Below are 112,684 nucleotides of genomic sequence, written 5' to 3'. Positions count from 1 at the left end.
GACTTCTCCGGCGCGACGCGCAAAAAGCCCGTCGGAAGGCCTACTTAGGAACAAAACCGCCCGGCCGCCATATCAACGGCGGCAGGGCGTGAAAAAAAGACGATGATGTTGCTTCAAGCCTTTGCGGCGCGCAGCTCGTCGATCTTGGCACAGAGGTTCTTCAGCACGAAGTATTCCTCGGTGGAAACCTTGCCTTCGTTGACTTCCTGCGTCCACTTCTCGAGCGGAATCTTGATGCCGAATTCCTTATCGATGGCGAAAACGATATCGAGGAAGTCGAGGCTGTCGATACCGAGGTCGTCGATCGTGTGGCTTTCCGGCGTGATCGTTGCGCGGTCGATCTCGCTGGTTTCAGCAATGATGTCGGCAACTTTATCGAATGTAGCGGTCACTCGCTCTACCTCTTGGAAATGAAGATTCCCCTCCTCATAGGCAAATCCATTTCAAAAGCCAATGCTTTCGTCCCGGTTGCAAGCCAATTTGGCGAGCAGGTGTTGCCTAAACAGCAATGGAATGGCGCGCTTTGGCCTGTCCGAGATAGGCATCGATGCGTAAAGCGGCCACCCGGCTAATGATTTTTCTGGCCTCAGTGTCGGCAAAACCGTCTGCCTCGACGGCGCAGAGACCGTCCTGATCCACGGTTGCAACGGGCAATGTACACACAGAACGAAACCTCCGTGCACCTAAACTTGCGTTGAATTGCGGCGCTGCCGGATGGCTCGTATTGGGTGAAACAGAGCCGGATATTTCTGCAGCAGGTTGGTGTTCAAGGTGGGAAATAACCCACTGAAGAAGGAAACTTTGATCTGGATCAAATTGGAATCCGGTCGGAATTGATAAAGATCAAGACGCAGACGCAAGAAATCGGAATAGATGACCTTGGGGCCGAAGCGTAACACAAACGCAGGCACATGGTCGGATCGGGGCACCGGAACATGGACATCGCGCGTAGTGAAGATCCTGACATAAGTATTCCGGCAACCTGCCGCGTCTGCGAGGCACGCCACGGCGTCGTCTGCGGGGCGCTGGCGGCTGCGCAACTGCGCGAGCTCTGCAAGCACTCGACTCGCCGCAAGCTCGATGCCGGCTGCGAGATCGTCGCCCAGGGCGAAGAAGTCTCGTCCTATTCCAACATCATGAATGGCGTGGTGAAGCTCTGCAAGGTCATGCCTGACGGGCGCCAGCAGATCGTCGGCCTGCAGTTCGCCCCCGATTTCATCGGCCGCCCCTTCGTACCGGAAAGTACATTGTCGGCCGAAGCGGCCACGCCGACGGAAATCTGCGTCTTCCCCCGCGGGCTGCTCGACCGGATGATATCGGATACGCCGGAACTGCAGCATAACCTGCACGCCCAGGCGCTGAAGGAGCTGGATGCGGCGCGGGAATGGATGCTGACGCTCGGCCGCCGCACGGCCCAGGAAAAGGTCGCAAGCCTTCTCTATCTCGTCGCCACGCATGCAGAGCCGGAAACGACCAGCAGCGCTGCCTTCGACTTGCCGCTCTCACGCAGCGAGATCGCCGATTTCCTGGGGCTGACGATCGAAACCGTCAGCCGCCAGATGACGAAGCTGCGCAAGCAGGGCGTCATCCGCATCGAAAACAATCGTCACATCGTCGTTCCCGATATGGATCAGCTGGAGCGCATGATTACCGCGTGATCACCACGCGCGTATTGGCAAGACCGTTTTCCTGCGCCATCGAGAAGAACGCCGCCGCATTGGCGGGATCGAGGCGCACGCAGCCATGCGAGGCCGGCGTGCCCAAACGCTTGCGTTCAAACGTGGCGTGAACGGCATAACCGCCGTTGAAGAACACCGCGAATGGCATTGGCGCATTGTCGTATTTCTTCGAGCGGTGATCGCGCGACAGCCACTTGGCGCTCCACGAACCGGTGGGCGTGGAATAACCTTTGCGCGCCGTCGAAACCTTCCAGCGATACTTGACCCAACCGTTCTGGCTCACAGTCATCGTCTGCTTGCTGATGCTGATATTGGCAACCAGCGTGGCAGCTTCAGCTGCAACCGGAGAAAATTGCAGCAATAATACTGCGGTCGCGGCCGCAAAAAACGTCTTCATAGTGATCCCTCAATCGAACTCTAAAGGCTTGCCCCACCCAACGAGAGGAGAAACTACAACAATACTGCGTATATTGCCTTAAGCCGAATGGTAATCACATTTTTAACAGAACAGGGGCAGTTACCGCACTGCATCTCACTCCGGAAAGCCAGCCTTGCGGTAGCCATCGACGAAATGCGCGAGCGTCGCTGCGTCGCGGAATGGCTCCATCGCGACCCAATGGCTGATGGTGAAATGCGGGTTTGCGACGAGAAACAGCTCGGCCTCCGCACGGGCCTCTTCGAGCCGGCCGAGCTGGGCCAGGCCCGCCGCCAGGAAACGGCGTGAGCTTGTGCGATAGGTTTCCTCCCGGTGCAGCGTCTCGACAACGGCTTCGTAGTTACCATCAGCATATTGCGCCTGGCCGAGCGTCAGATAGTACCAGCTGGCCGGAAAAGGATTCAGCCGGAAGGCCTTGCCGATATGTTCGAGACCCTCGTCGATCCGCCCGGCGAGAACAGAAATGTCTGACAGGGCCGCCCAGGTGTCTGCCTCGTTCGGGTCTAGCGCGATGGCTTTTGCAAATTCTGCATCGGCTTCTGAAAAGCTGCGCTCGTAGGCAAGCAGGTAGGCCAGCACCCAGCGGCTGCCGGCATCGTTGGGATCGAGCGCGACGGCCTTGCGCGCAAGTTCCAGGGCAACGCTGCGGTCAGCGTCCGTCGGTCCACCGCTATGCACCCATCCCATCCAGTGGTTCAGCGCAAGCCAGCGATGGGCCTCGGCATAGTCAGGGTCGAGCGCAATGGCCCGTGTCAGCATCAGCTGCGTTTCCCGCGCACTTTGCGGCGCATCATCCATCAGCGTACGCGCCCGCACGCAGAGATCGTAAGCATCGAGGTTCTTGGGCCGGTTGCGGGGCGGCATCGGCCGCAGCCGGCCGAGCAGCGCCTCGACGATCTTGCCGGTGACCTCGTCCTGAACGGCAAAGATATCGTCCAGGCTGCGGTCGAAGCGCTCCGCCCAGAGATGGTCGCCACTCCCGGCGTCTACCAGCTGCGCATTGATACGCACGCGCCCGGCGGCGCGTCTTGCGCTGCCTTCCAGCAGGTAACGCACGCCAAGCTCTTCGGCGATCGCGCGCACGTCCATCGCCTTTCCCTTGTAGGCAAAGGCCGAGCTGCGGGCGATGACGAACAGATCGGGGAACCTGGACAGGTCAGTGATCAGGTCTTCGGTCAGGCCATCCGCGAAGAAGTCCTGCTCCGGATCAGAACTGACATTGATGAAGGGCAGCACGACAATCGATGGCTTGTCCGGCAGCGCCGGAAGCTTTCGCTTCGCGCTGCCAAGCTGCTTGATGGCCCCGATAAAGCGGTAGCCGATGCGCGGAACCGTAGAAATCCATTCACCGCCATCAGCGGCCGGCCCCAGCAGCTTGCGCAGTTGCGCGATCTGGACGGTGAGATTGCCCTCCTCGACGGCAGTGCCCGGCCAGGCCGCATCCATCAGCTCGGTCTTGGCCAGAATTTCGCCGGGCCGCCCGACGAGCGCGGCAAGCAATTTTACCCCGCGGTGCCCGACGGCAACGGGATCGTCATTCCGAAGAAGCGTCCCCGCCTCCGGATCAAGCACGAACGGACCAAAGGCAAAGCGCAGTCCCTGCATGGCGCGCATCCTAGAGGCTTTCATTCCGGGTTGGAACCGTCCTGCCCGATGCCAGACCCAGGTATTCCGCGGCGGTTCATGCGCTTGGCATCAAGGATGCGATCTGTGTAAATCAAGCAACAGACGGTGGCGGCGACAACGAAATAATGACCACCTGAAGATCGAGCATCGAGGCGGTTCCCATGGTTTTCTGGATAGCAAGTCTGGTTGGATTGGCGGTCGCCTATCTCTTCGGCTCCCTACCCACGGGCTATCTGGCGGGAAAACTGCTGAAGGGCATCGATATCCGCGAGCATGGCTCCAGATCCACCGGAGCAACGAATGTATTGCGAACCCTCGGCAAATGGCCTGCGCTGGCGGTTCTCCTCATCGACGTGCTGAAGGGCGTCGCAGCAGTCGTCTTTGCCCGCTGGTTTTACCTCTGGTTCTCGACGGTCTTATCAGATACGCCGCCGACAGCGCTTGATCTGCAGAGCGCCGAGCCCTGGGCTGTGTGCCTGGCCGGTCTTGGTGTGCTGTTGGGGCACGGCCGTTCGATCTGGCTGAATTTTATAGGAGGCAAATCGGCGGCCACGGGGCTCGGCGTTCTGCTGGCAATGTCCTGGCCTGTCGGCGTCGGCGCTGTCGTGGTTTTCGGCGTTGCGCTCGGCATCTCCAGGATCGTTTCCCTGAGTTCGATGCTGGCGGCGTTGACGGCTATCGCTCTCGTCTGCGGCCTGCAGCAACCCTTGCCCTATCGGTTGCTGGTGATCGCAGGCGGCCTATACGTGATCCTTCGCCATCACGCAAATATCAGGCGGCTGCTGTCAGGGACGGAGCCGCGCCTCGGGCAAAACAGCCGTTGATCGACCCCCTACGCTGCGAGACAAAGCCCGGCTTCAGCCCTGCCTGACGATGGTGCCGAGCACGTTGACGAGCAGGCGCGATGCGGTCAGCGCCGACACGCCGTCGATATCGGCAGGAGGATAAAGCTCCACAAGATCGAAACCGGCGATGCGCGCCCGCTTGCCGAGACCGGCGATCAGGTCGATCACCTGCGTGTAGGCCAGCCCGCCGGGGCTACGTGCCGCCACCCCGGGCATGATGCCGGGATCGAGGCCGTCACAATCGAGAGTGACGACGACCCTTGCGCCCTCGGGAATATGCAGCAGGGCCGCTTCGATGCCATCGGCATGAACCTCCCGGGCGGTGACGATATGGCTGCCATAGCGCAGCGCCGCCTCGATCTCGGTCAGACGCGCGCTGCCGACGCCGCGTATGCCGACCTGCACGATGCCGGCGACGTGCGGCATCTCGCTTACCCTTCGCATCGGGTTTGAATAACCGTAGCGCTCGCCATGGAGCTCGTCGCGCCAGTCGATATGGGCATCGATCTGCAGGACCCAGACCGGCCCGTGATCCGCGAAAGCCGCCAGAAAAGGAATGGGAACGGAATCATCGCCGCCGAGCAGGATCGGCACGGCCGGCAATGCCAGCACCTCGCGCGTCTTCGCCTCGATCCGGGCGCGATTGCCGGCATTGTCATGCATGATGGTCTCGATCTCGCCGGCATCGATGCAGGAGACCGGCCCGCCGGCAAAGAGCGGGCCGCCGATATCGAAATCCCAGTGCTCGATGAGATCGGCATCCTCCTGGCTTGCAGCGCGGACAGCGCCGGCGGCCAGCGCATAACCGCTGCTATCCTTGCCGGGATAGGTGCTGCCGTGCGCGGCTGCGAAGATCACTGCACGGGGCACACGGCCATCGGGCAGGCGATCGGGAAGGCCGAGAAAGGAAGATGAGGCGGTCATGTCCGTGTTGTCCTGATGGGGCGAAATCCTGTTCTGCCCTGTTTAGTCCCTTTGGAAGTTTTTGCGAACTTTTTGGAAGCGCTTAATTACCGCGCCCGCCCTATCGCGCAGAATTCGTCCTCTGTTTCAGGTCGAGGGTCTCAGGACCTTCAAACCCTATGGAGGTAATCATGAGCGATAGCTGCACATTCGCGTCCGCTCCGCATCGCCGGCCACTGCATCGACATCACGGGCTGATGGCTATGAGGAGCATGATCACGAGCCTTTTCCGGCGCATACGCCTTCGCCAGGAACTGAGGCGAAGGATGAAGGTTAGCTTCCCGCTGATCGACGATATCTGCCCGGCAAGACAACTGGACGCGGAAAACGTCGGGGCCTTCTGGCATCTATGAGGCAAATGTCGAATGACACCGGATCACCAGCCTCCGCCGACCGCAGCGCTTCACCGGCACCCGTACGGAGAGGATCGCATCCCCTGGGCCGCAATGGCGGGTATCATCGCCACCGTCACGGTCTTCGCCGTGGCGCAGGGGCTGACCTATCCGCTGCTGAGCTTCATCCTCGAGCGACAGGGCACGACATCCACCCTGATCGGCCTGTCGGCGGCAATGACTCCGACAGGCTTCATCGTCTCCGCGCCCTTCATTCCCGCACTCTCACGACGTATTGGCGGAGCCCGGCTTGCGATCCTGTGTTCGGTCCTTGCTGCGCTCACACTCACCGCGATTGCCTGCATCGATGATGCCTGGGTCTGGATGCCGCTACGCTTCCTGCTCGGCTTCTTCGCCAACCCGCTTTATGTCATCAGCGAAACCTGGCTGCTCTCGCTCACGCCCGCATCACGCCGGGGCCGCATCATGGGCCTCTATTCCTCGATCGTTTCCGTTGGCTTTGCCATCGGCCCGCTATCGCTCGGCCTCGTCGGCACCGAGGGCTGGCCGCCCTTCATGATCGGTATCGCCGCCTTCCTTGCCTGCGGCCTGATCGTGCTTGCGGTCACCCCTCGCCTGCCGGACATGCGGCATGAAGGCGAGGCAATATCGGTCGGCGGTTTCTTCGCGCTGGCGCCGCTCCTGTTGTTTGCAGTCTTCGCTGCTGCCGCTTTCGAGCAGATCCTGCTCTCCCTGTTTGCGGTCTATGGCTCAGCCCTCGGCAGCGAGGAGGAGCGCATCGCATCGCTGATCACCTGTTTCATAACAGGCAATGCCGCGCTACAGATCGTGCTCGGGCGCGCCGCCGAACGGTTCGGCTCGCGGCGGACGCTGTTGTTCTGCGTTGTGGTTTACCTGATCGGCTGCCTGCTCTTGCCTGTTGTCTTCGATGCCTGGCTCATCTGGCCACTGGTCTTCCTCTGGGGCGGAGTTTCCTTCGGCATCTATACCCTGTCGCTGATCCAGCTCGGCGAGCGTTTCACCGGCCAGGCCCTGATCGCCGGCAACGCAGCCTTCGCTCTTGTCTGGGGCCTCGGCGGCATCGTCGGCTCGCCCGCAACAGGACTGGCGATGCAATTGATCGGGCATCAGGGCCTGCCAATCTCGCTTGGCCTGCTGAGCTGTGTATTGGCGGTGTTGCTGATGGCAAAGAAAGGACGAGACTGAAGGCTAACCTAGAGCAGGCAGACGAAAGCCACGAAGGCAAGCAGCGTCAGGGCCATGCAGCTCGCCTGAAAGACAGAGATCCCGGCCTCCACGTCCCCTGCCGTCGCCACATCCCGGCCCGTGCCGTTGATCATCGGCTCGCGCACCACCACACCCGAATAGACGCGCGGGCCGGCAAGCTGCAGATCGAGCGCGCCGGCCATTGCCGCTTCCGGGCGGCCGGAATTCGGCGAGCGGTGCAGTTTGCCGTCGCGGATGCCGACGCGGAAGGCTTCGCGGAAAGCCGCCGTGCCGCGGCGGATGCCGGCACCGACGGCAATCAGCAGGATGGAAAGGCGCGCCGCCGGCCAGTTGGCGATATCGTCGAGCCGGGCCGAGGCCCAGCCGAAATCGACGTATTTTTCCGAACGGTGGCCGATCATCGAGTCAGCCGTATTGAGCATCTTGTAGAAGAACAGGCCCGGCAGGCCGAAGATCGCATACCAGAGCGCTGGTGCCACGACGCCATCGGAGAAATTCTCGGCCAGGCTTTCGATCGCCGCGCGGCAGACGCCCGGCTCGTCCAGCGTTTCCGGATCGCGCCCGACGATACGCGACACCGCCTTGCGCCCGCCGACAAGGCCTTCGTTCTTCAATGCCGTGGCAACCGCCGCGACATGGTCCGACAGGCTCTTCTGCGCCAGGAAGATCGCCACGCAGAAGACTTCGAGCAGGATGCCAACGGGGCCGAAAAGCATGAGGAACCAGTGCAGCACCAGGCCGGTGACGATCGCAAGCCCCGAGAGCGCGAGGATAGCCACTACACCGTTCTGCCGGCGCTGCGCCTTGCTCAGACTGTCGCGGTTGAAATGCTGATCGAAATAGGCGATTGCCCTGCCGAAGATGGCGACCGGATGCGGAACGCGCAGCCACAGCCATTGCGGATCGCCGATGATGCGGTCAAGCAGCAACGCCAGAACCAGCACGAGAGAATGTTCATCCAAATTCATCGGTCAAAGCTCCGAAGGGCCGCGGCAAGTCGTGCATCATCAGCAGCGTCAGGCGCAAGGCCGAAGCGCAGCCAGTCCGGCGCGTAATCGAACCGGCGGACGAGAATATGATGGCGGCAGAGAGTCGTGTAAATGTCACCGGCCTTCGCGTCGGCAACGAGGGTGAAAAGCGGCGTGCCGCCGGCAACGGCAAGCCCGGCCTCGGCAAGCACGGCATGCAGGCCCGCCTGACGCTCGACAATCGAGCCGGCAATGGCGGAGACATCCGAATTCAATAGCGAGCTCGCCATTGACAGTGCCGGCCCCGAAACCGCCCAGGGACCGAGCCAGTCCTCGAAATGCTGGAGGATATCGCTCCGTGCAATGGCAAAGCCGAGCCTCAGTCCTGCTAGCCCGAAGAACTTTCCGAAGGAGCGGAAGATGATCAGGTTCGAAAGCCCTGATGCACGTGGCGCGAGGCTGGCTTCCGGGCTGGTATCGCCGAAGGCCTCGTCGACCACCAGAAAACCACCGCCCGACTTCAGCCGCTCATGCAGTGCTTCCAGCCTGTCGGCCGCATAAATCCGACCGTCGGGATTGTTCGGGTTGACGACCACCGCCAGCCCATGCTGCACACCGATGTCATCGATATCGCTGACCGCATCGACCACGAAACCGGCAGCGCTGAACGCCCGCGCATATTCCCCATAGGTCGGCGACAGGATCGCCACTCGCCTCCCCGGCGCGATCAGCCGCGGCAGAAGCTGGATTGCCGATTGCGTGCCGGGAACCGGCAGCGGCAGGATCGCGCCGCTGCGATAATGATCGCGCGCCGCATGCCGTGCCGTCTCGACCAGATGCCGGTCCGGCAGGCGATGCCACGCCCGCGCCGGTATCTCCGGCAGCGTCACCGGATTGGGATTGATGCCGGTCGAAAGATCGAGCCAGTCCTCCAGCCGTCCACCGAAGCTTGCCGCCGCTGCGGTAATGCCGCCGCCATGCACGATCGGCGCATTCATGCGGCTGCTCCCGCAAGATCGATCAGATGCATGTAGGAGCCGGCCACCTGTCCGCGCCGCAAGCCGGCGAGGCCGAGATCGTTGCCGAGCGCATCCTGCGTGGCAAACATCCGGTCGGCCTTCCCTTCGGAGACGATCGTCGAATAGTGGAATTCATGCGCCGTCATCGGCCTGTCGAAAAAGGCTCCATCGAGCGGTGTAACACGGCGATAGCCGAGATGCCGCTTGCGCGTCTCATAACTGGTGACGAGAGGCAGCAGGCCGAGCATTTCATGGCGCTCGCCCTTCTCGTCGATCAGCCCATCGCCCAGCACCATGTAGCCGCCGCATTCGCCATAGATGCGCACCCCGCGATCGGCCGCAGCCTTCATCGCCACGGCAAAATTCTGCGAAGCCGCGAGTCTGCCCGCATGCAGTTCGGGATAGCCGCCGGGAAGATAGATCGCATCGGCAGTGACGGACGGGCCTTCGTCGGCCAGCGGCGAGAAGAAGGAAATCTCAGCGCCGCGCCGCCGCCAGCCGAGCAGCATATGCTCGTAGCAGAAGGCAAAGGCGATATCGCGGGCAACGGCAATGTGCCTGCCAAATGGCATCAGCCGGGCAATATTGGCAGCCGACGGCCGGTTCATGCCCTGACGCGCGATGCGCATCAGGAATTCGAAATTGCACTCTTCGGAAACGGCATTCGCCGCATAGTCGATAAACGCGTCGAGCGCGCCATGTTCGCCCGCCTGTACCAGCCCCAGATGCCGCTCTGGCAGCCCCAGCATCGCATCCTTGCGGATGACGGCAACGATGGGCATGCGGATCGCTTCCAGCGCCTGGCGCAGCATCGCCTCATGCCGGTCGCTGCCGACCTTGTTGAGGATGACGCCRGCAATGCGCACATCGGCCCGGAAACCGGCAAAGCCGCTGACGAGCGGCGCCACCGACTGCGACAGCCGCGAGGCATCGACGACGAGCACGACGGAAAGCCCGAGCTGCGCCGCGAGATCGGCCGCCGTGCCGCGCCCGTCCGCAGCACCGTCGAAGAGGCCCATCATGCCCTCGATCAGCAGCACGCGGTCGCCGGAGCGATGCAGCGTTGCATTGGCGGAAATCAGTTCAGGCCGCATTCCCCAGGGGTCGAAATTCAGGCAGAGCGTGCCGCTTGCCGCAGCATGAAACGCCGGGTCGATATAATCGGGGCCAGCCTTGCCGGGTGCGACGGCCACGCCGCGATTGCGCAGCGCCCGCAGCAGCCCAAGTGTCACCGTCGTCTTGCCGGAACCGGAGGATGGTGCGGCGATCAGCAACCCGCTCATGCCGTCTCCTTTCCTCGGCCGTTGGCATGTCGAAAAGGATCTGGCTGCAGCCGCCGTCCGCCGAGAGCTCCCAGCCAGTCGAGCGAGGCGCGCAGCCGCACCACTTCGCCGACCACGACGATTGCCGGCGGCTCCAGCCCGGAGGCGGCAACGGCCTCCGGCGCTTGCCCAAGCGTCGTTTCCAGCACCTGCTGGTCGCCGGTCGCCGCGTTGCAGACGAAGGCTACCGGTTCGGATGCCGAACGGCCCGAAGCAATCAGATTGGCGCTGATCTGGGAAATATGTTTCATCGCCATATACATGACGATGACGGGCGAACCCTTGCCGATCGCTTCCCAATTGATCGCATCGGGCACGATGCCGGAGGAATCATGGCCGGTCAGGAAGGTCACGGCATGGTTGATGTCGCGATGCGTCACCGGAATGCCGGCATAGGCAAGCCCGCCGATCCCGGCGGTAATACCCGGCACGATGCGGAACGGAATATTGTGCTCGACCAGCGTCAGCGCCTCTTCCCCACCGCGCCCGAAGACGAAGGGATCGCCGCCCTTCAGCCGCAGCACGCGCTTTCCGGCCCGCGCCAATTCCACCAGTCGAAGCGAAATATCCCGCTGCTTGGCGGAGGGCTTGCCGCCGCGTTTTCCCGCATATTCGAGCTCCGCACCTGACCGCGCGAGCTTCAGACATTCCTCATTGACCAGCGCGTCATGGACGATCACATCGGCCTCGGCGAGCCCCTTGGCGGCAAGCAACGTCAGCAGGCCCGGATCGCCGGGACCGGCCCCGACGAGCCAGACGCTGCCCGGCTCGAGCGCCGGCAGATGTGAGAATGCGCTATCTATCATCCCGCTGATCTAGGCCTGCCGACAGACGAGGTCAACGCTCTCGCTTGCCGCGCACCGGAAGTTGACAAAATGGACCTGAATCAACTCCGCAAGAACCGGAATCAACCTCAAAAGAAATACCCCTAAGAGATTGATTGGATTCCGAAATGGAAAGCGGGCCGGCCGCGATGCGCAAAGGCCGGCCCGTCGAAAATCATCAGGCGCGCAGCAGCGTATCGCGGATCAGGCCTATTACCTTTTCCGACTCGATGCCGGTGGCAACGATCTGGCTCGGCAGGCCGTCCCAGTCGCCCGGCGGGAAGCGGCGGCCATCCGGCTTGACGACCGTCTGACCATCGGCAATGCCGCCGCAGACGACGCGCACCGCACCCGTAATCGTCTTGAACAATTCCGGTGCCACGACATAGACGCTGGCGCAGCTGTCATGCACCATCATGCCGTCTGCGACCGCGTGCTTGTAGAAGTCGATATAGGACTGCGAAAGCACGTCGAGCTGCTTCACCGCCTTGTCGCCCTTGGCGGCCATGTCGCCGAGATAGCTGCGGCTCATCGTGGTGATCGCCGTGACATCGAGACCGATGACGACGACCTTCCACGGCGCGGTCAGCACGATATCGGCAGCTTCCGGATCGCCATGAATATTGGCTTCGGCAACCGGCGAGACATTGCCCGGCACATAGAAGTTGCCGCCCATGATGACGACTTCCTTCACCAGGCTGGCAATCTCGGGGTCTTCCTTCAGCGCCAGCGCCAGGTTCGTCATGCGGCCGACGGCCACCAGCGTCACCTCGCCCGGATTGGCGCGCACCGTCTCGATGATGAAGCGATGCGCCGAACGCGGATCGACCGGCAGGTCGATCACATCAGGCACCGGCATGTCGCCAAGGCCGTTCTCACCATGAACCATGGTGGGCCACGGACGCTCCTGGCGCGAGGGATCGATGGTAACGCTTGCTCCCTTGGCGACGGGTGCGGCGATATTCCATTCCCGCTTCAGGAACAGCGCATTGCGCGTCGTCGTCTCGATCGAGGCATTGCCGAAGATCGTGGTGATGCCGATCAGATCGATCTCTGGATGGCGGTGCAGGAAAAGCAACGCCATTGCGTCATCGACGCCCGGATCCGTGTCATAAATGACCTTGTGCATATGTATCCTCCAGAGCAATTCCAGCAAAAATCTGCAGCGGTTTTGCGCCTTGAATTGCGTGAAAACAAAGGGATAGAGCACATTCGTGATTCAAAAAACGAAGATGCTCCGGATTCGAATCGCTGGCAGCCGGACGGCGCCGCGAAGTGCCGCCACCATAGCGTCCGTCAGGCTTTCTGCAACCCGATGCGGGCGACAGCTGCTGTCGCATGCTGAGATTTGATCTTGCCGAGCGCCAGCTCCGCACCCATGCCAAGAGCCGCAAGGGCCGCCGCTTCCGCCACCCCATGGCAGCCGACACGGGCAAAGACGATGGCAGAGGGATTCCTGAGCCGCGGCGTCTCTTCCTCCAGCCGCACCGCATCGAAGAACACGGCAGGCACAACAAAATGCGCCGCAACCGCAAGGATCGCCGCCTCCTGGCTGCGGCTATCGATCGAGGCAACAGCCGCGAGCTCAGCCCCGCTGATACCAGCCGCCCTCAACGCCTCGACGGCAAGCGCCATAACCTCGCTATCAGGCGTCCCGCGCTCGCAGCCGAGCCCGAGCACATGCCGCCTTGCCTCATCAATGGTGATTTCGCTCATTCCCATCAGCCGATTGCGTCCTGCTGTGTCCCCGGAGCCATTGCAGCTCAAGGCGGGAAATGCAACAAGGCCGCCCGAAAGCCCCGCCCCCGCATACCTCTCCCGGAACAGCATCTTGCCTGACATTGCCATCCATCTGCTTCTGCTGCTCTGCGCGGCGGCCTTCTTTGCCGGTTTCGTCGATTCCATTGCCGGTGGCGGCGGCCTCATCACCGTCCCCGCCATGTTGATCGCAGGCATCCCGCCGCTGCAGACGCTCGGCACCAACAAGGTGCAGTCCCTCTTCGGCGCGGCCTCGGCAACCATCGCCTATGCCCGCAAGGGCCATGTGAAACTGTCGGAACAATTGCCGATGGCGCTGATGGCCGTCATGGGCGGCGCGCTGGGTGCGGCACTCGCCACGCTCGTTCCCGGCCAGGTGCTGCAGGCCGTCATGCCGGTGCTGCTCGTGGCAATCGCCATCTTCTTCGCCGTCAAGCCGAACCTCAACGACGTCGATACCCACAGGCGCATGACGCCCTTCGTCTTCGGCCTGACGCTGGTGCCGCTCATCGGCTTCTATGACGGCGTCTTCGGCCCCGGCACCGGCTCTTTCTTCATGCTCGCCTTCGTCACGCTTGCCGGCTTCGGCATGCTGAAGGCGACCGCCCACACCAAGCTCCTCAATCTCGGCTCGAATTTTGGCGCGCTCGTCGTCTTCGCAAGCTTCGGCGCGACACTCTGGAAGATCGGCCTGTTGATGGGTGTCTGCCAGTTCCTCGGAGCACAGCTCGGCTCTCGGCTTGCCATGCGCATCGGCGCAAAGCTCATCAAGCCGCTGCTCGTGATCGTCTGCATCGCCTTTGCGATCAAACTTCTGTCCGACTCGGCAAACCCGCTGCGCGTCTGGCTCGGCCTGTAGGATAGCTCACCGACGATCTCGTTAAGCCGCCGCTACGAGTGGGTTTCCTGAAGGATCGCCAGAGCCTCGCCGGCCTTCGACTGCTGCGTTGCGAACCAGCGGTCTTCCCCGGCATCTGCCGCCTGTGCCAGCCGGGCCGATCCCTGTTCTTCAGGCGGCGTTTCAGCGGCACGGCGCTTCTCACGCTCGAGCGCGGTAATATAATCCTGGTTGCTGAGGGCCAGAACCTCGGCAAGCGTCATGCCCTGCGGAATGATCGTCCGCTCGCTCGCATTCCCGGCTTCATCGCCCGATGCCGCCTCTTCGTCCTCCGCCCTTCCAGACCGCGCACTCGTCAGAATTCCGCTCCGCGTATCCCCGACACCCTTGTCGCGCCCGCCTGAGGATGCTTCGAACGTAGCGCCCATGTTCGAGAAGAATTTCATCACCTGGGCCATGCGAAAATCGGTCAGTTCATCTTCGGTCATGGTCGACTCGAGGCCTTCGCTCAAGGGGCCGATCTTGAGGGCCGAAGGGTCGAAACCATTGGCGACGATGGTGCCGCCACCCTCGTAGACGCGCGCCACGACCTTATCGCCCATCTTGACCACGAGTTTCACGGGCAACGGGTTGCCGTTCTCATCGCCAAACCAGCCCTCGTCACCAAGATCCTGGATGCCGGCAGCGGACGCCGCGCTCATCCTCACGATACCCGAAGATCGTCCCGAGGCATCATAGGTGTGATCGTCATCGTCCTCTTCCGGGCCGGATGATAACAAGGCAACGAGAGGGTTGGAATCGCCGGTAGCATCCGCGCTTTTCGTCCCATCCTTAGGCTTGCCTGCTAGAATACTTGCGGCCGTAGAAGAGCCCGCGAGCCGGCCGAAAATCTCAGTGCTGATAGATGACACGTTATGCTCCTCGCGATGGAAGGGAGACGCCGCGCCGAAACCTTCGACCCGGGGCTGAACCACCATTCAGGTGGTATCCAGCGCACAAGCCAATATCTGTGATTGCTTGTTCCGGGCTGACCGGCCGCAAGCTTGGATTGCAGAACCAGAAATCGGAAAGTGGAAATGGAATAAAAGAGATGGAAAAGACGAGTGCACAGGTGCCCGCTCCGCCTCATTCCCGGAAAAGCTAGCCGCTGAACTTGATCTCGTCGATTGTCGTCAGCACCGTCTTGGCCGAAACACCCGGCGCATTGGCGAAATGCCAGGCGACATATTGCTCGGCATAAGGATCGGCGGATGACATGCCGTCGACGGGCAGGATGACGTTCATGCCCTTCAGCGCCGCATAGGCTGCCGTATTCAGCACCGCGCCTTCGGATGCCGTGCCGGTCACGATAATGGTCTTGATGTGCTTCTCGGTCAGGATCTTTTCGAGATCGGTGTTGATGAACTTGTTGGCCCCGGCTTGCACGATCGGATCATCAGCGTCGGGCGCCAATACGTCGGCGATATCTGCTTTCGCAGCGCCGCCCGTGATGCTGTAGATAACGGGCAGGCCGCTCTTGCGGGCCTCCTCCATCAACTTTTCCACCTTCGGCAGCGAAGCGATGCAGCGAGGCTTGTTCCTGGTGTTGCATGGCCCCTTGGACGGATCCTGCGCGCCATTGAAATCGAGCAGCAGCAGCGCCGTATCCGACTTATCCACGGTGACCGGCTTCAGCACAGGCGCAGGCGGCACCTTGATCGTATTCCAGTCGTCGATCACGGTCGCTTGCGTCGTGGAGACGTCGAGAAGTGCGATGGCGAATGCGGCTAAGGCTTTGTACGAACGGGTTTTCATGCCGGACTTCCTCCGGGGCAAAAGGGTCGCCGGAAATCTCCGAACTCATCCCTCGCCTGTCAAATCACCAAGCCGCGACCAGGACTTGATCCTGTAAGAAACTGGCTTCCATTACCTCCGGCGTAATTGATAGGGTGCGCTGCCTTCCCCCATGATCGCGCTGCCTGGAATTGATGGGCGATCAAAAGGAGATGACCCGATGAACGACGCAAACACCAACGCCGAGCGCTACCTTGCCATCTGGAACGAGACGGATGCCGCCCGCCGCCGCGCTCTCATAGCCGAGAGCTGGAGCGAAGCCGCCACCTATATCGATCCGCTGATGCGCGGCGAAGGCCATGAGCAGATCAACTCGCTGGTCGAGGCCGTACAGAGCCGCTTTCCCGGCTTCCGCTTCGAACTGATCGGCGTGGCCGATGGTTATGGCGACAACCTGCGCTTCTCCTGGGGCCTCGGCCCTGAAAATGGCGAAGCGCTGATCAAGGGCACGGATTTTGCCGAACTCGAAGGCGGCAGGCTGAAATCCGTCCGCGGCTTCATCGACCAATTGCCGGAAGCCGCCTGATGACCCCTACCGCCCGCTCTCTCGGAGATCACCTGCGCGAATGGCGCCAGCGTCGCCGCATGACCCAGCTCGACCTCGCGCTGGAGGCCGAAATCTCGCAACGGCATCTGAGCTTCATCGAGAGCGGGCGCTCGACCCCGAGCCGCGAAATGCTGCTGCATCTTGCCGAGCGGCTCGAAGTACCCCTGCGTGACCGGAACCCGCTGCTGCTGGCAGCGGGTTTCGCCCCCGTCTTTGCCGAACGTAGACTGGATGATCCGGCCCTTGAGCCGGCACGGCGCGCCATCAACATGGTGTTGAAAGGGCATGAGCCCTTCCCGGCACTTGCCATCGACCGCCACTGGACACTGGTGGCCGCAAACGCCGCCATTGCACCGTTGCTCGAAGCCGTTGCCGATCCATCTTTGCTGGAAACGCCGGTCAACGTGCTGCGCCTCAGTCTGCATCCGCAGGGGCTGGCACCGCACATCATCAATCTCTCGGATTGGCGCACCCATCTCCTCGACCGGCTGCGGCAGCAGATTTCGGTCTCGGGCGACCCGGTGCTGGAAAAGCTGTTTAAGGAGCTGCTGTCCTATCCGGCGCCCAAAGATGCGAGCGGGACTCACACCGATCTTGCCGGCATTGCCGTTCCCCTGCAGCTTTCAACTAAGGCCGGCCTGCTCTCGTTCATCTCGACGACAACCGTCTTCGGCACGCCTGTCGATATCACCCTGTCGGAACTCGCGATCGAAACGCTCTTTCCGGCCGACGAGGAAACGGCCGCGATCCTGCGCGGCCATCTCGCTAATTAGGAATCAGAATTCCACGCCCGGCTGCCCCTTGATGCCGGAGCGGAAGGGATGCTTGACGAGCTCCATCTCGGTGACGAGATCGGCGATCTCGATCAGCTCGTCCTTCGCGTTGCGGCCAGTCAGCACGACATGGGTCATGTGGGGCTTTTCGTTCCTAAGGAAATCGACCACCTCGTTGATATCGAGATAGTCATAGCGCAGCGCGATGTTGATTTCGTCGAGCAGCACCATGGAATTGTGCTCGTCGCGGATCAGTTCCTTGGCCTTTTCCCAGGCAGCACCCGCCGCCGCGACATCCCGCGCCCTATCTTGCGTTTCCCAGGTAAAACCCTCGCCCATCGTGTGAAACTGGCAGAGATCCGAGAAATGCTTCTCGATCAGGTCACGCTCGCCGGTCCACATCGCACCCTTGATGAACTGCACGACGGCAGACGGCTTGCCGTGAGCGATGTGACGGAAGATCATGCCGAAAGCAGCCGAAGACTTGCCCTTGCCCTTGCCGGTATGGACGATGATCAGGCCCTTCTCATCCGTTTTCTTTGCCATGATCTTGTCGCGGGCGGCCTTCTTCTTCGCCATCTTCTCGGCGTGGCGGGCATCGTCCTTTTCGGCTGTCTCTACTGGTTCATCACTCATGGCTGGCTGCCTGCTCTTTTCTTGGTTTCGTTGATTTCAGTGAGGTTGAATTGCGCCGAATTGCTGCGCGGCGTCCAGAGCTTGCGCTCGATCGCCTCCAGCAACCGCTCCCTCATTTCGGACAGGGCGGCCGGGTTCTTCTCGGCCATGAAATCGCGCACCTTGGGATCGGCGACATAGGCCTGGTAGACCGCCTCGAAATGATGGTTGCCGACAGCACCGGTCGTCGCCGCAAAGGCAAAGAGATAATCGACCGTGGCGGCAATCTCGAAAGCGCCCTTGTAGCCGTGGCGCATGACGCCATCGATCCATTTCGGATTGACGACGCGACCGCGCACCACGCGCCCGATCTCCTCTTCGAGGGAGCGGATAACAGGCTTTTCCGGCCGCGAATGATCGTTGTGATAGATCGCCGGCCGCGCACCGCCGAGCGCTTCCGCCGCCGCCGCCATGCCGCCTTCGAACTGGTAATAGTCGTCGCTGTCGAGCAGGTCATGCTCGCGATTGTCCTGGTTCTGGACGACCGCCTGAATGGACCGCAGCCGTTCCTCGAACACCCCGCGCTCGGCCTGCCCCTCCTCGCCCGCGCCATAGGCATAGCTGCCCCAGACGAGATAGGCCTCAGCCAGATCGGCCCGCCGCTCCCAGCCCTTCTCGTCGATCAGCGCCTGCAGGCCCGCACCATAGGCGCCGGGCTTCGAGCCGAAGATGCGATAGCCGGCCCGCTTTGCGGCGGCCTTCTCATCGAGCCCGGCAGCGGTCAGCCGCGCCGCCTCGCCGCGCATGCGCTCGGCAATCGGGTTATCCGCGGCATCCTCCTCGAGCGCGCCGACGGCTCGGATCGCCTTGTCGAAGAGCGCGATCTGCTCCGGGAATGCATCGCGGAAAAAGCCCGATATACGCAGCGTCACATCCACCCGCGGCCGCCGCAACATGGCGGGCGGAATGATCTCGTAGCCGGTGACCCGCCGCGAGGCCATGTCCCACACGGGCTTGACGCCGATCAGGGCCAGCGCCTGGGCAATATCGTCGCCACCGGTGCGCATGTTCGACGTGCCCCAGGCCGTCAGCCCGAAGGAGACGGGCCATTCGCCGTGATCCTGTACGTAACGGCGGATCAGCAATTCTGCGGATTTCTTGCCGAGCTCATAGGCTGCCGGCGTTGGCACCGCGCGGCTGTCGACGGAGTAGAAATTCCGCCCCGTCGGCAGGACGTCAGGCCGCCCGCGTGTCGGCGCTCCGGACGGGCCGGGTGGGATGAAACGGCCGTCGAGGCCGCGCAGGAGGGCGTCAATCTCGGCGGGGCCGCAGGCGAGGATAGATGGCTTCAGGCGGGCCTCGATTTCGTCGAGTACCCGTCTGGTTTGGAACCAGAGAATTGGGCATGCGAGTTCGCCGGAGACGAGCTTGGCGGCGAGCAGTTCGATGCGCTCGACCGTATCGCCGTTGGTGCGCCAGGGAGCGTCGGTAATATCGGCGAGGATTGGTGGACGTGGACCAGTCCAAAGCGCTGCCATATCGCAATCGAGAGGATCGAAGGAACGCTGAAGCGCGCGGCTCCCCTTCTCCCCAGCGGGGAGAAGGTGGCCCGAAGGGTCGGATGAGGGGGCCGCAGACTCGGCTTCGCCTATGCTCAGCCGCTCGCTCCTACCGTCGCTCACCCCCTCATCTGTCCTGACGGACATCTTCTCCCCGCTGGGGAGAAGCGGGAAACTGAACCCAGCATCCCCGGCAATCGCGCGCTGCAAACTCGCATCCTCACCCTCACCCAGCCCACGCGGCACCCGCGCCAGCGCCACGGTGAGATCCGTCAGCAGGCGCCCCTCGGGCGACAATCCAAACACATGCAGCCCGTCACGGATCTGCATTTCCTTGAGATCGCAGAGATAGGCATCGAGCTTCTTCAGCGCCTCGCCTTCGCTCTCACCCTTGGCAATCCCCGCATCACGATCGAGCCCGATATCCGCAACAAGATCGAGGATTTGCCGCGAGAGCAGCCGGATGCGCCTGGGATCACCACCCGACGCCTCGTAATATTCATCGACCAGCGCCTCCAGATCCTTCAGCGGCCCGTAGCTTTCGGCCCGCGTCAGCGGCGGCGTCAGATGGTCGATGATGACGGCAGCCGTGCGGCGCTTGGCCTGCGTGCCCTCGCCGGGATCGTTGACGATGAAGGGATAGAGATGCGGCAGCGGCCCGAGGATCGCTTCGGGATAGCAGGTCTCCGACAGCGCCAGAGACTTGCCCGGCAGCCATTCCAGATTGCCGTGCTTGCCCATGTGAATGACGGCCTGCGCGCCGAATTCTTCGCGCAGGAAAGCGTAGAAAGCGAGATAGCCGTGCGGCGGCACGAGATCGGGCGAGTGATAGCTTTCCTTCGGATCGATATTATAGCCGCGCGCCGGCTGGATACCGATCAGCAAGTCGCCGAACCGCGCAAAAGGCAGGGCGAAAGCGCCATCGCGGACATAGGGATCGCTCTCCGGCAAACCCCAGCGCGCGCTGACTTCATCCTGAATCTGAGCGGGAAGAGATTCCAGGAAATCATTGTATCGACTCAGGGAAATCGTTTCGCGCACGACCTTGCCATCGAAGCCGGAATTGGTCGGCCCCTGCATCAGATGCCGTATCAACGCATCGCCATCATCAGGAATATCGGCGACCGGATAACCGGCCTTCTTCATCGTCCGCATGACTTCGATCGTGCCGGCTGGCGTATCGAGGCCGACGCCATTGCCGAGCCGTCCGTCGCGGTTCGGATAATTCGCCATGACGAGCGCGACCCGCCGTCCCTCCACAGGCATCTGCCGCAGCCGCGCCCAGTTAGCCGCAAGCGCAGCGACATAGCGCATGCGCCCGGCATCCGGATCGCTGGAAACGATATTGGCCTCGACCGCAGCATCGTAGCGCGCCGCCGATTTGAAGGAGACGGCGCGCGACAGTACCCGGCCGTCCACCTCCGGCAACGCGACATTCATGCCGAGATCACGCGCCGACAAGCCTTGTGAGGAAGCGGCCCAGGCTTCCCGCGACGAAGCGGAAAAGATCGCCTGCAGCACGATGGCGTCATTGGCCTCCAGCACTGTCGGCTGGCGATCGGCGCCGGGTGCGGAGACGGCAAAGCCGGTCGTGTTGATGACGACATCGGGCTTGAGGTCGGCGAAGATAGATTCAAGTATGCCTTTGGAGACGGGATCCTTGAGGCTGTAAGCGAAGACCGGCAGCGGGCGCAGGCCCTGTGCCTGCAAGGCTTCGATGAGTGCTTCGACAGGGCGGGTTTCGCCGCTTTGAACGAGGGCGCGGTAGAATGCGATGGCGACAGTCGGCACCGACCGTCCCTTCTCCCCATCGGGGAGAAGGTGGCCCGAAGGGTCGGATGAGGGGGCCACGCCACAAACCTCGCCATCGTACTCCCGCTGCTCGCTTCCTCCGTCGCTCGCCTCCCTCATCTGCCCTGTCGGGCATCTTTTCCCCGCTGGGGAGAAGGCAGAACCTGCTACCGCCTTCCACTCCTCAATCCCGACAAGCCCCCGCCCCGGCCACCAGATCCCCGCCTTCATCAGCGGCGCGGCCGGCGCCGGCTTCTCCGCCCCGGACAGCATCGCCGCCGCATAGGCCAGAAAGCCCCGCGCATTGGCGTCACCGCCCTCGATCAGATACCCCCAGAGCGCATTCAGATCATCGAGCGCCAGATTCGAAAACGGCGTCAGCCCCGCATCCGGCCGCGCATCCCCCGGCAGCACCGCAATCAGCGCCCCGTTGCGGGCGGCAACCGCATGCAACGCCTCCAGCGCATAATGGAAATAGCTCGCCCCACCCAGCGCTCGCACGATGATCAGCTTCGCATGCCGCGCCGTGCGCTCGATATAGGTATCGACCGACATCGGATGCTTCAGGCTCATCAGGCTCGCAAGCCTCAGCGAATGCCCCGTCGCTCCGCCGCCATAAGCCGCGGCGATTGCCGCAAGCTCGGTGTCGGCGGCCGACAGGAACAGGATATCGCCCGGCGACTGGCCGAGGTCGATGGCCTCGTCCCCGTCGCTGATCGTTCCCTGTTGAGCCAGAAGCAGATGCATCGAAACTCCTTATTAGACCAGCGCCACAATCGCCTTGCGCACCGCGTCCTGATCCATCTCGTGCAGGCCGATGACGACGAGGCGCGTGCTGCGTGCTTCGCCCGGCGCCCAGGCGCGGTCGAAATACTGGTCGATGCGGGCACCCACGGCCTGCAGCTGCAAGCGCATCGGCTTGCCGGAGACATCGATGAAGCCCTTGAGGCGTAGCACGTCATGCTCGGCGATGATGCCCTTCAGCTTCTCGGTAAAGCCTGCCGCATCCGCAATCGCGCCGAGCTCGACGACGAAGCTGTCGAATTCGTCGTGATCGTGCGGCGTACCGTCCTCATGCTCCAGTTCGTGATGGGACTTGCGGTTGATCACATCGCCTTCGGTGCCGATGCCAAGGCCGAGCAGCACGCTTACGGGCACTTCGCCGTTCTTCGCTTCGATCATGACAGGCTTGCGGGCGATGCGCGAAGCAACTTCGCTCTTCACGCGGGAAAGACCTTCGGCGTCGATGAGATCGGTCTTGTTGAGCACGATGAGGTCGGCGCAGGTCAGCTGATCCTCGAAGAGCTCCTCGATCGGGCTTTCATGATCGAGCGATTCATCCTCGACGCGGCGTGCATTGACGGCATCATGGTCATCGGCAAACCGCCCGGCGGCGACGGCCGCGCTATCGACCACGGTGATGACGCCGTCAACGGTGACTTCGCTGCGAATATCCGGCCAGTTGAAAGCGGCTACCAGCGGCTGCGGCAAAGCAAGACCCGAGGTTTCGATGACGATATGATCAGGGCGCTGCTCGCGCTCCAGAAGCTTCGTCATGGTCGGAATGAAATCGTCGGCCACCGTGCAGCAGATGCAGCCATTGGTGAGTTCAATGATATCGTCCTCGGTGCAGTTCTCCGCCCCGCAGCCCTTCAGCACATCACCATCGACGCCGAGATCGCCGAACTCGTTGATGATGAGCGCAATCTTCTTGCCGCCGGCATTGGTGAGCAGGTTGCGGATCATGGTCGTCTTGCCGGCGCCGAGGAAGCCGGTGATTACGGTTGCGGGGATTTTCTGCTGCATGGAACTAACCCTTCATTTTCAGCGGCAGTCCTGCCGCGATAAAATAGACATCCGCGGCTTCTGCCGCGATCATTTGGTGCAGCCGGCCGGCATGGTCGCGGAACTCCCGCGCCATGCGATTCTCGGGCACGATACCGAGACCGACTTCATTGGAAACGATGACGAGCCGCGCCTTTGCCGTAGGAAGCCAGGTGGCAAGGGCGGCGGACTGGGCGGCGATATCGCGCTCGTCCATCATCAGGTTGGTGAGCCACAGTGTCAGGCAGTCGACGAGAACAGCCCTGCCCTCGCCGTCGATGGCGGCAAGGCGTTCGGTCAGATCCAGCGGCTCCTCATGCGTGGTCCAGGAAGGGCCGCGGTCGGCCTTGTGCTGGTCGATGCGCGCCCGCATTTCGTCGTCCCAGGCGCGGCCGGTGGCGATGTAGTGGCGGTCGAGGCCGCTGGCTGTCACGAGGTTTTCGGCAAAGCGGGATTTGCCGGAGCGGGCACCGCCGAGGATGAAGGTGGCGGTCATGCTCGGACGACCCTCGCAGAAAGCGCCGAACACAAGCAAAGCGTCAAATGACAGGAGTACCCTGCGGCCCCCTCATCCGACCCTTCGGGCCACCTTCTCCCCGCGGGGGAGAAGGGGAAACCCCACCGCACCACCAGAGGCAGCGCTGAATCATATCCTTCAGCCAAGACAACCTCCGTGCTGGCAGCGGGTGAATACCCAGAATGGGCATTATGCCCGGCATGGATGGCAGGTCTCCTGGCTCGCAGTTGTCGGCGGCGACCGGGGCGACCGTTTGCGGTCACCCCTGATCGTGCCAGCGGATCTGCCTCGCCTTCCCGGCTGCATCTCGTGAAAAGGCGGACGATTCGTAGAATTGGAGGCGTCCTGCCCCGGCTGATCACGATGCATTTCCAGTGGCTTTTCCGGCACCTGTCCCACCTTGCCCGCCTGCACCACGCAGGCTGCCGACGCAGCGGTCGAAATGCCGGATGGAAGACCCTGACTGCTCTACAGTCGCGGGGTCGGCTGTGATGAAAGCGCCCGGTTTGGGTCCGCCCCGTCACATTCCCTTTTCATCCGGAAGGCGTAACGCCGATCCGGAACCATCCATTATGTCTATTCATGGTTAGGCCCCCGCCCCCGCCATGTCAATTGGCGCACTGAGTGCATACAGCCCTCATCTCGACTTAGACTACAGATATTATCGTCTTTAATCAAAGGCTTACGTCACAAAAACTTTACGGCCCGGCCGGTATTTCGCCGCAATTGCCGCTCATACGGATGCCGGCCCCGCCCTTGACCTGCACTCCTGCTGCCTAGTTTCCCCATGATGCTCTCCCGAATGGATATCCGCCGCCTCGGCCCTCTTGGCACAGTCCTCGATCCGGGACGCATGCGCGCGCTCGTCCGACATAGCGAAATGGGCATGGTCTTTGCCGGCGCGCTCGTCGGTATCGCCTCGGGGCTTGCGGTCACCGCCATGAGCTACGTCTCGGAGGAGATGCACAGGCTGATCTTCGGCATCGACGGCACGACGAGGCTCAGCGCCTCGCAGATCGACAACAAGTTCCTGCTGATGGCCGCCCCGGTTGCTGGCGGCATGCTGCTCGGCCTGCTCATCTTCATTCTCGCCAGATGGCGCAAGAAGCCGATGGTCGACCCGATCGAGGCGAATGCGCTGCATGGCGGCCGCCTGTCGCTGACGGACAGCATCCTCGTCGCCATCCAGAATCTTGTCTCCAATGGTTTCGGCGCATCCGTGGGGCTGGAAGCGGGCTATACGCAGCTTGCCGCCGGCATCGCCTCGAAATTCGGGCTGAAGCTGCAGTTGCGCCGCTCCGACATGCGCGTCCTCGTCGGCTGCGGTGCGGCGGGCGCCATCGCTGCCGCCTTCAACGCGCCGCTGACGGGCGCCTTCTATGCCTTCGAGCTCATCATCGGCACCTACACGATCGTCTCTCTGACGCCTGTCGTCGTCGCCGCTCTTGTCGCTACGCTGGTCGCCCGTCTGCTCTCCGGCAGCGATTTCATCATCGATGTCGGCAGCTTCGGCGCGGTCGCCCCGGCCGATTACGTTCCGGCGCTGCTGCTTGGCGCTGTCTGCGCCGGCGTCGGCATCCTCATCATGCAGGGCGTCTCCTTCGTCGAGGAACTGGCGCGCAAAAGCTCCATCGCGCTGCCCTTCCGCCCGGCGCTCGGCGGCATCGTCGTCGGCCTCCTGGCGCTGGTCTCGCCGCAGGTGCTGGCCGCCGGCCACGGCGCGCTGCATCTGAACCTCGCCCATGAGATCACCATCCCGGCACTCATCGGCCTGTTTCTGCTGAAATCGGTGGCCTCTGCTGTCTCGATTGGCTCCGGTTTCAGGGGCGGCCTGTTCTTCGCCTCGCTCTTCATGGGTGCGCTGCTTGGCAAGCTCTTCGCCTACTCGGCCCCTTATTTCGCCGATGCCAGCCTGACGCCGGTTATCTATGCCGTCGTCGGCATGAGCTCGCTGGCCGTCGCCGTCATCGGCGGGCCGTTGACCATGACCTTCCTGGCGCTGGAGATCACCGGCGACTTTCCGATCACCGCTTTGGTGCTCGCCGCCGTCATCACCTCCTCGCTCGTGGTGCGCACGACCTTCGGCTATTCCTTCGCCACATGGCGCTTTCATCTGCGCGGCGAAAGCATCCGCAGCGCCCATGATGTCGGCTGGATCCGCAACCTGACCGTCGACAAGCTGATGCGATCAGATGTGAAGACGGCAAAACCCGGAATAACGCTGGACGAATTCAAGCAGGCCTTCCCGATCGGCTCGACGCAGCGCGTCATCCTCGTGGAAGAAGGCGACAAGTATGCCGGCCTCGTGCTGGTACCGGAAATCTACGCCAACCCCACCAGCGCGCAGGACGAAGCCCAGCAGCTGACCGATTTTATCCGGTATAAAAACGACTTCCTGCAGCCGCAGATGAACGCCAAACAGGCGGCTGCGATCTTCGACAAGACCGAAAGCGAAGCGCTTGCCGTCGTCAACAACCTCATCGAGCGCAAGGTGATAGGCCAGCTCAGCGAAAGCCACACGCTGCGCCGCTACAGCGAAGAACTCGACCGCCGCCGTCGTGAGGTTTCAGGCGAGATCTGAGGCATTTGCCGCTGAAGTCAGAAACACGCCGCCATTAGAGCTACGCATCAAACTTTCTGAAAATCGATTCCGATTTCAGGCCACTGCCGTAGTAGGTACCGCGAGCTTGAACACGTCCGCCCTCTTCGAAACGCCGCGCAATTCGAACGATCCCAGATGTTCGCAGGCGACACCGCAGGCGGCCGCGAAGCTTTCCGACATCAGAAGGGGCTGGCCGAGTTCGCCGCAGAGTTTCTCGAGCCGCGAGGCCTCGTTGACGGCCCTGCCGATCACGGTGAAATCAAGCCTGCCGCGAGCGCCGACATTTCCGTAAAACACCTCGCCGAGATGCAGGACGACGTCGACGCCGATATCAGGCCCGCCCTCGCGCATCCGCCGACGATTGAGCGCCTCGTTTGCCTCCAGAACATTTCGGGTCGAGGCGAGCGCAGCCATGCAGGCCTTCTCGGGATCCTCGCCGTCTTCACCGCCTGTCGGAAAGATCGCCAATACGCTGTCGCCCATGAACTTGAGGATCTCGCCGGAATTTTCCTCGACATGGCGGCCGATCAGCTCGAAATGCTCGTTCAGAAACCCGGCGATCTCACCGGGTTGATAGACTTCGGTCAACGCCGTGAAGTTTCTGAGGTCAGCAAGCAGGATCGCGGCATTGATGGCGCCTCCCGTTCCCCTCTGGACCTCGCCCGCAAGGATGCGCGCACTCGTCTTAGCGCCTGTATAGACAGCAAGGATGTCCGAGGCGGTTCTCGATGCCGCGATGCGGTAGCAGGCAAGCCCCAGTGCCGGGAAAAGCTTTGCGATAATCGTCAGCTGATCATTGGAAAATCCGCCCGGCCTGTCGCTTGTCAGGGACAGGCTGACCCCGCGCAACGCGGCCTCCTTCGGAAACTCCAGCAGGCTGACCAGATGATCCGTACCGCCGCCAAGCGCGAATTCTGCAAGCTGCGGATAGTCGTCGACACCCTCCCCCTTGGCAAGGATCCAGCGCCCCAACGTTTCGCCTCGGCCCAACAGATAATAGATCGGCGTCTTCTCGAAGCTCAGCTGCGCCGCGCTGCCATATTCGGCCCTCTCGATGGTGGTCGCGCCGCCCCGCACGAAATTGGCCGAGATGCCGGCATACATGGGATGAATGGATGGCATCGCGATACTGCCTCGCCAGATGGGAAAGCCATCCGCGATCAGCCGATCGCACAAACCGGCAATGAGCTCACCGATATGTTCGCTCCTGATTCCCTCGTCTATAAGCCACTGAATATGATCGTTAATTTCGGAACCTCCACATGGGCCGGTGCAATTCTATAATCGGAAATAGGGCGAATGGGCGGCAATGCCGAACCGGGCTGCGACCTCAGGCAATGGCTGCGAGGCCAATGTTTCTAACCATCCATCCCGGCAACGATAACCGCGGGGCAGGCGAAGAGAGAACGATACCTGGCGACACCTTCATTTGCCTGCCTCGCCTCCTCATACCATTCCCGGGCAATGGAGGCGGTGCGGAATTCGATGATCAGAAGCCTGTTCATCTGCCGGTTTCCCTGGACCGGTTGGACCCTGCCGCCCGGAGACCGGACACGGCCTCCATGGAACGTCATATCCGCCGATATGCATGCAAGATAATCATCGATCGCCTGATCTTTGATATCGGGATGGATTTCGAGAATGAAATAGGCGCTCATGGATCGCTGCCTGTAACAAGGGCCGAACAGCCATGCGAGAGTATCGACATGACGCTGACGATTCCTTAGAATATCGAAACAATTAGTTCGGAGATCTAAACGTTTTGCCGAAAAAGTCAACTGACCGCCTCGCGCGCTACATTCCGACGGTCCAGCTGTTTTCGGCCCGGCTCGGGCTGTTCCACCAGAAGGTGGCCGAGCAGGTGGGCTTGACCAGCACCGAATTCAAGTGCTTCCGGCTGTTGGAAAAACTCGGACCGCTGTCGATGACGGCCCTGTCGAGCGAGGTCGGATTGAAGATCGGGACGGTCAGCGGGCTGATCGACAAGCTGGAGGCGACCGGCTTTGTCGTCAGGCAACGGGACGAGACCGACAAACGCCGCCTTGTCCTGGTTGCCTGTCCCGAGGCCTCGGCACGCGCCACCCGGCTCTACGAGGAGCAGAGCGAGCCGGTCTCCGCGATCCTGGACTCCTACAGCGAGCCGGAATTCAACCTGCTGCTGACCTTCCTCACCGATCTCGGCAATATCTTCGCCCGGACCTCTCCGCCGTCGCTGAAAGAACCGCATCCCGAGCAGGCCTCCACCCACTCCGGTGAGAAGCCATGAAAAACGCCTCAGGAATGAAGGCAGGCATCTCCGCTCACATCCTGACCGTCATGCCGCCGTCGACGGTGAGCACGTGGCCGTTGACGAAGGAAGCGGCACCGCTTGCAAGAAACAGCGCCGCGCCGGCGATCTCGTCCGGGCAGCCCCAGCGCTGGACCGGGATGCGCTGGCGCACGAAGGGCATCAATTCCTCGTTTGCAGCCATCGCCGCATTCGTCTCTGTGGCGAACCAGCCGGGCGCAATCGCGTTGCTGGTGATGCCATGCGGGCCGAATTCGACCGCCATGGCGCGCATCAGGCCGGTCAGGCCCTGCTTGGCCGCCGGATAGACGCAGTCGCCGGGCATTGCGACATGGCCGCTGATCGAGGTCACCGCGATCAGGCGGCCGTAATTGCGCCGCTTCATCAGCACGGTTGCGTCCCGCGAAAGCGTTATCGCGGCGGCCAGATCGGTGCGCAGCAGCTCGATGATGGCATCGTCGGCGAATTCGGCCAGCGGCCGCCTGTCGCGGGCGCCGACATTGTTGATCAGGATATCGAGACGGCCATGGGTCTTTTCGATATCGGCCATCAGCCCGCGCTGGGCCTCTCGGTCGGCGATGTCGAACGCGGCGGCCTGCGCCGTGCCACCAGCGGCGCGGATGATCCTTATGGCATCTCCCAGCGTCGCCGCCGTGCGCCCGGTGACGATGACGTGCGCACCGGCCTCGGCAAGTGCGCGTGCCATCTCGAAGCCCAGGCCGCGGCCGCCACCGGTCACGAGCGCCACCTGGCCCGCCAGTGAGAATCCATCCAGTATGCTCATGATCTTTATCGCTCTCGACTGGGTGCGTTGCAGCGACAATAAATGGACTCAGTCAACTAATTTGGCAAGAGCTGAGCGTCTTCGCTGAACGCAGGCCATATCCGGCCTAGCCGAGCAGCCCTGCAAGCCAGTGCGGGTCGAGATGTTGCTCCAGGCCACCTGCGACCTCGTCGAGCGCACGGTCGACGCTCTCGCGATAATTACCGCCATCACCTGAGAGGCCAAAGCTTTGAAGCAGCCGGGCGCGGTAGGCGTCGCTGCCGAAGAGGCCATGCAGATAGGTGCCCATGATCCGGCCGTCGGCCGAAACCGCACCATCGGCCAATCCGTCCACGATCGCCGCCGGCCGTTCACAATCAGCCCCTTGCGTGATGCCGAGATGAATCTGATAGCCTGACAGCGGCACATCATATTCCGCCGAATGGGCGGTGCTGTTGCGCACCGTCTTCTCCGGCGCCATCTCCGTCTCGACATCGAGCAGACCGAGCCCTTCGATTTCTGTCGTCGCTCCCTCGATGCCGAGCGGATCACGTACAGTGCGGCCGAGCATCTGGTAGCCGCCGCAAATGCCGATCACCCGGCCGCCGCGCCTGACATGGGCGGCAAGGTCGCGGTCCCATCCCTGGGCCTTGAGATCGGCGAGATCCGATATCGTCGATTTCGAACCGGGAAGGATGACGAGCCCCGCATCATCGGGCAGCCGCTCGCCTGCCCGCACGAAGACAAGCTCGACATCGGGCTCGGCCCGAAGCGGATCGAGATCGTCGAAATTGGCAATGCGCGGCAGCACCGGCACGGCAATCTTCAGCGCGCCCGCCGCCCCTTTCGCCAGCCGCTCCAGCACGACGGAATCCTCGGCCGGCAGTCGCCCCGCCGCCTTCAGCCAGGGCACGACGCCGAAGCACGGCCAGCCGGTAAAACCTTCGATAGAGCGGATACCGTCGTCAAACAGCGAAACGTCGCCCCGAAACTTGTTGATGATGTAACCCGAGATCATCCTGCGATCTTCCTCGCTGAGGATCGCATGGGTGCCGACGAGCGAGGCGATCACCCCGCCGCGGTCGATATCGCCGACGAGGACAACAGGCACATTCGCCCGCGTCGCAAAGCCCATATTGGCAATATCGCCGGCCCTGAGATTGATTTCGGCCGGCGAACCCGCACCCTCGACGATGACGAGGTCCGCACCCTCGGACACCTTACCGAAACTCTCCAGCACAGAGGCCAGAAGCTGCGGCTTCAGCCGCTGATAATCGCGCCCCTTCGCCTGCCCGAACACCCTCCCCTGCACGATGATCTGGCTGCCATTCTCGGACTGCGGTTTCAAGAGCACCGGGTTCATATGTACGGAGGATGGCGTACGTGCTGCGAGCGATTGCAGCCATTGCGCCCGGCCGATCTCGCCGCCGTCGTCGGAAACTGCCGCATTGTTAGACATGTTCTGCGGCTTGAAGGGCCGCACCTTCAGCCCGCGATTGGCCGCCAGCCGGCAAAGCCCCGCCACCAGCACCGTCTTGCCGACATCCGAGCCGGTTCCCTGCAGCATGATGGCTCTGGTCATAACTCTATCCGTGAACGCTTCCAGGCAGGCCTACAATGCCGGCGGGCGGACGGTCAACCGAGGCCTGAAAATGCGAAAACCGCGATCGAGCCATGAAGCCCAATGCGGTTTGCCGTAAACGCTGGCGTCTTCACCCTTACACGATGAAGCTCGCTTTTTCCGGGACGCAGTACCTGATCCGGAAAAGCAGCGGTTGTCCCCGCCACGCATCAACAGATAACGGCACATTCTTACCGGATGGTTATTGAAGCCCCGCCCGGAGGCAAAATTCGACTTTTTTTGAACTTTTCCGAATTTTTCTCATCCGGAACCCCTTTCAGCTCTAGCCGTGAGCGTGCATTCCCGCTGATCGAATCCAAGCGGAACATTCATGAGCGCAGCCATAAGTCCTTCGGATTCAATAATTTAGTTACAAATGGAACCCGAAAGACGGATGATTTCTTGAAGCAGATCCGTAGCTTTGCTTACCATGAGCCATCGATAGAAATGGCCGGCGACGAGCCACCGGAAACCAGACGAACGGCGCCGCGAACAGGAGAGCCTGGAGAACATGATCTCCGCCGGGCGATTGGCACCTGAAACGGCGGAGAGATTTGTCGGCTAATTATGAAGCTCCTGGATTTCAGCGTGCCGCATGATCCAGCCGAATGGGATGCCTGCACTTCGGTTCGGGGCTGCGCCAATCCCAGGATGAACGCCTATCCGGTGTCGCAGGCCTTCACGCTGATGACCCGGTCCTTCGCCGACCGCGCCGGCCCCGTCATGACCTGTCTGAAGGCACGCAGCTGGGATAAAGAGACCATCAGCCAGGTGCTGGCATGGCAGGATGAAAACGGCGAGGATAACGAAAGTGCGGCCCTCTATTTCCTGCAGAATTATGAGGAACTCTGGAGCCGATGGGTTCCGGTCGATGTAGCCGAGAAGGTCAAGGCCAGTCTATAACCTTCCTGACAACAAAGACTGGACGATTCGTCATGACTGGCACGGTGCCCTTCCCCGATCGCGATACCGTCGCGGAAAAACTCGCGGCGCTCTCGGAAACCGATAAATCCTATCTGTCGCTGCTGATGGAAAACCCGGCGCAGGACGATAACCTGCTCGCTGGCCTATATCGGCATCTCGATGTCGCCTCCGCCTCGCGCCTTCTCAACTCGCTGAAGCTCGAAACTCTCGGCAAGTGGATCGGTGAAGCTGGCCCCGACCGTCTGCAGATCAGGCTCATGGAAGCGGCACGCTCCAGCCAGCACCCTGCCTATGCCGCATTCCGGACCGGGCTGACCCGATCCGGCGGGCTGGAAAAAGCTTATCCGACTTCGAAAATCTGAACCTGTTTATCTCTTCGCTGCGCGATCGACACTGCGGCCGGCATCCTGCGTTGCGTTGACGGCACTTGCCGTATCCCTGCCGACGCCGCGGATCGTATTGGCGCAGGAAGAAAGTGCAAGAAGGACCATAAAGGCGGCTGCGATTTTACCCGTGGTCGTCATGTGCGAAATCCTTTTGTGAAATCAACCCCGAACGGCCAATGCCGTCCGGGCGGGATAACGCATTCGTGAGCGAAAAGTTCACCGGCTAAAAGAAATCAGGCAGCCGCCGCTTTCGACCTTTCGGCGAAGGATGCGCGGATGCTGTCGGCGACCGTTTCGATCGGCCCCGTCATCTGCGATGCGGTGAGCAGCTGGATGTCGAAAGAGCCCAATTCCGGCAGCCCTTCCTGGATGCCGAGGATCGCCATATCCTCGCTGACATAGGAGAGTGGCAGCGGCGCGATGGCGAGATCGGAGACCACGGCGGCGCGCTGCGCCATCGTGTGGGCGCTGAGATAGGCGACGCGATAAGGCCGCTTGTTGCGCTCCAGCTGGGAGATCGCTTCCTGCCGCCAGATGCAGCCGTCTTCCCAGATCGAGATCGGCAGCGGATCGCGCCGATGCGCCGAACCGCACTTGGCGCCTGCCCAGACGAGCCGTTCGCGATAGACGACCTCACCATTGGTCGGGAAAGGCCGCGTGGCGCAGTTGATGAGAGCGAGATCGAGGCGTTGCTCCTCCATCCGCTTCTTCAGGCCGATGCTCATGTCGATCGTCACGTCGACCATGATACCCGGATAGATCTGCGCAAAACTCTTCAGTATCTGCGGCAGCAGCCGCTCGCCGATATCCTCGGGCGCGCCGAGCCGCACCACGCCGCTGAGCTCAGGCATGATGAAGCGCGATACTGCCTCGTTGGAGAGCGCCAGGATGTTGCGTGCATAAGAGAGCAGCATTTCGCCATGCTGCGTCAGCGTCACCGAGCGCGCATCGCGGCGAAACAGTGTGACACCAAGCTGTTCCTCTAGCTTCTTGATCTGCATGGAAACGGCCGACGGCGTGCGGAAGACGGTTTCGGCGGCAGTCGAAAAATTACCGGTCTCTGCAATGGCTACGAAAGTGCGCAGCACATCATTGTCGAGCAGCGGAATGGGACGGCGAAACGGGATTGTCATCGTCACATCTTTCAATTTTTCTGAATGATGAGGCATTATCATTGCATTTGATTGAAAGTCAATCCGACCCCAAGGGATCGGATCGATGACACTTCAGCCCTCAGTACCGAAACGGCTGGTCTTGAAACTCTTTCCGGCCGCACCTGAAGCAACCGTCCTGCCCCCGCCGACAGCCTTCGGATAGGTATTGCCGACCATAGCAGGCGCCGTAAGTCCGACCGACGCTTCTGGCGACCGCACTGCCCAGGCAATCAGCGCTCGTGCGGACATCTCGCCGACGCCGCCTGAGACATGCTCCGACGCGGAAACCGGCAACACCGCGATCTGCTCAGCCGTCGGCGCGGGATGAGTCAGCCGGTCGGCGATATCTGAGGTATTGGCGGGCTTGCGACCGACAACGAAGCGCGTGAAATCGGCCGGGGCCGGCTGGACGGATGCCAGCACAGCAGCAACCGCGGGCGCAGGTGCGGGCGTCTCGCTCTCCACGGCCTCGATTTCAACAGGCCGCAGCACTGGCAGCGGAACGGTAAGCGAGGCAAGATCGGCAAAGGCCCGGTCGGCAACTGCCTTGTCCTCAGGCTTGGCAAGCTGCGGCGCCAGTCCGATCTCGGCCCGCTTCTGCGGCGTCGGCAGCATGGCGGTGACAAGGCTTCCGGTCACGACGGGATCAGGTGCCTTCGCAGGTGCTGCTGCGCGTGCGGTCAGCAGGGTCGGTGCCGCTGCCTTTGGCGTCACAGGCGCATCGTCATCCTCATCCTCGCTTGCGGCAATCTCGATTGGCGCGGAGCGGACACCCTTCTTCCGGTCGGCAAGCGCCACCTGATAGCCCGGAAGCGGCCGACCGTCCGCCGGCAGGTGGATCGTGCGCCCGTCGGGGAAAAGCCGCGCCAGCTCCTGGCGCGACATGCGCGGCCAGGCGCGCACATTGCCGACATCGAGATGCACGAAGGGCGAACCCGATGTCGGGTAATAGCCCACACCGCCGACTTGCATCTGCATGGCAAGGCCGCGCAGCGTCGCGAGCTTGACGCCGGGAATATAGAAATCCATCGCCTTGCCGAGCATGTGCTGGCTGCGCTTGGCGACACCGGTATTGCGCGAGCGGTTGCGCAGCATGTTGTTGGTGGCAGGCGAGCGGTAGGCCGAGACGACGTGGATTGCCTCCTTCGCCCCGCTCTTTCGATAGACCTCCCAGACGAGATCGAGCAGCCGCGGGTCCATCCTGGCCGGTTCATTGCGCCGCCAGTCGCGCAGGAAGCGGTTGATCTGGTTGAGGCCGCGCTGGTCGAACTTGCCGTTGCGCTTGAAGACGATCGTCGCACGCTCGCCCGTATGCGTGAAGTAGAGCTTCAGCGCCCTGTCCTCTGCCGCTGCCTCGCTCGATCCGGCAATGACAGCAAAAACGAAGGCCGCAACGATCGCCACACGATAGGCGACGACAGACAGAAACCACGCAGACGCGGTCGCTGGAATGGCGGCGATGGCTTGATGAAGGGACACAGGCTTCGTCCTTGGTGCGAGACACGAAAACATCACAGGCACCGCATACGCGGCGGCGTTAAGCCTTCATTATGGTCAATAGATCCTTAAGAGGCGGTTTATAAGCAGCGGATTACATGAGGCTCCGTTTCCGGAAGATGCCGTCGTATGGTTCTCCGGTTGCGCTGGCTGTAGGAAGTCCCGCCACAATTATCTTGCCTGAAGAGCTCGATCTTCGACGGCAACTATCGCAAAGCGAAGCGAGATCGCATAGTTTCGACGGATCGTTGTCATCAAAACAGGCCAAAGTTTGTTTACCGAAATAGCCATCGTCGTCCTTCTCACCATTCTCAACGGCGTCCTTGCCATGTCGGAGCTCGCGATCGTCTCCGCCCGCCCGGCACGCCTCAGGGTTATGGCAGACCAGGGAAGCAGAGGAGCGCGACTGGCCCTGCACCTCGCTGAGGATCCCGGCCGTTTCCTGTCGACGGTTCAGATCGGCATCACCCTCGTCGGCGTCCTGTCAGGTGCCTTCTCGGGTGCCACGCTCGGCGCGCGATTCTCCACCTGGCTTCTGGCGCAGGGGCTTCCCGATGCCTGGGCGGATGGGCTCGGCGTCGGTACGGTCGTCGTGGCGATCACCTATCTCTCCCTCATCATCGGCGAGCTAGTGCCCAAGCAGGTGGCCCTTCGCGCGCCGGAAGCCGTCGCCGCCAGGGTCGCGCCGACGATGACCTACCTGTCGAAGGCTGCATTGCCGCTCGTCTGGCTGCTCGACGGCTCGGGCAAACTCGTTCTCGCCCTGCTCGGCCAATCGGGCAGGAACAGCGATGGCGTCACCGATGAGGAGATCAAGACGGTTCTCGCGGAAGCCCAGAGCGCCGGCGTGATCGAAATCGGCGAGTCCGCCATGATCACCGGCGTCATGCGTCTTGCCGACAGAACGGCGCGCGCGCTCATGACGCCGCGGCGCGATGTCGAGCTGGTCGATATCGAAGATACCGCCGAGGAGATTCGCAAGACCATTCAGTCGACATCGCGAACGCGACTGCCGGCCCGCAAGGGCAGCTCCGACGAGGTTCTCGGCGTTCTCGCCGTCAAGGACTATTACGATGCCCTTGAAGCCAACCGGACGGTCGACATCATGACGCTGGTACGGGATGTTCCGATCATCTCGGACCTCGCTCCCGCCTCCTCGGTGATCGAATCCATCAGGAAGTCGTCGCAGCATATGGTTCTGGTTTTTGACGAATATGGCCACTTCGAAGGTGTCATCACGTCAGGCGATATCCTCGAATCCATCATGGGCGTTTTCGGCGACGCGGCCTCCGGCGAGGAACCGGCGATCAAGCGACGCGACGACGGCTCCTACCTGGTTTCCGGATGGACGCCGATCGACGAGTTTTCGGAATTCATGAATTTCCCTGTTGACGCAGACGTCGAATATCAGACCGTCGCCGGTCTCGTCCTGGAAGAACTGAAGCACCTGCCCGAGCTTGGCGAGACCTTCGTCAAGAACGACTGGAAATTCGAGGTGATCGACCTCGACGGGCGGCGCGTCGACAAGCTTCTCGTCAGCGCGCTGGCGAAGAACGATGCGCGGGCGGAAACATGATCGCCACGATCAGGGCCGCGATGCGAGCGTTCTGACGGCCGCTCACCGCGACCCGACGTGCCATTCTCAGCCTTGCGCCCCATATCCTTCATTCCGAACGACGATCAAGGCCGGACAACAATCAGGGAATCTCCATGTCAGCCACCACCCACGACGCAGACCGGTCTCATGCAGGCCAACAAAAGTTTGCGGCCCTCCTGCTCGGGGCGGTTGGAGTGGTCTATGGAGATATAGGAACGAGCCCGCTCTATGCCTTCCGCGAAGCGCTGCGGCCCTTCGCCCATGACGGCGTCACCCCACAGGAAGTTATCGGCCTGATCTCGCTGATGATCTGGACGCTGACGATCATCGTCACGTTCAAATACGTGCTGTTTCTGCTGAGGGCAGACAATGAGGGCGAAGGCGGAACCCTTTCCCTGCTGGCCCTCCTCATGAAGAAAACCAGCCGGCACGCCACCGTCTTTTTCTTCGCAGGAATCATCGGTGCCGCGCTCTTCATCGGCGACGCGATGATCACGCCTGCGCTCTCCGTGCTGTCGGCGCTCGAAGGGTTGAAGCTCGTCACTCCGGTCTTCACGCCATACATCCTGCCGATCGCCGTCGCGATCATGCTACTCCTGTTCCTGGTGCAGTCGGTCGGCACGGCCTCCGTGTCAAAACTCTTCGGCCCGATAACGCTCCTGTGGTTCCTCGTGATGGGCCTTGCCGGGCTTGCCCACATCGCCGACGACCCCGCGATCTTCGCAGCACTCAATCCGCTCTACGCCTTCGACTTCATCACCCATGCGGGCCTCATCGGCCTCGTGGTCCTCGGCGCCGTCTTCCTGACCGTAACGGGCGCGGAGGCGCTCTATGCCGATCTCGGGCATTTCGGCAGGAAGCCGATCCAGGTCGCCTGGTTCGCTGTGGTCTTCCCCTCGCTGCTCCTCAACTATCTCGGCCAGGGCGCGCTTGTGCTCGCCAACCCGCAGGCCGCGTCTGATCCGTTCTTCCTGATGTTTCCGGAATGGGCGATCCTTCCCGTGGTCATCCTTGCCACGGCTGCCACGATCATCGCCAGCCAGGCCGTCATCACCGGGGCGTTCTCGCTAGCCCGTCAGGCAATCCATCTCGGTTTCCTGCCGCGGCTGGAGATCTGCTTCACCTCCGCCTCCAATACCGGCCAGATCTATGTCCCGGCGGTCAATATGGCGCTGCTGCTTGGCGTGCTTGCCCTGATCTTCGCCTTCGGTTCGTCAGAGGCCCTTGCCACGGCCTACGGAATTTCGGTCACGGGTGCGATGGTCGTCACCACGATCCTGTCCTTCCAGTTTCTCCGCGTCGTCTGGGGATGGAACGTGCTCACGGCGCTCGCCGCACTCCTGCCGCTCCTCCTGCTTGAAAGCATCTTTCTCGGCGCGAACCTCCTGAAGATCCACGACGGCGGCTACGTTCCCGTGCTGATCGCCGGCGCGCTCATGGTGATGATGTGGACCTGGCGGAAGGGAACCAAGCTGGTGCGCCAGAAGTCCGCAAGCAACGACATACCCCTGATGCAATTTCTTGCGTCGATCGAACGAAAATCGGATCACGCTCCCGCCCAGGTCCCCGGCACGGCGATCTTCCTGACCAGCCTTCCCGACATGACGCCCGGCGTGCTCCTGCACAATCTGAAGCACAATCGCGTCCTGCACGCTCGCAACGTCATCCTCAACGTGAAGACCGCGCCGCGGCCCTATGTGTCGGAAACGGATCGGGTGACGATCGAAAAGCTGTCGGAGCGCTTCATCAAGATCCAGCTCCTGTTCGGCTTCATGGAGGACCAGGACGTTTCCAAGGCCCTGCCGCTCTGCCGCAAGGCGGGCTTTGATTTCGAGATCATGTCGACCTCGTTCTATGTCGGCAGGCGCAAGCTCGTCGGGGATCCGAATACCGGTCTTCCGGCCTGGCAGGACCGGCTCTTCATCGCCATGGCGGGCTTCGCCATAGATCCCTCAGATTATTTCCAGCTTCCCAGCAACCGCGTGGTGGAGCTTGGTGAACAGATGGTCATCTGACGGCCTGCACATAGGTCGCCTGCACATCCGCTTACCCCCTTTGCATGTCGCCATCAGGCTTGAAGAGCTGCTGAATGCAGTCCTTCACAGCCATGGGCACGACCCTACCATCTTTCAATTTCTCTGAACCTAAGAGCCAGTTCATTTCATTTGTTTGAACCAGCCTAAGTACCTATATTTTAGTTGTGACGATGAGGCTGAAGAAAAAGGAGGCCGATCATGTCGCAAACAGCAGGCTTCAACATCCTCCAGGCTTTCTTCGCATTCCGTGCGCGCCTGTTTCGGGTGGCTGCGCGTGAAAAGATCAGGCAGGAAATGAAGCAATACCCGTCGCACATCGCGGCCGATATCTGCGCCCTGCCCGCTCTCGACGAGGAGCGGTGATAGTTCAAAATCGCTTATGGTACTCATAAAATCTATTCGTTTGAATGATGAGTCCAGCAAGCGCATATTTTACTTCAAGGACACGGGAATCCCGGATCCAGCAAGGAAAGGAAACGGCAATGACCTCGTTGACTTACAGGGATGGCGGCAAGGACCTTTCATCCTATAGCAGACATTCTTCGTTCGGTTTCTATGCCGACAGGCTCGTGCGCGCATGGCGCCGGTGGCAGACGGAACGCCAGATCGAATCCATGCCCCTCGACATCCGCAAGGATATCGGCTGGCCGAGCGCCGACGAGACCGGCAAAGACAGAGCTCACTAAAGACAGGGCTCATGCATGCACCATGTAATGAATACGACATACCTCCCAAGCTAAAGGCGGTGTCTGTGCCAACGCAGCACCGCCTTTTTCATCTCCGCCGCCTGCCTACTCCCCAGTGAATTTCACAAGACCACAGCGCAGCATCGAGGCCATTTTCTCTGCTCGCGCCGCAAATCACTGCTGATGTCGCAGATTTGCTCTTCCTAGCCGCATTTATCCATGCCAGTGTCGCTTTTGGAACATCGGAACGACGCATTCCACGCGACCAATATGCAGTCGCCCTCGAGCATGGATTTTCCAATGAACAAGATGCAGCTCAAGAAACGTTCCGTAGTCTTCTTCATGGTCCCGCAATTCACCATGCTGCCCTTTGCAGCGGCCGTGGATACCCTGCGCATCGCAAACCGCATGCTCGGCTATCAGGCCTATACGTGGCGCCTGAGCTCCGTCGACGGCGAAAAGGTCTATTCCTCCTGCGGCATCGGCGTGGAGGCCAATTCATCGCTCGCCGAAGAGCGCCGCCATCTCGGCGGCGAAAACCGGCCGGGCATGGTGCTCGTCTGTTCCGGCATCGATGTCGAGACTTTCAACCATAAATCCGTCAATGCCTGGCTGCGCGAATCCTACAATCGAGGCGTCGCCGTCGGTTCGCTCTGTACGGGCGCGCATGTGCTTGCCCAGGCAGGTCTCCTGAACGGCAAGCGCTGCGCGATCCACTGGGAAAACCTGCCGGGCTTCTCCGAAGCCTTCCCGCAGGTCGAGGTCTATGCCGACCTCTACGAGATCGACAACAATCTCTACACCTGCGCCGGCGGCACGGCATCGCTGGACATGATGCTGAACCTCGTCGGCGAGGATTTCGGCGAAAGCCTCGTCAACCGTATCTGTGAGCAGCACCTGACCGATCGCGTGCGCAACCCGCATGACCGCCAGCGCCTGCCACTGCGCGCCCGCCTCGGTGTCCAGAACGCCAAGGTGCTGTCGATCATCGAGCTGATGGAAGGCAATCTCGCCGAACCGCTGTCGCTCCTGGAGATCGCCGAAGGCGCAGGCCTGTCACGCCGCCAGATCGAACGCCTCTTCCGCCAGGAAATGGGCCGCTCCCCGGCCCGCTACTATCTGGAGATCCGCCTCGACCGCGCCCGCCACCTGCTGGTGCAGTCCTCCATGCCGGTCGTCGAAGTCGCCGTCGCCTGCGGTTTCGTCTCCGCCTCGCACTTCTCCAAGTGTTATCGCGAACTTTACCAGCGCTCACCGCAGCAGGAGCGCGCCGATCGCAAGATGACCATGGCGACAGCCCGCCAGCAGGCAGTTGCGGCTTGAGAGAAACGAGATAGGCGGCCGACTGGGCCGCCTCTATCGTTTTGACAAGCCGGCCCACTTCTCCCGTCATGCTCGGGACAAGCCCGGGGATGACGACGAAGAGAACTGCAAGCGCCCCTACTGCGCCGCCTCTTCCGTCATCTTGGCATCGGAATAGACCAAATTCCGGCCCTTGTGCTTGGCCATGTAAAGGAACTGGTCTGCCGCGTTCAGATAGTTCTCGAAGGTCTCGTAACCGGTGATTTCGGCGACGCCGATCGACACCGTCACCGCCAGCTCCTCATCGTCGGCCGTCACTCTGAGGCGGGAAATATCCGAGCGGATCTCATCGCAGAGCTTGGTGGCCGCCAGCGAATCCATCAGCGGGAAGAGAATGGCGAATTCCTCGCCGCCGAGGCGCGAGAGAAGATTGTCGCTGCCTTCGAAGATCGTCCGCAGTCTGTCTGCGACAGCCTTCAGCACCTTGTCGCCGATCTCATGGCCATAAGTGTCGTTCAGCCGCTTGAAGTGGTCGATGTCGAGAATGGCGACCGCGCTCGACATTTTCAGCCGCAGGCACTCGTTCACCAGCTTCGGGCCGTTGTCGTAGAAATAGCGCCGGTTATAAAGCCCGGTCAGGTAATCGCAGGCCGCCGCCGCGCGCAGCTGCTTCATCTGCGTCAGCGTCTCGACATTGTTGGCAATGCGGCACTGCAGCTCTTCGGCGACGAACGGCCGGTAGACGAAGTCGCTGGCCCCGGCCTTCAGGAAACTTGCCGACAGCATGCGGTCGTTCGAGGAGGAAACGCCGATGACGCGCAGCTTGTCAGAGCCGAACCGGTGGCGGATGCGCCGCGTCAGCTCATAGCCGCTCATATCGGGCATATGATGATCGGTGACGACAAGCTCGATATCGCTGTAGGCCTCAAGTGCCGCAATCGCCTCGAGCCCGGAACTGGCTTCGACGACCATATATTGCTGGGCTTTCAGGAGATCGACCAGTACCTGGCGCGCCGATGAAACGTCGTCGACGACAAGCACCCGCGTCTTGCGGTTCATGATCGCCCGGCGCACCGTCGCGACCAGATTGTCGAGCGCGAATTCGTTGTCCTTCAGCACATAGTCAATGACATTGCGCTCGAGGATGCGGGCGCGGGTATTGAGATCGAAGGTCGCGGTAAAGACGATGGCCGGAATATCGTGCTCGATCGTGCAGTCGAGCGCCTCGCCATAGGGTGCGTCTGGCAGGTTCAGGTCGACGACGGCTACGCTGTAGCCTTGGCCGTCCTGCGAGAGCTCTTCGCGCAGCGCCTTCAGCGAGGCACAGCAGACAACACTGAGGTTGAGCTCGGTCTGGAACCGATGGCAGAGCACGGCGGAAAACATCCGGGAATCCTCAACCAGAAGTATGCGAATTCCTCCAAACCGAGGACCTGCATTCTCCCGCTGAAAATCCCCCTGGAATGTCACAGCTACCTATCCCTCCGCACGCCCATGGGGGTCGACTCGCCCCCTCTTGCAGCGTGCGGGACGATAACCGAGGCCTCCCCTTCCGTGAAGGGGAAAATGACGGAAGCTACACCTGCGATTGCAGAAATATGAGCCTCCGTCATATCTTTCCGGTGTAGACCGATCACGTAGGGGCGTTTGCCCGTACTCGATCGTTGCGGCAGGGTCAGGCAACCGCCCGCTCCTTGTGCATCGACTGGATCTGCAGGAGCGTATCCAGGTTCTGGTTGACGCGGCAGTAGAACTCCTCGTCGATGAACGGACGCAGCATGAAGTCGTTGCCGCCGGCCTTCAGGAATCGTGCCGAAAGCAGCCGGTTGGAAGAGGAGGAAACGCCGATGATGCGCAGCTCATGCGAGCCGATCGAGGCGCGGATGCGGCGCGTCAGCTCGAAGCCATCGATATCGGGCATGTTGTAGTCGGTGACCATAAGGCCGATATCGCGGTTGGCCTTGAGGATCTCCAACGCCTTGGCGCCGCTCTCGGCGGTGCTGACGCGAAAATTATAGCGCTTCAGGCGGCTGGAAAGCAGCGCACGGGCCGTGGCGCTGTCGTCGACGATCAGCACGTGATGACGGTGGTTCGTCAGGAACCGGCAGATCGATTCCGCCAGCAGGTCGACGGCAAAGATATTGTCCTTGAGGATGTAGTCGACGATATCCTTGGCGAGCAGCTTGTCGCGCATGCCTTCCTGGAACGTGCCGGTAAAGACGATCGTCGGGATCGACAGATCGACCAGATATTCCAGTGCCTCGCCGTTTTCGGCGCCCGGCAGGTTGATGTTGGAGATCGCGAGCGTAATCGGATCAGAAGATTTGTCGTAGGAAAGCTGCAGCTCTTCGAAGCTGCGGCAGATCTCGACATCGATATCGAAGAGCTCCTTCAGGCGCTTTCCGATCATCGACGTGAAGACATTGGAATCTTCAGCGAGGATAATGCGCGCGCCGGCAAACATTTCTCCGGAATATTGCATCCCCGAAATACCTAGAAACGCCATGGCAAACCTTTAAAATGGAAATTGTGTCCCCGAACGAAACGGTTACATGAATTGATTTGAATAATTATTAATTGGGTTGCCATAGCCAGCCATGAAAAAGGCGGCCGATGATGCGGCCGCCCTTTTCTTGTCCATATGCTTAAGAAATTGAAGCATCTCGCGCTAAACATAGACTTAAAGCGCGTCGCGATATCCCTTAGCCACGAAGTGCTGCGTTCTCGGTGTCGAACGGGCTCTCACCGACGACGGTCGCGTTGTACGTGGTGCCGAGGATCTTGATCTTCAGCTTCGTGCCTTCCTTGGCGTAATCGGGCCGCAGCATGGCAAGCGCCAGCGAGCGATTGATACGGAAGCCGAAAGTGCCGTTGGTGGCGCGGCCGACAAGCTCGCCCGCCTCGTTGTAGATTGCCTCCGAGCCGCGCGCATCGACGTCATTGCCGGTCTCGACGACAAGCGTCGCGAAGTTCCACTTCAGGCCCTTTCCCTTGTAGGAAAGCAGGCCCTCACGGCCGAGGAATTCCTTTTCCGGCTTGATGAAGCGGTCGAGGCCGGATTCATAAGCATTATATTCGATCGACATTTCGCGCGGGATCAGGCGATAGGACTTCTCCACCGACATGGACAGCATGGCGCGGATGCCGAAAGGCTTGATGCCGAATTCGGCACCGGCTTCCATCAGCTTGTCGAAAATGTAGTTCTGCATCTCGATCGGATGATGCAGCTCCCAGCCGAGCTCGCCGACGAAGTTGACGCGCAGCGCATGGGCGGTTGCTGCACCGACCGAGATCTCCTTGCCTGATAGCCAGGGGAAATCCTTGTTGTCGAGGCTGGTGCGGGTCAGCTTCTTCAACACATCGCGCGACTTTGGACCGGCGAGAACAAGCACGCCCCAGCCTTGCGTGATCGGCGTGAACTTCACGCTGCCGTCTGTCGGCAGCAGCTTGCGCATATAGTCGTGGTCATGCGCCTCATAGGCGCCGGCAGAGACGAGGTAGAAAGTGCCGGGCGCGCTTTCATAGACGGTGAATTCCGCGCGCACGCCGCCTTCCCTGGTCAGCATGTGGCAGAGCGCGATACGTCCGCGCTTCTTCGGGATCGCGTTGGCAAAAATCGATTCCAGCCATGCGCGCGCACCGGGACCTGTGACCAATGCCTTGGCGAAGGCCGACATGTCCAGCACGCCGACATTCTTGTTGACGTTCAGGACTTCGTTGCCGACATGCTCGAAATAGTTCGAGCGGCGGAACGACCAACGCTCCAGGACGCGGCCGTCCTCGGTCGGGTCGGAATGATTGTGGTTGGTGAGAACATCGGCGCCGACGCCGATCTGGTCCTTCGGCAGATCATAGCCTTCGGGCGCAAACCAGTTGGCGCGTTCCCAGCCATAGACGGAGCCGAAGACCGCACCGAGCTTCTTCAGGCGGTCATAGACCGGCGTCGTCTTCAGCGGACGGGCGGCGGAGCGCTCTTCATCCGGATAGTGCATGGTGAAGACGTTGGCATAGGCCTCCTCGTTCTTGGCGATGAGGTAGCCTTCCTTCGCGTAAGGGCCGAAACGGCGCGGATCGACGCCCATCATGTCGACGGTCGGCTCGCCATCGACGATCCATTCGGCAAGCTGCCAGCCGGCGCCGCCGGCAGCGGTGATGCCGAAGGAATGGCCTTCATTCAGCCAGAAGTTCTTCAGCCCCGGTGCGGGACCGATGATCGGGTTGCCGTCGGGCGTGTAGGCGATCGCGCCATTATAAACCTTCTTGATGCCGACTTCGCCGAAGGCAGGTACGCGGGCGATCGCCGTTTCGATATGCGGCATCAGCCGGTCGAGCTCTTCCTGGAACAGCTCGTATTCGCTGTCATCGGACGGACCGTCGACATAACAGACAGGCGCGCCGTGCTCGTAGGGGCCAAGCAGCAGCCCGCCATTTTCCTCGCGCATGTACCAGGCGCTGTCAGCCTCGCGCAGCACGCCCATTTCCGGCAGGCCCTTGGCCTTGCGGGCGAGAATATCGGGATGCGGCTCGGTGACGATATACTGGTGCTCGACCGGGATGACCGGAATATTGATGCCGACCATGTCGCCGGTCTTGCGGGCGAAGTTGCCGGTGCAGGAAATGACGTGTTCGGCGATAATCTCGCCCTTGTCCGTCGTCACCTTCCAGAACCCGTCAGCCTGCTGCTCGATGGCGGTGACCGTCGTGTTGCGGTAGATCGTGGCGCCGTAGTCGCGGGCACCCTTGGCAAGCGCCTGCGTCAAGTCCGCCGGCTGGATATAGCCGTCATCGGGATGCTGAATGGCGCCGAGCAGTCCATCGGTCTCACAGAGCGGCCAGATCTCCTTCACCTGCTCGGGCGTCAGGATATTGACCTTCACGCCGATCGTTTCGGCAATGCCGGCATAATACATAAATTCGTCCCAGCGATCCCTGGTGCGGGCGAGACGAATGTTGGAAACCTTGCTAAAACCGACATTCATGCCGGTTTCCTGCTGCAGTTCCTGATAGAAGCGGACGGAATATTTGTGAATCTGGCCGACCGAATAGCTCATGTTGAAGAGCGGCAGGAGGCCCGCCGCATGCCAGGTCGAGCCAGACGTCAGCTCCTTGCGCTCGATGAGCACGCTGTCGCCCCATCCCTTCTTCGCAAGGTGATAGAGCGTCGAAACGCCGACCACGCCGCCGCCGATGACCACTGCCCGCGCATGTGACTTCATGGAATAATACCCTCTTCAACCGAATGTCCGGCCTGCGATACCCGGACGAACCATTGTCGCGAACTATGCCGCGAGGCATGAGCCGTGAGAGGCCTGTTTACGACATGCGAAAAGCTTGCCGCGACCACCTGTAAATAGACAAGCGTCAAAAGCCGTGAGGCTCAAAAAATCATGAAAATCGGCAATAACCAGGTTCAAGCCGCCGTCACTTGACGACGGCCGAACCCTTGACGATCTCGATCGTCTCGTCGCCGGAAAGCCCGATACGATCGCCATCGGGCGTCGTCATGAAGCAGCCGGAGGGACAGAACCTTTCGGAAGCGCCGGCATCGACGACGACTTCCACACGGTTGCCGCCTTCGGTGACGGTCAGCACCACGGGCGCTTCGTCCTTGTTGGTGACGGAGGCCGCCTGCGCCAAAGGTGCGGCGGAAAGGAGAAGAAGAAATGCGACTGCGGAACGTGTCACGACATGCGACATAGGCTATACGCCCTCCCCTCGAGCGCTCGTCGCTGCCCGGCAGCGATCGATTGCCTGAGGTTATAGCACCACAGCCGTGAATGAGCGCTGAATGCCCCGTTCAGCCTTTGAGCTTGCCATCGGCCGCCTTGCTGCGCAATTGGCGCACCGGCTGCTCGTCTTCCACCGTCTCGTTGTCCCTGGCCTCATCTTCAGCCGCGGCGTCCTCGGGCTCATCAGGCTTTTGGACAAGCGCCTTCTCCGCTTCGGCATTCGCCTGCCGGTGGATGGTCAGATCGCTCTGCGGCAGCGGGATCTCGATGCCTTCCGCCCTGAAGCGCCTGAGGATCTCGATCCTGAGATCGTTGCGCACCGCCATGCCGTCACCCATGTCGGCCAGGAAGAAGCGCAGCTCGAAATCCAGCGAATAGGGGCCGAAGCGCAGGAACTCGACATGCGGCTCCGGATTGCGCATCACCAGTGGCACCTTGGAAACGAGTTCCAGCAGGATATCCATCACCTTCCGCGGATCGGCCTCGTAGCTTACGGAAACCGGGATTTCCGAACGGCCGATCTTGTTGCGATGCGTCCAGTTGCCGACGAGCCCGTTGATGAGCTCGGAATTCGGCACGATGATCGACTGCTTGCGGAAGGTCTCGATTTCGGTGGCGCGCACCGAGATGCGCTTGACGATACCTTCGGCCGTGCCGGACACGACATGGTCGCCCACCTTGAAGGGACGTTCGACAAGCAGGATCAGGCCGGAAACGAAGTTCGACACGATGTTCTGCAGGCCGAAACCGATACCGACCGACAGCGCCGAGGCGACGAGGGCCAGATTGGACAGGTCGATGCCCGCCGCCGAAACGCCGAAGATGGCGGCCACACCGACGCCGAGATAGCCGATGCCCGTCTTCACCGAATTGCGCACGCCGAGATCGACATGGCTGCGCGCCATGACATTGCTGTCCAGCCACTTCTGCACCCAGCGCGTCGCGAGATAACCGCCGGCGAAGAGCAGGATGCCGGTAAAGATGCCGAGCAGCGAAATGCTGATACCGCCGAGACGGACTTCCGTAAACAGCCTGTAAGCAAGCAGCTGCAGATCCTGCACGTGGAAGCCCCAGAGCAGCAGGATGAGCGGAATGCCGGTCAAGAGCGCGACCGCATAGATCAGCAGGCCGACGACCAGCCCCACCTGGTCGATCGCCACCGGCCCGAGCTTGAAGCGGGTTTCCAGGAAACGCCCGAGGAACGTATCGCCGAAATTGTCCTGCCGTGAGATCGCCTTGCCGAGCAGCAGGCCGATATAGGTGGTCACCACGATTGCGCTGGTGATGATGAGCTGCGTGGCGACGAAACGTGCCAAGCCCACATAGCCCGAAAGTGCAGCAAGGATCAGCCCGGCGCCGAAGACGCGCAACAGGATCGCCATGCCGCGCGGCCAGTGGCGGCCAGGCGCATCGGGATCGCCGTTCCTCGCCAGCATCGGCTTTCCGAAGGATACGGCAATCAGGATGAGGCCGATGATCAGTGCCGCAAGCAGGCTGCGCACGACCGTCAAAACCAGCGGCGAGCCCATCGCTTCGCCGATGGCGCCGAAGAGATAGTCGAGCGCGTTGACCACCGCCATGGCGATCAGGCAGTAGCCGACAGAGCGCGCGCCGAGATTGGAAAGACGCACCAGGCGCCAGGACGGATCATTCGGCGCAAAGACCGCATTGACGAAGCGGCCGACGAAATAGACGAGACCGATCGAACCGAAGAGCGCGGCGATCACGGGCGTGATGTCGCTCCTCAGCACATTAAAGCCGTCGAGGAAGATCAGCGACGTCACCAGCAGCACATCGAGCGCCGCCGTGCGGATCAGCGTCGACCAGAAGGCAAAGGCAAGACGGCTGATATAGGAAGGTTCTTCGACATTGACGTCGCGCCGCAAATACTGGCCGAAAAGCCGGTAGCCGCCGGAGAGCAGGATCAGGGCCGTCGCGAGCGACAGGAAGATCGCCGCAAACAGCGACAGGGCCTTGAACTTCCAGACGAAGGTAATCCAGCTCGAAAGCGTCTGGGAAAACTCGCTCACTTCCTGCACGAAGGCACTGGTCGCATCGTCGAAGACGGAGACGGAGATCTCGGTGCGCCGGAACAGCGTATCGGCAAAAAGCTGGCGGCGCGTCGCCGTGATCACGTTGGAAAGCTTGGTGATAGCGATCGACAGATTCTCCGCGTCACCCGTGACGGCGTTGATCTGCGAGCGCTCGGCCGTCAGCGCGTTACGCTCTTCGGTGACGATCTGCGCTTCCGGCGGCTGCCCGTCCTTCGGCGGTTCGCCGAGCTCGGCAAGGCGGCTCTTGATCTGGTCGAACCGCGGCCGCAGGCTGACGGACGTCGCGATGACGGTGCGGCCGAGCTCGTCGGTCTTGCCGGCAAGCTCCACCAGACCGTCGTCATCGTCGACATTCTGCTTGACGCGGTCCTGCAGCGAAGCAAGCTCGTTCTTCGCCTTGTCGATATCCTTCAGCGCCTGATCGAGGCCGGTACTGGCGAGCGGCGCCTCGGCCGGCGCAGCCTCTGCCGGAGCCGCTTGAACCGGAGCCGCCGGAACCGGAGCCGATTGGGCTGGCGTCGTCTGGGTCTGAGCCTCAGCCGCCGGCTGCGGGGTCTGCGCAGAAGCGGCCCTTCCATCGAAATGCAGGCCGGCAACAGCCAGCGAAAGCAGAAGAACGGTGCGAAGCAGCCAGTGTATCAAGCGCAAGAAGCCCCCGCGTGGATTCGTCTCATCAGGTAATTGACCGCTTCTTATAGGAAAGAAAGGCGACAGAAAGGCGGAATTTCCAGGTGGCAGCTCAGAAACCGGAACCGGGAAGCGCGAGATAGGCCAATTCGGCATCACTCGACTCGCGCCCGACAAGGGCATTGCGGTGTGGAAAACGGCCATATGTCGCAATCACTTCGCGGTGGCGAAGCGCATAATCACGAAACTCCTCGTCGCCGAGCGCTGTGAAAAGTGCCACCGAGCGATCCTGCTCAACGAGATCTTCTGCATGCTCGAACGGCATGTAGAAAAAGGTTCGCAGGATACCCTCCACCGACTGATCCGCACCATTGGCAAGCGCAAGCTTCGCCTCGCGCAGCGCCAGCCCATCGGTCGCAAAGGCAAGTGGCGTCGCGCGGTAGATGTTGCGTGGAAACTGGTCGAGCACGATCACGGCCGCAAGCCGGCTCTCGGGGCTGGAGCGCCATTCCTCGGTGACTTCAAGGGCAAGCGACAGGTGGGTGGCACGAAACCGCGCCCGGATTTCCTCGTCCAGTTCTGCAGTCGAGCTGAACCATTCCTTGCGGCCGCAGCGAACGAACCAAAAATCGTAAACTTCGCCCGGCGTGCAGACGCTATCCGTATTCATGATGCTCCCCCAAGCGTCAGCTTACAAAAAAGAACAGGTCGGCTCACGAAAACCGAGCCAGACTACAAAAGCTACGTCAGCTTACGGAAAAGACCAGCATCGCTCTCGTGCCGCGATGCTCCGGATCATAGACGAGTTCGGATTTCAGGCTGGAGGCCATGGCGGTCAGGATCTTTGTGCCGAGACCGGTCCCCTTCGGCGGGCCGTCCTGCTCGAAGCCGCGGCCGGCATCCTCGACCGTCACACGCAGCACATCGCTCTCATGCTCGACGATCACGGTAATCTCGCCGGGAACACCATCCGGATAGGCATATTTGAAGGCGTTGGTGACGAGTTCACTGACGATGAGGCCGAGCGTGATGACCTTGTCGGTCGCCAGATTGACCGGCTGGGAAGTCAGCACCACGCGATGCGGCCGTTTCTCGTCTCGCATCGAGGCTTCGAGCTCGGTCAGGAGGCTGCTCAGATATTCATCCACCTGCACCGTGCCGACCTGCCGGTTGGTGTAGAGACGGCGGTGGACGCTGGCGATCGCATTGATACGCATCTGCGTTTCCTGCAGAGCGTCGATCGCTACCTGGTCGCTGGTCATGGAGGACTGCATGCGGATCAGCGCGCCGACGAGGCCAAGGCTGTTGGCGATGCGGTGATTGACTTCGGCAAGCAGCATTTCCGCATGGTCACGCTGCTGGCGGATCACCTCCTGCGCCTGCGCCGTGTCACGGCGGAAGCGCGCCCGCTCCAGCCCCTGTTCGAGGGCGGCAGCCAGAAGATCGAAATAATCGGGCGAAATGCCCTTGAGAACATAGTCGTCTGCGCCGGCCTTCAGTGCTGCGACCGCAATGCTCGTATCGCCGGAGCCGGTGGCATAGATCACAGGCGGATGGTTGGGCATCGCGATGATGCGCGGCAGGATATCGAGCCCGGTTTCGGCCTTCAGGAAATGATCGAGAACGACGGCCTCGATGCCGCCTTCGGCAAGCACTGCAAGGCCGGAAGCTCCGTCGCTTGCCCATTCGAGCGTAAAGCCGCGGCGGCCGAGATTCTTCTGCATCAGCAGCGCCAGCGCTTCATCGTCATCGATATAGAGGATACGGATGGTTCCACCCGTATCGCCGTTGGACTCGCTCATTCTGCCTCCGGGCATTTTCCCGCAGCAATACCGGCTGTGAGGCCGCCGAGTCTTTCTGCATGAGACTGTCGTATTGCATGGACAGGCGCGCGTAAACAGCACCTAGCCTTTGGTATCATGTGATGCCTGACGCCAGGCAGATCGAAGGAGAATGCCATCGAGAATGTCGACCCTTCCCGGCTGCGGCCGGAAGCCCTCTAAAAAATCGCGAACACGAATACTGAAAATCAGTGCCGTAAACGCAAGGGAAGGCAAATGGTTCCGCGGAAAGTCAGCTTTTTTGAAAGCGCCGGTGGTGAGAAACCTCGGCACCCGCATCGGCAGCAAGCTGCAGGAAGCGCAGGCAGGACAAGAAGCCGATCATGCCGACGACGAAGAACGCCCAGCGGAAATCGCCGAGAGCCGGGTCCGCTGCACCCCGAAGCCCCGAGGAAATGTTGAGCACGGCCGCCGCCACCGCAACGCCGAGCAGCATTGAAATCTGCTGCAACATGCTCGACAGCGTCGAGGCCGAGCTTCTCTGCGTCGGGCCGATATCGGCAAAGGAGAGCGTATTGAGCGCCGTGAATTCCATCGACCGCGAAAGCCCGGCAATGAAGAGCAGCGCCGAGATGATGATCGCAGGCGTTTCCGGCGTCAGCAAGCCGCAGGCGACGATCGAGGCGGCAGCGATGATGCCGTTGAAGAAGAGCACGTTGCGGAAGCCGAAGAACCTCAGGAGCGGCGTCGTCACTACCTTCATGCCGAGATTGCCGAGGAAATAGACCAGCAGATAGGTGCCGGCGGCAATCGAACTCAGGCCGAAACCGAGCTGGAAGAGCAGCGGCAGCAGGAAGGGCGTGGCATTGATCGCCACTCGGCAGGCCGTGCCCGCCGAAAGCGTCGTCATCGAGAAGGTCTGAACCTTGAAGGCCGAGAGATCGAGCAGCGGATTGTCGGCCCGCAGAAAGTGCCGCGTCGCCATGACGGAAAGGACGATGCCGGCGGCAAGCAGCACGAGGAGCGGCACGAACCCGCCCTGCCCTTTGACCGACAGTTCGAGCGCCGCAAGCAGCGAGGTCAGCCCCGCCGCGCTCAGGAAGAAACCCTTGATGTCGAGAGGCCCGACGCGCTCTTCCCGCTGCTCCGGCACGAAGCGCAGCACGAGCGCAATGCCGACGAGGCCGATCGGGATATTGATGAGGAAATTCCAGTGCCAGCTCGCATAGGTGGTGATGAAACTGCCGAGCACCGGGCCGACGACGGGTGCGGTCAGCGCCGGCCAGGTGATCAGCGCGATCGCCTGCACCAGCTCGGACTTGCGGGCATTTTTCAACACGATGATGCGCCCGACCGGCGTCATCAGCGCACTGCCGACACCCTGCACCGCGCGCGCAATGACGAACTCCGTCAGGCTTCCCGACAGGCCGCAGAACAGCGATGCCAAGGTGAAGACGGCAATCGACACGAGAAAGACGCGCCGCGCGCCAAACCGGTCGCCGAGCCAGCCGGAAAGCGGAATGAAGGCCGACGTGGTCAGCATGTAGACGGTGATGCCGATGCTCATGGCGACCGGCTGCACACCGAAACTTGTCGCCATCTGCGGCAGCGAGGTGGTGACGATCGTACCGTCGAGGATCTGCATGAAGAAGGAAACGGCAACGACCAGCGCTACGATCTTGGCCTGGCGGACGCTTGCCGCCTCATCTGTCTTCTCATCCGTCTGAACTGCAGTCATCGATCTGCCAATGCGAATTCCTGAATGCGCGGGAAAGGGCGGGAAAACCAGGAGACAAGCCGCGCGGAGGGAGTTCAGCCTGCATACGCCGCTTATGCCAGATCGGAAAGGTCAATTGCCGCCAAGGCTGAATTTTTTGTCAACATGTTCGGCAACAATCGATATCAGTGGCCAACAGCCGTCTCAATCGGCTTCGCGGTCACACTAGCCGCCGAAAGCTTGCCGAGCTCGGATCTGCGGCTGGCAGTATCGAGCTCGGAAAAATCATCCGGCAGCTCGGACGTGACCTCGCCCTGCACCACGCAGTCGATCATGAACATCGGTCGGCGCTTATGCTCCTGCACCAGCCGGCCGACATATTCGCCGAGCGTGCCGAGCGCGATCAGTTGGATGGCGCTTAGGGCCGATATGGCAGCCATGATGCTCGACCAGCCGGTGATGACATTGCCTTCGAACCATTGCACGAGCGTGTAGACCAAAAGCCCCACCGCGAAGACGGCCGAAATAAGCCCCATCCAGGCACTGATGCGCAGCGGAATGATCGAGAAACTGGTGATCGCATCGATCGCGAAGCGGATCATCTTGCGCAGCGGATATTTCGTCGAGCCGGCATAGCGGACATCGCGCGTATAACGCAGTGCCACCTGCCTGCCGCCGATCCAGCTCACCATGCCGCGGATAAAGCGATGCCGCTCCGGCATATTGAGGAGGATATGGACAATGCGCGCCTTCATCAGCCGGAAATCGCCTGTGTCCTGCGGGATCGAGATGGACGTCAGCCGCGTCAGCAGCCGGTAGAAGACCGAGGCGGTAACAAGCTTGAACTTCGTTTCGCCCTTGCGCTCGCTCCTCTGCCCGTAAACGACATCGGCCCCTTGATCCATGATCGCCATCATCTGCGCCAACAGCTCCGGCGGATCCTGAAGATCGGCATCGATCAGCAGCACGCGCTCGCCGCGCGCCACCGCAAGGCCCGAGGTCGCCGCAAGCTGGTGGCCGTGATTGCGCAGAAGCTTGACGCCGAGCACCTGCGGAATGTTTGCCGCAAGCCCCGATATGACGTCCCATGTCTCATCGCTGGAGCCGTCATCGACGAGGATGATCTCGAAGGATTGGCCGGCTACGGCTTCCGCTGCCGCCCGCGCCCGCCGGCAGAACTCGTTCAGCCCCTCGGCTTCATTGTAGCAGGGCGCGACGATGGAAAGCTTCGTCTTCACGTCAGCACCATCAACGGATTTGCCCATTTCCACCGAATCTCCCAATCCCCGCAGGGCAGCATGATCAATCGCCTGAAGGCACACAAGACAGAGCACCCTTGCCCTGATGATCGGAATCCGTGCCTCCGGCGGTGGTTTGATATCACGCGTCTGCTTTGCATATTCTAAAGGCGAAGCCGCAAAGTGGATTGCGGAGCATGAGTACAAGGAGGTGTCATGCAGAATGCGGCACCCGATCTCGGCCGCAGGGCCGCCGAAGCCAACGCCAAGTTCCTGGTGGCCCTCGCCGTCATGGTCTTCCTGGTGGCAGGCACGCTCGCCTATTGGCAGGGCTGGCTCTTCATCGCCAATTTCGCCGCCTGGTCGGCCGGCTCATCGGTGTATTTCTACTATCGCGACCCGACACTTCTGGAAAAGCGCATGCGCGCCGGCCCGGCCGCCGAAACGGAGCCGGTCCAGAAGCGCATCCAGCTCTTCACCAGCGTGGTGATGATCGCCCTCATCATCGTCTCGGTGCTCGATTACCGGTTCGGCTGGTCGGCGGTCCCGGTGTGGGCAATCATTGTCGGCAACCTGCTGATATCGGCAGGCTTCCTCTTCGTCGTCTTCGTTCTCAGGGAAAATACCTTTGCGTCGGCCACCATCCAGGTCTCCGAGGACCAGAAGGTCGTCTCCACAGGCCTCTACGCCCTCGTGCGCCACCCGATGTATGCCGGCGTCCTGCCGCTTGCATCAGGCATTCCGCTTGCGTTGGCCTCCCTGTGGGGCCTCGTCATCGTACCGCTGATCTTTATCGGCCTGATCCTGCGACTGCTCGATGAGGAACAGCACCTGCGCCGGGAGCTGCCCGGCTACGAGGATTACTGCGGCAAGATAAGGTACCGGCTGTTTCCCGGCCTCTGGTGAAAATCCGCCTGAGACTCACTCCGGCTCGTAGCGGCTGACCTCGAGCCCCGATCCGACCGGCAGCAGCACGCTCGTGATCCCGGGCTTGCCGCGGATGGCCCGGGCATAGATCGTCACGTCTTCTGTCGCCGGATAAATCATGTTGTCGGCGACGACGATCGCACCCGCATTGAGCCTCGGATAGAAGGCTTCGAGGCACGGCAGGTAGAGATCCTTCCAGAGATCGACGAGCACGAAATCGACCTTGCCCCGCAATTCGCGGATCATCGCGACCGCATCGCCCACCCGGAAATCGATATGGTCGCCAAGCCCTGCCCTCTCCGCCATTGCCTGCGCATGCGCAGATTTATAGCCGTGCACTTCCATGGTGATCAGCCGCCCGCCGGTCGCCCGTGCCGCCTCGGCGAGCCAGATGCCGGAATAACCGAAAGACGTGCCCAGCTCGAGAATGGTCGGCGCTGTCAGGCTCCGGACGAGAATGTTGAGAAACCGCCCCGTCTCGGGGCCGACCGCCCGCATCCGCTGATCCTGCCCGCCGTCGCGTCCGCCCGGCGCCTCCTGGCGCGGATTGCCGCGCTCCTCGTCGATCCGCTGGTGATAGGCACCGAGCACATTGAGCACCTTCTCATCCAGCCGATATGCGCCGACATTGTTCTCTTTGTCACCGCTCATTGGGCACTCCTCCGGGGATAGGGTTGCGAGGGTAGATACCGCAGCAAGGACTTCGCTCCAGCGAGTTAAATACCGGAGACGACTTCGGGCAAGGGCAGAATGTCTGGAAAGCGCAATTCGCTGATTCCCGCCAACGGAGGCGCCGGAATCAGAAAAACAGAAAAAGCCAACAAGCCTTTGATATCAAAGGTCTTGTTTCTGGCTTCTCTTCTCTTTGAAGGAGAAAGTGGTGGGTGATGTAGGGCTCGAACCTACGACCCGCTGATTAAGAGTCAGCTGCTCTACCAACTGAGCTAATCACCCGTCCGCGCTTGGCTGCGCGGTGTGACGGGGCATATAAATAGGATCGTCCGGCTTGTCTAGCGCCCTGTCGAAAATTCTTTGGTTAATTGCGAAGTTTTTTTGTCAGGTGCCGGAAATCCAATGAAATCAAAGGTCGAGCGTGCCCGTCGCAATCCGCACTGCCTGGCCGCCGATCCGGGCATTCGAAATAGCCCCGCCTTCGATATCCATATGCAGGTGAATGAAGGACGGGCGGCCCATTTCCAAACCCTGCTCGATGAGGAGCGGGTGATGCCCATCCGTCAGCCGGTCGAAATGGTTGATCGCGCCCGAGAGAGCGGCGGCTGCCGAGCCGGTGGCCGGGTCCTCGGAAATGCCCATGCCGCTTCCAAACATGCGGGCATGGAACTTGGCCACATGGTTCACGCCGCCGCGGCAGTAGATATAGGCCGAGGCGAGCGCGCCATCGACGAAGGGCACCGTCTTTTCCCAGAGCTGCGGGTCGAACTCCAGGCGCTCTGCCGCGCCGACGTCATGGACCGGCACCAGGAGAAAGGGAACGCCTGCGCTCCAGATCGACGGCACATGATTCTCGAAGCCGATTTCGGTCGTCTTCAGCGATAGCGCGTCGGCAATGCCGAGCTTGTCGAGCGGCAGTGGTATCTGGTGGGATTTGCGCGGCAGGTCGAATTCGGCAAAGCTCGCCTCACCTTCCCGCAGCCTGACGGCACAGCGCACCGGCCCGACATTTTCCTCCAGTACCGAAACGAGGTCGATTGTACCCGCCCCATGCGCCTTCTCCGCCAGCGCAATCGCCGTGCCGACGGTCGGATGACCGGCAAAGGGCAGTTCACGGCCAGGCGTGAAGATGCGGATACGCGCCGTATAGGCGGGATTGTCGGCCGGCTGCACGAACACCGTCTCGGACAGGTTCGTTTCGCGGGCGATCGCCTGCATCGCCGTGTCCTCAAGTCCCTCGCCGTCAAAGATCACGGCCAGCGGATTGCCGGCAAGCTTGATGTCGGTGAACACGTCATAGACACTGTAGCTTAACGCCACATCGGCCTCCCTGAATCGGTCATCGAGCCGCCAACCTGCCCGACGGGACGCCCGAGCGCAAGCTTCAGGCCCGCTTGCCTGTGAAATACCAGTCGATGATCGGCAGCATGGCGGCATTGTAAGGCTGAGCCTTGGGATCGGCCGAGCGGATCGCAACAGCGCCTGCGATTTCCTTGTCCTCGGCAACCAGCATATGACGGCTAATGAAATCGACCATCTCGTCGGCCGTCATATCGAAGCGGAAAAGCTTGAAAATCGAGACCGAGCGCCTGATGTGGCTGGCGTGGAGCCCGTCACCTGCAACGGCATCGGAGAGGTCGAGACCTGTCTCCTCCATCACCTCACGGGCCATGTTGCTGTCGATATCGCAGCGCCCGTCAACGATATCCTCGGGCTCCAGTGAGCCGGCGGCGAAATAGACCTGGCCGGCATTGGCCGTATGCGCGCCCATGCGAATCGCGACCAGCGCACCGTCGGCTGATTCCAGCACCGGATAGGCGAAGAGATGAATGGCGCCCTTCCGCTCCGGCTGCCTGCGCCACCACATGAAGGTCGAGAACGGAACGGAATAGGCCTCGCTCGCAATCCCCTCTTGGGAGAGCTTCAGCCGGTGCTGCAATACCATGCGACCATCGAAGAGGGCCGGATTGGCGGCGATTTCCCGCTCCCAGTTCTCGCGGATCGCCGGTCTGTTCTCAACGAGCAGCGGGTGATCGCCATCGAGTACGCGCAGATTCGAGCCTGCGATCGGAAACACCGTCTGTTCCGGCGGAAAGGCTGAAAGATCTTCTGAAAAGTTTGGTGTCATAAGAGATCCAGTGTCATGACGACGGGGCAATGGTCGGATGCCTTCGGCCTGTCCCAGCCGGTGCGCGGGTAGCGCTCCACCTCCTGCCCGGGCGGGAAGATGGTACGGTAGGGCTGTCCGTGGCGGATGATTTCGGGGATGCGCTTGGCGTTGGCGGCGGCAAGGGCGGGCGATAGCCAGAGATAATCGAGCTGGCAGAGCCACTGCTCCTCCGGCCCGCGCGAATGATAGAGCGTCCAGCGATCAAGCGGCTCGCGGCGACGCACGACATTTTCCGCAAAGCCATCCTGACTGAACACATCGAGCGCGCTTTCGACCTCGTCCTGATGCTCGAAGCGATAACCGATGGTGCGCCGGCCGATGACGTCGACGCGCTCCTGGTAGTCGTTCATGTCGCCGCAGATTACGAAGTTCTTGCTCGCCGTATGCGCAGCTCCGAACCGGTTTTCGATGATGCGGCGAACGGCACGCGCCTCGGCCCGGCGGATCGGCAGGGTCGATTGACGCCCGTCCAGCCCGTCGCGCGGGCTGCCCATCGATTTGAAATGCACGACATAAAGCGTCATCGGCACGCCGCCGATCCTCAAGTCCAGTTCCAGGCAATCGCGCTTGAAGACCTTGTCGTCGAGCCGGTTGGTCTTGCCGATCTCGTCATCGAAGAGGTCGAAATCGCGATAGGTCACCATCGCATGGCTCTTGATATCCTTGAGCTCGATCTTCTGCCCGTCGCGCGTCTCCTCGCGCATCAATACGGCGACATCGATGCCGCGGCTGTCATTGCCCTCGACCAGGTATTTCTGCCGGTAGCCATTGCCGACCATGCGATAGAGATAGCCATATTCGAAGGCCTGAAGTGCAGCCATATTGTCGATTTCCTGCAGGCAGAGAATATCGGCATCCGCATCGGCGATGGCGAGCGCCGTCATCTGCCGCGTATCGTCGGTCGACGCGATCACCCGCGCCTGCTCCAGCTGCTGATAGGTGCCCTCGTTATTGACCTCGAAGAGCTTGATGACGCGATCCTGTCGAAGCTGGTTGCGATAGCCTGTAAAGTCGAAACGGGTGAGCAGGTTCTCGACATTGAAAGTAGCAAGGCGAAGCGACATCAGGCATTCCCGGTTGGCATCAGGGCATTACTAGACACGAATAAGCGGCTAGCAAAGCCTATTGTCCCTCAAAGCCGCCAGCCGGCGCGGATGACGACGCGCACCGCCTCGCCGGTCTCGACAACCACGCGGCTGTAGGCGCGCAACGCCTGGCCGTTGCCGAGCGTCAGCTTCACCGCATAACGCTCGCCTTCGAAGAGCACGGATTCGACGATCGCAGGAGCCCCCTCGCCGCCGATAACAACATCTTCCGGACGCACCAGTATATCGGCGCCATCGGTATTGGCGGCCACCAGCGCATCTTCCAGCTCGTCCCATTCCAGATGACGTTCGCTGCCCATGACAGGCAGCGTGACGATCGCGCCGCGGCCGATCAGCCCGCCGACCATGCGCCCTTCCGGCCGTGCATAGATCTCGGCCGGCGGCGCCACCTGCAACAGCCGTCCTTCGGACATGACGGCGACGTCGGTGGCCAGCGCCATCGCCTCGCTCTGGTCATGCGTCACATAGATCATCGTCGCACCGGAGCGCTGGTGAAACTCCCGGAAGGTTTCCTCCATCTCCTGCTTCAGATGCCGGTCGAGATTGGCGAGCGGTTCGTCGAGCAGCACGACATCGGGCGATGTCACCAGGCAGCGGGCAAGCGCCACGCGCTGACGCTGGCCGCCGGAGAGATCGGCCGGCCGCCGTTCGGCATAATCGACGAGCCTAACAGTCGATAGCGCTTCGCGCACCTTCGCCTTGTAGACTTCGCCGGAGATGCCGCGCACCTTCAGCGGATAGCCGACATTGTCTGCCACGCTCATATGCGGCCAGAGCGCATAGGACTGGAAGACCATCGCCATGTTGCGCTTTTCCGGCGGCAGCGATTGCGAGGCATCGGCAAGCAACCGCTCGCCGAGATGGATGGAACCATCGCTCGGCGTCTCAAAGCCGGCAATCATGCGCAGCACCGTCGTCTTGCCGCAGCCGGAGGGGCCGAGCAGCGCCAGGAAACCGCCCTCGCGCACGTCGAGCGAAAAGCCGCTGACCGCCGCCCGTCCCGTGCCGAAATCCTTGGCAACCTGATTGAGGATCAGCTTCGCCACGGCACCACTCCCTTGGGCAGATGTTTCGCCAGAAGCTCCAGAAGCAGCATCATGGCGACGACCATGAAGACGACGAGCACTGACAGAGCCGAGGCAAGGTCGGAACTGCCGCTGTCATCGAGATTGTAGATGGCGACACCCAGCGTCTGCGTGCCAGCCGACCAGAGCAGCGCCGAAATCGTCAGCTCGTTGCAGGCGATCAGAAAGACGAGGATGACCGAGGCACCAGCCGCCGGGGCAATCAGCGGCACGATGATATCCTTCAGCCGCCGGAAGAAGCCGGCGCCCGAAAGCCGTGCCGCCTCTTCCAGTGCCGGATCGAGCTGATGAAAGGCGCTGACCACAGGCTTCAGGCTGACGGCGAAAAAGGAGGAGAAATAAGCGATGAGAATGATCCAGACCGTGCCGTAGAGCGTCACGTTCAGCACCGGGATGGGTGCGGCGAAGACAAGAATGAAGCAGACCGCCATGACGATGCCCGGCAGCGAATAGGGAATCTCGACAAGGCTGGAAACGATTCGCGAGAGCGTATCCCTGCGCCGCGTAAGCGCATAGGCAGCCAGCACCGTCACGAAGAGCAGTCCGACCGCCGCCCCGCTCGCGAGCGACAGCGAATTAACGAAGGCCGTGCGTGTCACCGCCTGCCGGAAGAGGATCTCCTCGAAGGCATGAAACGTCATGGTCTTGAAAGTCAGCGGCACGCCGTAAGCCGGCACCAATGCGCCGGCCACCAACGCAAAGAAGGGTGCCGCCAGCATGAAGAATAGCACGATCCACAGCAGCGGCGTGAAAATGAGCTTCCAGCCGCCGAGTTCGAAGGCGGCCGTTGCGCCAGACAGGCCGATCACCCGGTAATCGCGCCCGCGCAACGCCCGGTCCTGGATGGCAAGGCCGGCGACAGAGATCAGCGCGATGATGGCAGAGAGCAGCGCCACATCGCCGAAGGTGCGGCCGGTAAAGGCGGTGAACTTCGAAAAGATCAGCGTCGGCAGCGTGAAGATCGAGGCCGGAATGCCGAGAATGGCGGGAATGCCGAAATTGCCGGTACAGGACACGAAGGAAATTGCCGCCCCCGCAATGACGCCCGGCAGCGACAGCGGCAGGATGATATCGCGAAACACCCTGAGACTCGATGCGCCCGACAGCCGCGCCGCTTCCACGCCGTCGCGCGGCAGGGTCATCAGCCCTGCCCTCAGCGCCAGATAGACAAGCGGCGCATGCTGCACGCCATAGAGCAGCGCAATACCGCCAACCGAATAGAGCGGCTGCGGCGATCCCATCGGCGGCGCAATATGCAGCGCCTTCAGAAGCGGGCTTGACGGTCCCGACATCTGCACCCAGGCAAGCGCCGTCACCTGCGGCGGGATCATCATCGGCAGCACGAAGAAGAAGCTGAGCGGCCCCTTGGCCGGAATATCCGTCAGCGTAAGCAAATAGGCGAAAGCGCAGCCGATGATCAGCGAAATGACAGTGCCGAGAACCGCCGTGACCACGGTGTAATAGACCGCCGACCAGACCATGGGATCGGAGAGAACCACCATGACGCCGCCATTGGCAAAGGCGGAAATGCCGACGACCGCAAGCCGCGCCAAAGGCAGCACGCTGAGGAAAAGAACCACTGAAACAATAAAAGGAAACAGCCAGACGGGCTGGCTGCTCCCTGCACGTACATAACCCTGCATGGGTCTATTATTTCGAACCGAAGAGATCCGTAAAGGTCTTCAGGTCCTTGTCGGTATTCTTGAGTGCTTCGGCGGCGTTGATGGGCAGAACCTTGATCGTGTCGCGTGCCGGGAAACCTGCGGGCAGCTTCATGCCGTTGCGGGCCGGAATATAGCCGAGCTTCAGGAAGCCTTCCTGGCCCTTTTCGGAGAGAACGTAGTCGACGAACTTCTTGGCGGCATCGGCATTCTTGGCGCTGGCGAGAATACCGACCGGCTCGGTCACAGCCGAAACGCCTTCGCTCGGGAAGACGAATTCAACCGGAGCGCCCTTGGCCTTTTCGCGGATCGGCAGGTAATCGACGACCACGCCGTAAGCCTTTTCGCCAGAGGCGACGGACTTCAGGACAACGCCGTTGCCGCCGGAAGCGACAGCAGCATTATCGGCAAGCGACTTGTAGAAATCCCAGCCGAGGCCGGGAACGGCGGCCAGCGTCTGGGCATGAATGAGAGCTGCACCCGAAGCAAGCGGGCTCGGCATGGTGACGAGGCCCTTGGCTTCCGGCTTGGCAAGATCTTTCCAGCTCGTCGGCTTCATGGCAGCCGACGTGTTGTACATGATGCCGGTCGTGATCAGCTTCGTGGAATAGTAATAACCGCCGGCGTCATAGAGAGCAGCGTCGTAGTTTGCTGCTTCCGGAGACTTGTAGGCGAGCAGCTTGCCGTCTTCCTTGAGGCGCTCGAGCGTCACGACATCGGCGATCAAGAGAACGTCGGCAACCGGATTGCCGGCCTGGATTTCAGCCTGGAGCTTTGCCATGATCTTCGGCGTGCCGTCGCGCACCCAGTCGACCTTGATATCGGGGTTGGCGGCCATGAAGCCATCGACGGTCGCCTGCGCATCTTCGTTCGGCTGGCTGGTGTAGAGAACGAGATTGGCGGCGGAAGCCGGGATGGCGAGAAGGCTCGCGGCAAGCAATGCAGCGGCGGAAACTAGCGTTTTCATGGATGACCCTCGGATTGCGATACCCCTCCCTTATTAGGGGCGTTTGACAGCGATGTGACAGGGCACAGCGGCCTCGGCTTGGTCGACCAGGCCAGCCGATTGCCGCACCTTCCTATCTGCTTTCTCAACAAAACACGTATTTTTCCGATAGGGGTAGAAGCAAATCATATAAACTTGAGATTGAATCATCTACGGCTCTGCGATGCCCGATCCGCTTTCAACACGCTGGAGCCCCAATGAAGATCTGTATTGCGACCGCGCTTGCCTGTGCGATTCTCGCCGGATGTCAGACGACAGCCAATAAACCGTCCAAAGAATTGAAGGATTATCCCGAGGGGGTAGCCTATCAGGACTGCCTCTTGTCGCGCGCAGTCGCCTATGCCCCGCAACAAGGCTCGCCATTGGAATTGGGATTAATCGCCGCCAACTCCTGCAGCTCCGCTCGCCAGGCCCTGCTTGACGCAGTCAGCAAAAATGAAAGCCCGGGCTTTGTGCGTGAACTGTCGCGCGCTATGGAACGAAATCAACCGCTAGTCGCGGCAGATATGATCCTCGCGCTGCGGACAAAAAAATAGCGTCTATCCCGAAGTCTGCTCGCCGACCTCGTGTCGAAATTCGCCGGCTATTGTCCTCGCGCAAGCGGCGGCAAGAGCGTAATCTCACGCAGGCGTGAACGTTTTGCTGTTTGACGACCGGCTGCCTTGCGGTACGTCAATCAGGCCATTTTCATGAGGAGGAATTTCAATGGAATATCGTTTGCTCGGCCGTTCCGGCCTGAAAGTTTCCACTGTAACCATGGGCACGATGACCTTCGGCGGCGTCGGCTGGGCAAAGACGGTCGGCGATCTCGGCGCGCAGGAAGCCCGCCGTATGGTCGATATCTGCCTCGATGCCGGCGTCAACCTGATCGATACGGCCAATGTCTATTCTTCCGGCGAATCCGAAAATATCATCGGTGAAGTACTCGGCGGCAAGCGCCCTGATGGAGTGCTGCTCGCCACCAAGGCCCGCTTCGGCATGGGCGACGGCCCGAATGACCGCGGCCTGTCGCGCTACCACCTGATCCGCGAATGCGAGGCGAGCCTCAAGCGCATGAAGACCGATGTCATCGACCTCTACCAGGTCCATGAATGGGACGGCCAGACGCCGCTCGAAGAAACGATGGAAGCGCTCGATACCCTGATCAAGCAGGGCAAGGTGCGTTATGTCGGCTGCTCGAACTATTCCGGCTGGCACATCATGAAGGCGCTCGGCGTCGCCAACGAACACAAGTACCAGCGCTTCGTCAGCCAGCAGATCCACTACACGCTGGAAGCCCGCGACGCCGAATACGAACTGCTGCCGATCTCCATCGATCAGGGTCTCGGCGTCCTCGTCTGGAGCCCACTCGCCGGCGGTCTCCTCTCCGGCAAGCACCGCCGCAATGCTGCCGCCCCCGAAGGCACCCGCCAGTTCGCCGGTTGGACCGAACCGCCGATCCGCGACGAAAACCGCCTCTGGAACATCGTCGAAACGCTGGTGGCAATCGGCGAGGAACGCGGCGTTTCGGCAGCGCAGGTCGCACTCGCCTGGCTCATCGGCCGCAAGGCGGTCACGTCTGTCATCATCGGCGGCCGCACAGAGGCTCAGTTCAAGGACAACCTCGCCGCCGCCGACCTGAAGCTCTCGGATGAGGAGCGCAAGCGCCTCGACGAAGTCAGCGTACCGCCGGTGATCTACCCCTACTGGCACCAGCTCAACACGGCGAACGACAGGCTGAGTGAAGCCGACATGGAACTCTTCGCGCCGCACCTGAAGAAGTAAGCTCTCCAAAGCGTTGCATGGCGGAAAACCAGCGTCACAAAAGATGCATTTCCGCCATGCTATCGTGATACTTCGTCCCCCACCACGAGGTTCACCATGCTCCGGAATTACAAGGTGCTGAAGGGTACGGCTTCGGCGCTCGCCCTTGACGACGACAACGATCCCCACATCGAAATCCGCATCGAGGCAGGTGGCATCAGCTATCGTATCGCCATGAACGTGCGCTCGAAGGAATCGCCCCACGACTTGCTCTATGCCAATGTCATGGATTTCCAGCACGAGACGCTGACATCAGAACTCACCGCTTTGCCTATGGGTCTGACCGATATCAGAGGCGACCGAAAGGATCTGGCGATCGACTATGTGCGCGGCGGCATGATCGAGCGCGAGGACATGGACGTGGCGCCCTTCCAGCTTGACGGGCCGAAGAACGATCTGCGCGATTTCATCGAACCGATCGTGCAGGAAGGCATCGCCGACAAGTCCATCCACTTCTACGCCTTCGGCGAAGCCTGGGGGCCGGAGAACAACAAGCCGGATGAATATTTCGGCTTCGAGCCCGGCAACGGCATTCACGATATCCATATGAATCAGGGCGACAGCGGCAGTTTCCGCGCCACCAACGCGCCCAATCAGGACGGCGCACTTCTGATCCATTTCTCGGATGAGGACCACTGGGCAGCGATCTTCCTCGGCTTCCAGTCGCAGAACTGGAACACCGACGCCAACACCGGCCATCCGGTCGGCGACAACAGGGGCGGTCAGGGCCGCGGTGAAGGCACCCGTCGGCCGCAGCCGATCGTCGCCTCGTCGCTGCGTATCGTCGCCGCCATGATCAATCCGGTGAACCGCGCCGACGGCACCGAGGAGGAGACGGTGACGCTCATCAACCGCTCTGATGTCGCGATGTCGATCGAAGGCTGGTCGCTGGAAGATGGTGAAGGCCGCAAACAAAAACTGACGGGATCCCTCGCCTCGGGCGAATTCCGCACCATCACGCTCGACCCTGACAATGGCGGCCCTCAGCTTGCCAACAAGGGCGGCGACATCATCCTGCTCAACGCCGATGGCGCGATTGCCGATCGGGTCGGCTACGGCAAGAGCGAGACCGCAAACGAAGGCTGGACAACGATTTTCTGATCGCCGCCCAGACCAATATTCGGTATCAGCCGATCTCGCTGGCAATCAGCCTGCCGAGACGGCTGATGCCCTCTTCGATCATCTGCTCGTTGGCGCAGGAGAAGCTGACGCGGAACGTGTTGGCACCCGAACCATCGGCGAAGAAGGCCTGGCCGGGAACGAAGGCGACCTTGGCGCTTTCCAACGACTTGGCCAGCAGTATGGCGCCATCCATACCCTCCGGCAGTGTGACCCAGATGAACATGCCGCCTTCCGGCTTCGTCCAGCTCGTGCCTGCAGGCATGTACTTCTCGAGTGCCGCCAGCATGCTGTTGCGGCGCTGGCTGTAGGCGGCCCTGACCTTGGCGACCTGTGCATCGAAACCGCGTTCGGCAACTTCCGAAATCGCCATCTGGTTGATGGTCGAGGAATGCAGATCGGCGGCCTGCTTCATCAGCACCAGCTTGCGAATGACAAGTGCATTGCCGACGATGAAGCCGACGCGAAGACCCGGCGCCAGCGTCTTGGAGAAGCTGCCGCAATAGATCGTGCGCGTATCGTTGATATGGCCCTTCTCGGCAATCTCCAGCGCCAGGATCGGCGGGATCGCATCGCCGTTATAGCGCAGCGACTGGTAGGCGGCGTCTTCGATGACGGCGATGTCGAGCTCTTCGGCAAGTTTCAGAACCTTCTCGCGGCCATCGCGGTCGACAGTCTCGCCGGTCGGGTTGGAGAAATCGGCAGAGAGATAGGCAAATTTCACCTTGCCGCCCTTTTGCGCTGCAGCCTCGCGGTAAGAATCCGGCGTGCGGTTACCGCCGGGCGTCAGCTGGTCATAGGACGGCTCGTAGGCATTGAAAGCCTGCAGCGCGCCGAGATAGGTCGGCCAGGTAACGAGTGCGGTATCGTTGGGCGACAGGAACAGCTTGCCGAGATAATCGAGACCCTGCTGCGAACCAGAGACGATGAAGACATTGTCGAGCGCGCAGGGAATGCCGAGGTCAGCCATCTGCTTGACCAGCCATTCGCGCAACGGCTTGTAGCCTTCCGAGACCGAATATTGGAGGGCGGAGTTGACGGCCGAGCTGTCGAAAATGTCAGCATAAGCCTGCTTGAATTCCTTGTCCGGAAACAGCGCCGGGTCGGGAATGCCGCCGGCAAAGGAGATGATGTCAGGCCGGTCGAGAAGTTTCAGAAGCTCGCGGATTTCCGAGGCGCGCATCCGTGAAGAGCGCGTCGCAAACATATTGTCCCAGTTCAGCATGGGGTTTCCTCATATTTTTATAATATCAGCAGATCACCATGCAGTGAAATTTATGTCAACAATGCTGACCTATTTTCTTGTCACTGTGACAAGATTGGAGGTCTTATATTTGAAAGCCCTGGTGTCGATCGGGCTGACATCAGAGATTTCACGCAACCAAACCGAATGCCTGCCTCGTTGCGTGAAAGTTCGGCACATCACGCGATTATTCCTCTGATCAAAAGCCGAAACCGGCTGATTCAGACCTTTCCAAAACCGGTCCGGCAGCAGTAGTGTGCCGGCCATTATTCAATGGACTATCAAGGTGCCAGCAATGACCGCGACGTCGACCTCTCCTGAAATCAAGATCGAATTCCACAAGTCTCCCGTTTCCGACGCCGACCGAATCCGGGCACTGGAAACACCCGGCTTCGGCAAGATCTTCACGGATCACATGGTCCTGGCACGATGGACTGCCGACAAGGGCTGGCACGATGCGAAGGTAACGGCGAGGCGGCCTCTGGAACTCGATCCTGCGAGCGCCGTGCTGCACTACGCGCAAGAAATCTTCGAAGGCATGAAAGCCTACAAGGCAGACGATGGCCGCATCCTGCTCTTCCGGCCTGAAGAAAACGCCCGCCGCTTCGCGCAGTCGGCGGCCCGCATGGCGATGCCTGCCGTGCCGGAGGAACTTTTCCTGAAGGCGGTTGAAGAACTTGTTCGCGTCGACAAGAACTGGATACCCTCAGGTGACGCCAGCCTCTACCTTCGCCCCTTCATGTTCGCCAACGAAGCATTCCTCGGCGTTCGTCCGGCGCAGGAATATATCTTCTGCATCATCGCCTCCCCGGTCGGCGCCTATTTCAAGGGCGGCGCGAAGGCGGTCTCGCTCTGGGTCGAAACCGCCTATACCCGCGCAGCCGCCGGCGGCACCGGTGCCGCAAAATGCGGCGGAAACTACGCAGCCAGCCTCGTGGCGCAGGCCGAAGCGGCGAAGAAGGATTGCGATCAGGTCGTCTTCCTGGACGCAGCAGAGCATCGCTGGGTCGAAGAACTCGGCGGCATGAACGTCTTCTTCGTGATGAACGACGGAACGGTCGTGACCCCGCCGCTCGGCGGCACGATCCTGCCCGGCATCACCCGCGCCTCGGTCATCGTGCTGGCTGAAGAAAAGGGCCTGCGCGTCGAACAGCGCCCCTACTCCTTCGAGGAATGGCAGGCGGATGCGGCAAGCGGCAAACTCGTCGAAGCCTTCGCTTGCGGCACAGCCGCGGTGCTGGCTGGCATCGGCCTGGTTCGCCATGCTGACGGCGAGTTCAAGGTCGGAGACGGCCAGACCGGCAAGCTGACATCAGAACTGCGCCAGCAGCTCGTCGGCCTGCAGAAGGGCGTCACGAACGACGAGCGCGGCTGGACGCGCCGTGTTCTCTGATCTGATGTCTGTACGGAGGGATCGCTGCGGCGGTCCCGACGGACATCTCCCGCGACAGCGCGACAACATCGAAGCCGGGCTTAATGCCCGGTTTTTTATTGCTGGAAACGGCTCACCGTTGACCGCAACGAGCCAAATTCTTACTATCTAATGATCGATAGAGGAAAGGTAAGAATGGCAACCACAACTCTCTCCGCAAAATTCCAGATCTCCATTCCGAAGGAAGTGCGCGAACAGCAGCACTGGTCCGCAGGCCAGGAATTCGTCTTCATCCCCAAGGGCAAAGGCGTCCTGCTCATCCCCGTCCCCGAACTCGCCGATCTCAAGGGCATGGCCAAAGGCGCCGACCCCGCCAACTATCGCGACAGGAAAGACCGGTTCTGATGCGCGTCGTCGATAGCTCGGCTTGGATCGAATGGCTGACACAAGGCCCGGCAACAGACCGCCTGCAGGGCGAAATGCCCGTGCGCACAGAATGTATCGTCCCGACTATCGTACAACTCGAACTCGCCAAATGGCTGGAGCGCGAACGTGGTGAGGACGCCGTCGATTCCTTCTTCGCCTACACAGCCACCTGCATCATCGCGCCCCTCGATACGGCGCTCGCCCGCCGCGCTGCCGAAGTCTCGGCCAGGCGGAAGCTCGCGCTTGCAGATGCCATCATCTACGCCACCGCCGAATTGCACGATACCGATGTCCTGACACTGGACGCCCATTTCAAGAACCTGGACCGGGTGATCTATATCGAGAAGAATCTATGACCATCTCCTTCTACGACGACAACGCCGAGGCTTACGCCACCCGCGATCGCAAGCCAAAGGCGACAAGGCTCGATGCCTTCCTGGCCGCCCTCCCCGAACAGGCACGCATCCTGGAGCTTGGCTGCGGTGGTGGACAGGACTGCGCCTACATGCTGTCCAAGGGCTTCGACGTCACGCCGACGGATGGCTCGGCTGCGCTTGCCCGGCAGGCCGAAAAGCTGGTTGGCAGGCCGGTAAAGGTCGTGCGCTTCGAAGATCTCTCAGCCAGCGAGGAATTCGGTGGCATCTGGGCGGAGGCAAGCCTCCTGCATGTGCCTCGGGCCGATCTCCCCGGCATCCTCACTCTCATCCGCAACGCCCTGAAGCCGGACGGCGTCTTCCACGCGAGCTTCAAGGCCGGTACCACCGAAGGCCATGACAGCTTCGGTCGCTACTACAACTATCCCTCGAGCGAATGGCTGCAGGAGTTGCTCGTTGCCGGAGGCTGGAGGCATATCGCGATCAACGAAGCCGATGGCGGCGGCTACGACAACAAGCCGACCCGCTGGCTGTATCTCAGCGCCAGTAAATGAAAGGCCGGAGCTTTCGCCCCGGCCTCTCATAATCACAATCTTGGAACAGCTTAGTTGACGGACTTGTCGACCAGCTTGTTCTTGCCGATCCAGGGCATCATGGCGCGGAGCTTCGTGCCGACTTCCTCGATCTGGTGGCTGTCGTTCAGGCGACGAATGCCCTTGAAGCGCGCGCCGCCGGCGCGGTATTCCTGCATCCAGTCCGAGGTGAACTTGCCGGTCTGGATGTCCTTGAGGACACGCTTCATCTCGGCCTTGGTCTCGGCGGTGATGATGCGCGGACCGGAGACGTATTCGCCCCACTCGGCCGTGTTGGAGATCGAGTAGTTCATGTTGGCGATGCCGCCTTCATAGATCAGGTCGACGATCAGCTTCACTTCGTGCAGGCATTCGAAATAGGCCATTTCCGGAGCGTAACCGGCTTCGGTGAGCGTTTCGAAACCGGCGCGGATGAGCTCGACGAGGCCGCCGCAGAGAACGACCTGTTCGCCGAAGAGGTCGGTTTCGCACTCTTCGCGGAAGTTGGTTTCGATGATGCCCGAACGGCCGCCGCCGACGCCGCAGGCGTAGGAGAGAGCGAGTTCAAGTGCATTGCCGGAAGCGTTCTGGTGAACGGCAACGAGGCAGGGAACGCCGCCGCCCTTCTGGTATTCGCCGCGAACCGTGTGGCCAGGGCCCTTCGGGGCGATCATGACGACGTCGACGGAAGCCTTCGGCTCGATGAGGCCGAAGTGGACGTTGAGGCCGTGGGCGAAGGCAATGGCTGCGCCGTCACGGATGTTACCAGCGATGTCGGCCTTGTAGATGTCGGCCTGCAGTTCGTCCGGGGTTGCCATCATCATCAGGTCGGCCCAGGCGGCAGCTTCGGCAACCGTCATGACCTTGAAGCCATCGGCTTCGGCCTTCTTGACGGTCGGCGAACCGGCTTTGAGCGCGATGACAACGTTCTGGGCGCCGGAATCCTTGAGGTTCAGCGCATGTGCGCGACCCTGCGAACCGTAGCCGATGATGGCGACTTTCTTGGACTTGATGAGGTTGAGATCGGCATCACGATCGTAATAGACGCGCATTGAAATTCCTTCCCTTTTGCTTGTCTTGTTGACTGTCAGTAAGCGGGTCAGCCGAGGATCGGCATCTCCGCCAGAACTTTCTCCGTGCCGTAGAGGCGCAGGAAAGCGGCGACCGCCTTCTCCGCCTGACGCGCGGTATCCTTGAGGCCTGGCTCGCCGAGCAGCATGCGCACATGAAGATCGGAAACACTAAGACCGTAAAGCGTGTGATAGGCCTCGTCGGCATCATGGAAGCGCAACAGCCCTGCCCTCTTGCCGGCATCGATCAGCGCCATGGCACGGCGGTCGATCTGCCGCCGGCCGCGTTCGAGCAGAAGCTTGCCAAGCTTGGAGCCGTCGCGATGCGACTGGCCGATTGCCAGCCGGTTCAGCGCCAGCGAGACATCGCCGGCCAGAACCTCGAGCAGGTCGCGTGCAAAGATGACGAGATGGTCGTGCAGGCTCGTATAAGTCAGCCGCTCTCCGCTGCGCTCGAAGGTGCGCACCTTGCTCGCCTGGTAGGCGATCATCGCAGACAGCAATCCATCACGGTCGCCGAACCACTTGTAGAGGCTTTCCTTGGAGCAGTTGGCGGCGCGCGCCACGCCCGAGGTCGTCAGCGCCTTCTCCCCGCCATCGACGAGAAGCTGCAGCGCCTGCTCCAGAACAGCGTTCTGGCGTGGCGAAAACTCGCTCGGCTCTGCGACATCGACTGACACGGATTCAACTCCCCATTTACGTACCGTACGGTACGGTTCGTGGCGTTTATGCGCCAGATCGAGGGCTCTCGTCAAGAAGCATCAGGAGATTTTTTCGTATCATATGAAACAGTGGAATTCGGCTGTTCGAAGGCAGGCAAATAGCCGAATATCGAGGCCCAAGGAGAATCGCCCGTGAAGACAGCAGTCCTCGCCGCAGCTTTGTCGCTCGCCCTCGCCTTTCCCGCTCTTGCCGCCGAAACGCGCTGCGGCTGGATCCAGAACCCGACACCCGCCAACTGGTGGCTGGACGATGCGGAAAATACCTGGACGATCATGACGCAGGGAAGCGGTGACGAGCCTGAGGGCATGGACCTCATCCCCGACATTTCCGAGCACGATTACGTGCAGACCAACGGCAATTACGGCTATGCCTGCGCCTGTATGAGCGTCGAGACCGATGGCAAGGAACGCATCACGCGCATCCTCTCCTTCCGCCAGTTGAAGCTTGCGAAGTGCCGTGCCGACAAGGCGCTGAAATTCCCAGGCTGAGGCTTACTCCCACCCCTTATTCCGCTGCAACAGCATCTCGCGCGCCATCGACATCGCGTGCGGGTGAAGCGCCGTAGAGGCGGCTATATTCGCGGCTGAACTGCGACGGGCTCTGATAGCCGACCTGATGACCGGCAGTCCCTGCATCCAGCCGCTCCACCAGCATCAGCCGGCGCGCCTCATGCAGGCGAAGCTGCTTCTGATATTGCATCGGCGTCATTGCCGTCACCGATTTGAAGTGGTGATGGAAGGAGGACGCGCTCATGCTGACGTGGTCGGCTAGTTCCTCGATGCGCAGCGGCCGGGCAAAATTCTCCTTCAGCCAGGCGACGGCGCGCGCGATCCTGTTGCTGTGGCTGTCGGCCGTCGCGATGTTGATCAGCCGCTCGCCATCCGGCCCGGTCAGTATCCGATAAAGGATTTCCTGCTCGATCAGCGGCGCCATGGCCGGAATGTCGTCTGGACGATCGAGCAAGCGCAGCAGGCGCACGGCGGCGTCCAGAAGCTCCGGCGGGGCGACGTTGACGGTCATACCGCGCTGCCCGTCTGTGTGGGCGCCTGGGCGCGGAACATCAATGCGGCTTAAGAGCTCCAGCAGCTTTTCGGAGTCAATCGCGAGCCCCAGACAGAGATGCGGCACCTCCGGGCTGGCCTCGGCGATACGCCATGCGACCGGCAGATCGAGCGAAGTCAGCAGATAGTCCCCGGTTCCGTAGCTGATGAACTCATTGCCGAGACGGAGGCTCTTGGCGCCCTGCAGCACAAAGGCGAAGCAGGGCTTGTAGCTACTATGCAGCGGATCACTGGGGTTCGAGCGGCGGCTGATGTGGAGATTGCCGATCGACGTGCGGAACTCGCCATCGCCTGGCGCAAAGCGCATCGCGATATCGACGATTTCCTGATAGGGATTGAAGGGCAATGTCATGCGGCAACTCTTTCTGTCTGACGCCAGCGATACCGCTTCTATCTAGGCCGCCTTTTCCATTTCGCAAACAGGTGGCCGGCTCACTTTTGCAGGATCGTGCAAAAAGCTGAGAGTATCGCTCTAACGCTGCAGCACGGTTCCGGGCAATATTCCGCCCACCCCCACCCCTCCCAATCGAAAAGGAAGGTTCCCATGCCTATTGCAAGAGGCTACGCCGCGACTGACGCTTCCAAGCCGCTGACCCCCTTCACCTTCGAACGCCGCAATCCGAACCCGGATGACGTCGTCATCGACATCAAGTTTGCAGGTATCTGCCATTCGGACATTCACACCGTCCGCAACGAATGGAAGAACGCCGTTTATCCGATCGTGCCGGGCCATGAGATCGCCGGCATCGTGACCGCTGTCGGCTCTGAAGTGACCAAGTTCAAGGTCGGCGATCGCGTCGGCGTCGGCTGCTTCGTCGATTCCTGCGTCGGCTGCGCCACGCGCGACGTTGATCTGGAACAGTATATGCCGGGCCTCGTCGGCACCTACAACGAGTTCGAAGCAGACGGCAAGACCCGCACCCAGGGCGGCTATTCCGATAGCATCGTCGTCAAGGAAGGCTATGTCATGTCCATCCCGGACAACCTTCCGCTCGACGCGTCCGCTCCGCTTCTCTGCGCCGGCATCACGCTCTATTCGCCGCTGCGCCACTGGAAGGCCGGTCCCGGCAAGAAGGTTGCCATCGTCGGCATGGGCGGCCTCGGCCACATGGGCGTCAAGCTCGGTGCTGCCATTGGCGCCGATATCACCGTGCTCTCGCAGAGCCTCTCCAAGAAGGAAGATGGCCTTAAGCTCGGCGCCAAGGAATATTACGCCACCAACGACCCGGAAACTTTCAAGAAGCTCGCCGGCGCCTTCGACCTCGTCATCTGCACCGTCAGCGCCGAGATCGACTGGAATGCCTATCTCGGCCTCGTGAAGGTGGATGGCGCTTTCGTGGTGGTCGGCGTTCCCGAAAACGCGATCCCGGTTAACGCCTTCTCGCTGGTCCCAGGCCGCAAGAGCATTTCCGGGTCGATGATCGGCTCGATCAAGGAAACCCAGGAAATGCTCGACTTCTGCGGCGAGCACAACATCGTTTCCGAGATCGAGAAGATCAACATCCAGCAGGTCAACGAAGCCTATGAGCGCGTCCTGAAGAGCGACGTCCGCTACCGCTTCGTCATCGACATCGCCTCGCTGGCAGCCTGATGAAACAGAAAGGGCGGCTCCCGGAGCCGCCCTTTTTCTTTGTCGTCTGTTTGCCCCTACCCGTCGTCGCGCATGGTTTCTCGCTGGGTGATCAGCCGGGCGCTGTGCTGGCCGCTCATATAGATCCAGAACCAGTTCCAGGCGACGGTGAAGCGCGAGCGCGTGCCGATCAGGAAGTAGATATGGGCGAGCCCCCAGATCCACCAGGCGAGCCAGCCCTTGAGCTTGAAACGACCGAAATCGATGATCGCCGCACTCTTGCCGATCGTCGCCAGACTTCCCTGATGCCAATATTTGAACGGTCCCGGCGCCGGCTTGCCGGATAGCCGCGCACGGATGACCTTCGCGACATAGCCGCCCTGCTGCTTGGCCGCCGGCGCAATGCCCGGCACCGGTTTGCCATCCTCACGTATCACAGAAGCCGTATCGCCGATCACGAAGACATCGGGCAAGCCCGGCGCCGTCAGATCCTTCTCGACGATCGTGCGCCCCGCCCGGTCGGCCGGCACGCCGAGCCAGCGCGCCGCATGCGAAGCCTGCACGCCTGCGGCCCAGACGATCGTCCGGCTCGGAATGAAACTTTCGCCCACCGTCACGCCATCAGCCGTACATTGCGTCACCGGCGTACCCGTCAGCACCTCGACGCCCAGCTTCTCCAATGCCTTTTGCGCATAAGCCGAGAGATCCTCGGCAAAAGCCGGCAATACGCGCGGCCCCGCCTCGATCAGCACGACGCGGGTCTTGCGCGTGTCGATGTTGCGGAATTCCTTGGGCAGCGTGAAATGCGCCAACTCGGCGATGATGCCGGCAAGCTCGCAGCCCGTGGGGCCTGCACCAACGATGGAGAAGGTCAAAAACGCTTCGCGCACAGCGGGATCGCTTTCCACTTCCGCCCGCTCGAAGGCGAGCAGCACGCGGCGGCGGATCGTCGTCGCATCCTCGAGCGTCTTCAGGCCCGGGGCGACAGGTTCCCACTCGTCATGGCCGAAATAAGCGTGCGTTGCGCCAGTCGCCAGCACCAGCGTATCGTATTTCAGCACCATGCCACTGCGCAGGGACACGGTCTTTGCATTGGGATCGACGCCATTGACCTCACCGAGCAGCGTGGTCACCTCGGGCCGGTCGGCATAGAGATGGCGGATCGGCCAGGCGATCTCTGAAGTGGATAGGATGGTGGTAGCCACCTGATAAAGCAGCGGCTGGAAGAGATGGTGGTTGCGCCGGTCGATGAGCGTGATCTTCACGCCCGCGCCTTTTAACCCGTTGACGAGCTGCAGCCCGCCGAAACCGCCGCCGACAACGACGACGTGATGTTCGCTCATGACCTACCCCTTTTTATCGTTCTGCTGCAGCAAATGTCGCCTTTCGCCGGAAGGATTCAACCGCTGTTTCGGCATATCTCCCCTGCATCCCGATCGTCGTTGTTCGTTGCAGATATGCCCTTTGACGTCCGTTCCATCCTCATTGTCATCAAGACAGTTTTACGCATACATTCCGGGCATGGACGAGGAAATCATTTTAACTGGCGGCGGGCGCACCGAAGTGTCTCGGCAAGGCAGTATCGTTTATCGCCAGAGCGGTCCCTGGTCCCCGACCATCATTTCGCTGCTGAGACATCTTGCTGAGGTGGGATTCGCCGCATGTCCCCGTGTCATCGGCACAGGTTTCGACGAGCGGCGCCGCGAGACCCTCTCCTTTATCGAGGGAGAGTTTGTCCATCCAGGGCCCTGGAGTGATGAGGCCATGCCGTGTCTCGGAAATATGCTCCGGCAACTGCACGAGGCGACGTCTTCGTTCAAGGTTCCAGACAATGCGATCTGGCGCGGGTGGTTTGGCCGCGAACTCGGAACAGGTCCGCGTGTCATTGGTCACTGCGACACCGGCTCTTGGAACATTGTCTCTCGCTCCAACTCGCCAATCGCCCTCATCGATTGGGAGGTCGCAGGACCGGTCGGAATAGACATCGAACTGGCGCAAGCCTGTTGGCTGAATGCCCAGCTTTTCGATGACGATATAGCGGAAAGAATGAACCTCGGCTCGGTTATGACGAGAGCACGGCAGGTTCGCCATTTGCTCGACGGTTATGGTTTTTCGAAAGCGCAGCGAGACGGCTTTTTCGAAAAATTGCTGACATTTGCTGTTTACGATGCTGCCCAGCAGGCGAAAGAGGCCCATCTCACGCCGGAGACAACAGATCCAGAAGCTCTATGGGCCATAGCGTGGCGCACAAGGAGTGCATCCTGGATGCTCCGCAACCGATCAGCGTTGGAAGCGGCCTTGCTCTAGGTCGCTCGCTCAATTGGCGTAACTCACGGGGATCGCCGTGCCGCTCTTCATCAGCTCCATGGAGATCGACGCCGAGACGTCAAAAAGCTCGATGCGACGCACGATCCGCTTGTAGATGACATCATAGTGTTCGACACGCGGCAGCACGATCTTGAGGATGTAATCATAATTGCCCGTCAGCCGATGCGCCTCGACAATCTCCGGAATGTCGCTGATCGCCCGCCGGAAGCTCTCCGTCCACTCATCGGAATGATGTGCCGTCTTGATAAGCGCAAAGAGCGTCGTCGGCACGCCCATCCGCTCGCGATCCAGCACGACGATGCGCCGCGCGATGTAACCGCTCTCCTCCAGCCGCTGGATGCGTCGTGAACAGGCCGAGACCGAAAGCGCCACGCGTTCTGCTAGGTCGGTCACGGAGATGCCTGCATCATCCTGCAGGATATCGAGAATACGCCTGTCGCGATCGTCGATCATATGAAAACCTACGCCGTAATTTTGCAAGAAACTAAAAAATGATGCAAAACCATAGCACGTATCTCCGCAAAGGCACAAACAACGCAAACACGTCGCGGCCGATCTGCTGCATCATCAGCACATCTGAAAATACCACAGGGAGCGAGATTCCATGAAAACAATCGGCCTGATCGGCGGCATGAGCTTCGAAAGTTCCGCGGTCTATTACCGCCTCATCAACGAAATGGTGCGCGAGCGCCTGGGCGGCCTGGCCTCTGCCGAGCTCACTTTGCATTCGGTGAATTTCGAGGAGATCGTTGCCCTGCAGAAGGCCGGCGCCTGGGATATGGCCGCCTCGCGTCTCGGCGATGTCGCTCTGCGCCTGCAGATTGGCGGCGCCCATTGCGTGCTGATCTGCACCAACACCATGCATCTGATCGCGCCCGAGGTTGCCGCACACATCTCGGTGCCGCTGATCCACATCATCGACGAGACGGCGAAAACCATCCATCAATCCGGCTGCAAGCGCCCGCTGCTGCTTGCCACGCGCTACACGATGGAGCACGGCTTCTATACCGACCGCATGAAGGGCCTCGGCCTCGATATCATGGTGCCCGAAGCCGCCGACCGCACCACTGTCCACGACATCATCTTCAACGAGCTATGCGCCGGCAAGGTGCTCGACAGTTCGCGCGAGAAACTGATGGCCGTGATCGAGCGCGCCCGTGCCAAGGGCTGTGACAGCATCATTCTCGGCTGCACCGAGATCTGCCTGATCCTCGACCCCGATCATCTTCCCCTTGTTGGATTCGACACGACGGCGATCCATGCGCGTGCTGCCGTCGATTTCGCGCTCGAGGGTGAAATAACCAAGGAAGAGGAAGACGCAGCCTGAGTCATCAATTTAGTTGACTCAGTCAAATAAAAACAGCAGGGTTTCCATCAGGAGACCCTGCCATGACCGATCTTGCGCTCATCGAATCCGCCCGCGAATTCAACCGTTTCTACACGAACTTCCTTGGCCTTTTGAACAAGGCCTATCTCGACACGCCCTTCACGCTGACGGATGCGCGCGTGCTCTTCGAGATCGGCGCGCATGACGGCGTGAGTGCCGGCGCGCTTGCCCGCGACCTGCAGCTCGATCCCGCCTATCTCAGCCGCATTCTCAAGCGCTTCCGCGCCGAAGACCTCATCGAGGCGACGCCCGATCCGGCCGACCAGCGCAGCCAGATCATCACTGTCACCGACAAGGGACGAGCCCAGTTCGAGGAATTCGGTCGTCGCTCCAACGCCCAGATCGCCGCCCGGTTCGACACTTTGACCGATGGCGAGCCACAGGCCGCCGTTGCCGCCATGCGCACGATCCGCGCCATCCTCGATCCGCAGGCGAAAGCGGCTGCCGCCATCATCCGCCCGCATCGAGCCGGCGATATCGGCTGGATCGTCCAGAGCCAGGGACGATTCTATGTGGAGGAATATGGCTGGGATCTGCGCTTCGAAGGGTTGGTCGCCGATGTCGCCGGCAAGTTCCTCGCCAATTTCGACCCCGGGATGGAATATTGCTGGATCGCCGAGCGCAGCGGCATCAATCTCGGCTCGGTGCTGATCACCAATGGCGGCGACGGCATTGCCAAACTCCGCCTGCTCTATGTCGACAAGGCTGCCCGTGGCCTCGGCCTCGGCAGGCAACTGGTCGATGAATGCATCGCCTTTTCGCGGGGTAAGGGATACCGGCAGATCTCTCTCTGGACCAACGATTTCCTCCATACCGCCCGCGCCATCTACCAGAAGGCCGGATTCCGGCTTGTCTCCGAGGAGAGACACCGCATGTTCGGCCCGGAGGCCAACGGCCAGACCTGGGTCCTCGATCTGAACCTGTGAACTGGTGGTGTCGCAAAAATTCACTTGATTTGGAAATGATCATTCCCTAATTAGGCGTCATGACCATCGACGCCCTCACATCCGCTGCCGTTGCGCCCAACACAAAAACCCGCAGCCGCGGCCGCCCGCGCGAGTTCGATATGGACGCCGCGCTGGATGCGGCGCTTCGCGTCTTCTCCGAGCGCGGCTACCATGCCGCCTCCATCAGCGAACTGACCGAAGCCATGGGCCTTGCCTCCGGTAGCGTCTACAAGGCTTTCAAAGACAAGCGCGGCATCTTCCTTGCCGCCTTCAAGCGCTACCGCCAGCTCGGCCGCGGCCGGCTGGAAGCAAGGATCGCGGCGGCGAAGACCGGCCGTGAGAAGGTCTTCCAGATGGTGATGTATTATGCCGAGCTTTCCCACGGCGAAGCCGGCCTCAAGGGTTGCCTCGTCGTCGGCGGCGCAAACGACCTCTCCCTGCTGGATACTGAAGCTGCAGGGCATGTCGCCGCCGCCTTTTCCGCCGATGAGAAGCTGATGGCCGATCTGATCCGCATCGGCCAGGCCGATGGCACCATTCCGCCGACCCTGGACGCTGATGCTACGGCCCTCACCTTTCTCTGCCTGACCAAGGGCTTTCGTGTCATCGGGAGGACCGGACGGACCGAGGAAGAGATGATGGCTGCGGCAGAAGCCGCCATGCGGCTGGTGACTTGACGACCGAATGCCGGAATCCGATCAAGGATCGGGTGGCGGCAGACGATTAAATTGCATTCAATCCTCCCAATCATTGCCTATTGGAGTTTCTGATGAGCGTTTCAGCCACCACGCCGGATACGGCCGTACCTCGTGTCCTATCCCCCTGGCTAACCTTCCTTTTTGCAGCCTCGTGCGGCTTCGTCGCCGCCAACCTCTATTATGGCCAGCCGCTCGCCGGCCCGATCAGCGCCAATCTCGGCTTCTCGCCGGCCGCGACCGGCCTCATCGTCACGCTGACTCAGATCGGCTATGGCCTCGGCCTCTTGTTGATCGTGCCGCTAGCCGACCTCTTCGAAAACCGCCGCCTCATCCTGACGCTGATCGCCGCCTCGGCGCTTGCGCTGATTGGCGCTGCCTTCTCCTCCACGCCGGGCATGTTCCTGACAGCCTCGCTCTGCATTGGCCTTGCCTCGGTCGCAGCGCAGGTCCTCGTTCCCTTCGCCGCCAGCATGGCGCCGGATGCGACGCGCGGCCAGGTCGTCGGCAATGTCATGAGCGGCCTGCTTTGTGGCATCATGCTTGCCCGCCCCTTTGCGAGCCTGGTTGCCGAAGCCTCCTCCTGGCATGTGGTTTACTACGTCACCGCCGCGGTCATGATTGCGCTCGGCATCGTGCTGCGCGCCAACCTGCCGGTCCGCGTCCCTCATACGAAGCTGCGTTATGGTGAGCTGCTGGCCTCGATGGGCCATCTGGCAGTTAACTCGCGCGTGCTGCAGCGCCGCGCCCTCTATCAGGCAGGCATGTTCGGTGCCTTCAGCCTGTTCTGGACGACGGCGCCGCTGCTGCTTGCAAGCCCCGCCTTCGGCATGTCCCAGAACGGCATCGCCCTCTTTGCTCTGGCCGGTGCCGCCGGCGCCATCGCCTCGCCGATCGCCGGCCGCCTTGCCGACCGCGGCATGACGAAGGTCGCCTCCACGCTCGCCATGCTGCTCGGCATGGGCTCGTTCCTCATGAGCCATTTCGCCACTGACGGCTCGCTGATGGCGCTTATCCTGCTGACGGCTGCGGCGATCCTTCTGGACTTCGGCGTGACGACCAACCTCGTCTGCGGCCAGCGCGCCATCTACGGGCTGAGCCCGGAACACCGCGGCCGCCTGAACGGCCTCTTCATGGCGACCTTCTTCACCGGTGGCGCTATCGGCTCAGCGCTCGGCGGCTGGGCTTATGCAACGGGCGGCTGGTCGATGGCGGCCTGGATCGGCTTCTGCTTCCCGGCGCTCGCCTTCCTGTTCTTCCTGACGGAAGGCCGCGAGAAGTGATTGTCTCGGGATCAGGCGGGTCGTCCGCCTGATCCTCTAAAACAATTCCAGCAAAAGTGTACTGCGGTTTTGCGTCCGGAATTGCGCTCTATACAGCATCTGCGTCGAACCGCAGCCGCGCAGCGCGAACCTCATCATGGTTCGCCTCCGCCCAGTTCAGAAGCTGCGACAACACCGTGTAGAGCGACCGCCCAAGATCGGTCAGCCGATATTCGACGCTCGGCGGCTTCGTTGGAAAAACCTCCCGCTCGATATAGCCGTCCCGCTGCAGGTCGCGCAGCGACTGGGTCAGCATGCGCTGGGAAATATCGGGGATCATCCGGCGCAATTCGCCGAAGCGATAGGGCTGCTTGGCGAGCGCCTCCAGCAGCAGCGTCGACCACTTGCCGCCGATCTGCTGCATCACGTCGCGAACCGGGCAATTGGTGAAATCCAGACTGGCAAGGTCTATGTCGCGCCGCGCGCCCAACCCTTCGGATTGGCCTGTTCTCGCTTTCAGATTGACGATTGTTCCGGCCATGCTGGTTCCCTTTTGGTAACGAAGTCCCGAAAAACTGCCTTCTTTACAGTTCCTGGTCAATTCCTATTCTAGTGTTACTCTCTTTTTGAGACCACCTGTCAACCACTAGAGGATATCATGAGCGAAACCATTCTCGTCACCGGCGCCGCAGGCCAGCTCGGCCAGCTTGTCGTCCATCACCTGATCGAAAGCTACAAGGTCACCCCGGCAAACATCATTGCCGCGACCCGCAGCCCGGAAAAGCTCGCGAGCCTCGCCGCCAAGGGTGTTCTCACCCGCAAGGCGGATTTCGATGACGCCGCCGGCCTCGAAGCCGCTTTTGCCGGTGTCGACCGCCTGCTGATCATCAGCACTGACGCCCTCGACACACCCGGCAAGCGCCTGACCCAGCACAAGGCTGCTGTCGCCGCTGCGGTAAAGGCCGGGGTGAAGCACATCACCTACACCTCCATGCCGGCCCCGGATGGTTCGCTCGTCACCTTCGCACCCGACCATCTCGGCACCGAAAACGCCATCAAGGCGAGCGGCATCCCCTACACCATCGTCCGCGACGCCTGGTATCACGACAATTACCTGCACGGCATGCCGCACAATCTGCAGTCTGGAAAGTGGTTCACATCGGCCGGCGACGGCAAGATTTCGACCATCTCGCGTGACGATTGCGCACTCGCCATCGCTTCAGTTCTCGCAGCCGGCATCTCGGCCGGCGCCACCTATACGCTGACCGGCAAGCAGTCGCTGACATCGAAGGAGATCGCCGCCCTCGTCACCGAAGCGACCGGCAAGCCGCTGGATGTCGTTCCCGTGACCGATGAACAGCTTGGCCAGGGTATTCGCGGCACCGGCCTGCCGGGCTTCGTCGCCGACATGCTGGTTTCGGCCGATGCCAATACCCGCGCCGGCAAGTTCGACATCGTCACCGACGACTTCACAAAGCTGACCGGCAGAGAGCCGCAGCCGCTGAAGGATTACTTCGTCGCCAACAAGGCCGCTCTCACCGCCTGAGCCGGCCTCATCTGAGGCGACTTTGGGCCCGCCCTCGCATCCACCGAGGGCGGGCCGCTTTCAGATCTTCTGGCCGCAGGCCCTGCAGAAGCGTCGTACCGTCTCCGCCATCCCATATTCCAACGCATCTGCCGTCAGCCCGTGGCCGATCGAAACCTCGGCAAGGGCTGGAATGCGCTTCACGAGCGCGGGCAGATTTGCCACCGTCAGGTCATGGCCGCCATTGACGGCAAGACCCAGCGCAATCGCCGCATCCGCCGTCTTTCCCAGCCCTTCGAGGATCGGTCCTACCCGCTCCGGCGCATCGTAGCAGCCGCCATAGGGGCCGGTATAAAGCTCGATCCGATCAGCACCCGTCGCCTTCGCGGCCTTCACCGCTTCTTCGTCGCCATCGCCGTCGGCAAACAGCGAAACACGGCATCCCATTTTCTTCAGCCGCGCCACGACATCCGACAGCAACGCCTGATGCTTGCGGAAATCCCAGCCGTGATCGGAGGTCGCCTGCGAGGGATCGTCAGGCACCAGCGTCACCTGCTCCGGCTGGGCGCCGGCACAAAGCTCCAGGAATTCCTCGGTCGGATAACCCTCGATATTGAACTCCGCCTGCGGAAACTCGTCGTCGATCAGGTTGCGGATGACGGGAAGGTCGGAAAAACGGATATGCCGCTGGTCCGGCCGCGGATGCACGGTCAGTCCCGAAGCGCCGGCCGCAAGCGCAATGCGCCCGAGCCCTTCCACATCAGGCCACGGCAGATCGCGCCGGTTGCGCAGCATGGCGATGGCATTGAGGTTCACGGAAAGTTTGGCGGGCATGGCAATATCCGTCAGGGGTGGAGACTGGCCCTGCTTTTAAGCCAAGCCGTCCGCGAAGGCCAATGAGATTCGCATATGCATTCCATGTCCGGTCCTGATGGACGCGCCTGCGGTCATGCGCGTACCGCAAACAATAATTTCCGTTCTTTTCGAAGATCATTTGTCAGCCGCAACATGCCATATGGTAGTAGTGACGAAATGACGCTCTCGACATTGCTATCCCATTTAAAAGCGGTTAGTTTTAGCACTTACAAAAGAAACCGTCCGCGCATAATGTGGGCGCTGCGTAACGAGTAAGTACGCCGAGTACTGCTTCTTCCAACGATAAGAACGCTAGAGGAAACCCCGCTCGCCGCGCTCCGGAAGCAATTGGCAAAGCCGCATGAGGTGCAACTATCTGCCCCAGGAGGGTTCATGCCTGACGGTTCCAGACGTTTGTTTGCCGCCGCCGGTATTGCTTCGGAGGCCCGGTCCAAATACCGGTTTCTGCCTTCGGCCGCATTTCCGCCGGATATTCCACAAGGCCCTGTTGCCATCGCCGATATGGCGAACGCTTTCGGCGTCACGCACAGGACACTGCATTTCTACGAAGAAAAAGGTCTGATTTCCGCAAACCGCATCGGCCTGATGCGCGTTTACGATCAGGATGACGTCATGCGCATGGCGGTCATCACCGTCTGCCGCGAAACCGGCATGCCGATCGCCGTCATCCAGGAATTGATGGACGTACTGCGCAGCGCAGCCTCACAGGAAGAGGCCGAATCGATTTTCCGCGAGGCCCTCTCCCAGCGCAAGCGCGAGTTGACGGCCGAGATGTCGACTTTGCACCGGCAGCTGCAGCAGGTGAGCGATCTTCTCGATTACGACAGCAGCCTCGACCTGCCGCCGATTAACGACAACAGGGATCCGGCAAGCCTGACCGATCAGGAGCGCCAGTGCCTGGAGCTGATGGCTGAGGGATATTCGACGCAGCGCATTGCCCGAGCCCTTGACCTCAGGCATGAGGAAACGCGCGCATTGGAAGCCGACATCATCATGAAATTTCACGCCAACAATCGCTTTCAGGCGATCGCCAAGGCGGTTCTCCTTGGCGTCGTGCAGGCCTGATCACTGGGCAGCGGCCGCCACCGCATCCCTGTACGAGCAGATACGCCAGTTTTCAGCGGACGCCAATCTTAGCGGACAATCGTCAGCGTCTCCGCCGCGCGCGTAATCGCCGTATAGAGCCAGCGCTCGCGCGTATCGCGGAAGGCCCAGCTTTCGTCGAACAACACGACATTGTTCCACTGCGAACCCTGTGCCTTGTGCACCGTCAGCGCATAGCCGTAATCGAACTCGTCATAGCGCTTGCGCGTGTTCCAGGGAATCTCGCCTTCCACATTCTCGAAGGCCTCCTTCAGGAGCTTGATCTTCGCAGCCCCCCGATCCATGTCGTCATCTTCCGGACGCACCAGCAGGTTGATACCCGGCTTTGTGGTTTCCTTGGATGAGGTCATGACCTGCCAGAGCGAGCCGTTAAGCAGCCCCTTGGCCGGGTCGTTGCGCAGGCAGACCAGCTTGTCGCCGGTCTGCGGATGTTCGGTCGTAAAACCCTTGAGTTCCCGCAGGCGCTGGTTATAGCGCCGCCGCGTCTTGTTGGTGCCGACAAGCACCTGATCGGCATCCATAACCAGGGGCTGCGTCACCTCGTTCTTCGAGATCACCCGCGCCTTGCCATAGTCGCCATACATGATCTCATTGCCTTCACGCACCTGCATGGCGAGCTTGATGATCGGGTTGTCGCGCGCCTGCCGATGGATATCGGTGAGCAGATAGTCCGGTTCCTGATTGGTGAAGTAGCCGCCGCCGGTGACCGGCGGTAACTGGCCGGGATCGCCGAGCACGAGGATCGGCGTGCCGAAACTCATCAGGTCCCTGCCGAGCGCTTCGTCCACCATCGAGCATTCGTCGACGATGATAAGTGCGGCTTTGGCGACCGGGCTCTGACGGTTGATGGAAAACATCGGCGCGATCGAGGTCTTGCCGGTTTCCTCGTCGGCAACCTCTTCCTCTCCGCGCGGCCGGTAGATCAGCGAATGGATGGTCTTGGCATTCGATGCCCCGCGCGAGCGCAGCACCTGCGCTGCCTTGCCGGTGAAAGCCGCAAACAACACGTCGCCATCGACATGCTCGGCGAAATGCTTGGCAAGCGTCGTCTTGCCTGTTCCGGCATAGCCAAACAGACGGAAGAGTGGAGACCTGCCCTCCTTCAGCCAGTTGGAAACGGCCTTCAGGGCTTCATCCTGTTGAGGAGCGAATTGCATGGAGGCGACTTGGCAGGATTCGCCTCCGATAGGCAAGGCGGAAATTCCCCGGCGGCGCAGCTTGCGGACCTTTGAGCATCGGCAACTCTGTGCCTTCACTCCACCGATTTACAAGCCACGCTTTATAGTCCTTCCGCAAAATCCCCGATTATCACGAATGACGCCTCGCGCGATGATCGTCGAATGGCAGACCGACTATGCCTGCAATACCAGGAGAACCGTGATGGCCCATTTTCCAGTTGAGACCGACAGGCGCTCGTCATTGTCTGGCGCATGTCTTCTGGTCGGAGCAATGTTCGCAGCGTTGACCGAAGCGGTCGCCGGAACTGTCCTGTCGATGGCAAGACTGGACATTATGGGAGACACCTATGCGTCTTCCGACGAGTTTGTCAGGCTTGAAGTCGGTTACGTCGCAGCAAAGCTTGTGGCCTTTGCGCTGACTCCCTGGATCGCCGGCCGGTTCACGTTGCAGAATGCGCTGACAGCGGCAACCGCCAGCATGACCGTTGCATGCGCACTTGCCGCCGTCTCCAGCGAATTGAACATCCTCCTGGCATTGAGGCTCGTTCAGGGTTTCTCAGGCGGGGTCATTCTTGTGAGCGCCCAGACGCTTCTCTTTCAGGTTTTCGCCCGCAGGGAGCAGCCGCTTATCCAGACGCTGTTTGCAATCGGCGCTGTGGTCGCTCCCGCAACGCTTGCGCCATTCATGCACGGCTGGCTTCTCGACACCCTGTCATGGAGGTGGATCTTCACCGCCGTCGTTCCCGTCGGCCTCGCGGCCGTGCTGCTTCTTGCATGGACCGATGCCGGGCAAACGGCCGAAGCACGCCGCTCCCGCTTCGACTGGTTCGGAACCGCGATGTTTACGATAGCGGCCTTCTCGATCACCTACCTGCTCAACCGTGGAAACCGTTGGGACTGGTTGCGAAACGACGACATCATCATGCTGACGCTCGCCGCCGCGGCCGCCTTTCTTCTGCTCATCATTCATTGCCTGCGCGGTAAACGCGAAGACAAACTTCTCGATCTCGGCGTCTTCGGCAATGGCGGTTCTCCTTCGGCTTCCTTGCAAGTTTCGTGGCGGGTTTCGCGCTGCTCGGCAGCAGTTACCTCATCCCGTCTTTTTCCATATCGATCCTGAAGATGACGCCCACCGCAGCTGGTGCCTTGCTCTTGCCGAGCACTGCCATGTTCGTGACGACGCTGTTCCTCACCGCAGCCCTTATCCAGCGCCTCGGCATGACACCGGTCGCAACGGTTCCGTTCGGCGTGATGGGCTTGATGTGCGCCATGTGGATGTTATCGGGATCGTCAGGCGGCAGCGGGATTCCCGATATGCTCCCGGCAATCCTGCTTCGCGGCGCGGCCCTCGGTTTTCTCTTCCTGTCGATAACCCTCGTCACAATGCTCGGCCTCAGCAAGGCGCATCTTGTTTATGGCGTGGGCCTGTTCAATGCCGGGCGCCAGATCGGCGGTCTCATCGGAATAGCCTTTCTTCAAACCTTCATCGAGAATGAAACAGCCCAGAACCGGGCTGTCCTTGCCGCCCATATCATGCCCGGTCGTCCTGAAGTGATTCAGCGGCTGGCAATGATGAGCCGCTATTTCGCAACCCATGGAATGGAGCTTGGAGCAGCAGCAAAGGCCTCCGGCGCCTTGCTCGGGAAACAGGTCATGATGCAGGCGAGCGTCATCGCCTTCAACTCCGCCTTTTTCTCTCTCACCCTGTTCTTCCTCGGCGCAGCACCCTTCCTGATCCTTTCGAAAGTGATCATCGGCAAGCTCATCGCTCGCAGAACCGCGCCGGCCGGTGGTCTGGCGCATACCCGATGAGATACACTCGTCAGGCCTTTTTCGCTTCCCCCAGCACCCGCTCGCGCAACAGCCCGACGAGATAGAGCGACCCCGTCAGGATCACCCAGGCGCCGGATGCGGCTGCCCGCTCGAGCGCCTTTTCGTAAGCAGACTGCGGATCCTCGATCACCTCGCTGGCAAGGCCGATCTTCGCGGCAAGCTGCTGCATTTCGGCAGGCGGACGGAAGCGGTCCGAAACCGAGGTGAAAATCGGCGAGACGCCATAACGGCGCATCACGTCGAGAAGCCCCGGCGCATCCTTGTCTGCCGCGATTGCGACGACCGCGATGCCCTGCCCGGCAAATCCCTCCATGCCGGATAGATCGTCGAGAACAGCTTCGAGATTGAAGGGCACATGCGCCCCGTCGAGCGCGACGGAAACGGGCCTTCCCGCCACGGGAATAACAAATCGCTCCAGCCGCCCGGGCAATTGCGATTCCTGCTCTGCCGCCTTGTCGATCAACCATCCGCCGGCCTTCCGGCCATCCCCAGCCGCGACGCCGAGTTCGCCAAGCACATCGAGCGCCGCAGCCGCGACCGCGACATTGCGCTCGGCAATCGTCTTCAACGCGAAAAAATCCGGCCGGATGAGCCGCGCTTCGATCTCTGCAGCACGCTTCGCAATAACGGCACCCGCCTCGTCATCAGCTCCGAGCGGTGTCACGACGGTCGACCTCGGCTTGATGATGCCGGCCTTTTCGAAGGCGATGGCCGCTCGCGTCTTGCCGAGGATCTCCGTATGTTCGAGGCCGATATTGGTGACGATGGAAACGTCGCTTTCGACGATATTGGTCGAATCCAGCCGTCCGCCGAGACCCGTTTCGACCACGGCCCATTTCACGCCCGCATCCCGGAAGATCAGGAAACCCGCCGCCGTCAAAATGTCGAACCAGGTCGCCGCCTCCGCCGCCGTGCCCTCCGACCTTGCAGCCTTGAGTGCATCGAGCCCCAGGAAGAGCGCCTCGGCCAGCACGCCCTCATCGACTGCCTGGCCGTTGACGCTGACGCGCTCGGAGATATGCTCCACATGTGGCGAGGCATAACGCCCGACGGAAATGCCGGCATGGCGCAGACCCGCTTCGAGCAGCGCCGAGGTCGAGCTCTTGCCCTTGGTGCCTGCCACATGGATCGAGCGGAAGGCGCGGTGCGGGTTGCCGAGACGGGCCGAGAGATCGAGGATCGGCTCCAGCCCGACCCGCATTTCGCCGCGCGGGCGCTGTTCCCAGTTGGTGAGCTGATCAAGTTGCGAAAGGGCTTCGATAAGGCGGGGGTTCTGTATCTGCATGGGCATGGCACACGGGTATCGGGGTTATGTTTGTGCCCAGGCGAGCGGCATCGGCAACCTGCGCTTCCCGATGGTTATCCATCTGTCTCGCCAGTCACGCAGGCGGGCCGACATTAGAACCTTTCCCTTGCCCTGCCTAGCCTCGCAAGCGGCATCAGCACGGCTCCGCCGCGACGCCACCTGCAGCAACTGCCGGTTAACGCTGGTGAATTTTAGCCCTTGCGGAGATTTCCAAGAACGCCACTTTAGCTCCTGTCTGTGACAAAGAGCCGGAGATTCGAATGGGACAAACTGTCCGAATTCCAGTCAACGAACCGCAGAGACTGCTTGCCTTGCGCTCGCTGAGCGCCATCGGCAGCAGCCCGACGCCTGAGCTTGCAGCACTTGCCGAGCTCGCCAAGAATGCATTCGCAATGCCCTATGCTGCCATCAACATCGTCGACGAGGATTGGCTGCGCATCGCCGGCGAAGCGGGCATGCAGCTTTCGGAATGCCCGCGCGACCTTTCCTTCTGCACCCGCGTCGTCTTCGCCAACGACATGGTCATCGTTCCCGATCTGGAACAGGATGCGGAGCTCAATGCCGCGCCCTATGTGACAGGCCCGCCCCATTTCCGTTTTTATGCCGGCGCACCGTTGGAACTGGAAAACGAGCTGGTCATCGGCGCCTTCTGCATCCTCGATCGGAAGCCGCGCCTCTTCACGGAAAAAGAGACGGCCAATCTTCGCCGTTTCGCCAGTGTCGCGAGCGCTCTCCTGCGGCTGCAGAAGGCCAATTTCATCATGGGCCTTGCCGAAAGCAGCTTGCGCACTGCGGCCATGACCGATCCGCTGACCGGCTTCCTCAACCGTTCGGCGCTCGACGCCGTCGTCGACCGTGCGCTGGAATCAGCTCTTGCCTCCGGACAGACCTTCGGCGCTCTCTATCTCGACATGGACGGCTTCAAGTCGATCAACGATACGCTCGGCCACCATATCGGCGACGAGGTGCTGCGCGAGGCGGCAAATCGCATCCGGTCGGTTATTCGATCAGGCGACATCGTCGTGCGCATGGGCGGCGACGAATTTGCGATCTTCGTGCCCAACCCGCCAAACACAGAAGCGCTGGTCTCCGTCTCCGAACGCCTGCTCTCGGCTTTCCGCAGCCCCTTCACCATCGAGGGAAATATTGTCCGCGCCCGCCTGAGCATCGGCACCGCACTCGCCCCGCAAGGTGGGGCCTGCCGCCGCGAACTGCTACGCAACGTCGATGGTGCCCTCTATAGCGCCAAAGCTGCCGGACGGGACTGCCATGTGGCTTTCAATCCGAACTGACGTTTGAAAAAGAAACGGGAATAAAACGGACGCTTGGCGTGTCTCATGTCCGGTATCGCAAAAATGCGTGCCTAACCGAGGAGAGAGACCATGAAGTCCGTGAAATTCCTGTCCGCGCTGGCGCTCGTCGCTGCCACCGCGACTGCAGCCTTCGCCGCCCCTGCCGTCACCGAAGTCGATACGGCCAAGGGCAAGGTTCTTGCCGGCGAAAAAGGCATGACGCTCTACACCTACAAGAAGGACGAAAAAGGCGTCACGAATTGCTACGACAAGTGCGCCACCAACTGGCCGCCCTTCCTCGCCGCTAGCGACGCCAAGGCCAGTGGTGCATACTCGCTCGTCGAACGCAAGGATGGAAAGAAGCAGTGGGCCAAGGACGGCATGCCGCTCTATTACTGGGTGAAGGACACCAAGTCCGGCGACATCACCGGCGACGGCGTCGGCGGTTCCTGGGATCTCGCAAAGCCCTGATGAGGCCAGCGTGAAGACGCCCCCACCCGATACGTTCGAGGGCCAGATCCTGGCCCTCCTTCCCTCGCTCCGCCGCTATTCCCGCAGCCTCACCCGCTCGGATGCCGAGGGCGAGGATCTGCTCCAGGATTGCGTGGAAAAGGTTCTGGCCCGGCGCGGCCAGTGGCGCGGCATCAACCTGCGCGGCTGGGTGCTGACGACCATGACCAACCTCTACCGCAACACCCGCCGCGCAAGCCCCCGCGACCGGCTGGTCGAACTCGATGCCGCTGAAGAGATGGCAAGTCCCAACGCCCAGGCAGACCCGCTGGAGCGCCTGCGGCTGGAACAGGCCCTCGACAGCCTGTCGGAAGAATACCGTGCCGTGCTGATGCTCGTCGTCATCGAGGGCTACAGCTACAGCGAAGTGGCCGCCATGCTGGATATCCCGATCGGAACCGTCATGTCGCGCCTGTCGCGCGCCCGCCAGCGCATGAGCGAACATATGAAAGCCGATAATGTGATTACGCTTCGGAGACCGAAATGAACGAGACCAACCCCACCGTCACCGAAGCGGACCTGCATGCCTTTGCCGACGGGCAATTGCCGGAGACCGCCCGCGCCCGCGTGGAAGCCTATCTCGCCGACAATCCCGAAGAGGCCGCGAAGGTGGCCGCCTGGCAGACGCAGAATGCCGGCATCAAATCGCTTTTCGCAGGCTACGAGAAGAACCGCGACAACGATCTCCAGCTGCTGACGCCAGCAGAGCCGGCATCCCCCTGGAAGGCCCGCAGCGCGCTCGCCGCTGCCGCTATCATGTTCTTCGCACTCGGCGCGGTCAGCGATCGCTTCATCCCGCCGCTCTTCGAACGCCCGCCGCTGCAGCTTGCCGAAGCCGAAACCCTGCCGAAGCAGGCCGAGACCGCCTTCCTCGTCTATGCAAACGAAGTACGCCACCCGGTCGAGGTCTTCGCCAATGAGGAAGCGCATCTGGCCACCTGGCTCGGCAAGCGCCTGGCAATCCCCGATCTCAAGGTGCCGGACCTGAAGTCCCTCGGCTTCCACCTCGTCGGCGGCCGCCTGCTGCCTGTCGATAACAGGCCGGGCGCCATGTTCATGTATGAGGATCAGGGCGGCGAACGCCTGACCGTTATCGTCGGCCGCAACAAGGAAAACAGGACGACGAGCTTCCGCTTCGCCTCCACCAGGGATGTCGAGACCTTTTACTGGATCGATGGCGAACTCGGCTATGCGGTAACAGGCGAAATCTCCCGCGACATGCTGCGCAAGGTGGCCGAAGAATGTTACCGGCAGTTCCCGTCGTGAAGCGGGAACTGCAGCGCAAGCCATTCGATCAGGCCGATACGACGCGGTAGCGGCCGATTTCGTCCTGGCGAAGGACGGCTCCACCCTCAGCGTCCTCGCCGAGTTGCTTCTTCAATGCCTGCGTGACCTTGTCGTTTTTATCGGGATCACTAGCGCTGTTGATCAGGTCGTCCAGTGAGATACCGAGCTTGTCCAGACCGAGATCACGCTCGATCTTCGCAATGGCCTGCTGCCCGTCCGGCTTGCTCTTGAGATCTGAAAAAGCCTTTTTCGTCGCGGCGACAAACTCGTCCATTGACGCATAATCGCTCTTTTTTACGCCCAGCGCCTCGCCCGCGCGGTCGACCAGATCGAGCTTCATCTGGGTAACGCTTCGGTCGTTCACGCTGAACAAGGATTCCGAAATCTTGGATTGTGCCGCGGTCGGCTGCGGGGTCATCCCCGATGTCTGTCTGGTTGGCTGACCATGGGCAATCGCAACGAGATTGTCGCCGTCCGATTTTTTGGCTTCGCTGGAATTAACAGGGGAAACTGTCTGCTGAAGGATCAGCAAAGCCGCTTCATTGGTCGATGAAATCGAAGTCATGCATGGTCCTCGACCGCATTTGTTCGACCGTCATGGGAACCATGCGCATGTTTGACCGGGCGTCATGCCTGAGTGTGAATCAGATGGGTTTTCGATTCGCATCATCGCAATGAATCGTTGCATAAATATAAAACTTCAGCGTGTGCCCGTCGACAGGTGTCATCGACAGCCTCAGGACAGTGCGTGTTCTCAGCGCAGCGGATCGTTGGCGAGCTCGATCGGCTTGCCGTGCGGTGTCGCTTCCGCCGCCCGCTGCCAGCTCTTCTGCAGGTCGAGAATGACGGAAGCCTCGGCCACGCCTCGGCTGACCAACAGCTCGCAAAGGGCTGCCACCCAGCAGTCGAAATAATCGCTGCCATCTTCGGCGCGGACAGGCTTGTGCAATTCCTTCGACAGCGTTTGCGCCCACTCGCTCCAGGCAAACAGCCCCTTCGCATGCAGATGCACAGTCATGGCGAAAGCTTCCGCCGCCCAGGGCTCCGGGAAGACGGGATCACCCTCCGGCGACTTGGGCAGGCCGGGCGATTGCGCCAGTTGAGAGGGCGCCTCACACACGCTCAAGATAGCTCTCCCAAGCATCGATGGAGACGGTCAGCGACGGGTCCGCACCCTCGCCCCAGATTTCAGCCCCGTCGAAGACGACAGTATAGAGCCATTGCGGATTCTCGCCTTTGCCATGCGCATTGTCATCGGGAAACACGAAGGAACCCTGCACCGCCTCGATGATGCCGGTCTTGGCGCGTGCGTAACGCGGCAGCCGCGTATGGGTCACTGGATTGAAATTCTTCGTCTTCACCTTTTCGCCGACGACGAAGAGCGGCGCGCTGTCGACAGGCCGGTCGCAAGGGCCGCCCTTGGCGAGCGCACCCGATACCATATCGGCTTTCAGCACGCGCTTCGGCACAGTGCCGTCCTGCAGCTTGTGGCCTGACAACAGCTCCTCACGCGTCGCAAAACCATGCCGCTCCAGGAGCGTGTCGATGCCGCGGATCCAGACCTCGTAATAGCTCGCCGCGAGATAATCAGCCGGCGGAATGTTTTCCCGCGCATGCCGGCTTTCATCGATCGTCCAGGCGCCGAACGCGCCGCAGGAGAGCGTGATCCCGAGCGCCCGCTTCTCCCATTCGGCGTGGAAATAGGGTTCGTTCTTTTCTGGCGCGACGGGCCCGAAGCCCATCTGCCCGCCGAGATCGTGCGGGCCGTTCACGTCGGCACCCTTGTGCCGGCAGCCGCCGTGCCGATCATCGCATCACGGCTGACGAGATCGGCAAGTGCCTCTTCGTCCATGCCTTCGGTGCTCTCCGGCCGCTCGGGAATGACGAGATAGCGCAGTTCCGCCGTCGAATCCCAGACGCGGACCTTCTTGCCTTCGGGCAGCGTCAGCCCGAATTCGGCAAGCACGCCACGCGGATCGATGACAGCGCGTGAACGATAGGCCGGCGCCTTGTACCAGATCGGCGGCAGGCCGAGCACCGACCACGGATAGCAGGAGCAAAGCGTGCAGACGACGAGATTATGGGTGTCTGATGTATTGAAGACGGCGCGCATATGCTCGCCCTGCCGGCCCGTATAGCCGAGGCTGGCGATCGCCGCCGTCGCATCCCGCTTCAGCCATTCGGCAAAATCCGGATCGCTCCAGGCTTTCGCAACGACACGCGCGCCATTGCGCGGGCCGACCTTCGTCTCATAGGTCTCGACAATCGCATCGATCGCGGCCGGGTCGATCAGCCCTTTCCCTGTCAGCAGCGTTTCCAGCGCTTTCACGCGCGCCTGCATATCCGAATAATGGTTGTCATGATCGTGGTGGTGGCCATGATCGTGCCCATGATCGTGATCGTGCTGATGATCGTCGTCGTGATCGTGCAAATCGAAGCCCTCCCGGATTGTGCCGTCCGTTTTAGCACTTGCTGAGGCTGAGCCAAGCCCTTCCGAGACCTTAAACTTTTTGCGCTAGGTTCGCAGCATGAACATCCTGATTCTCGGCGCTACAGGTTTTATCGGCTCGGTCGTCGCGGCACGTCTCGCCGCGGAGGGTCATGTCGTCACCGGTCTCGGACGCAATGCCGCCCGCGCCGCACTCAAGCAGCCGCTGATCCGGTGGCGCCGCGCCGACCTTTCCGACATGACGCGTCCTGACGATTGGCGCGATATCCTCGCAGGACAGCATGCCGTCGTCAATTGCGCCGGCGCATTGCAGGATGGCCTTAGCGACGATCTCTCGGCGACACAGACGCAGGCCATGCTCGCCCTCTATGCTGCGGCAAAGCCGACCTCGACACTCGTCGTCCAGATTTCTGCGCGCACCGATGGCGCCGGCAGCAAACTGCCCTTCCTCGCGACCAAGCGCGCCGCCGATACGGCCCTAGCGTCATCTGGCTTGCCTTACGTGATCCTGCGCCCTTCCCTCGTCCTCGGCCGCAATGCCCATGGCGGCACGGCGCTCCTGCGCTCCCTCGCGGCGTTCCCCCTCGTCCTGCCGCTCATCCACGCCGACAGCCCGGTCGAAACCGTCGCGAGCGAAGATGTCGCCGCCGCCGTTTCGGCCGCAATCTCAGGCACGCTTCCCTCCCGCAGCGATATCGAACTGGCGGCAGAGGAGCGGCACACGCTCGCGAGCCTCGTAAAACTGCACCGCGCCTGGCTCGGCCTCCCGGACGCACCGGTCCTTTCCATCCCGCCTGTTCTCGCGCGACCGGTGACGTGGCTTGCCGATATCGCCGGCCATCTCGGCTGGCGCTCGCCTTTGCGCTCCACCGCCATGACCGTCATGTCCGAAGGTGTCAGCATGGATCGCCCGACGCCGTCAGGCCTTCCAGCACGCTCAGCCGCCGAGACACTTGCTGCCAATCCCTCCGGCGTTCAGGACCTCTGGTTTGCCCGCCTCTATCTCCTGAAAGCACCCGTCATATCAGGCCTGTCGCTCTTCTGGCTGCTGTCGGGCCTCATCCCGCTTCTGGCGCCGCAGCAGGCAAGCGCCCATTTCCTGCCCTTCATGCCGGCAGGTGCAGCCATCGCGCTGACGGTCCTCACCTGCCTGATCGATATGGCGCTCGGTGCTACCGTGCTCGTCCGTCCCTTCGCCCGCCGCGCCCTTCTCGGCATGCTCGCCGTCTCGCTTGCCTACCTCTTGGGCGCTACGGCCCTGGAACCGGCTCTCTGGCGCGATCCGCTCGGCCCGCTCGTCAAGGTACTGCCTTCGCTGCTCCTGACGTTTGCGGCACTCGCCATCCTGGATGAACGTTGATGCTTGCCGAACTGCTGCTGTTTGCCCACGTGGTCGGAGCGACCGTGCTCTTCGGCACCGGCGCCGGCATCGCCTTCTTCATGGTCATGGCGCACCGCACCCGCAATCCCGTGCTGATCGCCCATGTCGCCGGCACCGTCGTCATCGCCGATACGATCTTTACCGCCACAGCTGCCATTCTCCAGCCGGTGACAGGCTATCTTCTCGCCCGCATCATCGGCTGGGAATTGACGGAAAGCTGGATCGCGCTGTCGCTGGTTCTCTATGTCGTGACCGGCATCTTCTGGCTGCCGGTCGTCTGGATCCAGATCCGGCTGCGCAATCTCGCGCGCGCCGCAGCAGCATCAGGCGCTGCCCTGCCGCCAGCCTATTTCAGCCTCTACCGCATCTGGTTCGCCTTCGGCTTTCCGGCCTTCTTCGCGGTCCTCGGCATTCTCTGGCTGATGTTGACGAAACCGACTCTATTTTAGCATCGGCCAAAGGCTGAGCACGAGCAGCACCGCCATCGTGATATTGAACCATTTCAGCCGCACCGGATCGGAAAGCCATTCCCTGAGCGCCGAGCCGAAGCCTGCCCAGGTGGAGACGGAGGGCACGTTGACCGCCGCAAAGGCGAGGCCGACAAGCAGCACGCTGATCATATAAAGCTCTGGATTGGTGTATGTCGCCATGGCCGTCACCGCCATCACCCAGGCTTTCGGGTTGACCCACTGAAAGGCCGCAGCGCCGAGGAAGGACATCGGCTTCACGCCGCTCTTGCCTTCGCTCAGCGACCGCGAGGTCGCGATCTTCCAGGCGATCCAGACGAGATAGGCGCCGCCGGCAAATTTCAGCGCGGTATAGATCGCCGGCACCGTATGCAGCAGCGCCCCGAGCCCCAGGCCAACGCCAAGCAGCAGCGACAGGAAACCAGCCCCGATGCCGAACATATGCGGGATGGTCCGGCGGAAACCGAAATTCACGCCCGAGGCAAACAGCATCATATTGTTCGGCCCCGGCGTGATCGAGGTCGTGAAAGCAAAGAGCAGGAGTGCCAGAAACGTATCCAGCGGCATGAAACCCTCCCAGTGCCGCACATGTTCAAGCCCATGCGGCTTATTGCAATTAGGTCAGCATAACTGCCCTAAACCCTTGACACCATAACATGATTGTCATGGTGACAGGATTACCTGATAGTCTGCTCAGCACTCAAAGGACAGGCTGCCATGAACGACCCGATCCCCACCATCACTTTTGCCGATGGCACCGAAGTCCCCTCGCTCGGCCAGGGCACATGGGGCATGGGCGAGGATGCCGGCCATGCGAAGGAAGAGATCGACAGCCTCAAGGCCGGCCTCGACCTCGGCATGGCGATGATCGATACCGCTGAAATGTACGGAGACGGCGGCGCAGAAGAAATCGTCGGACAGGCGATCAAGGGACGCCGCGACGAAACCTTCATCGTCAGCAAGGTGTATCCCTGGAATGCCAGCCGCACGGGCACGATCGATGCCTGCGAAAGCAGCCTCGAACGCCTCGGCACCGACCGCATCGACCTTTACCTGCTGCATTGGCGCGGCAACTATCCGCTCACCGAAACCGTCGAAGCCTTCGAGACGTTGAAAGCGGCCGGGAAAATCCGCGCCTGGGGCGTTTCCAACTTCGATACCGACGACATGGAGGAGCTGCTCTCCGTTCCCGGCGGGCGGAATGTCGCCGCCAATCAGGTGCTCTACAATCTCGCCCGGCGCGGTATCGAATATGATCTCCTGCCCTGGTGCCAGAGCCGCAACATTCCGATCATGGCCTATTCGCCCATCGAACAGGGCCGCATCCTGCATCATCCGGAGCTGATCCGCATCGCCAAGGCCAATCAGGCGACCCCGGCGCAGCTGGCGCTGGCCTTTCTGCTCGAACGCGACGGCGTCTTCGTCATTCCGAAGACCTCCACTATCGAGCGCGCCCGCGAAAACCGTGATTGCATCTCCCTCGACATCACCGACGAGGACTGGGAAGCCCTCGACGCCGCCTTCCCGCCCCCGGCAAAGAAAACGCCGCTGGAGATGCTCTGACCTCCAGCGGCGTGAATGGTTTTTCAGAAGCAGACGATTATCTGCCCGGGGCTGTAACCCTTACATGCCCGGGCTGTCTCTTTACATGCCCTGCCCGCCGCGGTTCATCGCAGCAATGCCGGTGCGGCAGACCTCGATGAGGCCGAGCGGCTTCATGATCGCTACGAACTGGTCGATCTTCGAGGATTTGCCGGTGATCTCCAGGATGAAGTGATCCACAGTCGCATCCACCACCTTGGCATGGAAGGCATCGGCAAGGCGCAGCGTCTCGGCGCGAGTCTCGCCGCTGCCGATCACCTTGAGCAGCGCCACTTCACGCTCGATCGGCCGCTCCTGGCCGAGTTCGCGGGCGCGAACCGTCAGGTCCACCACGCGGTGCACGGGCACGATGCGCTCGAGCTGCGCCTTGATCTGTTCCAGCACCTGCGGCGTGCCGCGGGTGACGACGGTGATGCGCGAAAGATGCGCCTGATGCTCCGTTTCCGAAACCGTGAGGCTTTCAATATTGTAGCCGCGGCCGGAGAAGAGGCCGATGACGCGCGCAAGCACGCCCGGCTCGTTATCGACCAGCACCGAGAGCGTGTGGCTCTCGATGGCTGCCGTTTCCGGAGAGATGAAGTAGGCAGAGCCGGTGGGTTGAAGGTGTGCGTTCATGATCCTGAGGTTCCTCTGACTTCTTCTTAGACGAGCTGACGGCCCTTGGCGTCGATCGCGTTGGCGACCGCTTCATCCGTCGCTTCGTCCGGCAGCAGCATTTCATTATGGGCCTTGCCCGAGGGGATCATCGGGAAGCAGTTGGCGAGATTGGCAACGCGGCAATCGAAGATAACAGGCTTCTTGACGTCGATCATCTCCTGGATGGTCGCATCGAGGTCATCAGGCTTCTCGCAACGCAGGCCGACGGCGCCATAGGCTTCGGCGAGCTTCACAAAGTCGGGCATCGCTTCCGTATAGGAGTTGGACAGGCGGTTGCCGTGCAGCAGCTGTTGCCACTGGCGCACCATACCCATGTACTGGTTGTTCATGATGAAGATCTTGATCGGCGCATCGTGCTGGATCGCCGCCGACATTTCCTGGATGCACATCTGGATCGAGGCATCGCCGGCAATATCGATGACCAGGCTTTCCGGATGGGCGATCTGCACGCCGAGCGCTGCCGGCAGGCCGTAACCCATCGTACCGAGCCCGCCCGAGGTCATCCAGCGGTTCGGCTGCTCGAAGCCGAAGAACTGGGCTGCCCACATCTGGTGCTGGCCGACTTCGGTCGTGATGTAGGTGTCGCGATCCTTGGTCAGGGCGAAGAGACGTTCCAGCGCATATTGCGGCATGATGACGTCCTTGCTCATCGTATAGGCGAAGGAATTGCGGGCGCGCCAGCGGGCGATATCGCCCCACCATGCGTCGAGACGGCTCTTCTCCGGCTTCTTCGGCAGTGCCCGCCACAGGCGGATCATGTCTTCCAGGATATGGCCGACATCGCCGCGGATGCCGACATCGACACGGACGTTCTTGTTGATCGAGGACGGATCGATATCGATATGGATCTTCTTCGAATTCGGTGAGAAGGCGTTCAGGCGGCCGGTGATGCGGTCGTCGAAGCGGGCGCCGATGCAGACCATGACGTCGCAATCATGCATCGCCATGTTGGCTTCGTAGGAGCCATGCATGCCGAGCATCTTCAGCCAGTTCTTGCCGGAGGCCGGATAGGCGCCGAGCCCCATCAGCGTCGAGGTGATCGGGAAATCGGTCAGTTCGACCAGCTCGCGCAGCATGCGGGAGGCTTCCGGACCGGAATTGATGACGCCGCCGCCTGTATAGAAGACCGGCTTCCGCGCATTCGCCATCAGCTCGATTGCCGCCTGGATCTGGTTGATATCGCCCTGGATCTTCGGCTGGTAGCTCTTCTGGATCGCATGATCGGCCGGCGGTGTATAGGTGCCGGTGGCAAACTGCACGTCCTTCGGAATGTCGACGACGACGGGACCCGGACGGCCGGACTGGGCAATGCGGAAAGCTTCGTGGATGACGGCGGCGAGTTGGTTGACATCCTTGACCAGCCAGTTGTGCTTGGTGCAGGGGCGCGTGATGCCGACCGTGTCGCATTCCTGGAACGCGTCCGAGCCGATGAGCGGTGTCGGAACCTGCCCCGTCAGGCAGACGAGCGGAATGGAATCCATCAGCGCATCCTGCAGCGGCGTGACGGCATTGGTGGCGCCTGGACCTGACGTGACCAGCATGACGCCGACCTTGCCGGTGGAGCGGGCATAACCTTCGGCCGCATGGCCGGCACCCTGCTCGTGGCGCACGAGGATATGCTTGATGTCCTCCTGCTGGAAGATCTCGTCATAGATCGGCAGAACCGCGCCGCCGGGATAACCGAAGAGATGCTCGACGCCATTGTCCTTCAGTGCGCGGAGAACAATCTCCGCTCCCGTCATCCTGTTGTCTGTCGCCTGATTATCCGTGCTCGCCATGTGTCTGTTCCGTTTGATGCTGGAGATTTGAGTTTCGTGGCCGGAGGCCCGAATTCCGGGCATAAAAAAAGGCCCCTGAGGAGCCTTCGTCTTGCGCATGGGTGGCTACCGCCGGATGGTTACACCATCCTGCCCATGCGCTTGCCCACCACGATAAGAACGTTCGAAATTGTCATGGGCGGAATTGATAGACAGAAAATTTCGCAGCGTCAACGCATTCCGCAATAAAAAAACAGGGGCCAGTCGACCGCCTCGCCCGTCCAGATCCCGGGCTGAAGGATTTATTAAAGGATGGATTATATCCTGTGCGTTAATGCAGGGAGTAACCCTTTGCTCAACAACGACATGATGACGACAGGCAAAGCAGGCGAACAGGATCGCCGCGATAGCCTTGCGCCGGGGAATCGATTTCTCGGGCGTGTCGTTGCATGCAGCGGGTCGCGCGCCACCATCGCCGCTGTGGCGGAAGCCGGCGGCACCGATCTTACCGAATTATGGTCGGTCGGCCGGCTGATCTCCATCACCGTCGGCCGCAATCGTGTCGTCGCCCTCGTCTTCTCCATGAATACTGGCGGCCAGGGCTGGGGCGAAGGGCAGGACAATGTCTTCCGCATCGAGACGGAACTGCTCGGCGAAGTGCGCGTCGAGGAAGATGGCCGCGAGGAATTCTCGACCGGCATTTCCCAGTATCCCTATCTCGGCGCCATCGCTCACCGCATCCGCGCCGCCGACCTGATGCGCATCTATGATGCCGGCAAGGGCGCTACCGCCGTCATCGGCAACCTGACGCAGGATGAAAGCATCGACGCGGCGATCCACGTTCCCTCGATGCTGTCGAAGCACTTTGCCGTCGTCGGCTCGACCGGCGTCGGCAAATCGACCGCTGTCTCGCTGCTGCTGCACAAGGCAATCGAGGCCGATCCGAAGCTGCGCGTACTGATCCTCGATCCGCACAACGAATTTGCCGCCGCCTTTCCGAAGCACGCCGTCACCATCGATACCGACACGCTCGACCTGCCCTTCTGGCTGATGCGGCTCGAAGAATTCGCCGAGGTGGTCTTCCGCGGCCGCCCGCCGGTGCCCGAAGAACTCGATATGCTTCGCGATATCCTGCCAGAGGCCAAGCGCGCCTTCCGCGGCAGTGACAGCTCGCTGGTGCGCCGGCAGACGGAAAAAAGCTCGATCACCGCCGATACGCCAGTACCCTACCGCATCGCCGATCTCCTGGCTCTGATCGATGAGCGCATCGGCAGGCTGGAAGGCCGCGCCGAAAAGCCCTTCCTGCGCTCGTTGAAGATGCGCATCATCGCCGCGATCAACGATCCGCGCTATCACTTCATGTTCTCCAACAATACGATCAGCGACACGATCACGGAGACCATTGCGCAGATCTTCCGCATCCCCGGCGACAACAGACCGATCTGCACTTTTCAGCTCGCCGGCATTCCCTCCGAAGTCGTCAATTCCGTCGCCTCGGTGCTCTGCCGCATGGCCTTCGAAATCGCGCTCTGGAGCGAAGGCGCCATTCACATGCTGGTCGTCTGCGAAGAGGCGCACCGCTACATACCCTCAGACCCGAACCTCGGCTTCGTCCCGACGCGGCAGGCCATCGCGCGCATCGCTAAGGAAGGCCGCAAATACGGTGTCTCGCTCGGCATCATCACCCAGCGCCCCGGCGAACTCGACCAGACGATCCTGTCGCAGTGCTCGACGCTCTTTGCCATGCGCCTTGCCAACGACCGCGACCAGGAAATCATCCGCTCGGCAATCCCCAATTCCTCCATATCGACGACGAGCTTTATCTCCTCGATCGGCAACGGCGAGGCGATCGCCTTCGGCGAGGCAATCCGCGTGCCGATGCGCATGCGCTTCCTGCGCGTCGACGAAAGCCTGCTGCCGAAGGCCCATAGCGCCACCAGCGTACATGCCGAGGAAGATCCCGATACCGTCGACCTGCGTCGCATCGTAACCCGCATGCGGGCGATCACATCAGGCCCTGATATCTCCACCTTCCAGCAGAACTACAGCTCCGCGCTGGCGGATTACGAGCCGGAAGAGGATTTCGCTGACAAGGCCGCCGATCAGCCCTATGCCGCTCAATCAGCAGCAGAGCCGCCGCTCGAACCCTATCGCCCGGCATTGCTGCCACAGAACCGCGCGCCACACCCTGAGACCCCGCCTCTTTCGCCGCAGAGCTCAATCGACGCGCGCCTGGAAGCGCTGCGCCGGGAAATGCGACGCGACGAGCAGCCGAAGCCGGCCTTCGGCGAACAGGCCTCGTCGCCGCGTCGCGATCCGGGAATGTCGCTGCGCGAAAGCATCCTGAAGAAGCCGCTGAGCAGCCTTTACAACAAGGATTGAGTGCTGCTTACGGGCGCGGCTGGCGCGTTGCCGCTGCGATTTCGGAGAGATGGCGCTCGATCAGCGCCAGGAAGGCGATGGTGCCGCAGATCAGCGCCGCGACCACGATGCCGCCGATGGCGCCGAGAATTGCTCCGACGATGAACATGCCCGATCCGCCCTGCGCCGCAGCAGCGGTCGCGCCCGAAAGCGTGGAAAACGCGAGAATGATGATGGCGATCAACGCGTTGATAGAAGAAAGCGTCTTGGCGAGAAAATTGTTCATGCAGGCCCCATAGCTCCGCCAGTTATGATTCGAGGATCATTCTAGCCGTTTTGCGGGCGTGAAGGATGCGTAGATCCAACGGACGTCCTAAGGCGAAACCCGCTCCCAGCTTTCGTCCATCTGATTGCGGAACCAGGTCATCTGCCGCTTGGCATATTGCCGGGTGGCGGCCGCACCACGCTCGATCACTTCGCCACGGTTCATCTCGCCGCGCAGCATCGCTGCGATCTGCGACACGCCAATTGCCTTCATGACCGGCATCTCGGCGGGAATATCCAACGCCAGCAGGGCCTTCACCTCATCCTCCGCCCCCTGCTCCAGCATCCGCTCGAAGCGCCCGTTGATGCGCTGATGCAGCAGGGCACGATCCGGCAGCACGACGATCTTGCGTGCCGTATCGGGATCGATGATCTGAAGCCCCGCCTGACCCTGAAATTCGGCGATCGACTGACCCGTTGCCTCGAAAACCTCCATCGCCCGCACGATCCTCTGCCCGTCCTGCACGTTCAGGCTTTTAGCAACTGCAGGATCAGCTTTCACAAGTTCCGCATGCAGACCCTCCGCCCCCTCCTCGATCAGCCGCGCCCGCAGCCGTTGACGTATTTCGTCCGGGATGACAGGCATTTCCGAAAGGCCGCCCGTCAGCGCCTTGAAATAGAGCCCCGTGCCACCGACGAAGACCGGCAGCTTTTCTTCGGCGCGAATGCGCGGCAAGAGCGCCGTCACGTCCCGCAGCCAGGCGCCCGTCGAATAGGCCTGACCTGCTGGCACATGGCCGTAGAGATGGTGGGGAACGCCCTCCATATCCTCCTGCGAAGGGCGCGCCGTCAGCACCCGCAATGTGTCATAGACCTGCATGCTGTCGGCATTGATCACCACGCCGCCATGGCGTTTGGCGAGGTCAACGGCAAGCGCGGACTTGCCGCTGGCGGTCGGCCCGGTTATCAGGATCGCATTCACAGTGCTCAGAAGGTTTTCCATCATGGCCCTCGTTGCCACGCTTGTTGCCAATCCGTCAAACCCCGTTCTTTCGCCTGAGATCGCCGAGCGCGCCGCCGGTGCTGTCAAGGCGTCCGGGCTCTATTGGCTGGCGGATGGCATTGCCTGCGATATCGTCCTCGCAGACGGCAGCGACAGGCAGGCAGCCGAGGCCAACCTGCTCGCCACCATCGCCGGCAGCCCGATCGACCTGGTCATCCAGCAACAGGAAACCCGCCGCAAGAAGCTGCTGATCGCCGATATGGATTCGACGATGATCGGCCAGGAATGCATAGACGAACTCGCCGCCGAAGTCGGCCTCAAGGATAAGGTCGCGACGATTACCGCCCGCGCCATGAACGGCGAAATCGCCTTCGAGCCCGCATTACGCGAACGCGTCGCCCTGCTAAAGGGTCTGCCGATCTCTGTCGTCGACGAAGTCATTGAAAAGCGCATCACGCTGACACCAGGCGGTCCCGAACTGATCGCCACGATGAAGGCGAAAGGCTATTATACCGCCCTCGTCTCCGGCGGCTTCACCGTCTTCACGAGCCGCATCGCCGCCACGCTCGGCTTCGACGAAAACCGCGCCAATATCCTGCTTGAGGAAGGCGGCTTCCTGTCCGGTCACGTCGCCGAGCCGATCCTCGGCAAGCAGGCGAAGGTCGACGCCCTCAACGACATCTCGACCCGCCTTGGCATCTCACCGGAAGACGCAATCGCCGTTGGCGACGGCGCCAACGACCTCGGCATGCTCCATCTGGCCGGTTCCGGCGTCGCTCTGCACGCCAAACCCGCCGTCGCCGCCGAAGCCGACATGCGTATCAACCACGGCGACCTGACAGCGCTGCTCTATATCCAGGGCTACCGGAAGACGGATTTCGTGATGGCCTGAGGCCTTACGATGCATCGCTAAACATTGAAAAGGAGCGGCTAACCGCTCCTTTTTGATTTTCGGGTCTGTATTCGACGACCCTACTCCATCGGCACCGCAACGAACCGCAGGTCGCCATTCGCGGCAGCGACCATCATTTGCGCATTGCGCCGGCCTTCCTGCTTCAAAGTCTGCACCTTGCTGGCGACAGCATCCGGCGACTTCATGAACTCCTGGGCGACCTCGACGATCACGTCGCCGGGCTTCAGGCCCTTTTCCGCGGCTGCCGACCCCGGCGCCACCTCTGTCACGACAACGCCGTCGACGCTCTCGGCAATGCCGAAGGTCTTGCGGGTCTCGGGGCTGAGCAGCGAGAGCGACAGGCCGAGCACGTGCTTGGGAGCGGCCTGACCGGGCGTTGCCTGATCCTGGCCCGTTCCTTGTCCTTGGCTCTGATCCTGTTGCTGCGGATCCTGCCCGTCAGGTGCGGCCTGCCCCTGATCGCCATCCTGATTCGGTTCGTCCATATCGTTGTTTTCGCCGGGATCAGGATTGATGACGCCGTCATCGGTCGAATTGTCGGCAGCCGCCGCCTGATCGCTATCCTCGAGACGGCCGAGCGTCACCTTCACGGTCTGCTCCTTGCCGTCGCGCAGCACCACTACGTCGACCTGCTTGCCGACAGAACTTTCGGCCACCACGCGCGGCAGATCGCGCATCTCGCTGACGGTCTTGCCGTCGAATTTCAGGATGACGTCACCTGCCTTGATCGAGCCGTCATCGACCGGCCCGCCTTTGATGACACCCGCGACCAGCGCGCCCCTGGCGCTGTCGAGGCCGAGGCTGTCGGCCACTTCGTCGGTAACGGGCTGGATGCGCACGCCAAGCCAGCCGCGCCGCGTCTCGCCATATTCGCGAAGCTGATCGACGACGCCGGAAGCAAGCTCCGACGGCACGGAGAAGCCGATGCCGATCGAGCCGCCCGACGGAGAGATGATTGCGGTATTGATGCCGATCACCTCGCCCTTCATGTTGAAGAGCGGACCGCCGGAATTGCCCTTGTTGATCGCCGCATCCGTCTGGATGAAGTTGTCATAGGGACCGGCATTGATGTTGCGGCCGCGACCGGAAATGATGCCGACCGTCACCGATCCGCCGAAGCCGAACGGGTTGCCGATCGCCATCACCCAGTCGCCGATGCGCATCGTGCTGGAATCGCCGAACTTGACGGATTTCAGCGGTTGCTTCGGTTCCACCTTCAGCACGGAAAGGTCGGTCTTGGTATCGGTGCCGATCAGCTTGGCCTTGAGCTTGGAGCCGTTGGCAAAATTGATCTCGATATCGTCGGCGCCCTCGATCACGTGGTTGTTCGTGACGATATAGCCCGAGGGATCGATCACGAAGCCGGAGCCGAGCGAGCTGACATTGTGGTTGGGGCCGCGATTGCCCTGCTTCTTGTTGAAGAAGTCGTTGAAGAATTCCTGGAAGGGCGAGCCGTCGGGGGCGCGCGGTGCGGGGCCTGCGCCCTCGTCATCCTTCACGTTCTGCGAGGTCGAGATATTGACCACGGCATCGAGCAGCCCTTCGGCAAGATCCGCGACGGAAGCCGGTCCGCTGCCCGGAGCCGTCATCTGCATCGGCGGAGCCGCGGGCGCAACTGCAGCCGGTGAGATGGGCGCGGGCTGAGGTGCCGCGGGCGCTGCCTGTTCAGGTACAGCGGGCGCCGGGGCGGTTTGCGCATGCGCAACACCGCCTGCACCGACATTTGCCAGGAGGGCAGTGCCGGCCAAAATCGCGAGCGTTCGTCTGAAGGGCGAGCGAGTCGTGGGGGCCATCAAGCTTCCTCGTCTGGGGATAAAGCGCACATACACCATCAGCATAAGGCGGAATGATGGAGGGCGAAATCACCTTTTCGAGAAATCCCCGTGCGAATATGACTTAGCCTCGTAAAAGCCAGACACAGCCGACGCCGAACACCATCGCAGCAAGCCCGAAGACCCTGAGTTGTCGTTCGGGCACGGTAGGAAGAAGCTTCGCCATCTCGACAAGAAAACGAGGGGCCAGTGCGTAGACCAGCCCCTCGATGATGAGGAAGAATGCAAGCCCGGTGAGGAGGTCCTGCATTCCGTCTGTCGTCAGTTCGCCGGCTGTGCCGGAGCGGCCGGCTGCGCGGATGCAGGCGGCAAGAGGCCACCGGTCTGGCCCGGTGCAGCGGGCTGGCTGCCGTCAGCATTCTCGAAGTAGCGGAAGAACTGCGAGCTCGGCGAAAGCACCAGCGTCGTATCCTGCGAGGAAAGTGCCGTGGAATAGGCGGCCATCGAGCGATAGAACTCGAAGAAGGCCGGGTCCTTGCCGAAGGATTCAGCGAAGATCCGGTTACGGTCCGCATCACCCTGACCGCGCAGGATTTCCGAATCGCGTTGCGCGTCGGCGGTGAGCTCGACGACCTGGCGGTCGGCGATAGCCCGGCGGCGCTGGCCCTCTTCATTACCTTCGGCGCGGATGCGCTCGGCTTCGGCCAGACGCTCGGAGCGCATGGCGTTGTAGGTGTTCGGAGCCACTTCCGGCGAAAGATCCGTCCGGCGGATACGGACGTCATCGATATGCAGGCCGAGGTTTTCGGCATCCGTGCGAAGATCGTCGCGGATTTCGAGCATCATCGCCACGCGCTCTTCCGAAAGCGCTGCGTTGTAGTCACGCAGACCGTAGACACGGCGAAGCGAGGAATCGAGCTGCGCGCGCAGCCGTGCCTCGGCAGCGTCGCGGTCGCCTGACACCGTTTCACGGAAACGGCGCACATCCGCGATGTTGTAGATCACGAAGGCATCGACATCGAAGGTCTGGCCGTCCTGAACCTGAACGCGGATATTATCGAGGTCGAGCCGCAGGGCGCGCTTCTCCACAAACTGTACGCGGTCGGCATCCATGAAGCCGAACGGCAGCTTGAAATAGAGACCAGGCTCGGTCTTCACCGACTGGATCTGACCGAAGCGTACGACAATCGCCTGTTCACGCGCATTCACGACGAAGATCGACGAATAGAGAATGGCGAGAAGGATCGCGAGCGCGATGAGGATTACGGGAAGTCTGTTCGATACCATGGTTCAACCTCCCTGCCGTGCCGGAGCCGGTCTGTTGATCTCGTTGAGCGGCAGGTAGGGCACGACGCCCTGCTTGTCGTCGATCACGACCTTCTTGGAGTTCTTCAGAACCTGCTCCATCGTTTCGAGGAACAGGCGCTTGCGCGTCACGTCGGGAGCCTTCGAATATTCGTCATTGATGGCCGTAAAGCGCTGTGCCTCACCTTCCGCTTCCTTGACAACGCGGTCCTTATAGGCGGCTGCGTCTTCACGGATACGGGCGGCATCGCCTCGCGCCTGGCCGAGCTTCTGGTTCGTATAGCGGTTGGCGTCCTCGATCGTGCTGTCGCGGTCGCGACCGGCACGCTGAACTTCTTCGAAGGAGTCGGCAACTTCGCGCGGCGGCGCCACGTTCTGGATCGTCACGCCCGTCACGGTGATGCCCGCACCGTAGCGGTTCATCGTATCCTGAACGATGTTGAGAACCTGCGTCTCGATCGGCTGGCGGTTGCTGCGGAATGCGTCCAGTGCCGGACGGCGGCCGACGACTTCGCGCATGGCGCTGTCGGAAACCTGCTGCAGCGTCTCGGCCGCGTTCTCGACGCCGAAAAGATAGGCCCTCGGGTCGCTGATCGTATAAAAGACAGCAAACTGCACGTTGATGACGCTCTTGTCGCTCGACAGCATCAGACCGCTGGAAGAGCCAGCCGTGGTCGCGCCGATATTGAGCTGCTGCACCGTCACCTTGACCGTCTCGACGGTCTCAAGCGGCCAGAAATGGAAATGCAGGCCCGGCATGGAAATTTCTTCCTTGGGCTTGCCGAAGCGCAGCTCGACGCCGCGCTCGTCCGGCTGGACGACGTAAATGCATTGGAAAAGCCAGAAGATCGCGATGACAGCCACGACGATCGCAACGACACCGCCGTTGAAACCGCCCGGAATAAAGCCGCGCAGCTGATCCTGCCCGCGCCGGATAATGTCTTCAAGATCGGGCGGACCGCCCTTGCCGCCGCCACCGCCGCGTGGACGGTTCGGCCCCTGCCCCCATGGTCCCTGATTATTACCGCCGCCGCCGCCCCAAGGGCCGCCGCCGCCATTCTGATTGCTCCAGGGCATCAAAACCTCGTTGTTCGTTACGTCATACACATCCAACCGCCGTGGGGGCTGCCGGCGGATGCGATCCGACCGTTATAAGTATCACAGCACCGGCTTTCAACGCGGTGTCAGAAACTTGGTCAATATAATTGGAAAATAGTTCCTTTTCAGGCGTCTCGACGTTCATAAACGACGAAACGGGTGGGAAAGGTATCCTTCTCCCCGGCCGGAACATCAAGGCTCTCCGTCGCCACCCAGACAGCGGGATCGATGTCAGGAAAAGATGTATCGCCATCCACGTCGGCCTCGACATGCGTCACGCACATGCGGTCGGCCAGCGCCATCGCCTGCGCGTAGATCTGCCCGCCGCCGAGAATGGAGATCTCGTTTTCGCCCTGATTGCGAGCGAGCTCTTCGGCCATCGCGATCGCTTCGTCGAGCGAGCGGGCCATATGCACGTCGGCATGATCGATATCGGCGCCGCGCGAGATCACCACATGCTGGCGCCCCGGCAGCGGCTTGCCGCCGAAGCTCTCGAATGTCTTGCGGCCGACCACGACAGGCTTGCCTGTTGTCATCGCCTTGAAGCGCTTGAGATCGGTCGAAAGCCGCCAGGGCATGTCGCCGTCGCGGCCGATGATGCCATTGCGCGCAACGGCAACGAAGATGGTCTTGCGGATATCGGACATCGGCCTTCCCGGCTTGGAGCATGTCGCTCAAAACTGTGCAGCCGTCTTGCGATAACGACATGCGAAACAAAAGTCTAAAGCGTGGGAAGCGATCAGAGAGATCGCGACACGCTTCAGACGGCGATCGGCGCCTTGATACTGGCATCGGCATCATAGCCGACGAGCTCGAAATCCTCGTAGACGAAGCCGAATATATCCTTCACGTCACGCTTGAACACCATGCGGGGCAGCGGCTTCGGCTGACGCGTCAGCTGCAGCTTCGCCTGGTCGAAATGGTTGTGGTAGAGATGCGTATCGCCGAGCGTATGGACGAACTCGCCGTATTTCAGCCCCGTCACCTGCGCCACCATCATCGTCAGCAGCGCATAGGAGGCGATATTGAAGGGCACGCCGAGGAAGATATCGGCAGAACGCTGGTAAAGTTGGCAGGAAAGCTTGCCGTCGGCCACATAGAACTGGAACAGGCAGTGGCAGGGCGGCAACGCCATATTGTCCACTTCGGCCGGATTCCAGGCCGAAACGATATGGCGGCGCGAATTCGGATTCTTGACGAGGCCCTTCACGAGATTGTCGATCTGGTCGATATGCCCGCCATCGGGCGCCGGCCAGGAGCGCCACTGCGCCCCATAGACCGGTCCGAGATCACCGTTTTCGTCGGCCCATTCGTCCCAGATGCTGACGCCGTTGTCCTTCAGATAGCGAATATTGGTCTCGCCCTTCAGGAACCACAAGAGCTCATAGATGATCGAGCGCAGATGCAGCTTCTTCGTCGTCAGCACCGGAAAGCCGGCATCGAGATCGAAACGCATCTGATGGCCGAAAACCGAGCGCGTGCCGGTGCCGGTACGATCGCCGCGATCGGTGCCGTTTTCCATCACATGGCTCAGGAGGTCGAGATATTGCTTCATGGTGTCAGCCGATTCCTTTTGCCAGCAATTTAAGGGCAAAGCGGCTGAAAACCAATGAGCTCTCCTGAATATCCAAGCAAAACTGCGGGAAACCGCGACGCTTTTATGACGTATCCCCTTCCCTTGCGATCACAAAAACACTATATCCCTCCTGCCGGCTTTCGGGCCGGCTATGGCGATAAACGGGCGGTGGAATAAACCTATTGGACCCGGGGGCGGTACCCGGCGCCTCCACCAAAAACAGGCGGATTTCCGTGAGTGGAAAAGGCCTGCTTTTGATGGGGGCGAAATAGGATCGACAAGGGTGTAAAGATCGACTTTTCGCTCGGCATGATACCGCCGTTATCGGGTCACAAGTGTAGTTGCAAACGACAACAACGCTAAGGAATACGCTCTCGCTGCCTAATGGCGGTGTGAGAATTCCGAACTAAGCCCTTACGGTTAGCCCCGTAAGGCGGGGTCCGAAGGCACCTGGCAACAGAAGCCTTCACCTTCTCCCCTTTTTCGACGAAATCATGTATGCTTGATGAACGCATGAATCGGCTTGCGCCTTTCCCAAAGCGCCCGGACGTGCCATATAAGTTCGTGAAAAGACTTCTAAACCGACGAAAGACAGGAAAAGCATGGGGCAGGATCATATCCGCTACGACATTCTGGCACAGGACGCGTTGCGCGGTGTCATCCGCAAGGTCTTGACCGAAGTCGGAACGACGGGCCGTCTGCCCGGCGACCATCACTTCTTCATCACGTTTCTCACGGGCGCTCCCGGCGTGCGCATTTCGCAGCACCTGAAGTCCAAATATCCTGAGCAGATGACCATCGTCATCCAGCACCAGTTCTGGGAACTGAAGATCACCGAATCCCATTTCGAGATCGGCCTGTCCTTCTCCGACGTGCCGGAAAAGCTCGTCATCCCCTTCAATGCCATCAGAGGCTTCTACGACCCCTCGGTCAATTTCGAGTTGGAGTTCGACGTCCCGCTGAGCGACGGCGAGGAACTGCCGGCCGCCGAGATCACTGCCTATCCCGTCGATGCCATCAAGACGGAGGGTGCGGACGAAAAGCCTACCGCCGACGGCGAAGAGAAGAAGCCGGGCTCCGTTATCTCGCTCGATTCCTTCCGCAAGAAGCAGTAATGCAGAGGGAGGCGAATGCCTCCCTTTTTTCGTGATGGAGGCAACTGCATGAGCGCCGAAATCGTCAACCTACGCCAGTTCCGCAAGCAGCAGGCTCGCTCCGAGAAGGAAAAGCAGGCGGAGCAGAACCGTATCTCCCACGGCCGTACCAAGGCCGAAAAACAATTGACCCGCGCCCTCAACGAGAAGGCCGAAAAGGCTCTCGATCAGGGCCGGATCGAAGACGACGAGACCTGATCGCCAGTGGGTGAAAAGCCCGAGCGATCAAACAGATGCGATTCCTGCCTGAATCGCTTTCTCAACGAAGACGAAGCAGCCCGATGATCCGTAAACACTCGGCGACATTGCATGGGCACCGCACCAGTTTCTCGCTGGAAGATGAATTCTGGACCGAGTTAAAGGCGATTGCCGCAAGTCGCTCCCTGCCGCTCGCGGCGCTGATATCCGAAATCGATGATGGCCGCCCGCCTGACAGCAACCTCTCCTCGGCGCTGCGTCTGCACGTTCTGTGCTGGCTGAAAAATGCAGCGGCGAACGCCTGATAGGCCGGCCTGCCTGAGCAGCCCTCTTACTGCGCCTGAACGCCCGGCAACTGATCGAAATTGAGCTGCCCGGGCGACAAGGGCTGTTCGGCCCGCCGCGCGGCCTCGGCCTCCGAAGCAGCTTTAGCCTTCGCTTCTGCCTCAGCCTTGGCGCGCGCCTCCGCTTCGGCAGCCGCCTTCGCCTCGGCTACCGCCTTGCGCTGTGCGGCTTCCTGCGCAAGGGCCCTCAGTCGCTCTTCTTCCGCCTTCCGCTGCCGCTCGACCTCGGCAGCCGCAGCCCGCTGGGCGTCATTGAACCGGTAGAGCGCCACCTCACGCCGCAGCCGCTGCTTTTCCAGCACATTGGTCTGCAGCCGCTCGACGCGCCGCCGCTCGCGCTCAAAAGCGCGCAACGAAAGATAGCTCGTGATGTCGGTCACATCCATCGTCTTGCCTGGAGAAGCCAGCAGGCCGGAGAAGTTCAACCGGATGCCGGGCTCCGCACCCGAAAGCGCCTCCGCGCCGGGATTGAGACCGATGCCGAGCGTCGCGCTGATGCGCCCCTGCGGCAGCTCGACCTGCGCATCGGCAGTCAAATGCGCCAGGTCGTTGGCGACGCTGACATTCTGGACCCGCAGCGTACCGTCAGTCACGTTGAAGGGAATGCCGAGCGGCGGCAGCTTCGCCTCGCCGTTGTTCAGCAGCGTTTCGACGATCGGATGTATCTTGCCGGCATTGATCTGGTCCTGCATCGGATCGGTAGCAGCCAGCAGCGGCGCCAGGATCGCGAGGTTCAGCCCGCGAACGCTGGTCTCGCCGAGCCGGATTTCGCCCGAGCCATTCAGCGAACTCGCAATGTCCGAAACCGTCTTGCCCGAAGCTTCGAGCGCCAGCGACAGGCCGAACTTGCCGTTGGCAACAGGCGCTCCGTCGCGCGGCCAGACCACGCCGCCGAGATCGGAATCGGCAAGCACCAGCCGCGACTGCAGGAAGCCCGTGCCGTTGGCATTGGTAAAGAGGATATTGCCCGAAAGCGTGCCGCCATCCCAGCTGCCGGCCATGTTGTTGAGTTGCACCTCGTCGCCCTTGTAGGCGACGTCGGAGGTGAAATCATTGACAGCCGTATCGAAGAGCCCCGGCCAGAACTGCTTGGCGGTGAGCTTCAGATTGACGTCGAGATCGCGGAAGAGCGGCTGGCCGAGGGCTGCCGTCGTCAACTGGCCGTTGGCCGGGTCGTTGATCTGCCCGAATACCGCCTCGCCGATCCAGCCGAGATCGGCCTTGGAAAGCGCAAGCGCGCCGCTTGCCGTTGTCTTCGCCGCCTTGCGGTCGAAGGTCAGCGCGCCGGAGAATTCATTGTCGGCCGCATGGCCCTTGAGGTCGGAGAACACAACCTTATCGGGATCGATGGCTGCGTTGGTCTGCAGACCAAAGGGCAGCCCGGTGCCAAGCTGCGGCAGCGCTATGCCGTTCATGACCAGGTACGGATCGAGATCGGCACTTTCGAGCGACACGGCGAGATTGCCGTTCATGAAGGTGTCGGGCCGCACATCGACCTTGCCGTTTGCCGTAAACGACGTCCGGTCTGTCGCGAAGGTCAGCGCGGCATCGGCAGGATCGTTGCCCGCCGCCGTT

General features: G+C 61.3%; 110 protein-coding genes, 1 tRNA gene, 1 other RNA gene, 1 pseudogene and 2 riboswitches (1 of these 115 running past the window's edge). Of the genes and pseudogenes, 47 read left to right on the top strand and 66 right to left on the bottom strand.

Annotated features, from left to right (window positions below):
* Window positions 1-113: 113 nt before the first annotated feature.
* Window positions 114-392 carry an acyl carrier protein gene (locus AC1DUP_RS03610; RefSeq protein WP_007814022.1) on the bottom strand — a complete coding sequence of 93 codons (279 nt, stop codon included), beginning with the start codon at window positions 390-392 and terminating at the stop codon, window positions 114-116.
* A 543-nt stretch (window positions 393-935) separates the two neighbouring features.
* Between AC1DUP_RS03610 and AC1DUP_RS03605 the strand changes: the two genes are divergently transcribed.
* Window positions 936-1,658, top strand: a complete 723-nt coding sequence (locus AC1DUP_RS03605) for a Crp/Fnr family transcriptional regulator (RefSeq protein WP_113299350.1) — start codon at window positions 936-938, stop codon at window positions 1,656-1,658.
* Here AC1DUP_RS03605 and AC1DUP_RS03600 read toward each other — a convergent pair.
* Together AC1DUP_RS03600 and AC1DUP_RS03595 are read right to left on the bottom strand one after the other, a co-directional pair.
* The gene (locus tag AC1DUP_RS03600) at window positions 1,648-2,076 is read right to left on the bottom strand and encodes a L,D-transpeptidase (RefSeq protein WP_477832105.1); all 429 of its coding nucleotides are present in this window, start codon (window positions 2,074-2,076) and stop codon (window positions 1,648-1,650) included. The genes AC1DUP_RS03605 and AC1DUP_RS03600 overlap by 11 nt on opposite strands.
* Window positions 2,077-2,211: 135 nt before the next feature.
* Complete coding sequence (locus tag AC1DUP_RS03595; RefSeq protein WP_477832104.1) at window positions 2,212-3,720, bottom strand: winged helix-turn-helix domain-containing tetratricopeptide repeat protein; 1,509 nt, start codon at window positions 3,718-3,720, stop codon at window positions 2,212-2,214.
* 182 nt (window positions 3,721-3,902) lie between these two features.
* Between AC1DUP_RS03595 and plsY the strand changes: the two genes are divergently transcribed.
* Window positions 3,903-4,565 carry a glycerol-3-phosphate 1-O-acyltransferase PlsY gene (plsY, locus tag AC1DUP_RS03590; protein WP_477832103.1) on the top strand — a complete coding sequence of 221 codons (663 nt, stop codon included), beginning with the start codon at window positions 3,903-3,905 and terminating at the stop codon, window positions 4,563-4,565.
* Between the two features lie 33 nt (window positions 4,566-4,598).
* On the opposite strand, the gene AC1DUP_RS03585 is transcribed toward plsY, so the two are convergent.
* On the bottom strand, window positions 4,599-5,510 hold the full coding sequence (locus tag AC1DUP_RS03585) for an agmatinase (protein WP_477832102.1): 912 nt from the start codon (window positions 5,508-5,510) through the stop codon (window positions 4,599-4,601).
* A 404-nt stretch (window positions 5,511-5,914) separates the two neighbouring features.
* Between AC1DUP_RS03585 and AC1DUP_RS03580 the strand changes: the two genes are divergently transcribed.
* On the top strand, window positions 5,915-7,108 hold the full coding sequence (locus AC1DUP_RS03580) for an MFS transporter (protein ID WP_477832101.1): 1,194 nt from the start codon (window positions 5,915-5,917) through the stop codon (window positions 7,106-7,108).
* 8 nt (window positions 7,109-7,116) lie between these two features.
* Here the strand turns inward: AC1DUP_RS03580 and cbiB are convergent, their stop codons facing one another.
* The 6 genes from cbiB to AC1DUP_RS03550 all read right to left on the bottom strand — a co-directional run bounded on the left by cbiB (window position 7,117) and on the right by AC1DUP_RS03550 (window position 12,978).
* Window positions 7,117-8,097, bottom strand: coding sequence for an adenosylcobinamide-phosphate synthase CbiB (cbiB, locus tag AC1DUP_RS03575; protein WP_113299356.1), 981 nt, complete (start codon window positions 8,095-8,097; stop codon window positions 7,117-7,119).
* A complete protein-coding gene (gene cobD / locus AC1DUP_RS03570) occupies window positions 8,094-9,095 on the bottom strand; it encodes a threonine-phosphate decarboxylase CobD (protein ID WP_477832100.1) in 1,002 nt (333 codons plus the stop codon). Before cobD ends, cbiB begins: the two co-directional genes overlap by 4 nt.
* On the bottom strand, window positions 9,092-10,399 hold the full coding sequence (locus tag AC1DUP_RS03565; RefSeq protein ID WP_477832099.1) for a cobyrinate a,c-diamide synthase: 1,308 nt from the start codon (window positions 10,397-10,399) through the stop codon (window positions 9,092-9,094). The genes cobD and AC1DUP_RS03565 overlap by 4 nt, the downstream gene beginning before the upstream one ends.
* Window positions 10,396-11,244, bottom strand: coding sequence for a uroporphyrinogen-III C-methyltransferase (gene cobA, locus AC1DUP_RS03560; protein ID WP_113299359.1), 849 nt, complete (start codon window positions 11,242-11,244; stop codon window positions 10,396-10,398). The genes AC1DUP_RS03565 and cobA overlap by 4 nt, the downstream gene beginning before the upstream one ends.
* Before the next feature lie 196 nt (window positions 11,245-11,440).
* Window positions 11,441-12,391, bottom strand: coding sequence for a nucleoside hydrolase (locus tag AC1DUP_RS03555; RefSeq protein WP_477832098.1), 951 nt, complete (start codon window positions 12,389-12,391; stop codon window positions 11,441-11,443).
* A gap of 167 nt (window positions 12,392-12,558) precedes the next feature.
* Entirely contained in the window at window positions 12,559-12,978 is a 420-nt protein-coding gene (locus tag AC1DUP_RS03550) for a cobalamin biosynthesis protein (RefSeq protein WP_115034465.1), read from the bottom strand.
* Between the two features lie 115 nt (window positions 12,979-13,093).
* Here AC1DUP_RS03550 and AC1DUP_RS03545 point away from each other — a divergent pair, with 115 nt between their 5' ends.
* Complete coding sequence (locus tag AC1DUP_RS03545; RefSeq protein WP_477832097.1) at window positions 13,094-13,879, top strand: TSUP family transporter; 786 nt, start codon at window positions 13,094-13,096, stop codon at window positions 13,877-13,879.
* Between the two features lie 32 nt (window positions 13,880-13,911).
* On the opposite strand, the gene AC1DUP_RS03540 is transcribed toward AC1DUP_RS03545, so the two are convergent.
* Both AC1DUP_RS03540 and AC1DUP_RS03535 read right to left on the bottom strand, forming a co-directional pair.
* Entirely contained in the window at window positions 13,912-14,769 is an 858-nt protein-coding gene (locus AC1DUP_RS03540; protein WP_477832096.1) for a hypothetical protein, read from the bottom strand.
* A gap of 229 nt (window positions 14,770-14,998) precedes the next feature.
* Window positions 14,999-15,652 (bottom strand): isochorismatase family protein, encoded by a 654-nt coding sequence (locus AC1DUP_RS03535; protein ID WP_477832095.1) that lies wholly within the window; start codon window positions 15,650-15,652, stop codon window positions 14,999-15,001.
* Between the two features lie 199 nt (window positions 15,653-15,851).
* Between AC1DUP_RS03535 and AC1DUP_RS03530 the strand changes: the two genes are divergently transcribed.
* A complete protein-coding gene (locus AC1DUP_RS03530; protein WP_477832094.1) occupies window positions 15,852-16,217 on the top strand; it encodes a nuclear transport factor 2 family protein in 366 nt (121 codons plus the stop codon).
* Window positions 16,217-17,011, top strand: coding sequence for a helix-turn-helix domain-containing protein (locus tag AC1DUP_RS03525; protein WP_477832093.1), 795 nt, complete (start codon window positions 16,217-16,219; stop codon window positions 17,009-17,011). The genes AC1DUP_RS03530 and AC1DUP_RS03525 overlap by 1 nt, the downstream gene beginning before the upstream one ends.
* A 3-nt stretch (window positions 17,012-17,014) precedes the next feature.
* Here AC1DUP_RS03525 and cobO read toward each other — a convergent pair whose 3' ends face one another.
* The 4 genes from cobO to cobU are packed head-to-tail and all read right to left on the bottom strand — an operon-like array spanning window position 17,015 to window position 23,296.
* Entirely contained in the window at window positions 17,015-17,647 is a 633-nt protein-coding gene (cobO, locus tag AC1DUP_RS03520) for a cob(I)yrinic acid a,c-diamide adenosyltransferase (RefSeq protein WP_477832092.1), read from the bottom strand.
* A complete protein-coding gene (gene cobN, locus AC1DUP_RS03515) occupies window positions 17,644-21,723 on the bottom strand; it encodes a cobaltochelatase subunit CobN (RefSeq protein ID WP_477832091.1) in 4,080 nt (1,359 codons plus the stop codon). The genes cobO and cobN overlap by 4 nt, the downstream gene beginning before the upstream one ends.
* A 12-nt stretch (window positions 21,724-21,735) precedes the next feature.
* Window positions 21,736-22,782: a cobalamin biosynthesis protein CobW gene (gene cobW / locus AC1DUP_RS03510; protein ID WP_477832090.1), complete on the bottom strand. Its 1,047-nt coding sequence runs from the start codon at window positions 22,780-22,782 to the stop codon at window positions 21,736-21,738.
* Window positions 22,783-22,786: 4 nt separating this feature from the next.
* On the bottom strand, window positions 22,787-23,296 hold the full coding sequence (gene cobU, locus AC1DUP_RS03505) for a bifunctional adenosylcobinamide kinase/adenosylcobinamide-phosphate guanylyltransferase (protein WP_113311179.1): 510 nt from the start codon (window positions 23,294-23,296) through the stop codon (window positions 22,787-22,789).
* Between the two features lie 210 nt (window positions 23,297-23,506).
* A riboswitch (cobalamin riboswitch) is annotated at window positions 23,507-23,900 on the bottom strand.
* Window positions 23,901-24,107: 207 nt separating this feature from the next.
* Here cobU and AC1DUP_RS03500 point away from each other — a divergent pair.
* Window positions 24,108-25,898, top strand: coding sequence for a chloride channel protein (locus AC1DUP_RS03500; RefSeq protein WP_113311180.1), 1,791 nt, complete (start codon window positions 24,108-24,110; stop codon window positions 25,896-25,898).
* A 75-nt stretch (window positions 25,899-25,973) separates the two neighbouring features.
* Here AC1DUP_RS03500 and AC1DUP_RS03495 read toward each other — a convergent pair whose 3' ends face one another.
* Both AC1DUP_RS03495 and AC1DUP_RS03490 read right to left on the bottom strand, forming a co-directional pair.
* Complete coding sequence (locus AC1DUP_RS03495; protein WP_477832089.1) at window positions 25,974-27,041, bottom strand: adenylate/guanylate cyclase domain-containing protein; 1,068 nt, start codon at window positions 27,039-27,041, stop codon at window positions 25,974-25,976.
* 236 nt (window positions 27,042-27,277) lie between these two features.
* Window positions 27,278-27,577 (bottom strand): DUF1330 domain-containing protein, encoded by a 300-nt coding sequence (locus AC1DUP_RS03490; RefSeq protein WP_113296735.1) that lies wholly within the window; start codon window positions 27,575-27,577, stop codon window positions 27,278-27,280.
* Between the two features lie 104 nt (window positions 27,578-27,681).
* Here AC1DUP_RS03490 and AC1DUP_RS03485 point away from each other — a divergent pair, with 104 nt between their 5' ends.
* Window positions 27,682-28,185 (top strand): MarR family winged helix-turn-helix transcriptional regulator, encoded by a 504-nt coding sequence (locus tag AC1DUP_RS03485; protein ID WP_477832088.1) that lies wholly within the window; start codon window positions 27,682-27,684, stop codon window positions 28,183-28,185.
* A 34-nt stretch (window positions 28,186-28,219) separates the two neighbouring features.
* Here the strand turns inward: AC1DUP_RS03485 and AC1DUP_RS03480 are convergent, their stop codons facing one another.
* A complete protein-coding gene (locus tag AC1DUP_RS03480) occupies window positions 28,220-28,990 on the bottom strand; it encodes an SDR family oxidoreductase (RefSeq protein WP_477832087.1) in 771 nt (256 codons plus the stop codon).
* 106 nt (window positions 28,991-29,096) lie between these two features.
* On the bottom strand, window positions 29,097-30,551 hold the full coding sequence (locus AC1DUP_RS03475) for a cobyric acid synthase (protein ID WP_477832086.1): 1,455 nt from the start codon (window positions 30,549-30,551) through the stop codon (window positions 29,097-29,099).
* 606 nt (window positions 30,552-31,157) lie between these two features.
* On the opposite strand from AC1DUP_RS03475, the pseudogene AC1DUP_RS03470 reads away from it, so the two are divergent.
* Both AC1DUP_RS03470 and AC1DUP_RS03465 read left to right on the top strand, forming a co-directional pair.
* Window positions 31,158-31,493 (top strand): annotated as a pseudogene (locus AC1DUP_RS03470) (glycine betaine ABC transporter substrate-binding protein); the annotation flags it as partial.
* Window positions 31,494-31,525: 32 nt separating this feature from the next.
* A complete protein-coding gene (locus AC1DUP_RS03465; protein WP_113296731.1) occupies window positions 31,526-31,876 on the top strand; it encodes a hypothetical protein in 351 nt (116 codons plus the stop codon).
* A 6-nt stretch (window positions 31,877-31,882) separates the two neighbouring features.
* Here the strand turns inward: AC1DUP_RS03465 and AC1DUP_RS03460 are convergent, their stop codons facing one another.
* The 3 genes from AC1DUP_RS03460 to AC1DUP_RS03450 form a co-directional block, all read right to left on the bottom strand.
* Window positions 31,883-32,038 carry an entericidin domain-containing protein gene (locus AC1DUP_RS03460; protein WP_113296730.1) on the bottom strand — a complete coding sequence of 52 codons (156 nt, stop codon included), beginning with the start codon at window positions 32,036-32,038 and terminating at the stop codon, window positions 31,883-31,885.
* Between the two features lie 95 nt (window positions 32,039-32,133).
* Complete coding sequence (locus AC1DUP_RS03455; protein ID WP_477832085.1) at window positions 32,134-33,075, bottom strand: LysR family transcriptional regulator; 942 nt, start codon at window positions 33,073-33,075, stop codon at window positions 32,134-32,136.
* A gap of 51 nt (window positions 33,076-33,126) precedes the next feature.
* The gene (locus AC1DUP_RS03450; protein ID WP_477832084.1) at window positions 33,127-34,533 is read right to left on the bottom strand and encodes a peptidoglycan L,D-endopeptidase MepK; all 1,407 of its coding nucleotides are present in this window, start codon (window positions 34,531-34,533) and stop codon (window positions 33,127-33,129) included.
* A gap of 289 nt (window positions 34,534-34,822) precedes the next feature.
* Between AC1DUP_RS03450 and AC1DUP_RS03445 the strand changes: the two genes are divergently transcribed.
* The 5 genes from AC1DUP_RS03445 (at window position 34,823) to AC1DUP_RS03425 (ending at window position 40,193) form a co-directional block, all read left to right on the top strand.
* Window positions 34,823-36,127: a hemolysin family protein gene (locus tag AC1DUP_RS03445; protein WP_113296727.1), complete on the top strand. Its 1,305-nt coding sequence runs from the start codon at window positions 34,823-34,825 to the stop codon at window positions 36,125-36,127.
* 134 nt (window positions 36,128-36,261) lie between these two features.
* On the top strand, window positions 36,262-38,163 hold the full coding sequence (locus AC1DUP_RS03440) for a potassium transporter Kup (RefSeq protein WP_477832083.1): 1,902 nt from the start codon (window positions 36,262-36,264) through the stop codon (window positions 38,161-38,163).
* A 219-nt stretch (window positions 38,164-38,382) separates the two neighbouring features.
* On the top strand, window positions 38,383-38,547 hold the full coding sequence (locus AC1DUP_RS03435) for a hypothetical protein (RefSeq protein WP_477832082.1): 165 nt from the start codon (window positions 38,383-38,385) through the stop codon (window positions 38,545-38,547).
* Window positions 38,548-38,666: 119 nt separating this feature from the next.
* The gene (locus tag AC1DUP_RS03430; protein WP_113296725.1) at window positions 38,667-38,870 is read left to right on the top strand and encodes a hypothetical protein; all 204 of its coding nucleotides are present in this window, start codon (window positions 38,667-38,669) and stop codon (window positions 38,868-38,870) included.
* Between the two features lie 300 nt (window positions 38,871-39,170).
* Window positions 39,171-40,193 carry a GlxA family transcriptional regulator gene (locus tag AC1DUP_RS03425; RefSeq protein ID WP_113296741.1) on the top strand — a complete coding sequence of 341 codons (1,023 nt, stop codon included), beginning with the start codon at window positions 39,171-39,173 and terminating at the stop codon, window positions 40,191-40,193.
* A 117-nt stretch (window positions 40,194-40,310) separates the two neighbouring features.
* On the opposite strand, the gene AC1DUP_RS03420 is transcribed toward AC1DUP_RS03425, so the two are convergent.
* The 9 genes from AC1DUP_RS03420 to AC1DUP_RS03380 form a co-directional block, all read right to left on the bottom strand.
* Window positions 40,311-41,642 (bottom strand): diguanylate cyclase, encoded by a 1,332-nt coding sequence (locus tag AC1DUP_RS03420; RefSeq protein WP_477832081.1) that lies wholly within the window; start codon window positions 41,640-41,642, stop codon window positions 40,311-40,313.
* Window positions 41,643-41,847: 205 nt separating this feature from the next.
* Window positions 41,848-42,678 (bottom strand): response regulator, encoded by an 831-nt coding sequence (locus AC1DUP_RS03415; protein WP_113296722.1) that lies wholly within the window; start codon window positions 42,676-42,678, stop codon window positions 41,848-41,850.
* Between the two features lie 196 nt (window positions 42,679-42,874).
* Window positions 42,875-45,388 (bottom strand): GcvT family protein, encoded by a 2,514-nt coding sequence (locus AC1DUP_RS03410; protein ID WP_477832080.1) that lies wholly within the window; start codon window positions 45,386-45,388, stop codon window positions 42,875-42,877.
* Between the two features lie 205 nt (window positions 45,389-45,593).
* Window positions 45,594-45,869, bottom strand: a complete 276-nt coding sequence (locus AC1DUP_RS03405) for a hypothetical protein (RefSeq protein WP_113296720.1) — start codon at window positions 45,867-45,869, stop codon at window positions 45,594-45,596.
* A gap of 100 nt (window positions 45,870-45,969) precedes the next feature.
* On the bottom strand, window positions 45,970-48,603 hold the full coding sequence (locus tag AC1DUP_RS03400; RefSeq protein WP_477832079.1) for a mechanosensitive ion channel domain-containing protein: 2,634 nt from the start codon (window positions 48,601-48,603) through the stop codon (window positions 45,970-45,972).
* Window positions 48,604-48,694: 91 nt separating this feature from the next.
* Window positions 48,695-49,252, bottom strand: coding sequence for a DUF924 family protein (locus AC1DUP_RS03395; RefSeq protein WP_477832078.1), 558 nt, complete (start codon window positions 49,250-49,252; stop codon window positions 48,695-48,697).
* Window positions 49,253-49,328: 76 nt separating this feature from the next.
* Entirely contained in the window at window positions 49,329-50,384 is a 1,056-nt protein-coding gene (locus tag AC1DUP_RS03390) for a histidine kinase dimerization/phosphoacceptor domain -containing protein (RefSeq protein ID WP_113296717.1), read from the bottom strand.
* Window positions 50,385-50,655: 271 nt separating this feature from the next.
* Window positions 50,656-52,101 carry an MFS transporter gene (locus AC1DUP_RS03385; protein WP_477832077.1) on the bottom strand — a complete coding sequence of 482 codons (1,446 nt, stop codon included), beginning with the start codon at window positions 52,099-52,101 and terminating at the stop codon, window positions 50,656-50,658.
* A gap of 164 nt (window positions 52,102-52,265) precedes the next feature.
* Window positions 52,266-53,345, bottom strand: a complete 1,080-nt coding sequence (locus AC1DUP_RS03380) for a glycosyltransferase family 2 protein (protein ID WP_477832076.1) — start codon at window positions 53,343-53,345, stop codon at window positions 52,266-52,268.
* Between the two features lie 189 nt (window positions 53,346-53,534).
* Between AC1DUP_RS03380 and AC1DUP_RS03375 the strand changes: the two genes are divergently transcribed.
* Window positions 53,535-54,224, top strand: a complete 690-nt coding sequence (locus tag AC1DUP_RS03375) for a methyltransferase family protein (protein ID WP_113506869.1) — start codon at window positions 53,535-53,537, stop codon at window positions 54,222-54,224.
* A gap of 15 nt (window positions 54,225-54,239) precedes the next feature.
* Here AC1DUP_RS03375 and AC1DUP_RS03370 read toward each other — a convergent pair whose 3' ends face one another.
* The 8 genes from AC1DUP_RS03370 to AC1DUP_RS03335 form a co-directional block, all read right to left on the bottom strand.
* On the bottom strand, window positions 54,240-54,896 hold the full coding sequence (locus AC1DUP_RS03370) for a DUF1442 domain-containing protein (RefSeq protein WP_113311144.1): 657 nt from the start codon (window positions 54,894-54,896) through the stop codon (window positions 54,240-54,242).
* 227 nt (window positions 54,897-55,123) lie between these two features.
* Window positions 55,124-55,199, bottom strand: a tRNA-Lys gene (locus tag AC1DUP_RS03365).
* Window positions 55,200-55,325: 126 nt separating this feature from the next.
* On the bottom strand, window positions 55,326-56,237 hold the full coding sequence (locus AC1DUP_RS03360) for a PhzF family phenazine biosynthesis protein (protein WP_113296712.1): 912 nt from the start codon (window positions 56,235-56,237) through the stop codon (window positions 55,326-55,328).
* A gap of 64 nt (window positions 56,238-56,301) precedes the next feature.
* Window positions 56,302-57,045 (bottom strand): NUDIX hydrolase, encoded by a 744-nt coding sequence (locus tag AC1DUP_RS03355; RefSeq protein ID WP_477832075.1) that lies wholly within the window; start codon window positions 57,043-57,045, stop codon window positions 56,302-56,304.
* Window positions 57,042-58,151: an endonuclease/exonuclease/phosphatase family protein gene (locus AC1DUP_RS03350; RefSeq protein WP_477832074.1), complete on the bottom strand. Its 1,110-nt coding sequence runs from the start codon at window positions 58,149-58,151 to the stop codon at window positions 57,042-57,044. The genes AC1DUP_RS03355 and AC1DUP_RS03350 overlap by 4 nt, the downstream gene beginning before the upstream one ends.
* Before the next feature lie 68 nt (window positions 58,152-58,219).
* Complete coding sequence (locus AC1DUP_RS03345) at window positions 58,220-59,239, bottom strand: ABC transporter ATP-binding protein (protein ID WP_113311147.1); 1,020 nt, start codon at window positions 59,237-59,239, stop codon at window positions 58,220-58,222.
* A complete protein-coding gene (locus AC1DUP_RS03340) occupies window positions 59,227-60,921 on the bottom strand; it encodes an ABC transporter permease (protein WP_477832073.1) in 1,695 nt (564 codons plus the stop codon). Before AC1DUP_RS03340 ends, AC1DUP_RS03345 begins: the two co-directional genes overlap by 13 nt.
* A gap of 7 nt (window positions 60,922-60,928) precedes the next feature.
* Complete coding sequence (locus tag AC1DUP_RS03335; RefSeq protein WP_113296707.1) at window positions 60,929-61,906, bottom strand: ABC transporter substrate-binding protein; 978 nt, start codon at window positions 61,904-61,906, stop codon at window positions 60,929-60,931.
* A 236-nt stretch (window positions 61,907-62,142) separates the two neighbouring features.
* Here AC1DUP_RS03335 and AC1DUP_RS03330 point away from each other — a divergent pair, with 236 nt between their 5' ends.
* The 3 genes from AC1DUP_RS03330 (at window position 62,143) to AC1DUP_RS03320 (ending at window position 64,849) form a co-directional block, all read left to right on the top strand.
* Window positions 62,143-62,481: a hypothetical protein gene (locus AC1DUP_RS03330; RefSeq protein WP_115034441.1), complete on the top strand. Its 339-nt coding sequence runs from the start codon at window positions 62,143-62,145 to the stop codon at window positions 62,479-62,481.
* Between the two features lie 169 nt (window positions 62,482-62,650).
* Window positions 62,651-63,709: an aldo/keto reductase gene (locus AC1DUP_RS03325; protein WP_113296705.1), complete on the top strand. Its 1,059-nt coding sequence runs from the start codon at window positions 62,651-62,653 to the stop codon at window positions 63,707-63,709.
* Window positions 63,710-63,805: 96 nt separating this feature from the next.
* On the top strand, window positions 63,806-64,849 hold the full coding sequence (locus tag AC1DUP_RS03320; protein ID WP_477832072.1) for a DUF2278 family protein: 1,044 nt from the start codon (window positions 63,806-63,808) through the stop codon (window positions 64,847-64,849).
* A 25-nt stretch (window positions 64,850-64,874) separates the two neighbouring features.
* Here the strand turns inward: AC1DUP_RS03320 and AC1DUP_RS03315 are convergent, their stop codons facing one another.
* Complete coding sequence (locus AC1DUP_RS03315; protein ID WP_477832071.1) at window positions 64,875-66,092, bottom strand: aminotransferase-like domain-containing protein; 1,218 nt, start codon at window positions 66,090-66,092, stop codon at window positions 64,875-64,877.
* A 313-nt stretch (window positions 66,093-66,405) separates the two neighbouring features.
* Here AC1DUP_RS03315 and AC1DUP_RS03310 point away from each other — a divergent pair, with 313 nt between their 5' ends.
* From AC1DUP_RS03310 to AC1DUP_RS03295, 4 genes are all read left to right on the top strand, one after another.
* Entirely contained in the window at window positions 66,406-67,503 is a 1,098-nt protein-coding gene (locus tag AC1DUP_RS03310) for a branched-chain amino acid aminotransferase (protein ID WP_477832070.1), read from the top strand.
* Between the two features lie 174 nt (window positions 67,504-67,677).
* Window positions 67,678-67,887, top strand: coding sequence for an AbrB/MazE/SpoVT family DNA-binding domain-containing protein (locus tag AC1DUP_RS03305; protein ID WP_113311153.1), 210 nt, complete (start codon window positions 67,678-67,680; stop codon window positions 67,885-67,887).
* Window positions 67,887-68,264 carry a type II toxin-antitoxin system VapC family toxin gene (locus tag AC1DUP_RS03300; RefSeq protein WP_113296700.1) on the top strand — a complete coding sequence of 126 codons (378 nt, stop codon included), beginning with the start codon at window positions 67,887-67,889 and terminating at the stop codon, window positions 68,262-68,264. Before AC1DUP_RS03305 ends, AC1DUP_RS03300 begins: the two co-directional genes overlap by 1 nt.
* Window positions 68,261-68,836, top strand: coding sequence for a class I SAM-dependent methyltransferase (locus AC1DUP_RS03295; protein WP_477832069.1), 576 nt, complete (start codon window positions 68,261-68,263; stop codon window positions 68,834-68,836). Before AC1DUP_RS03300 ends, AC1DUP_RS03295 begins: the two co-directional genes overlap by 4 nt.
* 50 nt (window positions 68,837-68,886) lie before the next feature.
* Here AC1DUP_RS03295 and ilvC read toward each other — a convergent pair whose 3' ends face one another.
* Window positions 68,887-69,906 (bottom strand): ketol-acid reductoisomerase, encoded by a 1,020-nt coding sequence (gene ilvC / locus AC1DUP_RS03290; protein ID WP_113296698.1) that lies wholly within the window; start codon window positions 69,904-69,906, stop codon window positions 68,887-68,889.
* Window positions 69,907-69,953: 47 nt separating this feature from the next.
* Window positions 69,954-70,604, bottom strand: a complete 651-nt coding sequence (locus AC1DUP_RS03285) for a TetR/AcrR family transcriptional regulator C-terminal domain-containing protein (RefSeq protein WP_477832068.1) — start codon at window positions 70,602-70,604, stop codon at window positions 69,954-69,956.
* A 174-nt stretch (window positions 70,605-70,778) separates the two neighbouring features.
* On the opposite strand from AC1DUP_RS03285, the gene AC1DUP_RS03280 reads away from it, so the two are divergent.
* Entirely contained in the window at window positions 70,779-71,135 is a 357-nt protein-coding gene (locus AC1DUP_RS03280; RefSeq protein ID WP_113296696.1) for a DUF4087 domain-containing protein, read from the top strand.
* Between the two features lie 16 nt (window positions 71,136-71,151).
* Here the strand turns inward: AC1DUP_RS03280 and AC1DUP_RS03275 are convergent, their stop codons facing one another.
* Complete coding sequence (locus AC1DUP_RS03275) at window positions 71,152-72,060, bottom strand: AraC family transcriptional regulator (protein WP_113296695.1); 909 nt, start codon at window positions 72,058-72,060, stop codon at window positions 71,152-71,154.
* 192 nt (window positions 72,061-72,252) lie between these two features.
* Here AC1DUP_RS03275 and AC1DUP_RS03270 point away from each other — a divergent pair, with 192 nt between their 5' ends.
* A complete protein-coding gene (locus AC1DUP_RS03270; RefSeq protein WP_477832067.1) occupies window positions 72,253-73,299 on the top strand; it encodes an NAD(P)-dependent alcohol dehydrogenase in 1,047 nt (348 codons plus the stop codon).
* A gap of 56 nt (window positions 73,300-73,355) precedes the next feature.
* On the opposite strand, the gene AC1DUP_RS03265 is transcribed toward AC1DUP_RS03270, so the two are convergent.
* Window positions 73,356-74,621 carry an NAD(P)/FAD-dependent oxidoreductase gene (locus AC1DUP_RS03265; RefSeq protein ID WP_477832066.1) on the bottom strand — a complete coding sequence of 422 codons (1,266 nt, stop codon included), beginning with the start codon at window positions 74,619-74,621 and terminating at the stop codon, window positions 73,356-73,358.
* A gap of 178 nt (window positions 74,622-74,799) precedes the next feature.
* On the opposite strand from AC1DUP_RS03265, the gene AC1DUP_RS03260 reads away from it, so the two are divergent.
* Window positions 74,800-75,585: an aminoglycoside phosphotransferase family protein gene (locus AC1DUP_RS03260; protein ID WP_477832065.1), complete on the top strand. Its 786-nt coding sequence runs from the start codon at window positions 74,800-74,802 to the stop codon at window positions 75,583-75,585.
* A gap of 9 nt (window positions 75,586-75,594) precedes the next feature.
* Here AC1DUP_RS03260 and AC1DUP_RS03255 read toward each other — a convergent pair whose 3' ends face one another.
* On the bottom strand, window positions 75,595-76,059 hold the full coding sequence (locus AC1DUP_RS03255) for an Lrp/AsnC family transcriptional regulator (RefSeq protein WP_115036421.1): 465 nt from the start codon (window positions 76,057-76,059) through the stop codon (window positions 75,595-75,597).
* A 151-nt stretch (window positions 76,060-76,210) separates the two neighbouring features.
* On the opposite strand from AC1DUP_RS03255, the gene AC1DUP_RS03250 reads away from it, so the two are divergent.
* The 4 genes from AC1DUP_RS03250 (at window position 76,211) to AC1DUP_RS03235 (ending at window position 79,918) form a co-directional block, all read left to right on the top strand.
* Entirely contained in the window at window positions 76,211-76,933 is a 723-nt protein-coding gene (locus AC1DUP_RS03250; RefSeq protein ID WP_113296691.1) for an aspartate/glutamate racemase family protein, read from the top strand.
* 62 nt (window positions 76,934-76,995) lie between these two features.
* Window positions 76,996-77,919, top strand: a complete 924-nt coding sequence (locus tag AC1DUP_RS03245) for a bifunctional helix-turn-helix transcriptional regulator/GNAT family N-acetyltransferase (RefSeq protein ID WP_113296690.1) — start codon at window positions 76,996-76,998, stop codon at window positions 77,917-77,919.
* A 59-nt stretch (window positions 77,920-77,978) separates the two neighbouring features.
* Window positions 77,979-78,617: a TetR/AcrR family transcriptional regulator gene (locus tag AC1DUP_RS03240; protein ID WP_477832064.1), complete on the top strand. Its 639-nt coding sequence runs from the start codon at window positions 77,979-77,981 to the stop codon at window positions 78,615-78,617.
* 92 nt (window positions 78,618-78,709) lie between these two features.
* Window positions 78,710-79,918, top strand: coding sequence for an MFS transporter (locus AC1DUP_RS03235; RefSeq protein WP_113296688.1), 1,209 nt, complete (start codon window positions 78,710-78,712; stop codon window positions 79,916-79,918).
* Window positions 79,919-80,006: 88 nt separating this feature from the next.
* On the opposite strand, the gene AC1DUP_RS03230 is transcribed toward AC1DUP_RS03235, so the two are convergent.
* On the bottom strand, window positions 80,007-80,438 hold the full coding sequence (locus tag AC1DUP_RS03230) for a winged helix-turn-helix transcriptional regulator (protein ID WP_113296687.1): 432 nt from the start codon (window positions 80,436-80,438) through the stop codon (window positions 80,007-80,009).
* A gap of 117 nt (window positions 80,439-80,555) precedes the next feature.
* Between AC1DUP_RS03230 and AC1DUP_RS03225 the strand changes: the two genes are divergently transcribed.
* Window positions 80,556-81,443 (top strand): SDR family oxidoreductase, encoded by an 888-nt coding sequence (locus AC1DUP_RS03225; RefSeq protein WP_477832063.1) that lies wholly within the window; start codon window positions 80,556-80,558, stop codon window positions 81,441-81,443.
* Between the two features lie 60 nt (window positions 81,444-81,503).
* Here AC1DUP_RS03225 and AC1DUP_RS03220 read toward each other — a convergent pair whose 3' ends face one another.
* Window positions 81,504-82,256, bottom strand: coding sequence for a pyridoxine 5'-phosphate synthase (locus AC1DUP_RS03220; protein ID WP_113506883.1), 753 nt, complete (start codon window positions 82,254-82,256; stop codon window positions 81,504-81,506).
* Window positions 82,257-82,670: 414 nt separating this feature from the next.
* Between AC1DUP_RS03220 and AC1DUP_RS03215 the strand changes: the two genes are divergently transcribed.
* Window positions 82,671-83,363 (top strand): MerR family transcriptional regulator, encoded by a 693-nt coding sequence (locus AC1DUP_RS03215; RefSeq protein ID WP_477832062.1) that lies wholly within the window; start codon window positions 82,671-82,673, stop codon window positions 83,361-83,363.
* Between the two features lie 68 nt (window positions 83,364-83,431).
* Here AC1DUP_RS03215 and AC1DUP_RS03210 read toward each other — a convergent pair whose 3' ends face one another.
* Complete coding sequence (locus AC1DUP_RS03210; protein ID WP_113296740.1) at window positions 83,432-84,559, bottom strand: ATP-dependent DNA helicase; 1,128 nt, start codon at window positions 84,557-84,559, stop codon at window positions 83,432-83,434.
* 223 nt (window positions 84,560-84,782) lie between these two features.
* Between AC1DUP_RS03210 and AC1DUP_RS03205 the strand changes: the two genes are divergently transcribed.
* Window positions 84,783-85,700, top strand: coding sequence for an MFS transporter (locus AC1DUP_RS03205; protein ID WP_477832061.1), 918 nt, complete (start codon window positions 84,783-84,785; stop codon window positions 85,698-85,700).
* A 2-nt stretch (window positions 85,701-85,702) separates the two neighbouring features.
* Window positions 85,703-86,392: an MFS transporter gene (locus tag AC1DUP_RS03200; RefSeq protein WP_477832060.1), complete on the top strand. Its 690-nt coding sequence runs from the start codon at window positions 85,703-85,705 to the stop codon at window positions 86,390-86,392.
* A 10-nt stretch (window positions 86,393-86,402) separates the two neighbouring features.
* On the opposite strand, the gene AC1DUP_RS03195 is transcribed toward AC1DUP_RS03200, so the two are convergent.
* On the bottom strand, window positions 86,403-87,704 hold the full coding sequence (locus AC1DUP_RS03195) for a bifunctional folylpolyglutamate synthase/dihydrofolate synthase (protein ID WP_477832059.1): 1,302 nt from the start codon (window positions 87,702-87,704) through the stop codon (window positions 86,403-86,405).
* A gap of 21 nt (window positions 87,705-87,725) precedes the next feature.
* Window positions 87,726-87,806: riboswitch (ZMP/ZTP riboswitch) on the bottom strand.
* 173 nt (window positions 87,807-87,979) lie between these two features.
* On the opposite strand from AC1DUP_RS03195, the gene AC1DUP_RS03190 reads away from it, so the two are divergent.
* From AC1DUP_RS03190 to AC1DUP_RS03175, 4 genes are all read left to right on the top strand, one after another.
* Window positions 87,980-89,011, top strand: a complete 1,032-nt coding sequence (locus AC1DUP_RS03190; RefSeq protein WP_477832058.1) for a diguanylate cyclase domain-containing protein — start codon at window positions 87,980-87,982, stop codon at window positions 89,009-89,011.
* A 90-nt stretch (window positions 89,012-89,101) separates the two neighbouring features.
* Entirely contained in the window at window positions 89,102-89,482 is a 381-nt protein-coding gene (locus AC1DUP_RS03185; protein WP_113296682.1) for a COG4315 family predicted lipoprotein, read from the top strand.
* Window positions 89,483-89,492: 10 nt separating this feature from the next.
* Window positions 89,493-90,008 carry an RNA polymerase sigma factor gene (locus tag AC1DUP_RS03180; protein WP_113296681.1) on the top strand — a complete coding sequence of 172 codons (516 nt, stop codon included), beginning with the start codon at window positions 89,493-89,495 and terminating at the stop codon, window positions 90,006-90,008.
* Window positions 90,005-90,787: an anti-sigma factor family protein gene (locus AC1DUP_RS03175; RefSeq protein WP_477832057.1), complete on the top strand. Its 783-nt coding sequence runs from the start codon at window positions 90,005-90,007 to the stop codon at window positions 90,785-90,787. The genes AC1DUP_RS03180 and AC1DUP_RS03175 overlap by 4 nt, the downstream gene beginning before the upstream one ends.
* 28 nt (window positions 90,788-90,815) lie before the next feature.
* Here AC1DUP_RS03175 and AC1DUP_RS03170 read toward each other — a convergent pair whose 3' ends face one another.
* The 4 genes from AC1DUP_RS03170 to nthA form a co-directional block, all read right to left on the bottom strand.
* Window positions 90,816-91,340 carry a hypothetical protein gene (locus AC1DUP_RS03170; RefSeq protein WP_477832056.1) on the bottom strand — a complete coding sequence of 175 codons (525 nt, stop codon included), beginning with the start codon at window positions 91,338-91,340 and terminating at the stop codon, window positions 90,816-90,818.
* 222 nt (window positions 91,341-91,562) lie between these two features.
* Window positions 91,563-91,934 (bottom strand): nitrile hydratase accessory protein, encoded by a 372-nt coding sequence (locus AC1DUP_RS03165; protein ID WP_477832055.1) that lies wholly within the window; start codon window positions 91,932-91,934, stop codon window positions 91,563-91,565.
* The gene (gene nthB, locus AC1DUP_RS03160) at window positions 91,921-92,580 is read right to left on the bottom strand and encodes a nitrile hydratase subunit beta (RefSeq protein ID WP_477832054.1); all 660 of its coding nucleotides are present in this window, start codon (window positions 92,578-92,580) and stop codon (window positions 91,921-91,923) included. Before nthB ends, AC1DUP_RS03165 begins: the two co-directional genes overlap by 14 nt.
* Window positions 92,577-93,239: a nitrile hydratase subunit alpha gene (nthA, locus tag AC1DUP_RS03155; protein ID WP_477832053.1), complete on the bottom strand. Its 663-nt coding sequence runs from the start codon at window positions 93,237-93,239 to the stop codon at window positions 92,577-92,579. Before nthA ends, nthB begins: the two co-directional genes overlap by 4 nt.
* Before the next feature lie 97 nt (window positions 93,240-93,336).
* Between nthA and AC1DUP_RS03150 the strand changes: the two genes are divergently transcribed.
* Together AC1DUP_RS03150 and AC1DUP_RS03145 are read left to right on the top strand one after the other, a co-directional pair.
* Entirely contained in the window at window positions 93,337-94,617 is a 1,281-nt protein-coding gene (locus AC1DUP_RS03150; RefSeq protein WP_477832052.1) for an SDR family oxidoreductase, read from the top strand.
* Window positions 94,617-95,087, top strand: a complete 471-nt coding sequence (locus AC1DUP_RS03145; protein WP_477832051.1) for a DUF2269 family protein — start codon at window positions 94,617-94,619, stop codon at window positions 95,085-95,087. The genes AC1DUP_RS03150 and AC1DUP_RS03145 overlap by 1 nt, the downstream gene beginning before the upstream one ends.
* On the opposite strand, the gene AC1DUP_RS03140 is transcribed toward AC1DUP_RS03145, so the two are convergent.
* Window positions 95,079-95,672 (bottom strand): LysE family translocator, encoded by a 594-nt coding sequence (locus tag AC1DUP_RS03140; protein WP_113296673.1) that lies wholly within the window; start codon window positions 95,670-95,672, stop codon window positions 95,079-95,081. The genes AC1DUP_RS03145 and AC1DUP_RS03140 overlap by 9 nt on opposite strands.
* A 150-nt stretch (window positions 95,673-95,822) precedes the next feature.
* Here AC1DUP_RS03140 and AC1DUP_RS03135 point away from each other — a divergent pair, with 150 nt between their 5' ends.
* Window positions 95,823-96,668 carry an aldo/keto reductase gene (locus tag AC1DUP_RS03135; RefSeq protein WP_113296672.1) on the top strand — a complete coding sequence of 282 codons (846 nt, stop codon included), beginning with the start codon at window positions 95,823-95,825 and terminating at the stop codon, window positions 96,666-96,668.
* Between the two features lie 81 nt (window positions 96,669-96,749).
* On the opposite strand, the gene ilvN is transcribed toward AC1DUP_RS03135, so the two are convergent.
* Window positions 96,750-97,322, bottom strand: a complete 573-nt coding sequence (gene ilvN / locus AC1DUP_RS03130; protein WP_113296671.1) for an acetolactate synthase small subunit — start codon at window positions 97,320-97,322, stop codon at window positions 96,750-96,752.
* A 26-nt stretch (window positions 97,323-97,348) separates the two neighbouring features.
* Window positions 97,349-99,142, bottom strand: a complete 1,794-nt coding sequence (locus tag AC1DUP_RS03125; protein WP_113311959.1) for an acetolactate synthase 3 large subunit — start codon at window positions 99,140-99,142, stop codon at window positions 97,349-97,351.
* A gap of 330 nt (window positions 99,143-99,472) precedes the next feature.
* Between AC1DUP_RS03125 and AC1DUP_RS03120 the strand changes: the two genes are divergently transcribed.
* On the top strand, window positions 99,473-101,503 hold the full coding sequence (locus AC1DUP_RS03120) for an ATP-binding protein (protein WP_477832050.1): 2,031 nt from the start codon (window positions 99,473-99,475) through the stop codon (window positions 101,501-101,503).
* 7 nt (window positions 101,504-101,510) lie between these two features.
* Here AC1DUP_RS03120 and AC1DUP_RS03115 read toward each other — a convergent pair whose 3' ends face one another.
* Both AC1DUP_RS03115 and miaA read right to left on the bottom strand, forming a co-directional pair.
* Window positions 101,511-101,768 (bottom strand): hypothetical protein, encoded by a 258-nt coding sequence (locus tag AC1DUP_RS03115; protein WP_113311972.1) that lies wholly within the window; start codon window positions 101,766-101,768, stop codon window positions 101,511-101,513.
* Between the two features lie 87 nt (window positions 101,769-101,855).
* Complete coding sequence (gene miaA / locus AC1DUP_RS03110; RefSeq protein ID WP_113311957.1) at window positions 101,856-102,752, bottom strand: tRNA (adenosine(37)-N6)-dimethylallyltransferase MiaA; 897 nt, start codon at window positions 102,750-102,752, stop codon at window positions 101,856-101,858.
* Between miaA and serB the strand changes: the two genes are divergently transcribed.
* Window positions 102,751-103,641 (top strand): phosphoserine phosphatase SerB, encoded by an 891-nt coding sequence (gene serB / locus AC1DUP_RS03105; protein WP_477832049.1) that lies wholly within the window; start codon window positions 102,751-102,753, stop codon window positions 103,639-103,641. The two genes, miaA and serB, sit on opposite strands and share 2 nt — an antisense overlap.
* An 80-nt stretch (window positions 103,642-103,721) precedes the next feature.
* Here serB and AC1DUP_RS03100 read toward each other — a convergent pair whose 3' ends face one another.
* The 6 genes from AC1DUP_RS03100 to AC1DUP_RS03075 form a co-directional block, all read right to left on the bottom strand.
* On the bottom strand, window positions 103,722-105,455 hold the full coding sequence (locus AC1DUP_RS03100) for a Do family serine endopeptidase (protein ID WP_477832048.1): 1,734 nt from the start codon (window positions 105,453-105,455) through the stop codon (window positions 103,722-103,724).
* Window positions 105,456-105,558: 103 nt separating this feature from the next.
* The gene (locus AC1DUP_RS03095; RefSeq protein ID WP_477832047.1) at window positions 105,559-105,744 is read right to left on the bottom strand and encodes a DUF2065 domain-containing protein; all 186 of its coding nucleotides are present in this window, start codon (window positions 105,742-105,744) and stop codon (window positions 105,559-105,561) included.
* Between the two features lie 11 nt (window positions 105,745-105,755).
* Window positions 105,756-106,721: a protease modulator HflC gene (hflC, locus tag AC1DUP_RS03090; protein WP_113300160.1), complete on the bottom strand. Its 966-nt coding sequence runs from the start codon at window positions 106,719-106,721 to the stop codon at window positions 105,756-105,758.
* 3 nt (window positions 106,722-106,724) lie between these two features.
* The gene (gene hflK, locus AC1DUP_RS03085) at window positions 106,725-107,816 is read right to left on the bottom strand and encodes an FtsH protease activity modulator HflK (protein ID WP_113300159.1); all 1,092 of its coding nucleotides are present in this window, start codon (window positions 107,814-107,816) and stop codon (window positions 106,725-106,727) included.
* Window positions 107,817-107,962: 146 nt separating this feature from the next.
* Window positions 107,963-108,484, bottom strand: coding sequence for a dihydrofolate reductase (locus AC1DUP_RS03080; RefSeq protein ID WP_477832046.1), 522 nt, complete (start codon window positions 108,482-108,484; stop codon window positions 107,963-107,965).
* 113 nt (window positions 108,485-108,597) lie between these two features.
* Complete coding sequence (locus AC1DUP_RS03075; RefSeq protein ID WP_113300157.1) at window positions 108,598-109,392, bottom strand: thymidylate synthase; 795 nt, start codon at window positions 109,390-109,392, stop codon at window positions 108,598-108,600.
* A 114-nt stretch (window positions 109,393-109,506) separates the two neighbouring features.
* Here AC1DUP_RS03075 and ssrA point away from each other — a divergent pair.
* The 4 genes from ssrA to AC1DUP_RS03055 all read left to right on the top strand — a co-directional run bounded on the left by ssrA (window position 109,507) and on the right by AC1DUP_RS03055 (window position 111,070).
* Window positions 109,507-109,884, top strand: a transfer-messenger RNA (tmRNA) gene (ssrA, locus tag AC1DUP_RS03070).
* Between the two features lie 131 nt (window positions 109,885-110,015).
* A complete protein-coding gene (locus AC1DUP_RS03065) occupies window positions 110,016-110,528 on the top strand; it encodes an SspB family protein (RefSeq protein ID WP_113300156.1) in 513 nt (170 codons plus the stop codon).
* A gap of 48 nt (window positions 110,529-110,576) precedes the next feature.
* Window positions 110,577-110,765 carry a DUF4169 family protein gene (locus AC1DUP_RS03060; RefSeq protein WP_113300155.1) on the top strand — a complete coding sequence of 63 codons (189 nt, stop codon included), beginning with the start codon at window positions 110,577-110,579 and terminating at the stop codon, window positions 110,763-110,765.
* Between the two features lie 83 nt (window positions 110,766-110,848).
* Window positions 110,849-111,070, top strand: a complete 222-nt coding sequence (locus AC1DUP_RS03055; protein WP_113300154.1) for a ribbon-helix-helix domain-containing protein — start codon at window positions 110,849-110,851, stop codon at window positions 111,068-111,070.
* A gap of 26 nt (window positions 111,071-111,096) precedes the next feature.
* Here AC1DUP_RS03055 and AC1DUP_RS03050 read toward each other — a convergent pair whose 3' ends face one another.
* A protein-coding gene (locus tag AC1DUP_RS03050; protein WP_477832045.1) for an AsmA family protein crosses the window boundary here: on the bottom strand, window positions 111,097-112,684 show its 3' end. It continues 2,129 nt past the right edge of the window; only the last 1,588 of its 3,717 coding nucleotides appear in the window; the start codon falls outside the window, past its right edge; its stop codon occupies window positions 111,097-111,099.

Source organism: Rhizobium sp. 01L419, assembly GCF_056400025.1.
This window is presented reverse-complemented; position numbering and strand designations above follow the sequence as displayed.

Coding starts and splice junctions, on each gene's coding strand:
- AC1DUP_RS03605 (WP_113299350.1), top strand. CDS start 936: ATGGACATCGCGCGTAGTGAAGATCCTGACATAAGTATTCCGGCAACC.
- AC1DUP_RS03600 (WP_477832105.1), bottom strand. CDS start 2,076: ATGAAGACGTTTTTTGCGGCCGCGACCGCAGTATTATTGCTGCAATTT.
- AC1DUP_RS03595 (WP_477832104.1), bottom strand. CDS start 3,720: ATGCAGGGACTGCGCTTTGCCTTTGGTCCGTTCGTGCTTGATCCGGAG.
- plsY (WP_477832103.1), top strand. CDS start 3,903: ATGGTTTTCTGGATAGCAAGTCTGGTTGGATTGGCGGTCGCCTATCTC.
- AC1DUP_RS03585 (WP_477832102.1), bottom strand. CDS start 5,510: ATGACCGCCTCATCTTCCTTTCTCGGCCTTCCCGATCGCCTGCCCGAT.
- AC1DUP_RS03580 (WP_477832101.1), top strand. CDS start 5,915: ATGACACCGGATCACCAGCCTCCGCCGACCGCAGCGCTTCACCGGCAC.
- cbiB (WP_113299356.1), bottom strand. CDS start 8,097: ATGAATTTGGATGAACATTCTCTCGTGCTGGTTCTGGCGTTGCTGCTT.
- cobD (WP_477832100.1), bottom strand. CDS start 9,095: ATGAATGCGCCGATCGTGCATGGCGGCGGCATTACCGCAGCGGCGGCA.
- cobA (WP_113299359.1), bottom strand. CDS start 11,244: ATGATAGATAGCGCATTCTCACATCTGCCGGCGCTCGAGCCGGGCAGC.
- AC1DUP_RS03555 (WP_477832098.1), bottom strand. CDS start 12,391: ATGCACAAGGTCATTTATGACACGGATCCGGGCGTCGATGACGCAATG.
- AC1DUP_RS03550 (WP_115034465.1), bottom strand. CDS start 12,978: ATGAGCGAAATCACCATTGATGAGGCAAGGCGGCATGTGCTCGGGCTC.
- AC1DUP_RS03535 (WP_477832095.1), bottom strand. CDS start 15,652: ATGAAAACCCGTTCGTACAAAGCCTTAGCCGCATTCGCCATCGCACTT.
- AC1DUP_RS03530 (WP_477832094.1), top strand. CDS start 15,852: ATGAACGACGCAAACACCAACGCCGAGCGCTACCTTGCCATCTGGAAC.
- AC1DUP_RS03525 (WP_477832093.1), top strand. CDS start 16,217: ATGACCCCTACCGCCCGCTCTCTCGGAGATCACCTGCGCGAATGGCGC.
- cobO (WP_477832092.1), bottom strand. CDS start 17,647: ATGAGTGATGAACCAGTAGAGACAGCCGAAAAGGACGATGCCCGCCAC.
- cobN (WP_477832091.1), bottom strand. CDS start 21,723: ATGCATCTGCTTCTGGCTCAACAGGGAACGATCAGCGACGGGGACGAG.
- cobW (WP_477832090.1), bottom strand. CDS start 22,782: ATGCAGCAGAAAATCCCCGCAACCGTAATCACCGGCTTCCTCGGCGCC.
- cobU (WP_113311179.1), bottom strand. CDS start 23,296: ATGACCGCCACCTTCATCCTCGGCGGTGCCCGCTCCGGCAAATCCCGC.
- AC1DUP_RS03500 (WP_113311180.1), top strand. CDS start 24,108: ATGCTCTCCCGAATGGATATCCGCCGCCTCGGCCCTCTTGGCACAGTC.
- AC1DUP_RS03495 (WP_477832089.1), bottom strand. CDS start 27,041: ATGCCATCCATTCATCCCATGTATGCCGGCATCTCGGCCAATTTCGTG.
- AC1DUP_RS03490 (WP_113296735.1), bottom strand. CDS start 27,577: ATGAGCGCCTATTTCATTCTCGAAATCCATCCCGATATCAAAGATCAG.
- AC1DUP_RS03480 (WP_477832087.1), bottom strand. CDS start 28,990: ATGAGCATACTGGATGGATTCTCACTGGCGGGCCAGGTGGCGCTCGTG.
- AC1DUP_RS03475 (WP_477832086.1), bottom strand. CDS start 30,551: ATGACCAGAGCCATCATGCTGCAGGGAACCGGCTCGGATGTCGGCAAG.
- AC1DUP_RS03465 (WP_113296731.1), top strand. CDS start 31,526: ATGACTGGCACGGTGCCCTTCCCCGATCGCGATACCGTCGCGGAAAAA.
- AC1DUP_RS03460 (WP_113296730.1), bottom strand. CDS start 32,038: ATGACGACCACGGGTAAAATCGCAGCCGCCTTTATGGTCCTTCTTGCA.
- AC1DUP_RS03455 (WP_477832085.1), bottom strand. CDS start 33,075: ATGATAATGCCTCATCATTCAGAAAAATTGAAAGATGTGACGATGACA.
- AC1DUP_RS03440 (WP_477832083.1), top strand. CDS start 36,262: ATGTCAGCCACCACCCACGACGCAGACCGGTCTCATGCAGGCCAACAA.
- AC1DUP_RS03435 (WP_477832082.1), top strand. CDS start 38,383: ATGTCGCAAACAGCAGGCTTCAACATCCTCCAGGCTTTCTTCGCATTC.
- AC1DUP_RS03430 (WP_113296725.1), top strand. CDS start 38,667: ATGACCTCGTTGACTTACAGGGATGGCGGCAAGGACCTTTCATCCTAT.
- AC1DUP_RS03425 (WP_113296741.1), top strand. CDS start 39,171: ATGAACAAGATGCAGCTCAAGAAACGTTCCGTAGTCTTCTTCATGGTC.
- AC1DUP_RS03415 (WP_113296722.1), bottom strand. CDS start 42,678: ATGGCGTTTCTAGGTATTTCGGGGATGCAATATTCCGGAGAAATGTTT.
- AC1DUP_RS03410 (WP_477832080.1), bottom strand. CDS start 45,388: ATGAAGTCACATGCGCGGGCAGTGGTCATCGGCGGCGGCGTGGTCGGC.
- AC1DUP_RS03405 (WP_113296720.1), bottom strand. CDS start 45,869: ATGTCGCATGTCGTGACACGTTCCGCAGTCGCATTTCTTCTTCTCCTT.
- AC1DUP_RS03395 (WP_477832078.1), bottom strand. CDS start 49,252: ATGAATACGGATAGCGTCTGCACGCCGGGCGAAGTTTACGATTTTTGG.
- AC1DUP_RS03390 (WP_113296717.1), bottom strand. CDS start 50,384: ATGAGCGAGTCCAACGGCGATACGGGTGGAACCATCCGTATCCTCTAT.
- AC1DUP_RS03385 (WP_477832077.1), bottom strand. CDS start 52,101: ATGACTGCAGTTCAGACGGATGAGAAGACAGATGAGGCGGCAAGCGTC.
- AC1DUP_RS03380 (WP_477832076.1), bottom strand. CDS start 53,345: ATGGGCAAATCCGTTGATGGTGCTGACGTGAAGACGAAGCTTTCCATC.
- AC1DUP_RS03375 (WP_113506869.1), top strand. CDS start 53,535: ATGCAGAATGCGGCACCCGATCTCGGCCGCAGGGCCGCCGAAGCCAAC.
- AC1DUP_RS03370 (WP_113311144.1), bottom strand. CDS start 54,896: ATGAGCGGTGACAAAGAGAACAATGTCGGCGCATATCGGCTGGATGAG.
- AC1DUP_RS03355 (WP_477832075.1), bottom strand. CDS start 57,045: ATGACACCAAACTTTTCAGAAGATCTTTCAGCCTTTCCGCCGGAACAG.
- AC1DUP_RS03350 (WP_477832074.1), bottom strand. CDS start 58,151: ATGTCGCTTCGCCTTGCTACTTTCAATGTCGAGAACCTGCTCACCCGT.
- AC1DUP_RS03340 (WP_477832073.1), bottom strand. CDS start 60,921: ATGCAGGGTTATGTACGTGCAGGGAGCAGCCAGCCCGTCTGGCTGTTT.
- AC1DUP_RS03335 (WP_113296707.1), bottom strand. CDS start 61,906: ATGAAAACGCTAGTTTCCGCCGCTGCATTGCTTGCCGCGAGCCTTCTC.
- AC1DUP_RS03330 (WP_115034441.1), top strand. CDS start 62,143: ATGAAGATCTGTATTGCGACCGCGCTTGCCTGTGCGATTCTCGCCGGA.
- AC1DUP_RS03325 (WP_113296705.1), top strand. CDS start 62,651: ATGGAATATCGTTTGCTCGGCCGTTCCGGCCTGAAAGTTTCCACTGTA.
- AC1DUP_RS03320 (WP_477832072.1), top strand. CDS start 63,806: ATGCTCCGGAATTACAAGGTGCTGAAGGGTACGGCTTCGGCGCTCGCC.
- AC1DUP_RS03315 (WP_477832071.1), bottom strand. CDS start 66,092: ATGCTGAACTGGGACAATATGTTTGCGACGCGCTCTTCACGGATGCGC.
- AC1DUP_RS03310 (WP_477832070.1), top strand. CDS start 66,406: ATGACCGCGACGTCGACCTCTCCTGAAATCAAGATCGAATTCCACAAG.
- AC1DUP_RS03305 (WP_113311153.1), top strand. CDS start 67,678: ATGGCAACCACAACTCTCTCCGCAAAATTCCAGATCTCCATTCCGAAG.
- AC1DUP_RS03300 (WP_113296700.1), top strand. CDS start 67,887: ATGCGCGTCGTCGATAGCTCGGCTTGGATCGAATGGCTGACACAAGGC.
- AC1DUP_RS03295 (WP_477832069.1), top strand. CDS start 68,261: ATGACCATCTCCTTCTACGACGACAACGCCGAGGCTTACGCCACCCGC.
- ilvC (WP_113296698.1), bottom strand. CDS start 69,906: ATGCGCGTCTATTACGATCGTGATGCCGATCTCAACCTCATCAAGTCC.
- AC1DUP_RS03275 (WP_113296695.1), bottom strand. CDS start 72,060: ATGACATTGCCCTTCAATCCCTATCAGGAAATCGTCGATATCGCGATG.
- AC1DUP_RS03270 (WP_477832067.1), top strand. CDS start 72,253: ATGCCTATTGCAAGAGGCTACGCCGCGACTGACGCTTCCAAGCCGCTG.
- AC1DUP_RS03265 (WP_477832066.1), bottom strand. CDS start 74,621: ATGAGCGAACATCACGTCGTCGTTGTCGGCGGCGGTTTCGGCGGGCTG.
- AC1DUP_RS03260 (WP_477832065.1), top strand. CDS start 74,800: ATGGACGAGGAAATCATTTTAACTGGCGGCGGGCGCACCGAAGTGTCT.
- AC1DUP_RS03255 (WP_115036421.1), bottom strand. CDS start 76,059: ATGATCGACGATCGCGACAGGCGTATTCTCGATATCCTGCAGGATGAT.
- AC1DUP_RS03250 (WP_113296691.1), top strand. CDS start 76,211: ATGAAAACAATCGGCCTGATCGGCGGCATGAGCTTCGAAAGTTCCGCG.
- AC1DUP_RS03245 (WP_113296690.1), top strand. CDS start 76,996: ATGACCGATCTTGCGCTCATCGAATCCGCCCGCGAATTCAACCGTTTC.
- AC1DUP_RS03240 (WP_477832064.1), top strand. CDS start 77,979: ATGACCATCGACGCCCTCACATCCGCTGCCGTTGCGCCCAACACAAAA.
- AC1DUP_RS03235 (WP_113296688.1), top strand. CDS start 78,710: ATGAGCGTTTCAGCCACCACGCCGGATACGGCCGTACCTCGTGTCCTA.
- AC1DUP_RS03230 (WP_113296687.1), bottom strand. CDS start 80,438: ATGGCCGGAACAATCGTCAATCTGAAAGCGAGAACAGGCCAATCCGAA.
- AC1DUP_RS03225 (WP_477832063.1), top strand. CDS start 80,556: ATGAGCGAAACCATTCTCGTCACCGGCGCCGCAGGCCAGCTCGGCCAG.
- AC1DUP_RS03220 (WP_113506883.1), bottom strand. CDS start 82,256: ATGCCCGCCAAACTTTCCGTGAACCTCAATGCCATCGCCATGCTGCGC.
- AC1DUP_RS03215 (WP_477832062.1), top strand. CDS start 82,671: ATGCCTGACGGTTCCAGACGTTTGTTTGCCGCCGCCGGTATTGCTTCG.
- AC1DUP_RS03210 (WP_113296740.1), bottom strand. CDS start 84,559: ATGCAATTCGCTCCTCAACAGGATGAAGCCCTGAAGGCCGTTTCCAAC.
- AC1DUP_RS03205 (WP_477832061.1), top strand. CDS start 84,783: ATGGCCCATTTTCCAGTTGAGACCGACAGGCGCTCGTCATTGTCTGGC.
- AC1DUP_RS03200 (WP_477832060.1), top strand. CDS start 85,703: ATGACGCCCACCGCAGCTGGTGCCTTGCTCTTGCCGAGCACTGCCATG.
- AC1DUP_RS03195 (WP_477832059.1), bottom strand. CDS start 87,704: ATGCCCATGCAGATACAGAACCCCCGCCTTATCGAAGCCCTTTCGCAA.
- AC1DUP_RS03190 (WP_477832058.1), top strand. CDS start 87,980: ATGGGACAAACTGTCCGAATTCCAGTCAACGAACCGCAGAGACTGCTT.
- AC1DUP_RS03185 (WP_113296682.1), top strand. CDS start 89,102: ATGAAGTCCGTGAAATTCCTGTCCGCGCTGGCGCTCGTCGCTGCCACC.
- AC1DUP_RS03175 (WP_477832057.1), top strand. CDS start 90,005: ATGAACGAGACCAACCCCACCGTCACCGAAGCGGACCTGCATGCCTTT.
- AC1DUP_RS03150 (WP_477832052.1), top strand. CDS start 93,337: ATGAACATCCTGATTCTCGGCGCTACAGGTTTTATCGGCTCGGTCGTC.
- AC1DUP_RS03145 (WP_477832051.1), top strand. CDS start 94,617: ATGCTTGCCGAACTGCTGCTGTTTGCCCACGTGGTCGGAGCGACCGTG.
- AC1DUP_RS03140 (WP_113296673.1), bottom strand. CDS start 95,672: ATGCCGCTGGATACGTTTCTGGCACTCCTGCTCTTTGCTTTCACGACC.
- AC1DUP_RS03135 (WP_113296672.1), top strand. CDS start 95,823: ATGAACGACCCGATCCCCACCATCACTTTTGCCGATGGCACCGAAGTC.
- ilvN (WP_113296671.1), bottom strand. CDS start 97,322: ATGAACGCACACCTTCAACCCACCGGCTCTGCCTACTTCATCTCTCCG.
- AC1DUP_RS03125 (WP_113311959.1), bottom strand. CDS start 99,142: ATGGCGAGCACGGATAATCAGGCGACAGACAACAGGATGACGGGAGCG.
- AC1DUP_RS03115 (WP_113311972.1), bottom strand. CDS start 101,768: ATGAACAATTTTCTCGCCAAGACGCTTTCTTCTATCAACGCGTTGATC.
- serB (WP_477832049.1), top strand. CDS start 102,751: ATGGCCCTCGTTGCCACGCTTGTTGCCAATCCGTCAAACCCCGTTCTT.
- miaA (WP_113311957.1), bottom strand. CDS start 102,752: ATGATGGAAAACCTTCTGAGCACTGTGAATGCGATCCTGATAACCGGG.
- AC1DUP_RS03100 (WP_477832048.1), bottom strand. CDS start 105,455: ATGGCCCCCACGACTCGCTCGCCCTTCAGACGAACGCTCGCGATTTTG.
- AC1DUP_RS03095 (WP_477832047.1), bottom strand. CDS start 105,744: ATGCAGGACCTCCTCACCGGGCTTGCATTCTTCCTCATCATCGAGGGG.
- hflC (WP_113300160.1), bottom strand. CDS start 106,721: ATGGTATCGAACAGACTTCCCGTAATCCTCATCGCGCTCGCGATCCTT.
- hflK (WP_113300159.1), bottom strand. CDS start 107,816: ATGCCCTGGAGCAATCAGAATGGCGGCGGCGGCCCTTGGGGCGGCGGC.
- AC1DUP_RS03080 (WP_477832046.1), bottom strand. CDS start 108,484: ATGTCCGATATCCGCAAGACCATCTTCGTTGCCGTTGCGCGCAATGGC.
- AC1DUP_RS03075 (WP_113300157.1), bottom strand. CDS start 109,392: ATGAAGCAATATCTCGACCTCCTGAGCCATGTGATGGAAAACGGCACC.
- AC1DUP_RS03065 (WP_113300156.1), top strand. CDS start 110,016: ATGGGGCAGGATCATATCCGCTACGACATTCTGGCACAGGACGCGTTG.
- AC1DUP_RS03060 (WP_113300155.1), top strand. CDS start 110,577: ATGAGCGCCGAAATCGTCAACCTACGCCAGTTCCGCAAGCAGCAGGCT.
- AC1DUP_RS03055 (WP_113300154.1), top strand. CDS start 110,849: ATGATCCGTAAACACTCGGCGACATTGCATGGGCACCGCACCAGTTTC.